80 protein-coding genes, 6 tRNA genes and 4 pseudogenes are annotated in these 84,138 nt (G+C 63.9%); 18 read left to right on the top strand and 72 right to left on the bottom strand.

The genetic code is table 11. From position 1 onward, the window contains the following. The 28 genes and pseudogenes from SJH88_RS02425 to SJH88_RS02290 form a co-directional block, all read right to left on the bottom strand. Nucleotides 1-716: pseudogene (locus SJH88_RS02425) on the bottom strand (exodeoxyribonuclease V subunit alpha); the annotation flags it as partial. Continuing rightward, a pseudogene (gene recB, locus SJH88_RS02420) lies at nucleotides 713-4,511 on the bottom strand (exodeoxyribonuclease V subunit beta). The pseudogenes SJH88_RS02425 and recB, both read right to left, overlap by 4 nt. Beyond that, nucleotides 4,508-8,074, bottom strand: a complete 3,567-nt coding sequence (gene recC / locus SJH88_RS02415) for an exodeoxyribonuclease V subunit gamma (RefSeq protein WP_274753509.1) — start codon at nucleotides 8,072-8,074, stop codon at nucleotides 4,508-4,510. The pseudogene recB and the gene recC overlap by 4 nt, the downstream one beginning before the upstream one ends. Nucleotides 8,075-8,243: 169 nt before the next feature. Next, the gene (locus SJH88_RS02410) at nucleotides 8,244-8,576 is read right to left on the bottom strand and encodes a DUF3325 domain-containing protein (RefSeq protein ID WP_274753508.1); all 333 of its coding nucleotides are present in this window, start codon (nucleotides 8,574-8,576) and stop codon (nucleotides 8,244-8,246) included. Beyond that, the gene (locus SJH88_RS02405) at nucleotides 8,573-9,562 is read right to left on the bottom strand and encodes a PepSY-associated TM helix domain-containing protein (protein ID WP_274753507.1); all 990 of its coding nucleotides are present in this window, start codon (nucleotides 9,560-9,562) and stop codon (nucleotides 8,573-8,575) included. The genes SJH88_RS02410 and SJH88_RS02405 overlap by 4 nt, the downstream gene beginning before the upstream one ends. Further along, nucleotides 9,562-10,215: a PepSY-associated TM helix domain-containing protein gene (locus SJH88_RS02400; RefSeq protein WP_274753506.1), complete on the bottom strand. Its 654-nt coding sequence runs from the start codon at nucleotides 10,213-10,215 to the stop codon at nucleotides 9,562-9,564. Before SJH88_RS02400 ends, SJH88_RS02405 begins: the two co-directional genes overlap by 1 nt. After that, complete coding sequence (locus tag SJH88_RS02395) at nucleotides 10,212-10,541, bottom strand: DUF3649 domain-containing protein (protein WP_420921710.1); 330 nt, start codon at nucleotides 10,539-10,541, stop codon at nucleotides 10,212-10,214. The genes SJH88_RS02400 and SJH88_RS02395 overlap by 4 nt, the downstream gene beginning before the upstream one ends. A 244-nt stretch (nucleotides 10,542-10,785) precedes the next feature. Beyond that, nucleotides 10,786-10,861: transfer RNA gene (locus tag SJH88_RS02390), tRNA-Phe, on the bottom strand. A 94-nt stretch (nucleotides 10,862-10,955) separates the two neighbouring features. Then, nucleotides 10,956-11,657: a response regulator gene (locus SJH88_RS02385; protein WP_042413773.1), complete on the bottom strand. Its 702-nt coding sequence runs from the start codon at nucleotides 11,655-11,657 to the stop codon at nucleotides 10,956-10,958. A 45-nt stretch (nucleotides 11,658-11,702) separates the two neighbouring features. Next, a complete protein-coding gene (locus SJH88_RS02380; protein WP_274753504.1) occupies nucleotides 11,703-13,994 on the bottom strand; it encodes a sensor histidine kinase in 2,292 nt (763 codons plus the stop codon). 8 nt (nucleotides 13,995-14,002) lie between these two features. Continuing rightward, nucleotides 14,003-14,689 carry a DUF4390 domain-containing protein gene (locus tag SJH88_RS02375; protein WP_274753503.1) on the bottom strand — a complete coding sequence of 229 codons (687 nt, stop codon included), beginning with the start codon at nucleotides 14,687-14,689 and terminating at the stop codon, nucleotides 14,003-14,005. Further along, the gene (gene rsmB, locus SJH88_RS02370; RefSeq protein WP_420921711.1) at nucleotides 14,643-15,971 is read right to left on the bottom strand and encodes a 16S rRNA (cytosine(967)-C(5))-methyltransferase RsmB; all 1,329 of its coding nucleotides are present in this window, start codon (nucleotides 15,969-15,971) and stop codon (nucleotides 14,643-14,645) included. The genes SJH88_RS02375 and rsmB overlap by 47 nt, the downstream gene beginning before the upstream one ends. A gap of 49 nt (nucleotides 15,972-16,020) precedes the next feature. Then, on the bottom strand, nucleotides 16,021-16,605 hold the full coding sequence (locus tag SJH88_RS02365) for a LemA protein (RefSeq protein WP_274753502.1): 585 nt from the start codon (nucleotides 16,603-16,605) through the stop codon (nucleotides 16,021-16,023). A gap of 97 nt (nucleotides 16,606-16,702) precedes the next feature. Further along, entirely contained in the window at nucleotides 16,703-20,911 is a 4,209-nt protein-coding gene (gene rpoC, locus SJH88_RS02360; protein ID WP_210930018.1) for a DNA-directed RNA polymerase subunit beta', read from the bottom strand. Between the two features lie 121 nt (nucleotides 20,912-21,032). Then, entirely contained in the window at nucleotides 21,033-25,145 is a 4,113-nt protein-coding gene (gene rpoB / locus SJH88_RS02355; RefSeq protein WP_274753501.1) for a DNA-directed RNA polymerase subunit beta, read from the bottom strand. Nucleotides 25,146-25,425: 280 nt separating this feature from the next. Continuing rightward, nucleotides 25,426-25,806, bottom strand: coding sequence for a 50S ribosomal protein L7/L12 (gene rplL, locus SJH88_RS02350; protein ID WP_234687448.1), 381 nt, complete (start codon nucleotides 25,804-25,806; stop codon nucleotides 25,426-25,428). A gap of 40 nt (nucleotides 25,807-25,846) precedes the next feature. Continuing rightward, on the bottom strand, nucleotides 25,847-26,374 hold the full coding sequence (gene rplJ / locus SJH88_RS02345) for a 50S ribosomal protein L10 (RefSeq protein ID WP_042413794.1): 528 nt from the start codon (nucleotides 26,372-26,374) through the stop codon (nucleotides 25,847-25,849). Nucleotides 26,375-26,601: 227 nt separating this feature from the next. Beyond that, nucleotides 26,602-27,296 (bottom strand): annotated as a pseudogene (rplA, locus tag SJH88_RS02340) (50S ribosomal protein L1). Nucleotide 27,297: 1 nt separating this feature from the next. Beyond that, on the bottom strand, nucleotides 27,298-27,729 hold the full coding sequence (rplK, locus tag SJH88_RS02335) for a 50S ribosomal protein L11 (RefSeq protein ID WP_042413800.1): 432 nt from the start codon (nucleotides 27,727-27,729) through the stop codon (nucleotides 27,298-27,300). A 99-nt stretch (nucleotides 27,730-27,828) separates the two neighbouring features. Beyond that, the gene (gene nusG / locus SJH88_RS02330) at nucleotides 27,829-28,419 is read right to left on the bottom strand and encodes a transcription termination/antitermination protein NusG (RefSeq protein ID WP_042413802.1); all 591 of its coding nucleotides are present in this window, start codon (nucleotides 28,417-28,419) and stop codon (nucleotides 27,829-27,831) included. After that, complete coding sequence (gene secE, locus SJH88_RS02325; protein WP_274753500.1) at nucleotides 28,419-28,802, bottom strand: preprotein translocase subunit SecE; 384 nt, start codon at nucleotides 28,800-28,802, stop codon at nucleotides 28,419-28,421. The genes nusG and secE overlap by 1 nt, the downstream gene beginning before the upstream one ends. Before the next feature lie 88 nt (nucleotides 28,803-28,890). Continuing rightward, nucleotides 28,891-28,966: transfer RNA gene (locus SJH88_RS02320), tRNA-Trp, on the bottom strand. Nucleotides 28,967-28,983: 17 nt separating this feature from the next. Next, nucleotides 28,984-30,174, bottom strand: coding sequence for an elongation factor Tu (tuf, locus tag SJH88_RS02315; RefSeq protein ID WP_045265651.1), 1,191 nt, complete (start codon nucleotides 30,172-30,174; stop codon nucleotides 28,984-28,986). 73 nt (nucleotides 30,175-30,247) lie between these two features. Continuing rightward, nucleotides 30,248-30,322, bottom strand: a tRNA-Thr gene (locus tag SJH88_RS02310). A gap of 30 nt (nucleotides 30,323-30,352) precedes the next feature. Beyond that, nucleotides 30,353-30,426 (bottom strand) — tRNA-Gly (locus SJH88_RS02305). Between the two features lie 56 nt (nucleotides 30,427-30,482). Further along, nucleotides 30,483-30,568, bottom strand: a tRNA-Tyr gene (locus SJH88_RS02300). A 68-nt stretch (nucleotides 30,569-30,636) separates the two neighbouring features. Beyond that, nucleotides 30,637-30,712: transfer RNA gene (locus SJH88_RS02295), tRNA-Arg, on the bottom strand. 80 nt (nucleotides 30,713-30,792) lie between these two features. After that, on the bottom strand, nucleotides 30,793-31,437 hold the full coding sequence (locus tag SJH88_RS02290) for a TetR family transcriptional regulator (RefSeq protein WP_274753499.1): 645 nt from the start codon (nucleotides 31,435-31,437) through the stop codon (nucleotides 30,793-30,795). A 201-nt stretch (nucleotides 31,438-31,638) separates the two neighbouring features. On the opposite strand from SJH88_RS02290, the gene SJH88_RS02285 reads away from it, so the two are divergent. The 4 genes from SJH88_RS02285 to SJH88_RS02270 all read left to right on the top strand — a co-directional run bounded on the left by SJH88_RS02285 (nucleotide 31,639) and on the right by SJH88_RS02270 (nucleotide 38,141). Further along, entirely contained in the window at nucleotides 31,639-32,886 is a 1,248-nt protein-coding gene (locus SJH88_RS02285) for an efflux RND transporter periplasmic adaptor subunit (RefSeq protein WP_390887685.1), read from the top strand. A 12-nt stretch (nucleotides 32,887-32,898) separates the two neighbouring features. Continuing rightward, nucleotides 32,899-36,060, top strand: a complete 3,162-nt coding sequence (locus SJH88_RS02280; protein ID WP_274753498.1) for an efflux RND transporter permease subunit — start codon at nucleotides 32,899-32,901, stop codon at nucleotides 36,058-36,060. Further along, on the top strand, nucleotides 36,053-37,498 hold the full coding sequence (locus SJH88_RS02275) for an efflux transporter outer membrane subunit (RefSeq protein WP_274753497.1): 1,446 nt from the start codon (nucleotides 36,053-36,055) through the stop codon (nucleotides 37,496-37,498). Before SJH88_RS02280 ends, SJH88_RS02275 begins: the two co-directional genes overlap by 8 nt. Before the next feature lie 118 nt (nucleotides 37,499-37,616). Beyond that, on the top strand, nucleotides 37,617-38,141 hold the full coding sequence (locus tag SJH88_RS02270; protein WP_274753496.1) for a c-type cytochrome: 525 nt from the start codon (nucleotides 37,617-37,619) through the stop codon (nucleotides 38,139-38,141). A gap of 42 nt (nucleotides 38,142-38,183) precedes the next feature. Here SJH88_RS02270 and SJH88_RS02265 read toward each other — a convergent pair whose 3' ends face one another. Then, nucleotides 38,184-38,717: a DUF2946 family protein gene (locus SJH88_RS02265; protein WP_270150819.1), complete on the bottom strand. Its 534-nt coding sequence runs from the start codon at nucleotides 38,715-38,717 to the stop codon at nucleotides 38,184-38,186. 123 nt (nucleotides 38,718-38,840) lie between these two features. Between SJH88_RS02265 and SJH88_RS02260 the strand changes: the two genes are divergently transcribed. From SJH88_RS02260 to SJH88_RS02250, 3 genes and pseudogenes are all read left to right on the top strand, one after another. Beyond that, complete coding sequence (locus tag SJH88_RS02260) at nucleotides 38,841-39,428, top strand: LemA family protein (RefSeq protein WP_274753495.1); 588 nt, start codon at nucleotides 38,841-38,843, stop codon at nucleotides 39,426-39,428. 40 nt (nucleotides 39,429-39,468) lie between these two features. Beyond that, nucleotides 39,469-40,365: pseudogene (locus SJH88_RS02255) on the top strand (TPM domain-containing protein). A gap of 6 nt (nucleotides 40,366-40,371) precedes the next feature. Next, on the top strand, nucleotides 40,372-40,914 hold the full coding sequence (locus SJH88_RS02250; protein ID WP_274753494.1) for a TPM domain-containing protein: 543 nt from the start codon (nucleotides 40,372-40,374) through the stop codon (nucleotides 40,912-40,914). Between the two features lie 36 nt (nucleotides 40,915-40,950). Here SJH88_RS02250 and SJH88_RS02245 read toward each other — a convergent pair whose 3' ends face one another. The 10 genes from SJH88_RS02245 to SJH88_RS02200 form a co-directional block, all read right to left on the bottom strand. Beyond that, the gene (locus SJH88_RS02245; protein WP_274753493.1) at nucleotides 40,951-41,550 is read right to left on the bottom strand and encodes a cold shock and DUF1294 domain-containing protein; all 600 of its coding nucleotides are present in this window, start codon (nucleotides 41,548-41,550) and stop codon (nucleotides 40,951-40,953) included. 160 nt (nucleotides 41,551-41,710) lie between these two features. Continuing rightward, nucleotides 41,711-42,127 carry a F0F1 ATP synthase subunit epsilon gene (locus tag SJH88_RS02240; RefSeq protein ID WP_042418847.1) on the bottom strand — a complete coding sequence of 139 codons (417 nt, stop codon included), beginning with the start codon at nucleotides 42,125-42,127 and terminating at the stop codon, nucleotides 41,711-41,713. A gap of 76 nt (nucleotides 42,128-42,203) precedes the next feature. Continuing rightward, nucleotides 42,204-43,613 (bottom strand): F0F1 ATP synthase subunit beta, encoded by a 1,410-nt coding sequence (atpD, locus tag SJH88_RS02235; RefSeq protein WP_042418852.1) that lies wholly within the window; start codon nucleotides 43,611-43,613, stop codon nucleotides 42,204-42,206. A 34-nt stretch (nucleotides 43,614-43,647) separates the two neighbouring features. Continuing rightward, nucleotides 43,648-44,517, bottom strand: coding sequence for a F0F1 ATP synthase subunit gamma (gene atpG / locus SJH88_RS02230; RefSeq protein ID WP_274753492.1), 870 nt, complete (start codon nucleotides 44,515-44,517; stop codon nucleotides 43,648-43,650). Between the two features lie 18 nt (nucleotides 44,518-44,535). Then, a complete protein-coding gene (gene atpA, locus SJH88_RS02225; RefSeq protein ID WP_042418860.1) occupies nucleotides 44,536-46,095 on the bottom strand; it encodes a F0F1 ATP synthase subunit alpha in 1,560 nt (519 codons plus the stop codon). A gap of 43 nt (nucleotides 46,096-46,138) precedes the next feature. Beyond that, a complete protein-coding gene (locus SJH88_RS02220; protein WP_042418863.1) occupies nucleotides 46,139-46,678 on the bottom strand; it encodes a F0F1 ATP synthase subunit delta in 540 nt (179 codons plus the stop codon). A 10-nt stretch (nucleotides 46,679-46,688) separates the two neighbouring features. Next, the gene (locus tag SJH88_RS02215) at nucleotides 46,689-47,159 is read right to left on the bottom strand and encodes a F0F1 ATP synthase subunit B (protein ID WP_042418867.1); all 471 of its coding nucleotides are present in this window, start codon (nucleotides 47,157-47,159) and stop codon (nucleotides 46,689-46,691) included. A 35-nt stretch (nucleotides 47,160-47,194) separates the two neighbouring features. Further along, nucleotides 47,195-47,443 (bottom strand): F0F1 ATP synthase subunit C, encoded by a 249-nt coding sequence (gene atpE / locus SJH88_RS02210; RefSeq protein WP_011803767.1) that lies wholly within the window; start codon nucleotides 47,441-47,443, stop codon nucleotides 47,195-47,197. 46 nt (nucleotides 47,444-47,489) lie between these two features. Then, nucleotides 47,490-48,353, bottom strand: coding sequence for a F0F1 ATP synthase subunit A (gene atpB / locus SJH88_RS02205; protein ID WP_043387312.1), 864 nt, complete (start codon nucleotides 48,351-48,353; stop codon nucleotides 47,490-47,492). Nucleotides 48,354-48,374: 21 nt separating this feature from the next. Then, complete coding sequence (locus SJH88_RS02200) at nucleotides 48,375-48,851, bottom strand: ATP synthase subunit I (protein WP_043387311.1); 477 nt, start codon at nucleotides 48,849-48,851, stop codon at nucleotides 48,375-48,377. A 281-nt stretch (nucleotides 48,852-49,132) separates the two neighbouring features. On the opposite strand from SJH88_RS02200, the gene SJH88_RS02195 reads away from it, so the two are divergent. The 3 genes from SJH88_RS02195 to lipA all read left to right on the top strand — a co-directional run bounded on the left by SJH88_RS02195 (nucleotide 49,133) and on the right by lipA (nucleotide 51,133). Next, the gene (locus tag SJH88_RS02195) at nucleotides 49,133-49,429 is read left to right on the top strand and encodes a YbeD family protein (RefSeq protein ID WP_244982940.1); all 297 of its coding nucleotides are present in this window, start codon (nucleotides 49,133-49,135) and stop codon (nucleotides 49,427-49,429) included. A 71-nt stretch (nucleotides 49,430-49,500) separates the two neighbouring features. After that, entirely contained in the window at nucleotides 49,501-50,142 is a 642-nt protein-coding gene (gene lipB, locus SJH88_RS02190) for a lipoyl(octanoyl) transferase LipB (protein WP_231499263.1), read from the top strand. 10 nt (nucleotides 50,143-50,152) lie between these two features. Beyond that, a complete protein-coding gene (gene lipA / locus SJH88_RS02185; RefSeq protein ID WP_274753491.1) occupies nucleotides 50,153-51,133 on the top strand; it encodes a lipoyl synthase in 981 nt (326 codons plus the stop codon). Nucleotides 51,134-51,531: 398 nt separating this feature from the next. Here the strand turns inward: lipA and ptsP are convergent, their stop codons facing one another. The 4 genes from ptsP to SJH88_RS02165 form a co-directional block, all read right to left on the bottom strand. Continuing rightward, nucleotides 51,532-53,298 (bottom strand): phosphoenolpyruvate--protein phosphotransferase, encoded by a 1,767-nt coding sequence (gene ptsP / locus SJH88_RS02180; protein WP_274753490.1) that lies wholly within the window; start codon nucleotides 53,296-53,298, stop codon nucleotides 51,532-51,534. An 87-nt stretch (nucleotides 53,299-53,385) separates the two neighbouring features. Then, nucleotides 53,386-53,655: an HPr family phosphocarrier protein gene (locus SJH88_RS02175; protein ID WP_042418895.1), complete on the bottom strand. Its 270-nt coding sequence runs from the start codon at nucleotides 53,653-53,655 to the stop codon at nucleotides 53,386-53,388. After that, nucleotides 53,624-54,085: a PTS sugar transporter subunit IIA gene (locus SJH88_RS02170; protein WP_042418898.1), complete on the bottom strand. Its 462-nt coding sequence runs from the start codon at nucleotides 54,083-54,085 to the stop codon at nucleotides 53,624-53,626. Before SJH88_RS02170 ends, SJH88_RS02175 begins: the two co-directional genes overlap by 32 nt. An 80-nt stretch (nucleotides 54,086-54,165) precedes the next feature. Beyond that, nucleotides 54,166-54,747 (bottom strand): hypothetical protein, encoded by a 582-nt coding sequence (locus tag SJH88_RS02165; protein WP_274753489.1) that lies wholly within the window; start codon nucleotides 54,745-54,747, stop codon nucleotides 54,166-54,168. 128 nt (nucleotides 54,748-54,875) lie between these two features. On the opposite strand from SJH88_RS02165, the gene SJH88_RS02160 reads away from it, so the two are divergent. After that, nucleotides 54,876-55,379 carry a TlpA disulfide reductase family protein gene (locus tag SJH88_RS02160; RefSeq protein WP_042418902.1) on the top strand — a complete coding sequence of 168 codons (504 nt, stop codon included), beginning with the start codon at nucleotides 54,876-54,878 and terminating at the stop codon, nucleotides 55,377-55,379. A 132-nt stretch (nucleotides 55,380-55,511) separates the two neighbouring features. On the opposite strand, the gene SJH88_RS02155 is transcribed toward SJH88_RS02160, so the two are convergent. After that, nucleotides 55,512-55,973: a c-type cytochrome gene (locus SJH88_RS02155; RefSeq protein ID WP_043387301.1), complete on the bottom strand. Its 462-nt coding sequence runs from the start codon at nucleotides 55,971-55,973 to the stop codon at nucleotides 55,512-55,514. A gap of 141 nt (nucleotides 55,974-56,114) precedes the next feature. On the opposite strand from SJH88_RS02155, the gene SJH88_RS02150 reads away from it, so the two are divergent. From SJH88_RS02150 to SJH88_RS02140, 3 genes are all read left to right on the top strand, one after another. Further along, nucleotides 56,115-56,798: a cytochrome b/b6 domain-containing protein gene (locus tag SJH88_RS02150; RefSeq protein WP_274753488.1), complete on the top strand. Its 684-nt coding sequence runs from the start codon at nucleotides 56,115-56,117 to the stop codon at nucleotides 56,796-56,798. 72 nt (nucleotides 56,799-56,870) lie between these two features. After that, nucleotides 56,871-57,362 carry a GNAT family N-acetyltransferase gene (locus SJH88_RS02145; protein ID WP_270150775.1) on the top strand — a complete coding sequence of 164 codons (492 nt, stop codon included), beginning with the start codon at nucleotides 56,871-56,873 and terminating at the stop codon, nucleotides 57,360-57,362. Nucleotides 57,363-57,770: 408 nt separating this feature from the next. Beyond that, on the top strand, nucleotides 57,771-58,343 hold the full coding sequence (locus tag SJH88_RS02140; RefSeq protein ID WP_274753487.1) for a hypothetical protein: 573 nt from the start codon (nucleotides 57,771-57,773) through the stop codon (nucleotides 58,341-58,343). An 85-nt stretch (nucleotides 58,344-58,428) separates the two neighbouring features. On the opposite strand, the gene SJH88_RS02135 is transcribed toward SJH88_RS02140, so the two are convergent. From SJH88_RS02135 to SJH88_RS02035, 21 genes are all read right to left on the bottom strand, one after another. After that, on the bottom strand, nucleotides 58,429-58,935 hold the full coding sequence (locus SJH88_RS02135) for a peroxiredoxin (RefSeq protein WP_045265663.1): 507 nt from the start codon (nucleotides 58,933-58,935) through the stop codon (nucleotides 58,429-58,431). A 132-nt stretch (nucleotides 58,936-59,067) separates the two neighbouring features. Beyond that, the gene (gene rpsQ / locus SJH88_RS02130; protein ID WP_042418916.1) at nucleotides 59,068-59,337 is read right to left on the bottom strand and encodes a 30S ribosomal protein S17; all 270 of its coding nucleotides are present in this window, start codon (nucleotides 59,335-59,337) and stop codon (nucleotides 59,068-59,070) included. Between the two features lie 9 nt (nucleotides 59,338-59,346). Next, on the bottom strand, nucleotides 59,347-59,544 hold the full coding sequence (rpmC, locus tag SJH88_RS02125; RefSeq protein WP_042418918.1) for a 50S ribosomal protein L29: 198 nt from the start codon (nucleotides 59,542-59,544) through the stop codon (nucleotides 59,347-59,349). 11 nt (nucleotides 59,545-59,555) lie between these two features. Next, on the bottom strand, nucleotides 59,556-59,972 hold the full coding sequence (rplP, locus tag SJH88_RS02120; protein WP_042418921.1) for a 50S ribosomal protein L16: 417 nt from the start codon (nucleotides 59,970-59,972) through the stop codon (nucleotides 59,556-59,558). 2 nt (nucleotides 59,973-59,974) lie between these two features. Beyond that, a complete protein-coding gene (rpsC, locus tag SJH88_RS02115) occupies nucleotides 59,975-60,835 on the bottom strand; it encodes a 30S ribosomal protein S3 (protein WP_042418923.1) in 861 nt (286 codons plus the stop codon). A gap of 16 nt (nucleotides 60,836-60,851) precedes the next feature. After that, complete coding sequence (gene rplV, locus SJH88_RS02110; RefSeq protein WP_042418925.1) at nucleotides 60,852-61,184, bottom strand: 50S ribosomal protein L22; 333 nt, start codon at nucleotides 61,182-61,184, stop codon at nucleotides 60,852-60,854. Between the two features lie 9 nt (nucleotides 61,185-61,193). Beyond that, nucleotides 61,194-61,469, bottom strand: a complete 276-nt coding sequence (gene rpsS / locus SJH88_RS02105) for a 30S ribosomal protein S19 (RefSeq protein ID WP_042418928.1) — start codon at nucleotides 61,467-61,469, stop codon at nucleotides 61,194-61,196. A 10-nt stretch (nucleotides 61,470-61,479) separates the two neighbouring features. Then, entirely contained in the window at nucleotides 61,480-62,304 is an 825-nt protein-coding gene (gene rplB, locus SJH88_RS02100; RefSeq protein ID WP_042418931.1) for a 50S ribosomal protein L2, read from the bottom strand. A gap of 2 nt (nucleotides 62,305-62,306) precedes the next feature. Beyond that, the gene (rplW, locus tag SJH88_RS02095) at nucleotides 62,307-62,621 is read right to left on the bottom strand and encodes a 50S ribosomal protein L23 (protein ID WP_042418934.1); all 315 of its coding nucleotides are present in this window, start codon (nucleotides 62,619-62,621) and stop codon (nucleotides 62,307-62,309) included. Then, nucleotides 62,618-63,241 (bottom strand): 50S ribosomal protein L4, encoded by a 624-nt coding sequence (gene rplD / locus SJH88_RS02090; RefSeq protein ID WP_042418936.1) that lies wholly within the window; start codon nucleotides 63,239-63,241, stop codon nucleotides 62,618-62,620. The genes rplW and rplD overlap by 4 nt, the downstream gene beginning before the upstream one ends. After that, complete coding sequence (rplC, locus tag SJH88_RS02085; RefSeq protein WP_043387293.1) at nucleotides 63,241-63,915, bottom strand: 50S ribosomal protein L3; 675 nt, start codon at nucleotides 63,913-63,915, stop codon at nucleotides 63,241-63,243. The genes rplD and rplC overlap by 1 nt, the downstream gene beginning before the upstream one ends. Before the next feature lie 207 nt (nucleotides 63,916-64,122). Next, entirely contained in the window at nucleotides 64,123-64,434 is a 312-nt protein-coding gene (gene rpsJ, locus SJH88_RS02080) for a 30S ribosomal protein S10 (protein ID WP_005796953.1), read from the bottom strand. Nucleotides 64,435-64,459: 25 nt separating this feature from the next. Then, a complete protein-coding gene (gene tuf, locus SJH88_RS02075) occupies nucleotides 64,460-65,650 on the bottom strand; it encodes an elongation factor Tu (protein WP_045265651.1) in 1,191 nt (396 codons plus the stop codon). A 174-nt stretch (nucleotides 65,651-65,824) separates the two neighbouring features. Then, a complete protein-coding gene (fusA, locus tag SJH88_RS02070) occupies nucleotides 65,825-67,933 on the bottom strand; it encodes an elongation factor G (RefSeq protein WP_042419053.1) in 2,109 nt (702 codons plus the stop codon). A gap of 154 nt (nucleotides 67,934-68,087) precedes the next feature. Beyond that, nucleotides 68,088-68,561: a 30S ribosomal protein S7 gene (gene rpsG, locus SJH88_RS02065; protein WP_042419055.1), complete on the bottom strand. Its 474-nt coding sequence runs from the start codon at nucleotides 68,559-68,561 to the stop codon at nucleotides 68,088-68,090. Between the two features lie 168 nt (nucleotides 68,562-68,729). After that, complete coding sequence (gene rpsL, locus SJH88_RS02060) at nucleotides 68,730-69,107, bottom strand: 30S ribosomal protein S12 (protein ID WP_042419058.1); 378 nt, start codon at nucleotides 69,105-69,107, stop codon at nucleotides 68,730-68,732. A gap of 156 nt (nucleotides 69,108-69,263) precedes the next feature. Next, nucleotides 69,264-70,433, bottom strand: a complete 1,170-nt coding sequence (locus tag SJH88_RS02055) for a D-alanyl-D-alanine carboxypeptidase family protein (protein WP_043385779.1) — start codon at nucleotides 70,431-70,433, stop codon at nucleotides 69,264-69,266. Between the two features lie 41 nt (nucleotides 70,434-70,474). Continuing rightward, nucleotides 70,475-71,113, bottom strand: coding sequence for an alpha/beta hydrolase (locus SJH88_RS02050; protein ID WP_183303337.1), 639 nt, complete (start codon nucleotides 71,111-71,113; stop codon nucleotides 70,475-70,477). 87 nt (nucleotides 71,114-71,200) lie between these two features. Beyond that, a complete protein-coding gene (locus SJH88_RS02045; protein ID WP_042419133.1) occupies nucleotides 71,201-71,545 on the bottom strand; it encodes a (2Fe-2S) ferredoxin domain-containing protein in 345 nt (114 codons plus the stop codon). A gap of 13 nt (nucleotides 71,546-71,558) precedes the next feature. Beyond that, nucleotides 71,559-72,656: a VanZ family protein gene (locus SJH88_RS02040; RefSeq protein WP_042419063.1), complete on the bottom strand. Its 1,098-nt coding sequence runs from the start codon at nucleotides 72,654-72,656 to the stop codon at nucleotides 71,559-71,561. A 41-nt stretch (nucleotides 72,657-72,697) separates the two neighbouring features. Further along, nucleotides 72,698-73,120 carry a CopD family protein gene (locus SJH88_RS02035; protein ID WP_274753486.1) on the bottom strand — a complete coding sequence of 141 codons (423 nt, stop codon included), beginning with the start codon at nucleotides 73,118-73,120 and terminating at the stop codon, nucleotides 72,698-72,700. A 250-nt stretch (nucleotides 73,121-73,370) separates the two neighbouring features. Here SJH88_RS02035 and hemB point away from each other — a divergent pair, with 250 nt between their 5' ends. Further along, nucleotides 73,371-74,381 carry a porphobilinogen synthase gene (hemB, locus tag SJH88_RS02030; protein WP_154164658.1) on the top strand — a complete coding sequence of 337 codons (1,011 nt, stop codon included), beginning with the start codon at nucleotides 73,371-73,373 and terminating at the stop codon, nucleotides 74,379-74,381. Nucleotides 74,382-74,478: 97 nt separating this feature from the next. Further along, nucleotides 74,479-75,612, top strand: coding sequence for a magnesium transporter CorA family protein (locus SJH88_RS02025; RefSeq protein WP_052662590.1), 1,134 nt, complete (start codon nucleotides 74,479-74,481; stop codon nucleotides 75,610-75,612). A gap of 107 nt (nucleotides 75,613-75,719) precedes the next feature. On the opposite strand, the gene SJH88_RS02020 is transcribed toward SJH88_RS02025, so the two are convergent. Then, nucleotides 75,720-76,418, bottom strand: coding sequence for a dienelactone hydrolase family protein (locus SJH88_RS02020; RefSeq protein WP_274753485.1), 699 nt, complete (start codon nucleotides 76,416-76,418; stop codon nucleotides 75,720-75,722). 122 nt (nucleotides 76,419-76,540) lie between these two features. On the opposite strand from SJH88_RS02020, the gene SJH88_RS02015 reads away from it, so the two are divergent. Further along, the gene (locus SJH88_RS02015) at nucleotides 76,541-77,173 is read left to right on the top strand and encodes a MarC family protein (RefSeq protein ID WP_042419072.1); all 633 of its coding nucleotides are present in this window, start codon (nucleotides 76,541-76,543) and stop codon (nucleotides 77,171-77,173) included. Nucleotides 77,174-77,204: 31 nt separating this feature from the next. On the opposite strand, the gene SJH88_RS02010 is transcribed toward SJH88_RS02015, so the two are convergent. The 6 genes from SJH88_RS02010 to SJH88_RS01985 form a co-directional block, all read right to left on the bottom strand. Further along, nucleotides 77,205-77,732, bottom strand: coding sequence for a hemerythrin domain-containing protein (locus SJH88_RS02010; RefSeq protein ID WP_274753484.1), 528 nt, complete (start codon nucleotides 77,730-77,732; stop codon nucleotides 77,205-77,207). Nucleotides 77,733-77,958: 226 nt separating this feature from the next. Continuing rightward, on the bottom strand, nucleotides 77,959-78,177 hold the full coding sequence (locus SJH88_RS02005) for a CsbD family protein (protein ID WP_042419078.1): 219 nt from the start codon (nucleotides 78,175-78,177) through the stop codon (nucleotides 77,959-77,961). 173 nt (nucleotides 78,178-78,350) lie between these two features. Further along, a complete protein-coding gene (locus SJH88_RS02000) occupies nucleotides 78,351-79,004 on the bottom strand; it encodes an ABC-type transport auxiliary lipoprotein family protein (protein ID WP_274753483.1) in 654 nt (217 codons plus the stop codon). A gap of 11 nt (nucleotides 79,005-79,015) precedes the next feature. After that, on the bottom strand, nucleotides 79,016-79,972 hold the full coding sequence (locus SJH88_RS01995; protein ID WP_210929995.1) for an MlaD family protein: 957 nt from the start codon (nucleotides 79,970-79,972) through the stop codon (nucleotides 79,016-79,018). Nucleotides 79,973-79,975: 3 nt separating this feature from the next. Then, a complete protein-coding gene (locus tag SJH88_RS01990) occupies nucleotides 79,976-80,788 on the bottom strand; it encodes an ABC transporter ATP-binding protein (RefSeq protein WP_274753482.1) in 813 nt (270 codons plus the stop codon). 3 nt (nucleotides 80,789-80,791) lie between these two features. Next, complete coding sequence (locus SJH88_RS01985; protein WP_274753481.1) at nucleotides 80,792-81,919, bottom strand: MlaE family ABC transporter permease; 1,128 nt, start codon at nucleotides 81,917-81,919, stop codon at nucleotides 80,792-80,794. A gap of 220 nt (nucleotides 81,920-82,139) precedes the next feature. Here SJH88_RS01985 and SJH88_RS01980 point away from each other — a divergent pair, with 220 nt between their 5' ends. Then, on the top strand, nucleotides 82,140-83,861 hold the full coding sequence (locus SJH88_RS01980; RefSeq protein WP_274753480.1) for a GMC family oxidoreductase: 1,722 nt from the start codon (nucleotides 82,140-82,142) through the stop codon (nucleotides 83,859-83,861). Nucleotides 83,862-84,138 lie beyond the last annotated feature (277 nt).

Below are 84,138 nucleotides of genomic sequence, written 5' to 3'. Positions count from 1 at the left end.
CGCGCCGCCGTATAGGTCTTGCCCGTGCCCGGGCCGCCGGTGATGACGGACATACGCCCGCGCAGCGCCAGCGCGCAGGCCAGCTGTTGCCAGTCCACCGCAGCCGCAGCCGCGGCGGACGCGCTGAACAACCGCCCCAGCCAGTCGCGCACCCGGGGCTCGTCCAGCGCCAGCTCATCGGCCGCCGTGCGCTGGGCGATGTGGGCGGCCACGCTGCGCTCGTAGTCCCAGTAGCGGCGCAGGTACAGCAGGGGCGCGGGGCCATCCCACAGCACCAGTGGCTGCCCGCGGTCGGCCACGACCGCCCCGGGCGGCACGACGCGCACCACGGGGCTGCGGCGCAGGGCCTGCAACCAGTCGCTGGTCTGGCGCGGCAACTGCTCCCACAGCGATAGCTGCAAGCGCAGAGCCTCCTTGGGCCAGGCCAGGATTTCATTCGGATGACTGGCCAGCGCCGACAGGGGCAGGCAGCTGTGGCCACGCCCCTCCATCTGCGCCAGCACGGCGGTGGCCACCAGCAGCGCGGGCGCGGCCTCGGCGTCCTGTTCGGCCACAAAGGCGGCCAGGGCGCTGTCCAGGCGGCGCAGCAGGCCGGCATCGGCCAGACGCTCCAGGGCGGCCAGCCAGTCGGTGGTGCTCAACACCACGGTGTCGCCCTCATCGGCGGCTGCAAACAGGTCCAGCGTTTGCAGATCGGCTTTGCGGCGGCCCTTCATGGCTGCACCTCCTGGGGTTCTTCGGCGCGGTCGTCGAGCAATGCTTCCAGCCCTTCGAGCAAATCCAGCGATGGCTGCAGCACCTGCATGCCGGCGGCCTCGCCATCGAGACCGCGCAGGAAGAAATAGAGCGCGCCGCCCAGTTGTTCCCGGGGGTCGTAGGCCGCGCCCAGCCGGCTGTCCAGCAGGCGGTGCAGCGCCAGCAGATACAGCGCAGCCTGCACGTCGTAGCGGTGCTCCAGCATGGCCTGCGCCAACGCCCCGGCACCATACGCCGCCGCATCCTGGCCCAGGTGGTTGGTCTTGTAGTCCAGCACCCAGTAACGGCCGCCATGCTGGAACACCAGATCGGCAAAGCCCATCAGCATGCCGTGCAGCTCGCGCTCGGGCAGCGCCGGGCGCGGCCGACCGGGCAGGATGTGCTGGCGGCACAGCGCGTCGATGCGCGGGGCCGACAGGCGCTGCGCCGGCAGCCAGAACTCCATCTCGGGCAGGAGCGCATCGCCCTCGCCCAGCTGGGCCAGCGAGACACCGAGCGGCACCAGCGGCTGGTGCACCACGGCGCGCAGCCACTGCAGCGCATCGGCCGCCTGCGCCTGGCGCCCGCGCGCTCGCAGCGACGCAGCAGGCGGGCCGCCAGGGGTTCGCTGGCCTCGGGGTCGTCTTCGGGCTGCAGCGCAAAGTGCTCGGCGGCCAGCCATTCCAGCTGGTCGTGCAGAAAGTTGCCCACCACCGGGCCACGCATGAAACGGTGCCAGACCGCCGCATCGCTGCGTGCGCCGGCGCGGGCTGGGGCCACGCTGGGCAAGGCGGTCATGGCGTCGTGGATAGCACCCAGGTCCAGCGCGGCATCACCGGCCTCCTGGGCCTGCAGCGCGCGCTCGTCCTCGGCAGGGCTTTGCGCGGCCACCGGCAGGACCGGCAGGCTGGGGGCCGCCATGGCGCGGGTCAGCGACGAGAAGCTGCCAATGCCCCAGCGACGGTCGAACTGCGCCTCGTACCGGGGCGCTGCGGCCAGCGCAGGCAGCTCCTGCGCCGGCACATAGCGCGTGGGCACAGGCAGTTCGGCAGGCAGGTCCACCACGGCGATCTGCGTGCAACGCTCGGCCAGCGCCTCAATGCTGGTGCGCCAGCCTGCTACCGATTGCGAAGCATCACCCGCCAGCAAATAGCCCGCAGCCCCCTGTTCGTTTGCACAGTTTTTGCTGTTGCCGCGCTTCATCGGCGCCAGCCCCATCCACAGCGCATGGCGCGGGCGGGTCAGCGCCACATACAGCAGGCGCAGGTCCTCGCGCAGGCGCTCCTTGTCGGCCTGCGCCAGCTGCGCCTCGTTGTAGTCCAGCACCAGCTCGCGCGCCGCGCGCCATCGATCTGCACGGGCAGCGACAGATAGGCCGCCTTGCCGTCCACTGGCCGAAAGCTCCCCGCAAACGGCAGGCAGACCACGGGATATTCCAGCCCCTTGCTCTTGTGCACGGTGACGACCTTGACCAGATCGGCATCCGATTCCAGCCGCACGATCTGCGCATCGCCCGCCGCGCCCGGGTTCTCGATCTGGGTGGCCAGCCAGCGGATCAGCGCCTGCTCGCCCTCCAGCTGGGCGCTTGCGCCTTGCAACAGCTCAGCCAGGTGCAGGTAGTTGGTCAGGCGGCGCTCGCCCCCCAGGTCCTGCAGCCAGCGCGCCGGCAATGCAAAGCGGTACAGGGTCTGGCGCAGCATGGCCAGCACGCCCAGGCGCAGCCAGAGGCTGTGCAGCTCCTTGAGCTGCTCGCTGCGCGCATCGAAGGCCTCGTCATCGCTGGCCAGCCAGGCCAGCTCGTCAAACGACAGGCCCATCATGGGCGTGGCCAGACCGGCACGCACCGCCAAGCCATCGAGCGGCGCGGCCACGGCGCGCAGCCACAGCAGCAGGTCTTGCGCCTCGGCGCTGGCGAAGACCGAGTCCTGATCGGACAGATAGACCGAGGCCACATGGCGCCGCGCCAGCGCGCGGCGCACGGCCGTGGCCTCCTTGCCCGTGCGCACCAGCACCGCGATGTCGGCGGGGCGCAGGCGCTGCAGTGGCTGATCGCCCTCGGCAAAGCCCGTGGCACCGTCCATCAGCCATTGCACGATCTGGCTGGCGCAGAACTCCGCGCCGCGGCGACGGATGTCGTCGTTGCTCAACGGCGCATCGCTGCTGCCATCCCAGGCCATGGTCAGCGCAGCCATGCGCTGGCTGCCTTGCATCAGCAGTTCTTTGCGGCCATTGGCCTTGACGGGTTCGAACGGCAGCGGATTGCGCTGCCCGGCGCGGAACATGAACGCCCCCTCGCCTTTGCGCACTTCAGCCTGCACAAACCATTGGTTGACCGCATCGACCAGCGCCTGTGTGGAGCGGAAGTTGGTGTCCAGCACATAGTGACGGCCCTCGGTCGCCTGCCGGGCCTGCAGATAGCTGTAGATGTCTGCGCCCCGAAAGCCGTAGATGGACTGCTTGGGGTCGCCGATCAGCAGCAGCGCGCTGTCCGCGCGGTTGTCGGCCGTGCGGTAGATCTGGTCGAACAGCCGGTATTGCAGCGGCGAGGTGTCCTGGAACTCGTCAATCAGCGCCACCGGGTACTGGGCCAGCATGCTGGCGCGCAGTGCGGGGCCGTTGTCGCCGGCCAGGGCGGCATCCAGGCGCTGCAACATGTCGGCAAAGCCAAAGGTGCCGGCCTGGCGCTTGAGCCACAGCAGCCGTTGCTGGACATTAACTGCAGCATGCAGGCGCAGCGCGACATGGAGCGACGGAAGCTCGGCCAACGCTTTCAGCAATTGCTCCAGCTCGGAAAATTCAGTGGGCAGCAGCAAGTCCATGGTAGAGCCCTTGAAGGCCTCGGCCATGCCCTCGGGGCTGAGGCGCTTGCGGGCGGAGTCGCTGAGCTCCAGCGGACGGTGCAACGGGTTTTGCGCCCAGGTGGTGAGGTTCTCGAACCAGCCCTGGTAGTAGCGGGCCTGCAGCTTGCGCTTGTCCCACAGCGCGGCGCGACCGTCGAGCTCGCCCTCAATCCAGCGCAGCATGCGTTCGGCCTTGGTGTCCCAGCCCGCGGCCAGTGCCTGCAGCCGCTGGGCACGCTCCGCCTGCGTCTGCGCAATGCACGCCCCCAAGGTCCCGGCACCCGCTGCAGCGGGCACGTTCTCACGCAGCAGCGATTGCATGTCTTTGACCAGGGCATGCACATCGGGCCAGACCTGCAGCGCCGTCTCCAGCAGCTCGCCCGACAGCGGGTAGCACTGCTGGCGCCAGTAATCCTGCGCCGCCTCGGTCTGACGCTGGCTTTCATCGGCCTCCAGCGTTTCGTCGAACAGGTTGCCGCTGTCGAAGGCATGCTCGCGCAGCATGCGCTGGCACCAGGCGTCGATGGTGTGGATGGCGGCATCGTCCATGCACTGCGCCGCCATGTCCAGACGCCAGGCCGCGGTATCGCGCTCAGCGCCTTCGGCATAGGCATCGCGCATATCGCGCAGGAAGCTGTCGTGCGCCGCCGGCTCGGCCTCGCCGCGAAAGCACTGTACGGCCTCGATCAGGCGGGCACGGATGCGGTCCGACAGCTCGCGCGTGGCGGCCCGCGTGAAGGTCATGACCAGGATGTCGGGTGGCATCAAGGGCCTGGCAAAACCGTTCTCGGCGCCATGGCCCAGCACCAGCCGCAGATAGAGCGCTGCAATGGTCCAGGTCTTGCCTGTGCCCGCGCTGGCTTCGATCAGTCGCGAGCCCCAGAGCGGGAAATGCAGGGGCTGCAGCGCCTGGCTGGTGGTTGGATGCGCGCTCATGCCGGCTCTCCCGCTGGTGCTTCTTGATTGGCCATCCCTGGCAGCGCTTCGGTCTGCACCTGCGCAGCCAGCCAGTCATGCAGCGGGCCATAGACCTGCTTGGTCAGCTGGTGAAAGCGCAGATCGGCCGTCAGCGCCTCCCAGTCGGGGTAGCAGCGCGCCCAGCTGGGGTCCTCGCATTCGCCGCCCAGCATATAGCTGCCCTCGTAGGCCTGTGCCGCGGCGTTCAGGTCGTCCTGGCCGGCAGCGATGGCGGTTTTGAGCGGCAACGGCAAGGGCTCGTTCTGGCCCGCCAGCCACAGCTGCATCAGAGCCTGCAAACGCTCAGTGGCAGCTTGCGGCTCCAGCGGCTGCACCCAGACCAGGGTGTCGCGTGCGATCACGCCCATCAGCGTGTCGGTGCACCTGCTTGAAAGCGCCAGGCTGCGCACATAAATGGGCAGCAGCTTGTGGGCCTGCAGCTCGCCTTTCTTGTTCAGCAGCGTGCGCGGCTCCAACGCAAACCAGCAGCGGCGGTAGCCCGCCTCCGAGGACGGCGCTGCGCGCTCCTGCAAGCCATCCATCCAGTCGTCCAGCGTGACAGCGCCGGCGTGCAGCAACAGCCGCTCGCGCGGCGCCGCATGGGGCCACCGCTGCATCTGCTGCTGCCAAGCCAGCAGCGACGGCGTGGCCTGTGCCTGCAAGGCCTCGGCCTCGCGCTGGCCCAGACCTGCCAGCGGCAGCACGCCGGCACGCCCCAGGCGCTGGACCTGGCGCTGCACCTGCAGGCCCACGTCCAGCGCCGCATCGTGCGCCAGCTGCGTGCGCACGCCTTGCTGCAGCTGCTGAATCAGGCCGTAGGCGGTCAGGCCATCGACGCTGAACCGCTCGTCATCCTCCAGCAGTTCCTCGTCCTGCTCAAAGCGCACCTGCAGGCGGTTGCGCAAAAAGCTGCGTGCGGGATGGCGCAGAAAGTCCGTCAGTCGCGCCAGCGTCAGCGGCACCTCGGGATCGGGCTCGAAGGCAGCCACGACCGGCAGCGCCTGCGCTGCCTGCTCTTCATGCGCGCCATACCATTCGCGCGCGAAGGTCGACAGCCCTGAAGCCTGCTCGAAATAGCGGCGGCTGAAGGGCTGCAAAGGATGCTGGCGGGTACGCTGGGCCAGCAGCAGCTCTCCGCGCTCGCGGGCGGAAATTCCTGCGCTGCCTTCACCCTGCCAGCCCTGGCTCAGATAGTCGCGCAGCTGCGAGACCAGCACCGAGGGTGGCTGCTCGCTGTTGTCGCGCACATGGCGGCCGGCCCAGCTGATATAGAGCTTACTGCGGGCCGACAGCAAGGCATCCAGCATCAGCTGGCGGTCATCGTCGCGGCGCGCGCGGTCGCCGGGGCGCTGCTGGCCGGGCAGGGCCATCAGGTCGAAGTCCACGCGCGTGGCGCGGCGCGGGTAGTCGCCATCGTTCATGCCCAGCAGACACACCACTTCAAAGGGGATGGCGCGCATCGGCATCAGCGTGCAGAAAGTCACGCCGCCGGCGCGAAAACGCTGGTTGAGCGCGGGCTCGGACAGGGCCTGCAACCAGGCCTCCTGTGCCACTTCCAGCGGAATGAGGGCCTCAAAACCCGCTTGCTCGCAGGCAGCCTGCCAGCCGACCAGGGCCGTGTCGAGTGCGGCGCACAAGGCCTGGTCCTCATCGCCCTGCGCGACAAAGAAGTCGTCCATCAGACTGCGAAAACGCTGGGCCCAGACCTCGGGAGCCGCAGCCGTAGCAGCCGTTTGCCACCACTGCAGCATGCGCCCCAGCAAGCTGGCCAGCGACCCGGCCAGCTCGGCCGTCAGGCCGCCCACTTCGTCATAGGGCTCCAGGCCGGCAAACACCTGTGCCTCGTCGAAGGCGGCCTCCAGCGCCGGCCCGCTGGCATAGCCCAGCAGCATGCGGCGCAGGCCGAACCAGGCGCTGTTGGGATCACCGCAGGCCGCCAGGCCCAACTGTGCTCGCTGCGCATGGTTGAGCCCCCAGCGAATGCCCGCACCGGCCATCCAGTGCGTGAGCTGGGGTAGATCGTCTGCCGCCAGACCCACGCGCGCCGCCACGGCGGGGACATCGAGCAGGTCGCACAACTCGCTCAGACGGCAACGCTGCTGCGGCAGCTTGAGCAGCCATTGCAGCGCCGTCACCAGCGGACTGCTGGCACGCGCGCCCACGTCGGCGATATCAAACGGAATATGGCGCGCATCGTGGCGGCCGTACTGGCCGAACACGGCGCGGATGGCGGGTGCAGCCTCTTCGATCGACGGCAGCATGACCACCACCTCGCGCGGCGCCAGCACAGCGCGGCCCGCAGCGGCCGGCTCGGCCAGCCATTGCAGCAGCTGGTCGTGCAGCACTTCGAGCTCGCGGACCAGGCCGTGGGCCTTGTGAAAGACGATGGACTGGTCGGCCGCCGCGATCTCGACCACCGGGTGCTCCGACATGGGCACCAGATCGCGAATGCGCTGCTGCACCTGGGTCAGCAGCGGTGCGTCGAGCAGCTCGCTGGCATCCGCCTCGTCATACACATCCACACGCGGCCAGCCCCATTGCACGGCGGTGTCACCCGTGGTGTCGAAGGCATCGAGTTGGCGCACATAGTCGCGGCTCTGCCGTCCCCAGGCTGCCAGCAACGGGTGGGCATGGGCGTGCATGGCGGCCAGGGGAATCTGCGCCAGGTCCTTGCCGCCCTTGTCGGCATGGCGGCGGCGCTGCTGGCGCAGCAGCTCGCGCCCGTCAATGGCATCGGCCCAGTGAAAGCGGCAGGGGTTGGGCACGGCAATCAGCACCTGGCTGTGCTGGGCAATGCCGCTGAGGAACTGCATCAGCGACAGCGGCATCTGGCTCATGCCGAACACCACCACGCGGCGCGCCAGCGGCGTGACCGGCGGCTGGCCGCTGTGCAGCGCGTCCAGAACCCGTGCCAGCAGGGCCGGGCGGGTGGCGGCGCGCTCCTGCTCATCCAGCTCGGCCAGCAGTTTGCGCCACAGCTGGGGCTGCCAGCGCTGCCCTTCGGGCACGGGCACATCAGGGCGGCCCGCGGTGCGCAACACCTCCTCACCCTGCTCCCAGGCGGCCAGCCAGTCGGCGCGGTAGATCTGGTACTGGTCGAACAGGTCGGCCAGCTTTTCGGCCAGCTGCAGCAGGCGCTGCGGCTCGCCGGGGCGCAGAAAGTTGGCAATCGGCGCAAACGCCGGCTCGCCCAGGCATTGCGGCAGCAGGCGCATCAGGCGCCAAATCATGGGCGTCTTGTCCAGCGGCGATTCGCGCGGCACGGCGTGCTGGCCCAGAATCTGCCGGTAGCTGCGCCAGACAAAGCGCGCCGGCAGCTCGACCTGCGCCGCGGCGCACACGCCCTGCAGCTCGGCCATGCGCATCTTGAACCACTCGGCCATGCCGTTGCTTTGCACCAGCACGATCTCGGGCTCCAGCGGGCCCAGCGGGTGGGCCTGCATCCAGGCCAGCAGCGTGTCGGCCAAGGTCTCAGTGCGGTTGCCATGCAGGGCCATCAGGCCCGGTGCCACAGAAGAAGCCACAGGCCCTTCTCCCCTCATCGTTGTTGTGTGCTGGAAAGCCGCAAGCCTGCCATGGCCGCCGCCTGGGGGCAAGGCTTGCGCCAGCAGCTTCAACAAAAAGAGCGGCCAGCGCTTGCCCATCCTAGGTTTTCGATCATTTCCATGATCAAACCCAGATTAGACCAGCGCGGACCGCTCCTTTTTCCGATCAGGCAAAGATCCGGACGCCCAACCCCACGGCGGCAGCCGCACTGCAGGCCGCCAGCACCCGCACCTGCCGCGGCGCATAGGTCAGCACCAAGGCGACGGCCAGGGCCGCGGGTGTCAGCACCCCCAGCCAGGCGGCCACGGCCACCGAAGTGCCCCAGCGCTGCAAACACACCCACAACGCGGCCAGCAGCAACGCCGTGCCCAGGGCCCGCCAGCCCCAGGTGGCCGAGGCCGGCAGGGCCGCGCCCGGCTGGCTATGGTGGCGCTCCATCGCCTGGCTCAGGGCCGCAAATGCCGGCACCGCCAGCAGTCCTGCCATCCATGCGTTCATGCTTGCTGCTCCGGTGTCGCCAGGCCAGGGGCCACGCTCCGGGCCGCACGCTGCGGCACGGCCGTGCCCTGCAGGCGCAGCCACAGCCGGCGCGCCACCACGGCGTGCAGGGCGGCCAGCGCCAGCATCATCAGGTCAAAGCCTGCGATGCTCCACTGCCCCTGGGGCAGGGTGTGCCACAGCCCGGCCCCACCCGTCCAGGCGTTGAGCAAGGGCAGCAGGGCAAAACCGATGGCCGCCAGCAGCATCTGCTCCAGCCATGCCCGCGCATGCGGGCGCACGGCGGCGTGCAGCAGGCTGGCCGCCCAGGCGATGAAGAAGCAGCTGATCTCTACACTGCTGCGCTCCAGCACGTCCACCGGCACGCAGCGGTTGGCCCAGAAATAGGTCGCCACCGCCACCGACAGGCCCGCCACGGCGGCCACGTTCAACACCTCCACCAGCCGGTGGCCGCGCGGTGTGAAACCCAGCTTGCGGCGCTCGGGCTGGCGCTTGACCACCCACAGCACCAGCCCGGTGGCCGCCATTGCCGTGCCGACCACACCGGACAGGAACAACAGCCAGCGCACCGCGGGATCGGCAAAACGCCCCAGGTGCACGCTGACCATGCTGTTCATCACGGCGCTGACCGCCGACGGTGGGCGCACGGGTTGACCCGCAGTCATGGCCCCGGTCACCCCGTCAAACACTAGGCGTTGCCCCATGCCGCGGTTCAGCAGCAGGCTGTCGCTGCCTTGCGCCCGTAGCTCCACTGTGGCGCGGTCCGTCTGCGGGTGCTGCACGCTGATGCTGCCCACGACCAAGCCCGGGTATTCGGCCTGCGCGGCAGCCAGGATCGGTGCGATGGGCGCCAACGGCGCTGGCGTGCTGCGGGCCTGGCGACCCTCGCCACGCTCGCCATTCGGTGCCCCCATGGGCATGCCGCGGCGCTCGGCATTGAAACGCTGCGGCTGACCGTCGTAGACCGCCTGGGCGCCCCAGGGCATCAGATCGTCATCAGCAGCAGCAAGCCGCTGAAGGTGATGACGATGTGGAACGGCAAGGCCAGCACCGCCGTGGCGTTGTGCGCATCCAGCCAGGAACGCTGGCCCTTGCGTGGCCGGAAGGTGAAGAAGTCCGTGAAGATCTTCTTGTGGGTGATGACGCCGCTGATGATTGCCACCAGCATCACCATGGTGGCGATGCCCACGATCCAGCGCCCCCAAATGCGCGGCATGGCGTACAGCTCGAAGTGGAAGCGGTACAGAAAGCTGCCGCCACGGGTCTCGCGCACCGGCAGCACCTCGCCCGTGCCGGCATCCAGGTGGGCGCGGCGAATGCCTTCGCGGCCGGGCGGAGCCCCTTCGGGGCGCCAGCTCACCTCCACCGCCGTCTGCCGCGCGCTGGGCAGTTGCACGCTCCAGTTGCTGGCACCGGGCGCCAGCGTCTGCAAGGTACTGAACGCCTTCTCGGCCGCCCCCGCCTGGGGCACGGAGGCATGCAGCTCGGGCCGCATCCAGTCATCGATCTCGTCGACAAAGTAGCTCAGGGTGCCGGTGAAGAACACGGCATACAGCAGCCAGCCCAGCAGCAGACCACTCCACGTATGCAGCCAGGACATGGACTGGCGCAGGCCCTCGGCCTTGCCATCCGCCCTCATGGCTGGCCTCCGTACAGCCACCACACCGTGGCCAGCAGCGCCGCAGCGGGCACCGCCAGTCCCAGCCAGGCCCGCGTGGCCGTGGCACAGGCAAACACCCACAGCACCGCCACGGCATAGACCACGAAGGACAGCATGGTGGACAGGGTCACGGCATCGGCCCTGGTCATGCCGGCGCGGTGGGCCACCAAACCCAGGGCCGCGGCACAGGCGGCACTCACCGCATAGCCCCCGCCGACGGCCGCCACCGCGCGCGAAGCGACGGCCCAGCGGTAACGGGCCAACGTAGCCCCGCGAGAGGAGGAAGACACCACATCAGCACGCATGGTGACCTCCGGCCAGCCCCGGCATCCAGAACAAGGCGCGCACGCTTGGCGCACCTGCTATCGGGTGTGATCGCATGATCGACAGCTCCCAGTGTTATTAATGATAATTATTCTTATTTTATTTATTTAATCTGGGACTGCCTGTGGCGCTGGACATGAACCCTGGTTGATTTACCAAAGATTTACGCAAACGCTAGGCACAACGAAAAATCCCCTGACCATTGCTGATCAGGGGATTTGAATTTGGTGGCCTGGGACGGGATCGAACCGCCGACACGCGGATTTTCAATCCGCTGCTCTACCAACTGAGCTACCGGGCCTTTACAACTTCAGAGCAGTCTGTCGTTGTGCCGAAGCCATGATTGTATGCGAACTTTTTGGCCCCAAAATGAAAAACCGGATTTTTTGAAAAACTTATCCGCGGCGGCTGCGCCCCAGGTCCACGCCCAGCTGGCGCAGCTTGCGGTACAGGTGGGTGCGTTCCAAACCGGTCTTCTCTGCCACGCGGGTCATGGAGCCGCCCTCACGCGCCAGGTGGAACTCGAAATACGCTTTTTCAAACCCATCGCGCGCTTCGCGCAAGGGACGGTCCAGGTCGAAGTCCTGGTGGGCACTGGGCATGGCATCCACCGCGCGCAGACCCAGGTGGGGGCGCACCATGGCCTCGCCAGCGCCCACATCGGCCACAGGGGTCACCCCTGCCAACACGCCACCGGCCACCGGCGCTGCGGGCTTGGCGGCGGGTGCACTGGCGTTCTTTGCCAAGCCCTGTTCCACCGCCTTGAGCAGCTTCTGCATGGTGATGGGTTTTTCCAGGAACGACAGCGCACCGATGCGCGTGGCCTCCACGGCCGTGTCGATGGTGGCGTGGCCACTCATCATGATCACAGGCATGGTCAACTGCCCGGATGCGGCCCACTCCTTGAGCAGGGACACGCCATCGGTGTCAGGCATCCAGATATCCAGCAGCACCAGATCGAAGGCGCCTGCATTCCGGGCTGCACGCGCCTGTGTGGCGTTGGCCGCCAACTCAACACTGTGACCTTCATCATTGAGGATCTCCGACAGGAGATCTCGGATGCCCAGTTCGTCGTCCACCACCAGTATGTTTGCCATGGGTTCGAAAAGCTATGTGCTTACAGGTTTCAGGTTCACCGCCTCTCACGGTGCCTCGGTGTTTATGGGGACAAATGATAGCGACACTTGCGCGCCTTTCACCATGCCCCCCTCCAAACGGTTTGTCAAATCAATCCGTGCGCCGTGTTCGTCGGCAATTTTCTTCACCACGGCCAGCCCCAGTCCTGTGCCCCGGACCTTGGTCGTGACATAGGGTTCGAAGGCGCGCTGCAGGATGTGGGGCGCAAAGCCTGTGCCACTGTCGCAGATCGACAGGCGCACGCGTTTGCTGCTTTCTACCCATTGCGTGGAAATTTCCACGGGCACGGGTGCCACCCCCAGGGCCTGCGCCTGCTGCAGCGTCGCATCTTGCGCGTTTTGCAGCAGGTTGTGGATGACTTGGCGCAACTGCTGTGTGTCCCCGGCAATCCAGGGACAGTGTGGATCCAGCTTGGCCTGGACCGACACCTCGGCATTCTCCTCGCCATACAGCTGCAGCAACTCCAGCACCAGCGCGTTCAGGTCCAGGGGCTGCAACTCGGCCGCCGGCAGCCGAGCATAGTCGCGAAACTCGTTGACCAGCCGCAGCATCGCACCCACCTGGTCGACGATGGTCTTCACCGAGCGGTTGAGCAGGGCCTGGTCCGCTGGCTCGAGCTTGTCGTTGAGTTTCAGTGCCAGGCGCTCGGCCGACAGCTGGATGGGCGTGAGCGGGTTCTTGATTTCATGCGCCACGCGACGCGCCACCTCGGCCCAGGCCTTGGAACGTTGGGCCGACACGATTTCCGAAATATCGTCAAACACGATCAGGCGGCGCGACTGCGGCAATTCGGCGCCCCGCACCACCAGTGTCGTCTTGTCGTGCGGCACTTCGCCCCCTTGCGGGTCGGCGTCCTGGTGGAACGGCAGCTCCAGCACCTGCTGCCACCGGTCGCGCCCGGCATCGGCCCCACGGTCCCCCAGGAACAGCGCAAACTGCTCGCGCACCATGTCGGCCATCACCTGCAGGCTGGGCACTTCGTCCAGCCTGCGCCCCATGTACACCGCCATCGGCATGCGCAGGATGCGCGTGGCGCTGGGGTTGATGGACAGCACGTGCCATGCATCGTCCAGCACCAGCACGCCGGACGTCAGGTTGTCCAGAATGGTCTGCAGGTTGGTGCGCGCCGCCTTGACCTCGCCCATGCTCTTGTCGACCGCCATGCGGGCATCCAGCAGCTGCTGCGTCATCAGGGCAAAGGAGCGCGTCAGCCCGCCCAGTTCGTCCTGGGTCTGCAAGGCCATCTTGGGCGTCAGGTCCCCGCGCGCCACATCGCGCACGCCCTGCGCCAGCACCAGCAGCGGCCGCGCCAGCTGATTGCCCAGCAGCACGGCCAGCAGCACCGCGCCAAACACCGCTAGGAACAGGCTCAGCGTCAGCGTGCCGATGTACATGCGCTGCAGCCCCTGCCGGGCCAGGGCGCGCTCCTGGTACTCTCGGTTGGCGTCCTGTACCGCCAGAGCATTGGTCACCAGCGCGCTGGGCAAGGGAATGGAGGCCTGCAGAAAGCGTTGCTCCCCACGGAACTCCCAGCGCAGATTGGTCACCAGCGCGAGGGTTTTGACGTACACCGCCTGCACGTTGTCGCGCGCTTTGGTGGCGGCCACCTCGTCTAGGCCTTCGATGCTGGCCATGGGTTTCAGGCCGGCGCGCAGGCTGCGCAGTTGCTGCGCGCTGGGGCGCTCCGGCGCCAGTTCCAGCAGCGAGGTCCCGGCGCTGGCCACCGCCACGCCCGCGCTGTTCCAGAGGATGACGTCGGTCGCACCCAACTGCTCGCGAATGCGCTCCAGCACCAGGCCCGCCGCGGCATCCGGCACCTGGGTCAGTTGCTGGCTGGCCGAGCGGGTGTTGTTGGCCATGTCGTTGGCGATCGTCTCCAGCGTCACGCTGGCGAGGTTCACCCCGGCGCTCAGCGCCCCTTCCACCTTGACGTCAAACCAGCTCTCGATCGAGCGCGACACAAACTGGTAGGACACCACATAGATCAGCAAACCGGGCACCACGCCCACCAGGGCAAAGATGGCGGCCAGCTTGAACAGCAGGCGGCTGCCGAACTTGCGCTGGCGCCAGCGCACGGCCAGGCGCACGCCCATCCACAGCAGCACCACCAGCAGCGCCGCCGCCACCAGCACATTCAGGCCGAACAACCAGGCGTAATGCCGCTCGTACAGCTCCCGGTTGTTGGTCGCCTGCATCAGCAAGAACAGCAGGATCAGGCCGAGGGCACACATCACGGCACCGGCCACCCCCAGGGCCCAGCGGGTGGATTTGCGGCTCGCGGAAACGGAAGCGTCCATGGAGGACCTCATTGCAAAACGCCCAGGTCCACGCGCTCGGCGTGCGTGACCAGCAGGTTCCAGCCCGAACGGCCCAGGGCCCCGATCTGCAGGGGGCGCGGAAACTGCGAAATATCGATCCGGAAGCGCAGCTGCAGCACGGCCTCGCCCTGGCTGGGCAGCTCGGCCGCCGGGCCGATGTGCCAGCGCACGATGCGCTGCATGGCCTGCAGGGCTTCCTGCAAGCTCTCGAAGGAGCTGGACAGCGCCGCGCCAAAGCCCTGCCCTTCGAACGGCTGGCTGCCGGTGTACAGGCGCCAGCGCCGCGTCAGGGGCTGGTAGCTCAGGCGCATGTAGCGCTGGGCGCTGAGCAGCTCCTGGTCGCTCCAGTACCAGCGCTCGCGCACCATGTTCACCTCGGCCACGAAATGCACGGGAATGCCTTTGAGCAGGGCATCCAGCACCAGCTCGGGCAGCGACCAGGGCAGGCTGGCCGTCAGCAGCAGGCTGCCCCCTTCGCGCTGCAACTGCACGGCCGATGGTGCCGAGGCGCTGGCAGCCGATTCACCCGACTGCGCCCAGGCCGCAGATGCGCAGGCCATGCCCGCCCCGGTGGCCAGCACGGCCAGCGCCAACGCACGGCGCTGCTGCCCGTGCGCAGGCAGGGCGTCAGGCGTGTTTTTGCAGCAGGGCGTAGAAGAAGCCGTCGTGGTCACCCGCGCCATTGTCCGGGAGCTGACCGGCCTGCGCCGGAATTCCCGGAATTAAATGCCCGGGAGACGCCAATAACTGCGCCTGGCTGTTGCGCGCAAGAAACGCTTGAATCTGCGCATCGCCCTCGGCCTTGAAGACCGAACAGGTGCAGTACAGCAGGCGCCCGCCGGCTTGGAGCAGGGGCCACAGCGCATCCAGGATCTGCGCCTGGATGGCTGCCAGTTGCGCCACATCGCTGTCACGACGCAGCCAGCGCACATCGGGGTGGCGGCGCACGATGCCGGAGGCAGTGCACGGCGCATCCAGCAAGATGGCGTCGAACAGCTGGCCACCGTTGGCCTGCTGCCACCACTGCGCGGGCTGGCCTGCATCGGCCACCAGCACCTTGGCATGGTCCTGCAGGCCGGTGCGTTGCAGGGTGTCGTGGATGCGGGCACTGCGCTCGGCATCCACCTCCAGGGCCGTCACCTGCAGGGGCGAGGCCGCCCCGGCGAACTCCAGCAGGTGGGCGGTCTTGCCGCCGGGGGCCGCGCAGGCGTCCAGCACCTGCAAGGGCTGGTCCAGATCCAGGCCCTGCAGCAGCAGCGGGGCCGCCAGCTGCGCCGCACCGTCCTGCACCGACACCACCCCTTCGGCAAACCCCGGCAGGGCCTGCACCGCCTGGGGCTGGGCCAGCTCCACGCCATCGGCGCCGAACACACGGCTATCGATATGTATAGCTGTCAGCGCTTGCTGGTATTGGGCTGGAGTGCTTTTTTGTCGATTCACCCGCAAGCTCATGGGCGCGTGCGCATTGTTGGCCTGCAGGATGCGCTGCCAGTCCTGCGGGTGATCGGCCTTCAAGCGATCAATCCACCATTGCGGATGGTTCCAGCGTGCCACCGGGTCGCCGTCGGTGGCGGCCACCAGGGCATCACGCTCGCGCAGGAAACGGCGCAAGCAGGCATTCAGGAAGCCGGCCTGGCGCTGCAGGCTGCCGCGCTTGGCCGCCTCCACCGTCTGGTTGACCAGGGTGAAGGGCTCGTACGGGGCCTGTGCCGTGTCCCAGGCCAGGGCCAGGGCCGTGCACAGCAGGGCATCCACCTTGGCCGGTGGGGCCTTGGGTGCCAGCTGCTTGCGCAGCGCCTGGGCCCGTCCCAGCTGGCGCAGCACCTGGAACAACAGGGCCTGCACCCCGGGGCGCAAGCGGGCCGGGGCGGCCGCCACCGCGGCAGTGCCCGACTGGCCGGACAGGATCATCTGCAAGCCCTGGGCCACCAGCGCCAGCTGCTGCCACAAGGGAATGGGCGCCGCCGCCTGTGCGGCCGGGGCCGTGTCTGGAAAATTTTTCGCGTCATGCCGTCTGCTGCATCAAAAGCGCAGCGTCTTGTTGAAAGCTGCGGCCAGGCTTCATGCCCAGGATGCGTGCCAGCACCCAGGCCGGGAATTGCCCGATCGCACGGTTGTAATCCTCCACGGCCGCATTGAACTGCGCCGTGCAGTGGCGCTGCACCACCATCAGTTGGCCCCAGTCCTGCGGGCCAGCAGGCGGCGCCTCGGCCCCCTCACCGCCCTGGGGCTCGGGGCACAGCTGCGCATAGGCCTGCCAGGCCACCTGCAGGCTTTGCCAGGCGCTGTCCAGCGCGGCAATCGCCTCGGGCCGCAGCGGGTGCTGGCGCGCCTGCTGCAAGGCCAGCTCCAGCAAATCGGCGCTGGGCAGCAGGGCGTGGCGGGCATGCTGGGCCGAGGCCTCGGCGCCCTCCCCCGCTTCGGCGCGCGCGCATGTGCGCAGCCATTCCAGGGCGAGCACGAACTGTGCATCCAGTGCCGCAAAGGCACTCTTGCAGGTGATGCGCAAGCGCTGCAAGCGCTTCCAGGCGCCCGCCACCCAAAACACGGTGATGGCCAGCGACAGCCATTCCAGCGACAAAATCCACATAGGCGCAGTGTAGCGAGGAGCAATAAAAACGCTCCCTACCCACCCGCAGGCAAGTAGGGAGCGTGGAGCACGGGCCTGGTCTCAGGCCACGCGTCGCTTAGGCAGCGCTGTCTTCGGCGGAAGCCTCGACATCACCGGCCATTTCAGCCGCTTCGGCTTCGGCGATGGCACGGCGCTCGGCGTCGTCCATGGCGTCCTTGGCCTTGCGTGCCTGGTGGTAGGCCAGGCCGGTACCGGCAGGGATCAGGCGACCCACGATCACGTTTTCCTTCAGGCCGCGCAGCTCGTCGCGCTTGCCCATGATCGCCGCTTCGGTCAGCACGCGGGTGGTTTCCTGGAAGGACGCCGCAGAGATGAACGAGTCGGTCGACAGCGAGGCCTTGGTGATACCCAGCAGCACGTTGGAGTACGTGGCAGGGATCTTGCCTTGGGCCTGCAGCGCTTCGTTGGTGTTGAGGATCTCGGAACGCTCCACCTGCTCGCCAGCGATGTAGGTGGACTCGCCGATGTTCTCGACCACCACGCGACGCAGCATCTGGCGAACGATCACCTCGATGTGCTTGTCGTTGATCTTCACGCCCTGCAGACGGTACACGTCCTGCACTTCGTCCACGATGTAGCGCGACAGTTCCTCGATACCCAGCAGGCGCAGGATGTCCTGTGGATCGGCGGGGCCGTCCACGATCAGCTCACCCTTGTTCACCACCTGGCCTTCGTGGACCAGGATGTTGCGCTCCTTGGGCACCAGCTCTTCCCAGACCTTGCCTTCCAGATCGGTGATCTGCAGGCGCACCTTGCCCTTGGTTTCCTTACCGAAGGACACGGTACCGGTCATCTCGGCCAGCGTGCCCTTGTCCTTGGGCGTACGGGCTTCGAACAGCTCGGCCACACGGGGCAGACCACCGGTAATGTCGCGGGTCTTCTGACCTTCGACGGGGATACGGGCCAGCACTTCGCCGGGGCCCACGTCCTGGCCGTCGCGCACCTGGATCAGCGCGCCCACCTGGAAGCCGATCGTCACCGAGTGGTCGGTGCCGGGGATCTTGACTTCCTGGTTGTTGGCGTCGATCAGCTTGACCTGGGGACGCACCACCTTGGCAGAACCACGGCGCTTGGGGTCGATCACGACCAGGGTCGACAGACCGGTCACATCGTCCACCTGCTTGGCCACGGTCAGGCCTTCTTCCACGTTCTCGAATTTCACCTGGCCGGCGTATTCGGTAATGATGGGGCGGGTCAGCGGATCCCAGTTCGCCAGGATCGTGCCGGCCTTGATGGCCTGGTCGGCCTTGATCGTCAGGATGGCGCCATAAGGCACCTTGTGGCGCTCACGCTCGCGACCGTTGTCGCTGATGACGATTTCGCCGGAGCGGGAAATCACCACCAGTTCACCCTTGGTGTTGGTCACATAGCGCATCGTGGCGTTGAAGCCGATCGTGCCGTTGGACTTGGCTTCCACACTCGAGGCGATGGCAGCGCGCGACGCGGCACCACCGATGTGGAAGGTACGCATGGTCAGCTGGGTACCGGGTTCACCGATGGACTGCGCAGCGATCACACCCACGGCTTCGCCCAGGTTCACCATGCCGCCGCGACCCAGGTCACGGCCGTAGCAGGTGGCGCACAGGCCGTAGCGGGTTTCGCAGGTCAGCGCGGTGCGCACCTTGATCTCGTCCACGCCCTGGGCTTCCAGCTCTTCGATCAGGTCTTCGTTGAGCAGGGTGCCGGCAGGCAGCAGCACGGAACGGTTCTCGGGGTGCAGCACGTCTTCGGCGGTCGAGCGGCCCAGCACGCGGTCGCGCAGGGATTCGATCACTTCACCGCCTTCGACGATGGCGCGCATCAGATAGCCGTTGGAGGTGCCGCAGTCCTGTTCGGTCACGACCAGGTCTTGCGTGACGTCCACCAGACGACGCGTCAGGTAACCCGAGTTCGCGGTCTTCAACGCCGTGTCGGCCAGACCCTTACGGGCACCGTGGGTCGAGATGAAGTACTGCAGAACGTTCAGGCCTTCGCGGAAGTTCGCGGTGATGGGTGTCTCGATGATCGAGCCATCGGGCTTGGCCATCAGGCCACGCATACCGGCCAGCTGACGGATCTGCGCTGCAGAACCCCGGGCGCCGGAGTCGGCCATCATGTAGATGGCGTTGAACGACTCCTGGTCCACTTCGTGGCCGTGGCGGTCGATGGTCTTCTGGACCTTGAGCTGGTCCATCATCACCTTGGACACGTCGTCACCGGCCTTGCCCCAGATGTCCACCACCTTGTTGTAGCGCTCGCCGGAGGTCACCAGACCCGAGACGTACTGCTGCTCGATTTCCTTCACTTCGGACTCGGCGCGGGCCAGGATCTCGGCCTTTTGCGGAGGCACCAGCATGTCGTCGATGGACACCGAGAAGCCGGCGTGCGTCGACAGGCGGAAGCCGTTTTGCAGCAGCTTGTCGGCGAACACCACGGTGGCCTTCAGACCGCACTTGCGGAAGGAGGAGTTGATCAGCTTGGAGATCTCCTTCTTCTTCAGCGCCTTGTTCATGTGGCTGAACGGCAGGCCCTTGGGCAGGATCTCGGACAGCAGGGCGCGACCCACGGTGGTTTCCACCAGGCTCAGGCTCTTGACGAATTCGCCGCTTTCCTTGTCCTTGGTCCACTCGGGCAGGCGCACGCTGATCTTGGCGTGCAGCTCGACTTCACCAGCGTCCAGGGCGCGTTGCACTTCGTTGGTGTCCACGAACACCATGCCTTCGCCCTTGCCGTTGATCTTGTCGCGGGTCGCATGGTACAGACCCAGCACCACGTCCTGCGAAGGCACGATGGAGGGTTCGCCCGACGCGGGGAACAGCACGTTGTTGGAGGCCAGCATCAGCGTGCGGGCTTCCATCTGCGCTTCCACGGACAGGGGCACGTGCACAGCCATCTGGTCACCGTCGAAGTCGGCGTTGAAGGCCGCGCAAACGAGGGGGTGCAGCTGGATGGCCTTGCCTTCGATCAGGATGGGCTCGAACGCCTGGATGCCCAAACGGTGCAGCGTAGGCGCACGGTTCAGCATCACGGGGTGTTCCTTGATGACCTCTTCCAGGATGTCCCAGACCACGGGCGTGCCGGATTCGACTTCCTTCTTCGCGGCCTTGATGGTCGTGGCGATGCCCATGGCCTCGAGGCGCGAGAAGATGAAGGGCTTGAACAGCTCCAGGGCCATCAGCTTGGGCAGACCGCACTGGTGCAGCTTGAGGTAAGGACCCACGGTGATCACGGAACGACCGGAGTAGTCCACGCGCTTGCCCAGCAAGTTCTGGCGGAAACGACCGCTCTTGCCCTTGATCATGTCGGCCAGCGACTTCAGGGCACGCTTGTTGGCGCCCGTCATGGCCTTGCCACGGCGGCCGTTGTCCAGCAGCGAGTCCACGGCTTCCTGCAGCATGCGCTTTTCGTTGCGCGCGATGATTTCAGGGGCCTTCAGCTCCAGCAGGCGACGCAGACGCGAGTTGCGGTTGATGACGCGGCGGTACAGGTCGTTCAGGTCGGAGGTCGCGAAGCGGCCGCCGTCCAGGGGCACCAGGGGACGCAGGTCCGGTGGCAGCACGGGCAGCACTTCCAGCACCATCCACTCGGGCTTGATGCCGGACTTCTTGAACGCTTCCAGCAGCTTCAGGCGCTTGGCGTTCTTCTTGACCTTGACTTCGGAGCCGGTCAGGTCACCACGCAGGCGCTCGATCTCGCTGTCGATGTCGATGGATTCCAGCAGGTCCTTGATACCTTCGGCGCCCATCTTGGCCGTGAATTCGTCGTAGCCGAACTCTTGCTGCTTGGCGTCGTAGTCGTCCTCGGACATGATGCTGAACTTCTTCAGCGGGGTCATGCCGGGGTCGGTCACCACGTATGCTTCAAAGTACAGCACGCGTTCGATGTCGCGCAGCGTCATGTCCAGCACCAGGCCCAGACGCGAAGGCAGCGACTTCAGGAACCAGATGTGGGCGCAAGGCGCGGCCAGGTCGATGTGACCCATGCGTTCGCGACGCACCTTGGTCTGGGTGACTTCCACGCCGCACTTTTCGCAGATCACACCACGGTGCTTCAGGCGCTTGTACTTGCCGCACAGGCATTCGTAGTCCTTGATGGGACCAAAAATCTTGGCGCAGAACAGGCCGTCGCGCTCGGGCTTGAACGTACGGTAGTTGATGGTCTCGGGCTTCTTCACCTCACCGAAAGACCAGGAACGAATTTTCTCGGGCGAAGCCATGCCGATCTTGATGGCATCGAAATGCTCATCCGGCGTGAATTGCTTGAACAGGTCGAGTAGCGATTTCATGTAACTCTTTCCCTTTTCACAAAATTTATAGCTGCCAGCGCTTGGAGTGCAAGGATTTCAATATCAAAACCCTTGCAAACTCTTGATCAACAAGCGCTAGACGCTCACTTTCTTTAAGGCCTTAAGTACGTTCGAGTTCGATGTCCAGGCCCAGGGAACGAATTTCCTTGACCAGCACGTTGAACGATTCGGGCATACCGGCTTCGATCGCATGTTCGCCCTTCACGATGGATTCGTACACCTTGGTACGGCCCACCACGTCGTCGGACTTCACCGTCAGCATTTCCTGCAGCACGTAGGCGGCGCCGTAAGCTTCCAGCGCCCACACTTCCATTTCACCGAAACGCTGACCACCGAACTGGGCCTTACCGCCCAGAGGCTGTTGCGTCACCAGCGAGTAAGGACCGGTGGAGCGGGCGTGCATCTTGTCGTCGACCAAGTGGTGCAGCTTCAGGTAGTGCATGTAGCCGATGGTCGTGGGACGCTCGAACTGCTCGCCGGTGCGGCCATCGAACAGGTAGGCCTGGGTACGGGTCTCGGTCAGGCCCTTGCGTGCCTTCAGATCGTCCGGATACGCCAGCTTCAGCATGTCCTTGATTTCCTGCTCGGAAGCTCCGTCGAACACGGGGGTCGCGAACGGCACACCGGTCTTCAGGTTTTCGGCCATGTTCAGCACTTCGGCATCGCTCAGCTGCGACAGGTCTTCCTTGCGGCCACGCGAGTTGTAGACTTCTTCCAGGAAGGCGCGCACTTCGACCACAGCAGCCTCGTCACGCAGCATGTCGCCGATGCGCTGGCCCAGGCCCTTGCCGGCCCAGCCCAAGTGCACTTCCAGCACCTGACCGATGTTCATACGCGAAGGCACGCCCAGCGGGTTCAGCACGATGTCGGCGGTGGTGCCGTCGGCCAGGTAAGGCATGTCTTCGACCGGAACGATCTTGGAAACCACACCCTTGTTACCGTGGCGGCCGGCCATCTTGTCACCAGGCTGCAGGCGGCGCTTGACGGCCAGGTAGACCTTGACCATCTTCAGCACGCCAGCAGGCAGCTCGTCGCCCTGGGTCAACTTCTTGCGCTTCTCTTCGAAGGCCAGGTCGAACTCGTGGCGGGTCTGCTCCAGGGAGTTCTTGATGGACTCCAGTTGGGCGGCCAGTTCGTCTTCCGCAGGACGGATGTCGAACCAGTGGAACTTCTCCACGCTGTCCAGGTAGGCCTTGTCCAGCTTGGCACCCTTGGCCAGCTTGTTGGGGCCACCATTGGCGGTGCGGCCGATCAGCAGCTTCTCGATACGGTCGAAGGCGTCGGCCTCGACGATGCGCAGCTGGTCGTTCAGGTCCAGGCGGAAGCGCTTGAGCTCATCATCAATGATCTGCTGGGCGCGCTTGTCACGCTGGATGCCTTCACGGGTGAAAACCTGCACGTCGATCACGGTGCCGGACGAACCCTGGTCCACACGCAGCGAGGTGTCCTTCACGTCGGACGCCTTCTCGCCGAAGATGGCGCGCAGCAGCTTCTCTTCGGGCGTCAGCGTGGTTTCGCCCTTGGGCGTGACTTTGCCGACCAGCGTGTCGCCAGGCTGCACTTCGGCGCCGACGTAGATGATGCCGGACTCGTCCAGACGGTTCAGCTGCTGTTCCGACAGGTTCGGAATGTCGCGCGTGATTTCTTCGGCGCCCAGCTTGGTGTCACGGGCCATGACCACCAGTTCCTCGATGTGGATCGAGGTGTAGCGGTCTTCGGCCACCACACGTTCGGAGATCAGGATCGAGTCTTCGAAGTTGTAGCCGTTCCAGGGCATGAAGGCGATCAGCATGTTCTGACCAATGGCGATTTCGCCCAGGTCGGTCGATGCACCGTCGGCAATCACGTCACCCTTGGCCAGCACATCGCCGCGCTTGACCACGGGACGCTGGTGGATGTTGGTGTTCTGGTTGGAACGCTGGTACTTGATCAGGTTGTAGATGTCCACACCAACTTCACCGGCCACGGCTTCCGCGTCGTTCACGCGGATCACGATGCGGGTCGCATCCACGTAGTCAACGGTGCCGCCACGGCGGGCTGTCACCACGGTGCCGGAGTCGACCGCGGCCACGCGCTCGATACCGGTACCCACCATGGGCTTTTCGGGACGCAGCACAGGCACGGCCTGGCGCGACATGTTGGCACCCATCAACGCGCGGTTCGCGTCGTCGTGTTCCAGGAACGGAATCAGCGAGGCAGCCACCGACACGATCTGTGCGGGCGACACGTCCATGTACTGCACGCGCTCGGGCGACAGCAGGGTCGATTCACCCTTTTCACGCGCCGACACCAGCTCGCCCACCAGACGGCCTTCGGCGTCCAGCTCGGCGTTGGCCTGGGCGATGATGTACTTGCCTTCTTCGATGGCCGACAGGTAGTCGATTTCCATCGTGACCTTGCCATCCACCACACGGCGGTACGGAGTTTCGATGAAACCGTACTCGTTCAAGCGGGCGTACAGGGCCAGGGAGTTGATCAGACCAATGTTCGGACCTTCAGGCGTTTCGATCGGGCAGACGCGACCGTAGTGGGTCACGTGCACGTCACGCACTTCGAAGCCGGCACGTTCGCGGGTCAGACCACCTGGGCCCAGGGCGGAAACACGGCGCTTGTGCGTGATTTCGGCCAGGGGGTTGGTCTGGTCCATGAACTGCGACAGCTGCGAGGCACCGAAGAACTCCTTCAGGGCCGCAGAGATGGGCTTGGAGTTGATCAGGTCGTGGGGCATCAGCGGCTCTTGCTCGGCCTGACCCAGACGCTCCTTCACAGCCTTTTCGATACGTGCCAGGCCGGTGCGGTACTGGTTTTCGGCCAGTTCGCCCACGCAACGCACGCGGCGGTTGCCCAGGTGGTCGATGTCGTCGACTTCGCCCTTGCCGTTGCGCAGGTCCACCAGCAGCTTGACCACGGCCAAGATGTCTTCGTTGGACAGCACCATGGCGCCGGTCGCACCGTCGCGGCCCACGCGGGCGTTGAACTTCATGCGGCCCACGCGCGACAGGTCGTAGGTGTCAGCGTTGTAGAACAGGCGGTGGAACAGGGCCTGCACGGCGTCCTCGGTCGGAGGCTCGCCAGGGCGCATCATGCGGTAGATGGCGACGCGGGCGGCGAACTCGTCCACGGTTTCGTCGGTGCGCAGGGTCTGCGAGATGTAGGCGCCCTGGTCCAGTTCGTTCGTGTAGATGCACTGCACGTCCTGGATGCCGGCGCTGCGCAGCTTCTTCAGCAGCGCTTCGGTCAGCTCTTCATTGGCCTTGGCGATGATTTCACCGGTGTCAGGGTCAATGATGTTCTTGGCCAGCACACGACCGATCAGGAAGTCTTCCGGCACGCTGACGTACTTGGTGCCGGACTGTTCCAGTTCACGGGTGTGGCGCGCGGTGATGCGCTTGTCCTTGGCGACCACGACCTTGCCCGACTTGTCGGTGATGTCGAAACGCGCCACTTCGCCGCGCAGACGGTCGGCCACAAATTCCATTTGTGCGCCGCTGTCCATCAGACGGAAGTTGTCGTTGACGAAGAAGTGCGCCAGGATCTGCTCGGGGTTCATGCCGATGGCCTTCAGCAGGATCGACACAGGCATCTTGCGGCGACGGTCAACGCGGAAGTACAGCAGGTCCTTGGGGTCGAACTCGAAGTCCAGCCAGGAGCCGCGGTAAGGAATGATGCGCGCCGAGAACAGCAGCTTGCCGGAGCTGTGGGTCTTGCCCTTGTCGTGTTCGAAGAACACGCCAGGCGAGCGGTGCAGCTGGGACACGATCACGCGTTCCGTGCCGTTGATGATGAACGAGCCCTTGTCGGTCATCAGGGGCACTTCGCCCATGTAGACCTCTTGCTCCTTCACTTCCTTGACCACCTTGGACTGGGCCGTGGAGGACTCGCGGTCGTAAATGATCAGTTGCACCTTGGCACGCACGGCCGAGGCGAAGGTCAGACCACGGGTCTGGCACTCACGCACGTCGAACGCAGGCTTGGCCAGGTTGTATTCAACAAACTTCATCTCCACAAAACCGTTGTGGGAGACGATGGGGAATGCCGATTCAAAGGCCGCTTGCAGGCCTTCCATCGTACGTTTCTTGGGGGCTACGTCTGCTTGCAGGAATGCGGTATAGGCATCTTTTTGCATCTGCAGCAGGTAAGGCACTTCGAGCACGCTGTCGCGGCTGCCGAAACTCTTGCGAATTCGCTTGCGTTCGGTGTAAGAATAGGCCATGAGATCTCCGGGCAAAGACATGAGTCCTGGGTCTGCGACGACACTGTCCAGCAAAAAGTCACACACTTTCACTGGCTTGGCGGTTGGCCACTACCAACCATGGCTGACGGCGATGCATTGCACATCGCCCGAACCAAGGCATCTTCTGCTGTCGGGTTGTCAGAAGACACTAGAAAAACTGTCAGCAACAGGCTTTCTGGTGTGCTCTTAAATACCTTATCCACAAGCACCAAAGGCTGGAGTGCCTTTTCAGACACTCCAGCCCCAGGAATGGACTGAATTACTTCAGTTCAGCCTTAGCACCAGCTTCGGTCAGCTTCTTCACAGCAGCTTCAGCGTCAGCCTTAGGAGCGGCTTCCTTCACGACCTTGGGAGCGCCGTCCACCAGGTCCTTGGCTTCCTTCAGACCCAGACCGGTGATTTCGCGCACGGCCTTGATCACGGCAACCTTGTTGGAACCGGCTTCAGCCAGCACCACGTTGAACTCGGTCTTTTCTTCAGCAGCGGCAGCACCACCGGCAGCAGCGCCACCAGCAGCAGGAGCGGCCATAGCGGCAGCGCTCACGCCAAACTTCTCTTCAATGGCCTTGACCAGGTCGTTCAGTTCCAGAACAGTCATGCTGTCCAGGGCGGTCAAGAATGCGTCTTTATCGAATGCCATGTTAATTTCCTAACAATTTGTTGGTTGTTTGTTGCCGCAATTAAGCTGCAGCGGCTTCTTCGGCAGCAGGTTGCTCTGCGCCTTCGCTCTTCTTTGCGGCCAGCGCGCCCAGCACCACGGCTGTACGCGACATAGGCGACATGAGCAAGCCACACACTTGGGCCAGCAAAACTTCCTTCGAGGGGATGTTTGCCAGCTGCTTCACGCCGTTCACGTCCAGGGCCTTGCCCGAAAACGCGCCACCGCGAATCACCAACTTGTCGTTGGTCTTCGCGAAGTCGGCCACCACCTTGGCGGCAGCCACTGCGTCTTCAGAGAAGCCATAGATCAGGGGACCAGTCATCTGGTCAGCCACCACTTCAAACGCGCTACCAGCCACAGCACGGCGTGCCAGGGTGTTCTTCAACACGCTCAGGCTCACACCCTTGCTGCGTGCATCGGAACGCAGTTTGGTCATGTCGGCGACCGTGATGCCACGGTATTCCGCGATCACAAGCGTTTGAGCTTTAGCGGCGAGGCTGGTCACTTCATTGATGACCGCTTCTTTCTCACTGCGATTCAGACTCAAGGTCTACTCCTTCAAATGCGCATACCCGGTTGCCCCGGTACGCGCGCTCTTGTTGCAGCGACCAACTGTTAGAGGGACATTCATCCATCTGCAGCGGGATCGCCATCTGCGCTGGAAGTATTAAGTGGCAAGCCACGCCAGCGGTCTTGGATGACCTACGCCGCTGTAAACAGCGCGTAGCCCACCACATCGGCTCGCTATTTCTAGCAAGCCGAATATTCTAGCAATTAAGCTGCGATGGATTGCGTGTCGACGCGAACACCCACACCCATGGTGGAGGAAACCGCCACCTTGCGCAGGTACAGACCCTTGCTGGAAGCAGGCTTGGCCTTGTTCAAGGCATCGATCAGAGCAGCCAGGTTGCCTTGCAGCTTGTCATTGTCGAACGAGCGACGACCAATGGTCGAGTGGATGATACCGGCCTTGTCGACGCGGAACTGCACTTGACCTGCCTTAGCGTTCTTCACGGCCGTGGCAACATCAGGAGTCACAGTACCCACCTTGGGGTTGGGCATCAGGCCACGGGGACCCAGGATCTGGCCCAGCTGACCCACGATACGCATGGCATCGGGCGCAGCGATCACGATGTCAAAGGGCATGTCACCAGCCTTGACCATGGCAGCCAGGTCGTCCATGCCAACCACATCCGCACCAGCGGCCTTGGCTTCTTCAGCCTTGGCGCCCTGGGCAAACACGGCCACGCGGGTGGTCTTGCCAGTACCGTGAGGCAACACCACAGCGCCGCGCACCACTTGGTCCGACTTCTTGGCATCCACGCCCAGCTGCACGGCCACGTCGATGGATTCGTCGAACTTGGCAGTTGCAGCATCCTTCACCAGCGCCACGGCGTCAGCAAAGGCGTACAGCTTGGTGGAGTCCACCTTGCCTGCAGGGCTTTTTGCTTCTTGGTCAACTTGGCCATTTTACAAACCCTCCACGATCACGCCCATCGAACGAGCAGAACCCGCCAGCGTGCGCACGGCGGCGTCAACGTCAGCAGCGTTCATGTCCTTCAGCTTGGTCTTGGCAATTTCTTCCAGCTGTTCGCGGGTGATTTTGCCGACCTTAGCCTTCAGAGGGTTCGAGGAACCCTTGTCCAGCTTGATGGCCTTCTTGATCAGCACGGTGGCAGGAGGCGTCTTGATGACAAAAGTGAAGCTCTTGTCAGCAAACGCTGTGATCACCACAGGCAGAGGCAGACCGGGCTCAACACCTTGGGTCTGCGCATTGAATGCCTTGCAGAATTCCATGATGTTCAGACCGCGCTGACCCAGCGCAGGACCGATTGGAGGGGATGGGTTGGCCTTACCAGCTGGCACTTGCAGCTTGATGAAGCCGACGATTTTCTTCGCCATGTTTTAGCTCCTTACGGGTGATAGCGCCAAACGCACATGCATTTGGCTCCCCGGGGTTAAAGCCCCAATATTTCAATACGCGGGGCCATCAAACGTACCTCAGGTTTTTTCAACCTGAGAGAACTCCAGCTCCACGGGCGTCGAACGACCAAAAATGGCCACCGACACACGCAGACGATTCTTCTCGTAGTTCACTTCTTCGACACTGCCGTTGAAGTCCGTGAACGGACCTTCCTTGACACGCACCAGCTCACCCACCATGAACTCCACCTTGTGGCGAGGCTTGTCGGAGCCCTCTTGCATTTGGTTCACAATTTTCTGAACCTCAGCTTCAGAAATCGGAGCAGGACGATTCTTTGCACCACCCACGAAACCGGTCACTTTGCTGGTGTGCTTCACCAAGTGCCACGTATCGTCTTCCATGACCATCTCTACGAAGACATAGCCAGGGAACAAGCGCCGCTCGGTTGTTTTGCGTTGACCGTTCTTCATCTCCACCACTTCTTCGGTAGGGACCAAGATACGACCAAACTTATCTTGCATGCCGGCACGCTGAATGCGCTCGGTGATGTTGCGCTCTACAGCCTTCTCCATGCCCGAGTAGGCATGGACAATGTACCAACGCAGATCCGGATTGACGGGAGCAGTCGCACCAGCCTCACCCGACACAGGTTCGATTGCATCAGTCATTAGCTTCTCCAGCCCAAAATGAGATCGTACAGAACCCATTCAAGCGTTTTATCTGTCAGCCACAGGAACAATGCCATGACCACCACAAACGCAAAAACGTAGGCGGTCATCTGCAAACTTTCCTTGCGAGTTGGCCACACTACTTTTTTGACTTCTTTCCAGGAATCTTTGCTAAAAGCAAGCAGTTGCTTACCCTGCTCAGACACAGAAAAAGTCGCAGCAGCAGCAATCAAGCCTGCCACGAGAACACCCCATTGAACCAATGGACCTTGCTGTGCCAGAAAATAGAACCCCGCCACAGCAGCGATCACCAAAAACAAAGCGCCAAACAGCTTGGCCTTGTCAGCACCCGTACTGACTGTTTCTACTTGCGATGTGGCCATATCTCACTTTATCTGTTGCGAACAATGTCGCCGCACAAGACACTTAAGCCCGCCAGTTCCTGGCGGGCTTAGCGTTACCACTACATCGTGGCAGGGGCAGTAGGAATCGAACCTACAACCTTCGGTTTTGGAGACCGACGCTCTGCCAATTGAGCTATACCCCTAAACCCTAATTACCTAATTAAGCGAGAACCTTAGCAACCACGCCGGCGCCCACAGTACGGCCACCTTCACGGATAGCGAAGCGCAGACCTTCTTCCATAGCGATAGGAGCAATCAGCTTCACAGTGATGGACACGTTGTCGCCAGGCATCACCATTTCCTTGCCTTCGGGCAGCTCGATGGAGCCAGTCACGTCCGTGGTACGGAAGTAGAACTGAGGACGGTAGTTGTTGAAGAAAGGCGTGTGACGACCACCTTCGTCCTTGGACAGCACGTACACCTCAGCGGTGAAGTGGGTGTGGGGCTTGATGGAGCCGGGCTTGCACAGCACTTGACCGCGTTCCACGTCTTCACGCTTGGTGCCGCGCAGCAGCAGACCCACGTTGTCGCCAGCTTGACCTTGGTCCAGCAGCTTGCGGAACATTTCCACGCCCGTGCAGGTGGTCTTCTGGGTGTCCTTGATACCGACGATTTCGATTTCTTCGCCGACCTTGATGATGCCGCGCTCGATACGACCGGTCACCACGGTACCACGACCGGAGATGGAGAACACGTCTTCCACGGGCATCACGAAGGCGCCGTCCACAGCGCGCTCAGGCGTGGGGATGTAGGAGTCCAGAGCTTCAGCCAGCTTCAGGATCGCAGGCTCGCCCTTGTCGGACTGGTCGCCTTCCAGGGCCAGCTTGGCGGAACCACGCACGATGGGGGTGTCGTCGCCAGGGAAATCGTACTTGTCCAGCAGTTCGCGGACTTCCATTTCCACCAGTTCCAGCAGTTCTTCGTCGTCCACCATGTCGCACTTGTTCAGGAACACGATGATGTAAGGCACGCCCACCTGGCGAGCCAGCAGGATGTGTTCGCGTGTCTGGGGCATGGGACCGTCAGCAGCGGAGCAGACCAAGATAGCGCCGTCCATCTGGGCAGCGCCGGTGATCATGTTCTTCACATAGTCAGCGTGGCCAGGGCAGTCCACGTGAGCGTAGTGGCGCGTGGCGGTTTCGTACTCGACGTGCGAAGTGTTGATCGTGATACCACGAGCCTTTTCTTCAGGCGCGTTGTCGATCTGCGAGTAGTCCTTGGCTTCACCGCCGAAGTGCTTGGACAGCACGGTGGCGATAGCAGCAGTCAGAGTGGTCTTACCGTGGTCAACGTGGCCAATGGTGCCCACGTTCACGTGGGGCTTGGTGCGCTCGAACTTTTCTTTTGCCATTTTTTCGACTCCGAAAAAAATCAAATGCTAACGATGTTTCGGCGCAACCATCTGACACAGAAGCACCACTAATTGGTGCCCATGGGCAGGATCGAACTGCCGACCTCTCCCTTACCAAGGGAGTGCTCTACCACTGAGCCACATGGGCATAAGCCTGCACAAGCAAACTTATGAATCTTGGAGCGGGAGACGGGAATCGAACCCGCGTCATTAGCTTGGAAGGCTAGGGTTCTACCATTGAACTACTCCCGCAAACCTGGGTTTGCGCGCACCGCCAAACGATGCTTAAATCTTTTCACCTTGAAAGGTGGTGGAGGGAGCTGGATTCGAACCAGCGTAGGCGTAAGCCAACAGATTTACAGTCTGCCCCCTTTAGCCACTCGGGCATCCCTCCGAAGAGATTTATATTGTAGCAGATTTTTTTATCGCAAAAATATTTTTAGGTATTTTCTTGAGTTTGTTTGGCGCGGCTGGCGGGGATCGAACCCACGACCCTTGGCTTCGGAGGCCAATACTCTATCCACTGAGCTACAGCCGCTAACGACACCCGCTACACGCGAACCACCAAAAAATCTGCAGCCCGCATTCTAACCCGCACTTTTGCGCCGCTTCAGGGAATCACGCAATTTCTTTTTGCAAATCGAACCCCAACCCCTTCAAGTACAGCGCAACAGCCAGCATCCCCTCCGCCTCCAGATCAAAAGATTGCCCATCCTGCAGCAACCAGAAATGCAGCACACCATCAAAGATAGCCTGCAACCCCCGCGCCGCATTTTGACCAGACACAGGCAAGCACACACCTTCTTGCTGAGCGGCCAACAACAACGCCTGCTCTATCTGCAGCGCAAACCGAAGTGCACCCTCTATGCGCCGCTGGCGCACATCCAAGAGCTCACCCACACACTCAACCTTGTACAAAGCAATATCAAATACACGCCGAGTTGCCGTGTAAGTACTCACAGACCTGAACACCATGCGCAGAACACCCAGGATCTCGGGCAGCACCGCACCGTGCTGCATGAACTTGGCTTGGCCAGCCTCCCACGCCTGCTCGAACGGCAAAGTTGTCCTTTGCATCAAGGCATCAAAAAGGTCTACCTTGTCCTTGAAGTGCCAATAAATAGCACCTCGCGTCAAGCCTGCAGCTTGCGCCACTTCCGACAACGAGGCACCTGCCACCCCCTTGGCAAAAAACACCTCCGCGGCAGCATCCAGCAACTTGTTGCGCGTTACCTCCGCATCCTCTTTGGTACGACGAGCCACAAATCGCCCCTTTCAAGCAAAAATCACCACCGCATCACCCCCAACACCAGCAAGGTCGCGATGGCTTGTCACTAATTATACATTCGCGTATGTATGTATAATTTCCTGACTAACCCGGCCTTTACACTTTGTGCAGAGGCCTATTTTTGTTCTGATCTGTCCCATCCAACCGTACGGCTGCCCACTCTCCCTTCCATGAGGATGTCCATGAACCGCTTCCCCCCTCCTTTTGCACTCCGCCGTCCGATGATTGGCGCATTGGCTTTGGCATCTCTCCTGGCATTGACAGCCTGTGGCAAGGGCGACCAGCCAGCCGGCCATGCAGGCGGTGAAGCGCCCGCGCCCCAAGTGGGCGTGGTTGTCGCCCAGCCCGCGGATGTGGCCTTGGTCACTGAACTGCCGGGCCGCGTCGAGGCCTCGCGCACCGCCGAAGTCCGTGCTCGCGTCTCGGGCATCCTGCTCAAGCGACTGTTCCGTGAGGGCAGCGACGTCAAGGCCGGCCAGCCTCTGTTCGAAATCGATGCTGCGCCCTACCGCGCCACACTGCAGAGCGCACAAGCCTCGGTAGCACGCGCCGAAGCCACGCTGGCCCAAGCCACAGCCCTGACCGATCGCTACAAGCCCCTGGTGGAAGCCAATGCCATCAGCAAACAGGACTACACCACGGCCGTGGCCGCCCAGAAGCAGGCCGAAGCCGATCTGGCATCGGCCAAGGCCGCCGTGGAAACCGCACGCATCAACCTGGGCTATGCCTCGGTGACGGCCCCCATCTCGGGCCGTATTGGCCGCGCCCTGGTAACCGAAGGTGCGCTGGTGGGCCAAGGGGAAGTCACCCAACTGGCCACCATCCAGCAGATCCATCCCGTCTATGTGAACTTCACGCAGTCGGCCTCGGACGTCATGCGTTTGCGCAGTGCCATGGACGCCGGCCAGCTCAAGAAGGTCAGCGGCCAGGATGCGGCCAGCGTGCGCATCGTGCTGGACGACGGCACGGAATACGGCCAAACCGGCAAGCTGCTGTTCTCGGATCTAACAGTGGACGCCACCTCGGGCCAGATCACGCTGCGCGCCGAAGTGCCCAACCCCGGCGGCCAGTTGCTGCCCGGCCTGTACGTGCGTGTGCGCCTGGAGCAGGCCCAGGCAGCCGATGCCATCCTCGTGCCCCAGCAGGCCGTGACCCGCAGCGACCAGGGCGACAGCGTCATGGTGGTCGATGCCGAAGGCAAGGTTGCTCCCCGCAAGGTGCGCATCGGTTCGGCCAAGGGCACGAACTGGGTGGTGCTTGAAGGCCTGAAGCAAGGCGAGCAGGTGATGGTCGACGGCTTCCAGAAGCTGCGCGGCGCGCCCAAGGTCCAACCCGTGCCATGGCAGCCTGAAGCCGCCAAGGCCAACGGTGCCAAGCCCGCCGCCGCGCCTGCGGCCGAAGCGGCCAAGGCAGACAACAAGTAAGGAGCGCCGCAGATGGCCAAGTTCTTTATCGACAGACCCATCTTTGCATGGGTCATCACCATCTTCCTGATGGTGATCGGGGCGGTGTCCATCACCAAGCTGCCCGTCGCCCAGTACCCCGCCGTGGCGCCGCCGACCATCCAGGTCTCGGTGGCCTACCCCGGCGCCACCGCCCAGACGCTGGAAGACAGTGTGCTCGCCGTCATCGAACGTGAGATGAACGGCGCCACAGGGCTGGCCTATGTGGAAACCACCAGCCAGGCCAACGGCACAGGCACGGTGGTGCTGAGCTTCGAGCCCGGCACCAATTCCGACCTGGCCCAGGTGGACGTGCAAAACCGCCTGTCGCGCGCCACCCCGCGCCTGCCGGCCGCGGTGACGCAGCAGGGCGTGCGTGTGGAGCAGTCCCGCTCCAACTTCCTGCTGTTCTCGATGATCACCACCGAGAACCCGAACTTCAGCCTGGACGCCCTGAACGACTACGCCGCACGCAACATCGTGCCCGAGCTGCAGCGCGTCACAGGCGTGGGTTCGGTCACGCAGTTCGGCGCCGAGCGCGCCATGCGCGTCTGGGTCGATCCAGCCAAGCTCAAGGGCTTCAAGCTGTCCATCGACCAGGTCAGCGCCGCCATCAATGCCCAGAACGCCCAGGTGTCCGCTGGCAACCTCGGTGACCTGCCTGCCGTCAGCGACCAGCCCATCGCTGCCACCATCGTCGTGCGCGGCCAGCTGAGCACGCCCGAGCAGTTCGGCAACATCGTGCTGCGCGCCAACACCGACGGTTCGTCGGTGCGCCTCAAGGACGTGGCCCGCATCGAGCTGGGCTCGCAAAGCTACAGCACCTCGGCCCGCCTGAACGGCAAGTCGGCCGTGGGCCTGGGCGTGCAGCTCACGCCCTCGGCCAACGCCCTGGCCACGGCCACGGCCGTGAAGGGCAAGCTCGCCGAGCTGCAGAAGTTCTTCCCTGAAGGCGTGTCCTTCTCCGTGCCCTATGACACCTCGACCTTCATCTCGGTCTCGATCGAGAAGGTGGTCCACACCCTGCTGGAAGCCGTTGTGCTGGTGTTCCTGGTGATGTACCTGTTCCTGCAGAACATCCGCTACACCCTGATCCCGACCATCGTCGTGCCCGTGGCCCTGCTGGGCACGTTCGCCGCGCTGTTCGCCATGGGCTTCTCGATCAACGTGCTCACCATGTTCGGCATGGTGCTGGTGATCGGTATCGTGGTGGACGATGCCATCGTGGTGGTGGAGAACGTCGAGCGCATCATGGCCGAAGAGGGGCTGCCGCCCCTGGAGGCCACACGCAAGGCGATGAGCCAGATTTCGGGCGCCGTGATCGGCGTGACCGTGGTGCTGATCTCGGTGTTCGTGCCGCTGGCCTTCTTTGCCGGTTCTACCGGCAACATCTACCGCCAGTTTGCGGCCACCATGGCCACATCCATCGCCTTCTCAGCCTTCCTGGCGCTATCGCTCACTCCCGCCCTGTGTGCCACCCTGCTCAAGCCGGTCGATCCTGACCACCACAGCGAAAAGAAGGGTTTCTTTGGCTGGTTCAACCGCCGCTTCAAGAGCGCCACGCACAGCTATGAAGGCGCGATGGGTTCCCTGGTGCGCCGCGGCGGCCGCATGATGGTCATCTACCTGGTGCTGGTGGCCGCCGTGGGCTATGTGTTCACCCGCCTGCCCACCTCCTTCCTGCCCAACGAAGACCAGGGCTACATCATCACCAACGTGCAGTTGCCACCTGGCGCCGCCGAGGCCCGTACCAGCGAAGCCCTCAAGCGCGTCGAGGAGTACATGCTGGCTCAGCCCGAGGTGAAGAACATCGTGACGGTGTCGGGCTTCTCGTTCTCCGGCCAGGGCCAGAACGCCGGTCTGGCCTTCGTGATCCTGAAGGACTGGAGCGAGCGTACGGGGGCCGAGCATTCGGCCAGCGCCGTGGCGGGCCGCGCCTACATGGCGCTGAGCCAGGTGCGCGACGCCTTCATCTTCGCGCTCAGCCCCCCGCCCATCCCAGAGCTGGGCACGGGCACCGGCTTCAACTTCCGCCTGCAGGACCGCGGCGCCAAGGGCCACGATGCCCTGATGGCTGCACGCAACCAGTTGCTGGGCATGGCCTCTCAAAGCAAGATCCTTGCAGGCGTGCGCCCCGACGGCATGGAAGACGCGCCCCAGATCCAGCTGGAGATCGACCGCGACAAGGCCAGCGCCCTGGGCGTGGGCTTTGACAGCATCAACTCGGCCCTGTCCACTTCGCTGGGTTCGGCCTACGTGAACGACTTCCCCAACCAGGGTCGTCTGCAGCGTGTGGTGGTCCAAGCCGATGCCAAGGCGCGCATGCAGCCCGAGTCCATCCTCGATCTGCCCGTGCTCAACAACCAGGGCCAGGTGGTGCCACTGTCGGCCTTCGCCTCCACACGCTGGATCACCGGCCCAATGCAGACCGTGCGCTACAACGGCTACTCCTCGATGAAGCTGGCCGGCGATGCCGCACCGGGCTATTCGACAGGGGATGCCATGGCCGAGATGGAACGCCTGGCCGCCCAGTTGCCCGAAGGCTTCGGCTTCGAGTGGACCGGTCTGTCGCGCGAGGAAAAGCTCGCCGGCGACCAGGCCATGGTGCTCTACGCCTTCTCGCTGCTGGCCGTGTTCCTGTGCCTGGCCGCGTTGTATGAAAGCTGGTCCATCCCCTTCTCGGTGATGCTGGTGGTGCCGCTGGGCGTGCTCGGCGTGTTGCTGGCCACACTGACCCGGGGCATGGCCAACGACGTGTACTTCCAGATCGGTCTGGTGACCATCATCGGCCTCTCGGCCAAGAACGCCATCCTGATCGTGGAATTCGCCAAGGACCTGCAGGCCCAGGGCAAGAGCGTGATCGAAGCGGCGCTGGAAGCGGCCCACCTGCGGTTCCGCCCCATCATCATGACCTCGCTGGCGTTCACCTTGGGTGTGGTGCCCCTGTTCATCGCCTCGGGCGCCAGCTCGGCCAGCCAGCGTGCCATCGGCACCGGCGTGATCGGCGGCATGATCACCGGCACCGTGCTGGCCGTGGTCTTCGTGCCCGTGTTCTTTGTGCTGGTGCGCAGCTTCTTCAAGGGCAGCGAACGACAACGGAAGATATATGCCGCGCACGCGCAAGCCGCCGGCATTGAGGAGAGCAAGCATGAGTAAGACCCCGAGCCTTCGCCTGTCGGTGCTGGCCACCGCCGCGCTGCTGGCCGGCTGCTCGCTGGTGCCCAAGTACGAGCGCCCGGCAGCCCCTGTGCCCACGGCCTTCCCCACGGTCTCCGGTGCCACGGCACCGGCCGCCGCCGAAGGCCAGGCCAGTGCGCCCGTGCCCTGGGAGCAGTTCTTCACCGACGCCCGCCTGCAGCGTCTGGTGCGTCTGGCGCTGGAGAACAACCGCGACCTGCGGGTGGCCGTGCTGAATCTGGAACAGGCCCGCGCCCAGTTCCAGATCCGGCGCGCTGACCAGTTCCCCACGGTGAACGCGGCGGCCAATGCCAGCCGTGGCAACAGCCAGATCACGGGCGACATCGTCAACAACTTCCAGGTGGGCCTGGCGGTCTCGGCCTGGGAGCTGGACTTCTTTGGCCGCATCGCCAGCCTCAAGGAACAGGCCCTGGCCCAGTACCTGGCCAGCGACGAGGGCCGCAAGGCCACCGAGCTGAGCCTGGTGGCCAGCGTGGCCAACGGCTGGCTGACCCTGCTGGCCGACGAGGAGCTGCTGGACATCTCGCGCCGCACCCTGGCCACGCGCGAGGAGTCCATCAAACTGGCCAAACTGCGTTTCGACAACGGCGTGGCCTCGGAACTGGACTACCGCCAGGCCCAGTCGCTGACCGAAGCCGCACGCGCCACCTATGCGCAGCAGATTCGCCAGCGCAGCCAGGACGAGAATGCCCTGGCCCTGCTGCTGGGCCAGCCCCTGCCGGACGACCTGCGCGCCAGCCTGAAGGGTGCCAAGCTGGCCGATGCGGCCGCCATGGCCAGCCTGCCAGCGGGCCTGCCGTCCGACCTGCTGGTGCGCCGCCCCGACCTGCGCCAGGCCGAGCAGCAACTGATCGGCGCCAACGCCAACATCGGCGCAGCGCGTGCGGCCTTCTTCCCGCGCATCGCCCTGACCACCCAGGCCGGCACGGTGAGCAACGAGCTCTCGGGCCTGTTCAAAAGCGGCAGCTGGGGCTTTTCCATCGCACCTTCGCTGACCCTGCCCATCTTCGACGCCGGCCGCAACCAGGCCAACCTCGAAGTGGCCCAGGCCAGCCGCGGCATCGCCCTTGCCCAGTACGAAAAGGCCATCCAGACCGCCTTCCGCGAAGTCTCGGATGCCCTGGCCGGCGAAGCCACGCTGGGCGAGCAGGCGCGGGCCCAACAAGCCCAGATCGAGGCAGAGCAGGCGCGCCTGCGCCTGTCCGAACTGCGCTACAGCAACGGTGTCGCCAGCTACCTGGACCTGCTGGACGCCCAGCGTTCGCTGTTCACGGTGGAGCAAAGCGCGGTGCAGGTGCGCCTGGCCCAGCTGCAGAACCAGGTCGCCCTGTACAAGGCCCTGGGTGGCGGCTGGTCCGAAGCCAGCCTTGGCAAGCAGGAAACCACCAATCGTTGAGGTGCGTCAACTCTGTACCACAGCGGCCGCCAAACGGCCGCTGGGGGACTGGGGCAAAAAAACCCCATCGATATAATCCGCCGTTGGTTTTTCCCCGCCCCGATAACCAGAGGACGCCATGAGCGACAAGCACCACGAAGAAGCCCATACCGGCCCCATCAAGAACCCCAAGCAGCTGCTGATTACGGTACTGCTTGCCTTCATCCTGCCCGTGATCCTGATCATTGGCCTGGTCACCTTCGTGGGCTCGGCGCCCAAGACCGGTGCCGGCGTGGGCATGCAGGAGCTGGCCCAGGCACAGCGCCTGCAAAAGGTGGGCTCCGTGGAGATTCGTGATGCCAACCGCCCCCTGCGCGGTGGCGAGGATGTGTACAAGGGCCAATGTGCCGCCTGCCACGCCACCGGCGTTTCGGGCGCGCCCAAGTTCGGTGCTGCGGGTGACTGGGGTCCCCGTCTGGCCCAAGGCTTTGACGCCCTGGTGCACTCGGCCCTCAAGGGCAAGGGTGCCATGGCCCCCCAAGGTGGTGGCGACTTCAACGACCTGGAAATCGCCCGTGGCGTGGCCTTCATGGCCAATGCCGGCGGCGCCAACTTCCCAGAGCCTCAGCCTGCCGCCCAGGAAGGCGACGCCCCAGCGAAGTAATCGCCAGCGCGCTCCCAAAAAAGGACCCTCGAGGTCCTTTTTTCATGCCTGCGCCGCGGCCCGCTGCGGGCTGCGCACGAACTGGAAGCGCTGCGGCAGCGCATCCCAGGCCAGGGACTGGGGGTGCCAGTGCCCCCGCTCCACCACGTCGGCCACGTGCACCATGTCCTGCGAGTGCACCACGCCCAGCACCCCGGCACAACGCAGGTAGACACGGCCTTCGTCATCCACCCAGCAGTCCTGCACCTGCGCCTGGGACATGCCCGTGTGTGAGCAGACCGCGCCCTGCGCATCCACGCGCCAGACCATGGGCGTGTTCTCCAGCTCCACGTACACCCGCTGCGGGCCGTTCTGGAAAAACCATTGCCCTTGTGTGTCGGCCTCGTAATTGCGCCCGATGAAGGCCAGCAACTTCTCGTGCTCCACCAGGGTCCCCTTGCTCTGTGGAAATGGGCCCTGCGCCTGCACCCCCGCATCGCGCAGCCACCACTGGCCGCGGGCATCCAGGCCCAGCCAGCCGTGCACATGCGGCACATTCGGCCATTTGATCAACGCCTGCTTCACGATCTCATCCATGCTGTCGGTCCTTTGCGCGCTGCCACTTGGCGGCGCCTAACGGTTGCCCGCATTTTGCCTACAAACCCGGGGCGCGGTCGGCCACCACAATGGCGCCAGGAACTGCTCTGAAGGGACATGTGCATGAAACGTCTGCTCGCCATCCTACTGATCGCCACCTCGCTGTCGGGCTGCGGCTACAACGATTTTCAGCGCCTGGACGAAGACACCAAGGCCAAGTGGAGCGAGGTGCTGAACCAGTACCAGCGGCGCGCGGACCTGGTGCCCAACATCGTCGCCTCGGTCAAGGGCGAGGCCAACTTCGAGCGCGACACCCTGACCCAGGTGATCGAAGCCCGCTCCAAGGCCACCGCCATCCAGGCCACACCCGAGCTGATCAACGACCCCGCCGCGTTCCAGCAGTTCCAGCAAGCCCAGGGGCAGCTGGGCAGTGCCCTGTCGCGCCTGTTGGTGGTCGCCGAGCAATACCCGCAGCTTCAGGCCAACCAGGCCTTCCGCGACCTGCGCGTGACACTGGAAGGTACGGAAAACCGCATCAACGTGGCCCGCAATGCCTACATCCAGTCTGTCCAGGCCTACAACGTGCTGGCGCGCAGCTTTCCCACCAACCTGACGGGGATGCTGTTTGGCTACCAGCCCAAACCCAGCTTCACGGTGACCAACGAGGCCGAGATTGCCCGCCCGCCGAGCGTCGACTTTGGCAGCAAGTAAGGCCGGCGCGCCCCTGCATCGGCCCGTTGAGGAAGTAAATATGGCTGTACTGCGCATGTGGCAAGCGCTGCTAGCTATCATTCTGAGTGCATGCTGGCTGCCCGGCTGGGCACATGACGTGCTGCCCGTGCCCGCACTCACCGCCGCGCTGATCGATCAGACCCACACCCTGTCGGTGGAGGAGTCCCGGGCGATCGAGCAACGGCTGCGCAGCATCGAAGCCAAGTCGGGCTCACAGGTGGTGGTGCTGATGGTGCCAACGACCGCCCCCGAAGACATCGCCCCCTTCGCCTACCGCGTGGCCAGCAGCTGGAAGATCGGCCGCAAGCACGTGGGCGACGGCCTATTGATCGTGGTCGCCAAGGACGACCGGCGCATGCGCATCGAGGTGGCCCGCGCCCTGGAGGGCGCCATCCCCGACCTGGCCGCAGCGCGCATCATCGACCAGCAGATGGCACCGCAATTCCGCCAGGGGCACTATGCCGCCGGCATCTTGGCCGCCCTGGACCAGATTGCCGCGCGCATTGCCGGCGAGGCCTTGCCGGCACCGCAGCCGCCCACCACCGCCCGCGACCGGGTGGATCTGGAGAGCCTGGCCATTTTTCTATTTTTCGGGGTGATGGTCGTCGCCCCGCTGCTGCGCCGCCTGCTGGGCAACAAGCGGGGCGCGCTGTTGGTGGGCGGGGGGGGCCGGGGTGCTGGCCTACGCGGTCACCACCAGCCTGTGGCTGGCCGGGGGCGCCGGGGTGCTGGCCGCCCTGGTGACCTTGCTGGCGAATGGTCCACGCGGTGGGGGCGGCCCGCCACTGGGGGGTGGCTGGAATGCGGCGGCCGGGGGGGATGGCGCAGCGGGGGCAACGGAGGTTGGGGCGGGGGTGGCTTTCGCTCCGGCGGGGGCGGCAGCTTTGGGGGCGGTGGCGCTTCCGGGAATTGGTGACGCACCATGGCCCGCCTGCTGCAACGCCTGTACCGACTGTGGCACCACCGCTGGGTGGAGGGCCAGGTGCGCGAGACCTTTCCCGACGACGTGCTGCAGCGCCTGGAGCGGGCCGTCGCCGCCAGCGAGCGTCTGCACACCGGCCAGCTGCGCCTGTGTGTGGAAGGCGGACTGCCCTACAGCTACATCTGGCGCCACGCCAGTGCCCGCGACCGGGCCGTCGGGCTGTTTGGCAAGCTCCGCGTGTGGGACACCGAGCACAACAATGGCGTGCTCATCTACCTGCTGCTGGCAGAGCACGCCATCGAGATCGTGGCCGATCGCGCCATGACCCGTGCGGTGCCGCAACTCACCTGGGATGCCATCGTGCGCGACATGCAACAGTCTTTTCAGCAGGCCGCCTACGCGCAGGGGTTGGAGCAGGCACTGGAACTGGTGTCCGAATTGCTGGTGGCGCACTTCCCGCGCAGCCCCGCAGACCGCACCGACGCCGTAGACAACCTGCCGGATGCCCCGGTGGTCCAGGGCCGTTTCACCAAGGATGTCTAGCCCACGGGCGGGCGCGGCTGGAAAGAATTTTTCACGCTAGAGGGGCCAGCGCGCCAGCCACTCACGCCCTGCGGGCGAGTGCAGCCCCACGAACACCACCACATTGCCCAGCACGGTCAGCCAGAAGCGTCCGAGGAAATCGACTTTGCGGCTTTTGTGGCGCAACCACTGCTGCGCCACAATCGCGCCCGGCCAGCCCCCCAGCAAGGCCAGAGCATGCAGGGTGGATTCCGGCGTGCGCCAGTGCCCCGCCTGGGCTGCCCGCTTGTCCTGCCAGTAGGCGCAGAACGTGGCCAAGCTGAGCACCGCGTACCCCGGCAACACCCAGCGCGGCACGCCCCAGACCACGGCAGTGCCAACCCACACCAGCGCAAAGGCCAGGATCGCCCAATAGCTGCCGCCCCCGCTCGCCCGCGCACCGCAGGACACACGGCCCGCCGTGCGCTGGGGACCGCCTGCGCGTGGGCGCACGGCAAATTCCAGGCGCAACCCCAGCTGCGGACGAGACGTGGCTTGGGGCCGCGGCTGCCAGGCGCTGATGTGCACGAACACGCGCGCACCACCCGGGTCCGGCTGGATGAAGCCAAAGCCGCGGTCATCGTTCCACTCCACCAGACTGCCGTGATAGCGCAGCATCAACATCTTTCAAAAACCGGAGCTGCCAGCGCTTGATCAGCAACGCTTTCAGCATATTTATCGATGCAAAGCCTTGTTCATCCAGCGCCAAGTGCTTTGTTTTTGATAACAGGCATAAAAAAGCCACCTTGCGGTGGCTTTCTTTGCAGAGACCGGTCGATCAGCGCTTGCCGCGGTACTTGCGCAGCGCGGCCATCTGTGCCGCCAGCACAGCCAGCTCGGACTGGGCCTTGGCCATGTCAACGTCATTCTTGGCGTTCTTCATGGCTTCCTCGGCGGCGGCCTTGGCCTGGGAGGCCTTTTGCTCGTCCAGATCCTTGCCACGGATGGCGGTGTCGGACAGCACGGTCACGCAGTGGGGTTGCACTTCCAAAATGCCACCGGCGACGAAGATGAATTCTTCGCTGCCATTGGGCAATTCGATGCGCACGGAACCGGGTTTGATGCGGGAGATCAGCGGCGTGTGCTTGGGCAAGATACCCAGCTCGCCCGCTTCACCAGGCAGTGCGACAAAGCGCGCTGGACCGGAGAAGAGGGATTCCTCGGCACTGACCACATCAACGTGGATGGTGTTCATCTTTGCTCCTGAGAAAAGGTGGGACTGGGCTTGTTGCGACGTGCCACCGGGGCGGGCGCCCCGGTTTCACGACAGCTTAAGCAGCCAGCTTCTTGGCCTTTTCGAAGGCTTCGTCGATGGTACCGACCATGTAGAAAGCCTGCTCGGGCAGATGGTCGCACTCACCGGCGCAGATCATCTTGAAACCACGGATGGTTTCGGCCAGAGGCACGTACTTGCCAGGGGCGCCGGTGAACACTTCAGCCACGTGGAAAGGCTGCGACAGGAAACGCTGGATCTTACGAGCACGGGCCACGACCAGCTTGTCTTCAGGCGCCAGTTCGTCCATGCCCAGAATCGCGATGATGTCGCGCAGTTCCTTGTAGCGCTGCAGGGTGCCCTGCACTTCGCGGGCCACCTTGTAGTGCTCTTCACCCACCACTTGGGGGTCCAGCTGGCGGCTGGTGGAGTCCAGAGGATCCACGGCAGGGTAGATACCCAGCGAAGCGATGTCACGCGACAGCACCACGGTGGAGTCCAAGTGGGCGAAGGTCGTCGCAGGCGAAGGGTCGGTCAAGTCGTCCGCAGGCACGTACACGGCCTGGATCGAAGTGATGGAGCCCACCTTGGTCGAGGTGATACGCTCTTGCAGACGGCCCATTTCTTCGGCCAGCGTAGGCTGGTAGCCCACAGCGGAAGGCATACGGCCCAGCAGCGCGGACACTTCGGTACCGGCCAGGGTGTAACGGTAGATGTTGTCCACGAAGAACAGCACGTCCTTGCCTTCGTCACGGAACGACTCGGCCATGGTCAGGCCGGTCAGCGCCACGCGCAGACGGTTTCCTGGAGGCTCGTTCATCTGGCCGTAAACCATGGCCACCTTGGACTCGCCCAGGTTCTCCTGGTTCACCACGCCGGCGTCCGACATTTCGTGATAGAAGTCGTTGCCTTCACGGGTACGTTCACCCACACCAGCGAACACCGACAGACCGCTGTGGGCCTTGGCGATGTTGTTGATGAGTTCCATCATGTTCACGGTCTTGCCCACACCGGCGCCACCGAACAGACCCACCTTGCCGCCCTTGGCGAAAGGGCAGACCAAGTCGATCACCTTGATGCCGGTTTCCAGCAGCTCCTGCGAAGGCGACAGTTCGTCGTACGCAGGGGCCTTGCGGTGGATGGCGGCCGTCAGGGTCTGGTCCACGGGACCACGTTCGTCGATGGGGTTGCCCAGCACGTCCATGATGCGACCCAGGGTCGCCTTGCCCACGGGCACGGTGATGGCGGAACCGGTGTTGGTCACCATCAGGCCACGCTTCAGACCGTCGGAAGAACCCAGCGCAATGGTACGGACGATGCCGTCGCCCAGCTGCTGCTGCACTTCCAGGGTCAGGGCCGAGCCTTCCAGCTTCAGCGCGTCGTACACCTTGGGCATCTGGTCACGTGGGAACTCCACGTCCACCACGGCGCCGATACATTGAACAATCTTGCCTTGTACTTGAGCCATTCTTTGCTCCAATCTGTTTGTCTGTTAAAGCCGTTTACACAGCGGCAGCGCCTGCGACGATTTCCGACAGTTCGGTCGTAATCGCGGCCTGACGCGTCTTGTTGTAGACCAGCTTCAACTCGCTGATGACGTTGCCAGCGTTGTCGGTTGCGGCCTTCATGGCCACCATGCGCGCCGATTGCTCGGACGCCATGTTTTCCGCCACTGCCTGGTACACGAGGGACTCCACGTAACGCACCAGCAGATCGTCAATGACGGTCTGGGCATCAGGTTCGTAGATGTACTCCCACGATGCACCCGTCTTCTCGGCTTGCATTTGCTCGTTCGACAGTGGGAGCAGTTGCTCCACCACCGACTCTTGCTTCATGGTGTTGATGAACTTGGTGTAGCTCAGGTACACCGCGCTCAGCTTGCCTTCAGCGTATTGGTCCAACAACACCTTGACAGGCCCGATGAGCTTGTCGAGGTGGGGCTGATCGCCCAGTGCTGTGGCTTGAGAGACCACCTTGGCACCAATACGGCTCAGGAAAGCCAGTCCCTTGCTGCCAATCGCCACGGCCTCCGCCGAAGTGCCCGCATCTTGCAGTTCACGCAACTTGGTCGTGACGACACGCAACACATTGGTGTTCATGCCGCCGCACAAGCCCTTGTCGGTCGTCACCACAATGATGCCGGCCTTCTTCGCATCAGCATGCACTTGCATGAAGGGATGCTGATACTCAGGATGTGCCTCGCCAAGATGAGCTGCAATATTGCGGACTTGTTCGCTGTATGGACGGGCAGCCAGCATCCGCTCCTGCGCCTTGCGCATTTTGGATGCAGCCACCATTTCCATGGCTTTGGTGATCTTCTTGGTGTTTTCCACCGATTTGATCTTGCCGCGTATTTCCTTGCCTGCTGCCATGATGGCTCCTCGTCCGGTTTAAGCGAACGACTTCTTGAACGCAGCGATGGCAGCGGTCAATTCAGCTTCGTCCTTGCCTTCCTTGTCGAAAGCGCGGTTGGCGTTCAGGCGGTCCAGCAGGGCCCCGTGGCTGGTCTTCAGGAACTGGTGCAGACCAGCTTCGAAAGGCAGCACTTGCTTGACTTCGATGTCGTCCATGTAGCCCTTGTTCACAGCGAACAGCGTCGCGCCCATCAGCGCTGTGTTCAGCGGCGAGTACTGGGCCTGCTTCAGCAGTTCGGTCACGCGGGCACCACGATCCAGCTGCTTGCGGGTGGCGTCATCCAGATCGGAAGCGAACTGCGCGAACGCGGCCAGTTCACGGTACTGCGCCAAGTCGGTACGGATACCGCCGGACAGGCCCTTGACCAGCTTGGTCTGGGCAGCGCCACCCACGCGGGACACCGAAATACCGGCGTTGATCGCAGGACGGATACCGGCGTTGAACAGGCTGGTTTCCAGGAAGATCTGGCCGTCGGTAATCGAAATCACGTTCGTAGGCACGAACGCAGAGACGTCGCCAGCCTGTGTTTCGATGATGGGCAGCGCAGTCAACGAACCGGTCTTGCCCTTGACAGCGCCCTTGGTGAAGGCTTCGACGTAGTCGGCGTTCACGCGAGCGGCACGCTCCAGCAGACGGCTGTGAAGATAGAACACGTCGCCGGGGAAAGCTTCACGTCCTGGAGGACGACGCAGCAGCAGCGAAACCTGGCGGTAGGCCACAGCTTGCTTGGACAGGTCGTCATACACAATCAGGGCGTCTTCACCGCGGTCGCGGAAGTATTCGCCCATCGTGCAGCCGGAGTAGGCCGACACGTACTGCATCGCAGCAGATTCGGAGGCCGTTGCAGCCACGACGATGGTGTATTCCATCGCGCCAGCTTGCTCCAGCGCGCGCACCACGTTCTTGACGGACGAGGCCTTTTGACCGATCGCCACGTAGATACAGGTAACGCCTTGACCCTTTTGGTTGATGATGGCGTCGATCGCAACAGCGGTCTTGCCAGTCTGGCGGTCACCAATGATCAGCTCGCGCTGACCACGGCCCACGGGCACCATGGAGTCGATGGACTTGATACCGGTTTGCAGAGGCTGGTCCACGGATTGACGTGCGATCACACCAGGCGCGACCTTTTCGATCACGTCGGTCATCTTGGCGTTGATGGGACCCTTGCCGTCGATAGGCTGGCCCAGCGCATTCACCACGCGGCCGATCAGTTCGGGACCCACGGGCACTTCCAAGATACGGCCGGTGCACTTCACAGTGTCACCTTCGGCGATGTGGGTGTACTCACCCAAGATCACCGCACCGACGGAATCACGCTCCAGATTCAGAGCCAAGCCATACGAAGGCTGGCCATCGGCGGAAGCGGGGAATTCCAACATTTCGCCTTGCATCACGTCCGACAAGCCGTGCACGCGCACGATACCGTCCGTCACCGACACCACGGTGCCTTGGTTACGGATATCGGCAGTTGCTTCCAGCCCTTCGATGCGGCTCTTGATCAATTCAGAAATTTCTGCGGGATTGAGTTGCATGACTCTTTCCTTCTTTCTTTGGTTAGCCGAGACCTCAATCCGCTTACGCAGTGAGGGCCGCTTTCATTTGTTCCAGACGAGCCTTGACGGAGGTGTCCAACACCTCGTCGCCCACCACCACGCGAACGCCGCCGATCAAAGATGCATCGATCTGGACGGACAGGTTCAGCTTGCGGCCGAAGCGCTTTTGCAGCGCATCGCTGATGTCGTTCAGAGCGGCATCCTCTACGGGGAAAGCGCTGTAAACGATAGCGTCGGACGAGCCATTGAGGCGGTTCACGATGGCACGGAACTGCACAGCCACTTCAGGCAGTGCGTCCAGGCGACCGTTTTCAATGATGACGCGCAGGAAATTGCGAGCGGCATCGGGCAAAGCCGAACGGGCCACGCCAGTGATGACGCCGAGCACTTGCTCGACCGTCACCTTGGGGCTGTCGGCCAGTTGACGCAATTGCGGATCAGCGGCAATCGCCGCCAATTCCTCCACCCAAGCGACAGTGCCGTTCAAGTCAGCTCCGCTGGCGGAGCTGGCCTTGAACAAGGCTTCAGCGTAAGGGCGGGCAATGGTGGCGAGTTCTGCCATTTTGCTTTCCTTACAGCTCTGTCTTCAGGCGGTTCAGCAGATCAGCGTGAACGCCGGCATTCACTTCCTTGCGGAGGATCTGCTCGGCGCCCTTCACGGCCAGTGCAGCGACTTGCTCACGCAGTGCTTCACGGGCTGCAACGGCTTGCTGCTCAGCTTCGGCGCGGGCAGCAGCAACAATCTTGTTGCCTTCTTCTGTCGCGCGGACCTTGGCCTCTTCAATGATGGCCTGGGCGCGGCGATCGGCGTCCGCAAGCCGCGATGCTGTCTCGTTGCGCGTCTGGCTCAGCTCCTGCTCAACGCGCTTGTTGGCAGCGCTGAGCTCGGTCTTGGCCTTGTCGGCAGCAGCGAGGCCATCGGCGATTTTCTGGGCTCGCTCATCCAACGCCTTCGCAATCGGGGGCCACACGAACTTCATCGTGAACAGCACCAAGATCAGGAAGACGATGCACTGAACGAACAGGGTCGCGTTAATACTCACGGCAACACCTTTCTTTCTAGGGCGTTGATCGGAGCTTAGGCCAGGACGAAGGGGTTGGCGAAAGCGAACAGCAGGGCGATAGCAACACCGATCAGGAAAGCGGCGTCGATCAGACCAGCCAAGATGAACATCTTGGTTTGCAGTTCGTTGATCAGCTCAGGCTGACGGGCCGAGGATTCCAGGAACTTACCGCCCATCAGTGCGATACCGATCGAAGCGCCGATAGCGCCCAGACCAACGATCAGACCACAAGCCAGAGCGACGAGACCGAGAATGTTTTCCATGATGACTCCTAGGGATTAAAGGAAAGTTGAAGTTGAAAGGGAAAGGTCAGTGGGCTTCATGCGCCTGGCCGAGGTAAATCAGCGTCAGCATCATGAAAATGAAGGCCTGCAGGGTGATGATCAGAATGTGGAAGATCGCCCAGATAGAGCCCGCAATGATGTGCCCCACGGGGAGCAACACACCAGAGAGCGACATGGCAGCCGCGCCGCCCATCAGGGCAATCAGGCAGAACACCAACTCACCAGCGTACATATTGCCGAACAGTCGCATACCGTGCGAAACCGTCTTGGCAACATATTCAATGATCTGCATCAGCAGATTAACCACGCCCAGGATCAGGGCGAAAACGGGATTCTTCGACGTACCGAAGGGCGCGGTCACCAGTTCGTGGGCCCAGCCGCCAGCACCCTTGATCTTGACGCTGTAGAAGAAGCACAGCAGCAGCACGCCCGTCGACAGACCCAGAGTGGTCGACAGGTCGGCCGTGGGCACCACGCGCAGGTAAGCGTGCGAATCACCCTGAGCGGTCTGCCACAGCACGGGCAACAGGTCCACGGGCAGCAAGTCCATGGCATTCATCAGGAAGATCCAAACGAACACGGTCAGCGCCAGAGGGGCGATGAACTTGCGCGATTCAGCATTGTGGATGTTGGCCTTGGCCTGGGTGTCGACCATTTCCACCAGCATTTCAACCGCAGCCTGGAAACGGCCGGGCACGCCAGCCGTGGCTTTGCGGGCCGCCAGCCAGAGCACGAAAAGGCCGATCACACCGCAAATCAGGCTGACCGCGACGGAGTCGAGATTCACCACCGAGAAATCGATGATGGAGTTTTGCTTGATATTTTGCAGATGCTGCAAGTGGTGAACAATGTATTCACTTGCGGTTGGAGCGTGCGCGTCGGCTGCCATCGGTGAACTCTTCTCTCAATATCAATCGGTTTTTCGGACACTGGCCCGTCCTGTCACCAGAACCAGCCAATACGTTTTCATCGTTACCACCATCCCTGCCAGCAACGCCAGCCAATGCAGGTTTGGCACCAAGACAGGGGCTGCGGCCAACATGGCGATGCACAGCACCAGCTTGACAAATTCCCAGGCAAAAAGCCTTGCAATCGCACCCGACGCATACCCTGCGCGCCCACTGTTGCGGGCCACGCCACGGGCAAACAGCACCGCAGGCACCACGATCGCCAGTGCGCCATAAGCGGCCGACCAGCCGGCCTCGCGACCTGCCACCAGCGCTGCCACCACGGCACACAGCGCGCCCACCACCACCTGGGCAGCCAGCACACGCCACATGGACATCCGGGGCTGTCGCTGTCGCCACGCCTGCGCTTCTTCGGGCGTCAGGGGCTTGATTTGCGGCTCTTCGTCCTCAAATTCCGTTTCGTGGGCTTGGTGTTTCATGTTGTCAGATGCGCCAGCGCTCAAACCGGAATTTTCACAAAGCCTCTGATTATACGTAGAAACCCGTTTTACAAGCGTCACCTGCAGCAGGTTGCGGGGGTTTTCACGGACAATTCCCGCAGCTTATGTCGTCGTGCGGCAACAAGACATCGGGTTTGCACCGTTGTAAAAGCACGTAAGTTGCCTTGCAAGACACCTAAACCCGCACCCACGACCAGCGGCGCAACCATAGCGCACAATGGCCCTCGCACCAAGCAAAACCCTTTGCTCCATTTTTCATCATGACCATGTCCGATACATCCGCTAGCACCGATTCCCGCAAGGACTCGCTGATCGAGTATCCAAGCCTGTTTCCCATCAAGGTGATGGGCCTGCACGCGGAGGACTTTGTGCACGCGATCACGCGCGTGGCCCTGCAGTTCGACCCTTACTTCGACGCCAGCACCATCGAGCAGCGTCCCAGCAGCGGCGGCAAGTACCTCGGTATCACCATCACCGTGACCGCCACCAGCCGCGAGCAACTCGACGACCTGTACCGCGCCCTGACCAGCCACCCCCTGGTCAAGGTGGTGCTTTGAGCCAGGTGGCACCGCACGCCATCGACGCGCGCCTGCTGGGCCGCGTGGACTATGCGGCCTGCAACCAGGCGATGCAGGACTTCACTGCCCACCGCGACGAGCACACGGTCGACGCACTGTGGTTGTGTGAGCACGCACCCACCTTTACCCAAGGCCTGGCCGGCAAGGCCGAGCATGTGCTGGTGCCCGGTGGCATTCCCGTCGTGGCCACCAACCGCGGTGGCCAAGTGACTTACCACGGCCCCGGCCAGGTGGTGGCGTATCCGTTGCTGGATTTGCAGCGCCGAGGTTACTTCGTCAAGGAATACGTCTACCGCCTGGAAGAGGCCGTGATCCGCACCCTGGCGCACTTTGGCGTCACCGGCCACCGCGTGGAAGGCGCTCCCGGCATCTATGTGCGCCTGGACGATCCCTTCAGCCACGCCATGCTGGCGCAGCGCCCGCAGCGGCGCGAGCCCGGCAGCCCTGCGCCCCAGCCGGACTTCACCGGACTGGGCAAGATTGCCGCGCTGGGCATCAAGGTCAGCCGCCATTGCACCTACCATGGCGTGGCCCTGAACGTGGCCATGGACCTGGAGCCCTACCACCGCATCAACCCTTGCGGCTACGCAGGCATGGCGACCGTCGACCTTTCTACAATCGGCATCCAGACAACCTGGAACGAGGTGGCGCAAGTGTTCGGCAGCCAGCTGATCACCCGCCTCGCGCCCTGAGACCACCATCATGAGCAGCAACGAAGTCGTGCGCGAAGCACAGTCCGCCGAGAACTACAACCCGCTGGCCAAGCAGAAGGCGGCCGCCAAGCTGTCGCGGATCCCTATCAAGGTCGAACAGGGCGAAGTCCTGAAAAAGCCCGAGTGGATACGCGTCAAGGCAGGCAGCCCCACCACGCGCTTCTACGAAATCAAGGACATCCTGCGCGAGCAGAAGCTGCACACGGTGTGCGAGGAAGCCAGCTGCCCCAACATCGGTGAATGCTTTGGCAAGGGCACGGCCACCTTCATGATCATGGGCGACAAGTGCACGCGCCGCTGCCCGTTCTGCGACGTGGGCCACGGCCGACCCGACCCGCTGGACGTGGACGAACCGCGCAAGCTGGCCGAGACCATCGCCCGCCTGCGCCTGAAGTACGTGGTGATCACCAGCGTGGACCGCGACGACCTGCGCGACGGCGGCTCGGGCCACTTCGTGGAGTGCATCCAGCAAACCCGTGCACTGTCGCCCACCACCCAGATCGAAATCCTGGTGCCCGACTTCCGCGGCCGCGATGACCGCGCGCTGGAAATCCTGAAGGCCGCGCCGCCCGATGTAATGAACCACAACCTGGAAACCATCCCGCGCCTGTACAAGGAAGCGCGTCCGGGTTCGGACTACCAGTTCTCGCTGAACCTGCTCAAGAAGTTCAAGGCCCTGCACCCGAATGTGCCGACCAAGAGCGGCCTGATGGTGGGCCTGGGCGAAACGGATGAGGAAATCCTGGAAGTGATGCGCGACATGCGCGCCCACAACATCGAGATGCTGACCATCGGCCAGTACCTGGCGCCCACCAACAGCCACCTGCCCGTGCGCCGCTACGTGCACCCCGACACCTTCAAGATGTTTGAGGCCGAGGCCTACAAGATGGGCTTCAGCCACGCCGCCGTCGGGGCCATGGTGCGCTCCAGCTACCACGCCGACCAGCAGGCGCACGCCGCGGGCGTCTGAGCCCGCACCGCGCACAAAAAAAGCAACCCGCGGGTTGCTTTTTTTATAGCACTTGGCACGCCAGGAATGCTGACTTCAGCAGCAAAATTTTTCGAAAACAAGCAGCAGCGCGCGCTGGCTGCTCCTGTTTCAAGATCTACATTCACCGTGCGAAAAGATGCGTGGCTAACCGGGCAGTCCGCTGGCTGGCAAAAAACGACGCACAGGCTTAACAGGCCTGTTTGTCGCCCCACGATGAAACCTGAAAGGGCCGGTTCTTGGCATCCCCACCAGAAGACGTGCTTCCAAGAACCCAGTGCTACGCATCATAGCACTGAATGAGAATTAATCTCAATTAAATTGCAACAATACGCAACACGCCGTGCGACGTAATGGCGCGCGTGGCCCGGTTGCCGGTGTTACTGCGCCACTTCCAGCAGCGCCGCCGGGCTTTCGGCCGTCAGCACCGTTTGCGCCCAGGGCTGCAGCTTGCGCGTGTCGGCGCGCAGCACTTCCTGCTTCACGCTCAGGATCTGCGCCGGGTGCATCGAGAAGCTGCGCAGACCCAGGCCCAGCAGCAGGCGCGTCATCGCGGTATCGCCCGCCATCTCACCGCACACGCAGACCTGCTTGCCCATGTCGTTGGCCGTCTGGATGACCTGGGCCACCAGGTGCAGCACGGCCGGGTGCAGGGGGTCGTACAAATGCGCCACGGCCTCGTCGGCGCGGTCGATGGCCAGCGTGTACTGGATCAGGTCGTTGGTGCCGATGGAGACGAAATCAAAATGCTGCAGCAGGCTGCGCACCATGATGGCGGCGGCGGGAATCTCGATCATCGCGCCCAGCTGCACCGGCCCCTGGGCCACGCCCCGCGCGTCCAGCTCGGACTGGGCTAGCTTGACCTGCTGCACGATGCTGTGCACCTCGTGCTGGTGCGACACCATGGGAAACAGCAGCTGCACCGGGCCCAGCGCCGCGGCGCGCAAGATGGCGCGCAGCTGGGTGCGGAACATCGCGGGCTCGGCCAGGCTCCAGCGGATGGCGCGCAGTCCCAGCGCAGGGTTCAGCGAGATGTCGCGGCTGACTTTGTCCAGCGGCTTGTCCGCCCCCACATCAATGGTGCGGATCGTCACCGGCAGGCCCTGCATGCCCTGCACGGCAGCCTTGTAGGCCTCAAACTGCTCCTCCTCGCCGGGCAGCTTGCCTTCGCGCCCCATGAACAGGAATTCGCTGCGGAACAGCCCCACGCCGGCGGCCCCGGCATGCACGGCCGCGCCGGCATCGCCGGGCTGCTCGATGTTTGCCAGCAGCTCCACCTTCTGGCCATCCAGCGTGATCGCCGGGGTGTGGCGCAGGCGCGCCAGGCGCTCGCGCTCCAGCACGTCCTGGCGCTGGCGGAAGCGGTACTCCTCCAGGATGATGGGCGAGGGATCCACCAGCACCACGCCGGCATTGCCGTCGATCACCACCCAGTCATCCTGGCGGATCAGCTGGCTGGCGGCGCGCGCGCCCACCACGGCGGGAATGTCCATGCTGCGCGCGACGATCGCGGTGTGGCTGGTCTTGCCACCGACGGCCGTCACAAAACCGGCAAACACGCTGCGCTTGAACTGCAGCATGTCGGCGGGCGACAGGTCCTGCGCCACCAGCACCAGGGGCGCGTCGGCCAGCCCCTCCAGCATGGGCTGCGAGCCATCCTGCGCCGGTGCGGGCGGCGGTGGTGGAGCCGCCACGGGGCTGGTGGCCTGGCCACGCATCTGCCGCAGGACGCGGTCGGCCACCTGCTCCAGGTCGGTCTTGCGCTCGCGCAGGTAGGGATCCTCCATCTCGTCGAACTGGCGCGAGATCTGCTCCAACTGCGTCATCAGCGCCCATTCGGCGTTGTACAGGCGCTCAGCCACCCAGTGGCGCACGCCCGCCGCCAGCACCTCGTCCTGCAGCAGCATCAGGTGCACTTCCAGCAGGGCGGCCAGCTCGCCCGGCGCATCCTCGGGCAGGTCGCTGACCAGGCGCTGCAGCTCGTCGACCACGGCCGCACGGGCCTTGCGGGCGCGGTCCAGTTCCGCCTCGACCTGGTTCGCGTCGATGAAGTAGTGCCGCACCTCAACCCGGCTGGCGGCCACCACCACCGCCCGCCCAATCGCAATGCCGCGCGAAACGGCCAGCCCATGGATGGCAAATGTCATGCCTTGATCCTTTTCAACGATGCCTCTTGCTGGGCACCGACGGTGCACCATGCAAAAAACGCAGCCTAACTGCTGCGTTGCCCGTGTTTATTGGCCTTCGCCAAACTTGTCGTTGATCAGTGCCACGAGTGCGTCCAGGGCTTCCTGCTCCTGGGGGCCATCGGTTTCCAGCTCCACCACGGAGCCCACCCCGGCCGCCAGCATCATGACGCCCATGATGCTCTTGGCGTTGATGCGCCGCTCGCCCTTGCTCATCCAAACATCGCAGGGGAAGCTGCCGGCCAGCTTGGTCAGCTTGGCCGAAGCGCGGGCATGCAAGCCCAGCTTATTGCTGATGGTGATCTCTGTCTTGACCATGTTCTTTCCGGGAATTCTGGTTGCGTGGGGCATTGCTGGCCGCCACTTGCAGCATGCCTTGCTGACCGCCTGCCAGCGCACGCGCGGCCTGCTCGTCCAACGGTTCGTAGCGGTAGCAGATGGCGCGCAGCAGCATGGGCAGGTTCACCCCCACCAGCAAGCGCGCAGCACTGCCCTCCACCAGCCGGTGGGCCACATTGCTGGGCGTCGCACCGAACACATCCGCCAGCACCAGGGTGCGCTCGGCCCCGCTGTGCGCCAGCAGGGTGCGTGCCGCCTGCAGCGTGTCTTCGGGAGATTCGTTGGGCGGCACATCCAGCACGCTGACATCCTGGGCGCTGTCAGCAAACACGTGCAGCGCACATTCGCGCAAGGCGTGCGCCAGCGGGGCGTGGGCAATCAGGAGGATGTGGTTGGCAGTCGTGGTCATAAGGCCTTAGTCTGGATTGCCATTATGGCGCGCCAGCCGTGCCGCGTAAGCCGCAGAGCGCAGCACGCGGGCCGATCCGCTCAGGGGCGGGCCTGCAGCACGATGCTGTTGAAGAACTGGCCCGCGATCTTGTGGTGGGCCTTGGGGGCGTAGACCACGGCATGGAAGATGCGCGCCTTGGCGCCCTCCTTGCGTGCAAACCAGACGCCGTGGGTGGTGATGGTCCAGCCTGCGGGGCCGACACCCTCCACCGTGGCGCGGATGGAACGCCCCAGGTCCATGGCGCCTGCGGGCACGAAGGGGGCACCGCTCTTGTCACCCTCGCCGTCCACGGCCTTGAGGCGGGTCAGCACCGCAGCCTCCCAGAATGCCAGAGCATCGTCGGCCTGGCTGGCATCGTCCAGCACCCAGTGCGACAGGGCGAAGGTGGAATCCACGGCATCGCAGCCCATCATGTTGACCGGCACACGGCCCAGGGACATGCCGAAGTCCACCGGCGTGCGGGCAAACTGCGGATCGCACGGGAACTGCATTTCCAGACCCGCGTCGTCCAGCGCGACGGGGCGCCAGGTCAACTCCGGCTCATGCTTGCCACAGGCGCCCAAGGCCAGCGCAGCAGCGGCAACCAGGGCACAACGCATCAGGGTGGAAATCTTGCTCATGCCTGGATTATCGGCAAACCCCAGGCGAACTGGATGGTGAACTTCTTCGGGGAAAACCACTCCATACATGGGCGTGCTGCGGGGGTCTGCCTGGGGCCGCATCCCGGCAACTTGGCACAATACGACGTATGGCAATCAAACATCTGGTGGCAGGCGTGGCGCTTGCTGCATTCGCAGGTCTGGGGGGCTATGTGCTGTGGGGCGAGTCCGCGCAGCCCGCGCCCAGTTCGCAATTCGTGCTGCTCGACGGCTCCAGCACCACCACGCAGCAGCTGCGCGGCAAGGTGACGCTGGTCAACTTCTGGGCCACCAGCTGCGTGACCTGCGTGGCGGAAATGCCAGAGGTCATCGCGACCTACAACAAGTACAAGGACCAGGGCTATGACACCCTGGCCGTGGCCATGCAGTACGACCCGCCCAGCTATGTGGTGAACTTCGCCCAGTCGCGCCAGCTGCCCTTCAAGGTGGCGCTGGACAACACCGGCCAGATTGCCAAGGACTGGGGCGACGTGAAGCTGACCCCCACCACCTACATCGTCAACAAGCGCGGCGACATCGTGAAGACCTACATCGGGCAGCCCAACTTTGAAGAGCTGCACCAGCTGATCGAAAAGCTGCTGGCCGAGGCCTGAGACGCGCCAGTGCCATCTCAAAAAAAGAGCTGCCAGCGCAGGATGGCGTTGGGTTTCGGGCTTTAAACGCCTTGAAACCCAATTCACACCTGCGCTGGCAGCTCTTTTTTTATTCAAATAACCAGGGGGCTATCAACGGTTGCGGAAGGCGTCGTGGCAGGCCTTGCAAGTCTGGGCCGCGGGACCGAAGGCGGCCTTGAGCTGTGCCAGATCCCCGGTCTTGGCGGCCGCGGCCAGCTTGCCGGCTTCGGTCACGAAATCCTTGGCATGGCCGTCGAACTTGGCCTTTTCCTTCCAGACTTCGGGCTTGGTCTTGCCCCCTTCGGTGCCTGCGCCGAACGCCTGCCAGGGTAAGGTGGCCAGCGTCTCCAGCACAGCGCCGTTCTGCTTGGCCAGATCGGCGTTGAACTCGGCCCGCCCGTTGGCCATGGCGCCCAGCGAGCCGAAATGCTGGCTCATCACGAACAAGGCATTCTGGCGGTACTTGACGGCATCTTCGGTCTTGCCAAACTTCAGCGTGTCGGCCGATGCCGTCGCACCCGCCAGCGCCGCAGACAAAGCCAGCGCAGCCACGGACAAGGTTTTGAACTTCATGGGGAACTTCCTTTCTCGGTATGAACCAGACAACCCTGGTTGTAACAGGGGAGTATCGCCGCGCCCCGGCAATTCCCCAACCCTCCGGCATTTTTTGATGCGCCGCAGCATCTTTCCCCTTCCGTCCCGTACATTCCACCCATGAGCTCCCCCCCCACCACCCGCCTGCGCATCTGGGACCTGCCCACGCGCCTGTTCCACTGGTCGCTGGCCACCAGCGTGATCGCCCTGATCGTCACCGCCAACATCGGCGGCAACGCCATGGAATGGCACCTGCGCCTGGGGCACGTGGTCCTGGCACTGCTGCTGTTCCGCGTGGTCTGGGGCCTGGTCGGTGGCCACTGGTCGCGCTTCGCCACCTTCATCCCTGGTCCCGTGCGGCTGCTGCGCCACCTGCGCGGCCAGGGCCGCCCCGCCGACAAGGCCGGCCACAACCCGCTGGGCGCCCTGTCGGTGCTGGCCATGCTGGGCATCCTGGGCCTGCAAGTCGGCACCGGACTGGTCAGCGATGACGAAATCGCCTTCGCCGGCCCCCTGGTGCGCTTTGTCTCGTCCGACACCATCGCCTGGGCCACCAACTGGCACACAGGCTGGGGCCAGTGGCTGCTGTGGACGGTGATCGGCCTGCACCTGGCCGCCATCGTGTTCTACAGTGTCGTGCGGCGCGACAAGCTGGTGCCCGCCATGCTGCACGGCGACAAGGTCGGCCTGCCCGCCGACCTGCCCGCCAGCCGCGACGGCCTGGCCAGTTGGGCCTCCGCCCTGCTGTTCGCTGCGGCCTGCGCCGTGATGGCCTACTGGGTCTGGACCCGGGCGGCGTTCTAACCACGGTATCCCTGGCTGCGGCATGCCGCTACACTGGGCTCTTGTTTTGCCCTTGAACACCCAGTTTTGAACGTGGACCACCCCAGCGTGGCCGTCGCCCTTGCCGCGACGCCCCAAGACATGGCCAGCGCCGCCTTGCTGTTCAGCGAATACGCCGACAGCCTGGCCCTGGACCTGGCCTTTCAAAATTTTGCCCACGAGTTGGCCTCCCTGCCCGGCGACTATGCCGCGCCACGCGGCAGCTTGCTGCTGGCCCATGTGGGCGATGCCCTGGCCGGGTGCTGCGCCCTGCGCCCCCTGGACACCGCCGACTACCCGAATGCGGCCGAGATGAAGCGCCTGTACGTGCGCAAGGCCTTCCGGGGCTTCGGCCTGGGGCGCCAGCTGGCCGAAAGCGCCCTTGATGCAGCGCGCCAGGCGGGCTATGCCTGCGTGCTGCTGGACACCCTGGACGACATGGAGGCGGCGCGCAACCTCTACACCGACCTGGGGTTCACAGCGATCGAGCCCTACTACCACAACCCGATTGCCGGGGCGCACTACCTGAAGGTCGACATCTTCTGAACGGCGGCCGCGCCGGTCCAGGCGCCCGCACGGTTCAAGGAATGGCACTGCAGGTACACAGGCAGCCAAGCAGGGCACCGTGTCACGTCACCGGAAAGCTTGATCGCGTGGCGTGGTGTGGTTTTACGCCGCATTCACCACAGATCCCACACATTCCCAGCAATCGCGTGGGCTCCACCCGCGCTTGTGCAGCCCTCGGGATTTGGCGCATCGCCGCCGTCGGCCCGACACCGCGATCGACACCTTCCACCGCCACATCATGTCGCTGGCATCAGCATGGTGTGTGTTTGACCGACACGCGGCATCCGCGCTGGATGCGGGGACGCAGTCTGTGAATAATGCGGCAGCAGCGTCCTTGTCCACTCCCGCACGGGCACGGCGTTGCGACACCGAACCGACCACTTGCCCATGATTCCCACCGACCGCCCCGTGCTGGGCCGAGACCTTGAGACCGTGCGCCAGGCCTTCGGGCTGGCGACCCAGGACATCATCTGGGTGCTCGGCATGTCCATCACCCGCTGGATGCAGATCGTGCGCCAGGCCCCGGATGCGCCGGTCAAAGACCCAGCCCTGGCCCTGCTGGTGCGCTTTCTGGCGCAGCACCCGGAACTGGCCGTCGTACCCAAAGTCCCGACGGCTTCGGAAGTTTTCAGCCTGATGAACGAGGCCACGGACGTCGAGCTCAAGCGTTTTGCCACCTACTTTGGCGCCGAGGCATCCGCCTCCTACCGCTGGATGCGCCCCAACGCACGGCCGGCCTCGGTGGTGGTCCGCCTGATGCACTTCATGAAGACCGCCCTGCTGATGCACAACACGGCAGGACGCGCGCACCTGCTGGAGGGCTGGCGCCAGACTGTGGCCAGCGAAGCCAGCCACCGCGGCGTGCCCGATGTCTTCCAGTCCGGGCGCTGGAGTGTGGTGCCGTTGGTGGACAAAGGAGCCCCCTCGTCACAGCTTCCACCAGCCACCACCCCGCCCTAGCCCCCCCACCGGCGAGCGCCGCAGCTGGCGCCAAGCACCATAAAAAAGCGCTGCTTCTGCAGCGCTTTTTGCAATCCTCGGCGGCTTAGGCCTTGGCTTGGGCCAACAGCGTGGCGGCGTCCGAGACTTCAAACTTGCCGGGGCCTTCGACGTTCAGGCTCACCACCTTGCCGTCCTTGACCAGCATGGAGTAGCGGTTGCTGCGCAGGCCCAGGCCCTTGCCGTTCAGATCCAGGGTCAGGCCCGTGGCCTTGGCAAACGCGGCGTCGCCGTCGGCGATCATGCGCACCTTGCCGGTGGCGTTCTGCTCGCGCCCCCAGGCGCCCATCACAAACGCATCGTTCACGGACACACACCAGATTTCGTCCACGCCTGCCGCCTTAAACGCCTCGGCCTGCTCGATGTAACCAGGCAGGTGCTTGGCAGAGCAAGTCGGGGTGAAGGCGCCGGGCACGGCGAACAGGGCAATCGTCTTGCCTGCGGCAGCCTGGGGCAGCTCCACAGGGTTAGGGCCGATGCTGCAGCCATTGCCTTCCACTTCCACGTACTCCATCAGCTTCACTGCGGGCAGCGCGTCTCCAACCTTGATCATTGTGTGTCCTCCAGGATTGTGATCGCCTTGGCTTGTTCCCGTGCGCGCAGCGCCGGGCAAGGCGGCAAATAAAAAAAGCGACCCACATTGTGGGTCGCTTTTCAAGACTATGCAGTCAAAGCGGTTGAACGCTTAAACCAGAGCAGCCTTTTGCACCAAGCGGGTCGCCACCCAGTTCTTGGTCTTCGACAGCGGACGGCTCTCGGTGATTTCGATGGTGTCACCCATCTTGAATTCACCTTGCTCGTCGTGAGCGTGGTACTTCGAGGACTTCACCACAATCTTGCCGTAGATGGGGTGCATCACGCGACGCTCCACCAACACGGTCACTGTCTTAGCGCGCTTGTCGCTCACCACCTTGCCAATCAAGGTGCGCTTGAGGGATGTTTTAGCTTCCGTCATGTCGGCTCCTTACTTGGCGGCTTGCTTTTCAGCAAGAATGGTCTTGGCACGGGCGATCTCACGGCGTGTGGCCTTCAGAGTCGATGTGTTGCCAAGTTGTTGCGTGGCCTTTTGCATACGCAGACCGAAGTGGGCCTTTTGCAGGGACTTCACTTCAGCTTCCAGGGCGGCCACGTCTTTTTGGCGGAGTTCAGCAGTTTTAGTCATGTTGATTCTCCTTATTCACCAATGTGACGGGACACGAAGGTCGTACGCAGAGGCAGCTTTGCAGCGGCCAGGCGGAACGCTTGACGTGCCAGCTCTTCAGGAACACCCACGATTTCGTAGATGATCTTGCCGGGCTGGATTTCGGCCACGTAGTACTCGGGGTTGCCCTTACCGTTACCCATACGCACTTCAGCAGGCTTGGTGGAGATGGGTTTGTCGGGGAACACACGAATCCAGATACGGCCGCCACGCTTGACGTGACGCGAAATCGCACGACGTGCGGCTTCGATCTGACGTGCAGTCAGACGGCCACGGTCGGTAGACTTCAGACCGAAATCGCCGAAAGCAACAGCGTTGCCACGGGTAGCGATACCGGTGTTGCGGCCTTTGTGTTCCTTACGGAACTTGCGGCGTGCAGGTTGCAGCATGTTTATTCTCCTTTACCGTCCGCTGCTGTAGCGGGCGCGTCAGTCTTGCGAACGCGCTTAACGGAGTCAGCGCCGGCACCAGCAGGCTTGTCGCTGCCGTCTACAGGAGCTGCGTTACCGCCTGTGGGGCGGCGGGCACCACGGCCTGCGCCGTCACGGCGACCATCGCGGCGGGGGCCGCGTGGACGACGCTCGTCATCAGGACGGGGAGTCTCGACGGCGGGCAGGTCGTTGCGGCCCAAGGTATCACCCTTGTAGACCCAGACCTTCACGCCGATGATGCCGTAAGTCGTCTTGGCTTCGGAGAAGCCGTAGTCGATGTCAGCACGCAGAGTGTGCAGAGGCACGCGGCCTTCGCGATACCACTCGGTACGGGCGATTTCGATACCGTTCAGACGACCGGAAGACATGATCTTGATGCCCTGGGCACCCAGACGCATGGCGTTCTGCATCGCACGCTTCATGGCACGACGGAACATGATGCGCTTTTCGAGTTGCTGGGTGATCGAGTCAGCGATCAGCTTGGCATCGATTTCAGGCTTGCGCACTTCTTCGATGTTCACAGCAACGGGCACGCCCAGGCGAGTGGCGAGTTCCTTCTTCAGGTTCTCGATGTCTTCGCCCTTCTTGCCGATCACAACACCAGGACGGGCCGAGAAGATGGTGATACGGGCGTTCTTAGCAGGACGCTCGATCAGCACGCGTGCCACAGCAGCGTTCTTCAACTTAGCCTTCAGATACTCGCGAACCTTGATGTCTTCGGCCAGCATGCCGGCGAAGTCACGGTTGCTAGCGTACCAACGGCTAGCCCAGTTACGGCTCACAGCAAGGCGGAAGCCGGTAGGATGGATTTTCTGTCCCATATTCTTCCTTTAGGCCTCAGTTACCGACTGTCACGTAGATGTGGCAGGTAGGCTTGCTGATGCGATTGCCACGGCCCTTAGCGCGAGCGGTGAAACGCTTGAGCGTCGTGCCTTGCTCGACGTAGATGGTCTTGACCTTCAATTCGTCGATGTCGGCGCCGTCGTTGTGCTCGGCGTTGGCGATAGCGGATTCCAGAACCTTCTTCACGATCACAGCAGCTTTTTTCTGCGTGAAGGTCAGAATGTTCAGAGCTTGATCCACCTTCTTGCCGCGGATCAGATCCGCGACCAGGCGACCCTTGTCAACCGACAAGCGGACGCCACGGAGGACTGCACGTGTTTCAGACATGGTCGTTCCTTACTTCTTGGCCTTCTTGTCGGCGGGGTGACCCTTGAAGGTACGAGTCAGTGCGAATTCGCCCAACTTGTGACCCACCATTTGGTCGGTGATGTAGACAGGCACGTGCTGCTTGCCGTTGTGCACGGCGATGGTCAGACCGATGAACTCGGGCAGAACCATGGAGCGACGCGACCAGGTCTTGACGGGCTTCTTGTCCTTGGTAGCGACGGCCTTTTCAACCTTGGCAACCAAGTGATGGTCAACAAACGGACCCTTTTTGAGAGAACGAGTCATTTGCTACCCCTTACTTCTTACGACGCGACACAATCATGCTTTGTGTGCGCTTGTTGTTACGGGTACGGTAGCCCTTCGTCAGGTTGCCCCATGGGTCAACAGCGTGACGGCCTTCACCGGTCTTACCTTCACCACCACCGTGCGGGTGGTCGATCGGGTTCATGGCAGTACCACGGACGGTAGGACGGATACCCATCCAACGCTTCACACCGGCCTTGCCGTACTGGCGCAGGCTATGCTCTTCGTTGGCAACTTCACCGATGGTGGCGCGGCACTCGATGTGAATCTTGCGCACTTCGCCGGAACGCATACGCACTTGAGCGTAGACGCCTTCGCGAGCCAGCAGCGTAGCGGAAGCACCTGCGGAACGGGCGATTTGCGCGCCGCCGCCGGGTTGCAGCTCGATACAGTGGATGGTCGAACCCACGGGGATGTTGCGGATAGGCAGGGTGTTGCCCACGCGAATCGGAGCTTCGGAGCCGCTCACGATGGTCGCGCCCACAGCCAGATTGCGGGGAGCGATGATGTAGCGACGCTCGCCGTCGGCATAGCACACCAGAGCGATGTGGGCCGTACGGTTGGGGTCGTACTCAATGCGTTCCACCTTGGCGGGGATGGCATCCTTGTTGCGACGGAAGTCCACCACACGGTAGTGGTGCTTGTGACCACCGCCCTTGTGACGGGTTGTGATGTGACCGTTGTTGTTACGGCCAGCCTTCTCCGACTGCGATTCCAGCAGTGGAGCATAGCCAGGGCCCTTGAACAGGTGGTCACGCGTCACCTTCACCGCGCCACGACGGCCAGGCGAAGTTGGTTTGAGTTTGATAACAGCCATGATTAAGCAGCCTCCCCAGACAGGTTCAGCTCTTGACCGGGCTTCAGACGCACATAAGCCTTGCGCACGTTGTCGCGGCGGCCAATGGTCTTGCCAAAGCGCTTGGTCTTGCCCTTGGTGTTCACCACAGAAACGCCAGCCACTTCAACCTTGAACAGCAGTTCCACTGCAGCCTTGATTTCGTGCTTGGTAGCGTTTTGCAGCACCTTAAAAGTCACAGCGTTGGACTTTTCGGCAGCCATGGTGGCCTTTTCGGACACGATGGGAGCGACCAACACTTGCATCAGACGACCTTCGTCAAACTTGAGCGTGCTCATGCGAACATCTCCTTGAGTTTGTCGATTGCGCCCTTGGTGATGAGCACTTTCTTGTAATGCACCAGAGAAACGGGGTCTGCGTAGCGGGGTTCCACCACGAACACGTTCTTCAGGTTGCGCGAAGCCAGGTACAGGTTCTCGTCGATCTCTTCGGCGATCACCATCACCGACGACTGCAGATTCATGGACTTGAACTTGTCAGCCAGAACCTTGGTCTTGGGAGTGTCAACGGTCAGGGACTCCACCACCGCCAGACGGCCTTCGCGGGCCAGCTGGGACAGGATGGAAGCCATACCGGCGCGGTACATCTTCTTGTTGATCTTCTGCGAGAAGTTTTCTTCAGGCAGATTCGGGAAGACGCGGCCGCCCCCACGCCACAGAGGCGAAGAGGACATACCAGCACGTGCACGGCCTGTACCCTTTTGCTTGAAAGGCTTGGCGGTGGTGTGACGGACCTGTTCGCGATCCTTCTGAGCGCGCGTGCCTTGGCGTGCGTTGGCACGGTAAGCAGTCACGATCTGGTGGATCAGGTCTTCGTTGTACGCACGGCCGAACACAGTCTCAGGCGCGTCGAACTTGGACGCGGCTTGACCTTGTTCATTCAGGAGTTCGAGCTGCATTAGTTCGCTCCTTTGGAAGCTTTAGCCTTGATGGCAGGACGCACCGACACGAAGCCACCCTTCGCGCCAGGGATTGCACCCTTGATCAACAGCAGTTGGCGTGCTTCGTCGATACGAACCACGTCCAGGTTTTGGGTTGTCACGGTCACATCACCCATGTGACCAGTCATGCGCTTACCGGGGAACACGCGACCGGGGTCTTGTGCCATACCGATAGAACCGGGCACGCGGTGCGAACGGCTGTTACCGTGCGAGTTGCGCTGTGCACCGAAGTTGTGGCGCTTGATCGTGCCCTGGAAGCCCTTACCGATGGAAGTGCCTTGCACGTCCACTTTCTGGCCAACGCTGAACAGATCGGCCACGGGCAGGGCTGTACCTGCTGCGTACTTGGCAGCGATCTCTTCGGTCACTTGGAATTCTTTGGTGACTTCACCGGCTTCAACACCTGCCTTGGCGAGGTGACCGGCTTGAGGCTTGGTCACGCGAGATGCCTTGCGTGTACCGAATGTGACTTGCAAAGCCACATAGCCATCGTTCTCTTGGGTTTTGACCTGGGTCACGCGGTTGTTGGACACATCCACCACTGTGACGGGCACTGCGTCCCCATCATCAGTGAACAGACGCATCATGCCCACCTTGCGGCCCAGCAACCCCAGGGAGTTGCTCAGACTCATTTGTTTGCTCCAAAACTTTCGCCGCTGTAACTGCAATTGGCCCAGCGTTGCACCCAACCAGAATGCCCGGTAAAGCGCACGAAAGAAGGTTAATAAAACTTCGCCAGAAAAGCGAAGCTCCAAATTTTAACGCGAACTGCTTTTTCAAGCAAGTTCGCGTTAAAAGAAGACCTTACAAGGCACCGCGAACGGTGCCCGTGCGAGTTCTTATTGCAGTTTGATTTCGACGTCCACGCCAGCAGGCAGGTCCAGCTTCATCAAAGCGTCCACGGTCTTGTCGGTAGGATCGACAATGTCCATCAGACGTTGGTGCGTGCGGATTTCCAGCTGGTCACGCGAAGTCTTGTTCACGTGGGGCGAACGCAGGATGTCGAAGCGCTTCATGCGGGTAGGCAGAGGCACGGGACCCTTGACGATCGCGCCAGTGCGCTTCGCGGTATCAACGATTTCAGCTGCAGACTGGTCGATCAACTTGTAATCGAAAGCCTTCAGGCGGATGCGGATTTTTTGCTTGGACATGTTAATTCCTAGTTTTTTCTAAGAATTAAGCGAGAACCTTAGCAACCACGCCGGCGCCCACGGTACGGCCACCTTCACGGATAGCGAAGCGCAGACCTTCTTCCATAGCAATAGGAGCGATCAGCTTCACAGTGATGGACACGTTGTCGCCAGGCATCACCATTTCCTTGCCTTCGGGCAGCTCGATGGAGCCAGTCACGTCCGTGGTACGGAAGTAGAACTGAGGACGGTAGTTGTTGAAGAAAGGCGTGTGACGACCACCTTCGTCCTTGGACAGCACGTACACCTCAGCGGTGAAGTGGGTGTGGGGCTTGATGGAGCCGGGCTTGCACAGCACTTGACCGCGTTCCACGTCTTCACGCTTGGTGCCGCGCAGCAGCAGACCCACGTTGTCGCCAGCTTGACCTTGGTCCAGCAGCTTGCGGAACATTTCCACGCCCGTGCAGGTGGTCTTCTGGGTGTCCTTGATACCGACGATTTCGATTTCTTCGCCGACCTTGATGATGCCGCGCTCGATACGACCGGTCACCACGGTACCACGACCGGAGATGGAGAACACGTCTTCCACGGGCATCACGAAGGCGCCGTCCACCGCGCGCTCAGGCGTGGGGATGTAGGAGTCCAGAGCTTCAGCCAGCTTCAGGATCGCAGGCTCGCCCTTGTCAGACTGGTCGCCTTCCAAGGCCAGCTTGGCGGAACCACGCACGATGGGGGTGTCGTCGCCGGGGAAATCGTACTTGTCCAGCAGTTCGCGGACTTCCATTTCCACCAGTTCCAGCAGTTCCTCGTCGTCCACCATGTCGCACTTGTTCAGGAACACGATGATGTAAGGCACGCCCACCTGGCGAGCCAGCAGGATGTGTTCGCGGGTCTGGGGCATGGGGCCGTCAGCAGCGGAGCAGACCAAGATAGCGCCGTCCATCTGGGCAGCGCCGGTGATCATGTTCTTCACATAGTCAGCGTGGCCAGGGCAGTCCACGTGAGCGTAGTGGCGAGTGGCGGTTTCGTACTCGACGTGCGAAGTGTTGATCGTGATACCACGGGCCTTTTCTTCAGGCGCGTTGTCGATCTGCGAGTAGTCCTTGGCTTCACCGCCGAAGTGCTTGGACAGCACAGTGGCGATAGCAGCAGTCAGGGTGGTCTTACCGTGGTCAACGTGGCCAATGGTGCCCACGTTCACGTGGGGCTTGGTACGTTCGAATTTTTCCTTTGCCATTGCAAATTCTCCGAATAAAAGAGCAAACCTGTGTGGGGTTTTAAGGTCTGCATCGCATTGCTGATTCACTTCGCACAGGGAACAAAGCGGCACGCGATCGCAGACCGGCAATCTGTGTTGAAAGCGCTACGAGGGTGCTTTCAACCAAGCTGTCGATTATGACCGATTTGCTAATTACTTAGCGCGGGCAGCCACGATGGCTTCGGCCACGTTACGAGGAGCTTCAGCGTAGTGCTTGAATTCCATCGTGTAAGTCGCACGACCTTGTGTCTGGGAACGCAGCGAGGTGGCGTAGCCGAACATTTCGGACAGAGGCACTTCGGCCTTGATGGCCTTGCCGCCACCAACCATGTCGTCCATGCCCTGCACCATGCCACGACGGGAAGACAAGTCACCCATCACGGTACCGGCGTAGTCTTCAGGCGTTTCCACTTCCACGGCCATCATGGGCTCCAGTATGACGGGGCTGGCCTTCTTGGCGGCTTCCTTGAAACCGAAGATGGCGGCCATCTTGAAGGCCTGTTCGGACGAGTCCACATCGTGGTACGAACCGAAGGTCAGTGTGACCTTCACGTCCACCACGGGGTAACCAGCCAGCACGCCGGAAGTCAGGGCTTCGATCACACCCTTTTCGACCGCAGGGATGTATTCGCGAGGCACCACACCGCCCTTGATGGCATCGACGAACTCGAAGCCCTTGCCGGCTTCTTGGGGCTCGACCGTGAACACCACGTGACCGTACTGACCCTTACCACCGGACTGACGCACGAACTTACCGTCCACGTCCACCACCTTCTGGCGAATGGTTTCGCGGTAGGCCACTTGGGGCTTGCCCACGTTGGCTTCCACGTTGAATTCGCGCTTCATGCGGTCCACGATGATTTCCAGGTGCAACTCGCCCATACCGGCGATGATGGTCTGACCGGATTCTTCGTCGGTACGCACACGGAAGGATGGATCTTCTGCAGCCAGGCGCGACAGGGCGATACCCATCTTTTCTTGGTCGGCCTTGGACTTGGGTTCCACAGCCTGTGCAATCACGGGCTCGGGGAACACCATGCGTTCCAGCACGATGGGAGCGTCTTGCGAGCACAGGGTTTCGCCAGTGGTCACGTCCTTCAGACCCACGCAGGCAGCGATGTCGCCAGCACGGATTTCTTCCACTTCCACGCGGTCGTTCGCCATCATCTGCACGATACGGCCGATACGTTCCTTCTTACCCTTCACAGAGTTCAGAACGGATTCACCCTTGGTCAGAACGCCCGAGTACACGCGCACGAAAGTGAGCTGACCCACGAACGGGTCGGTCATCAGCTTGAACGCCAGCGCAGAGAACTTCTCTTCGTCATCGGCCTTGCGCGACAGCTTGGTTTCTTCGTTGTCGGGATCGGTGCCTTCCACATCAGGAATGTCGATGGGCGAAGGCAGGTAGTCGATCACGGCGTCGAGCATGCGCTGCACGCCCTTGTTCTTGAACGCAGTACCGCACAGCATGGGCTGAATTTCCACAGCCAGGGTACGGGCGCGCAGGCCGGCCTTGATCTCTTCTTCCGACAGCGTACCTTCTTCCAGGTACTTGTTCATCAGGTCTTCGCTGGCTTCGGCCGCCGCTTCGATCATGTTTTCGCGCCACTTTTCGGCAGTTTCCTGCACGTCAGCGGGGATCTCGGCGTAGTCGAACTTCATGCCCTGGGACGCTTCGTCCCAGATGATGGCCTTCATCTTCAGCAGGTCCACGACACCCTTGAAGTTGTCTTCGGCACCGATTGGCACCACGACAGGCACGGGGTTGCCCTTCAGGCGGGTCTTGATCTGGTCCACGACCTTGAAGAAGTTGGCGCCGGTACGGTCCATCTTGTTCACGAAGGCCAGACGAGGCACCTTGTACTTGTTAGCCTGACGCCACACGGTTTCCGACTGGGGCTGCACGCCGCCCACAGCGCAGTACACCATGCAAGCGCCGTCCAGCACGCGCATGGAACGCTCCACTTCGATCGTGAAGTCCACGTGGCCGGGGGTGTCGATGATGTTGAAACGGTGCTCAGGGTAGGACAGGTCCATACCCTTCCAGAAACAGGTCACGGCAGCGGAGGTGATGGTGATGCCGCGCTCTTGCTCTTGCTCCATCCAGTCCGTGGTCGCAGCGCCGTCGTGCACTTCACCCAGCTTGTGGGTCACGCCTGTGTAAAACAGGATACGTTCAGTGGTAGTGGTCTTACCTGCGTCAATGTGGGCCGAGATACCGATGTTGCGATAACGGCCAATGGGGGTCTTGCGAGCCATGATTGATCCTTGATTGATCGTATGGGAGAGAGTCTGCGATCACCCTGCCTTGTGCGCCGGGGCCAGCAGTTCTATATGGGGGTGCCTTGAATCGAGACAAGGCCGCCGGCAAAAATTGCGAGCGGCCCGTCTGATTCAATCTGCGCTCAGCAGATTAGAAGCGGAAGTGGCTGAATGCCTTGTTGGCTTCGGCCATGCGGTGCACTTCGTCACGCTTCTTCATGGCGCCGCCACGACCTTCGGTCGCTTCCAGCAGTTCGTTGGCCAGGCGCTGGGCCATGGACTTCTCACCACGCTTGCGGGCGGCTTCCTTGATCCAGCGCATGGACAGAGCCAGACGACGGACGGGGCGCACTTCAACGGGCACCTGGTAGTTGGCACCACCCACACGGCGGGACTTCACTTCCACCATGGGCTTCACGTTGTTGATGGCAGTGACGAACACTTCCAGAGCTTCCTTTTCAGGCTGCTTCTTGGCGATCAGATCCAGGGCACCGTAGATGATGCGCTCTGCAACCGCCTTCTTGCCGCCTTCCATGATCACGTTCATGAATTTGGACAGCTCGACATTGCCGAACTTAGGATCCGGCAGGATTTCACGTTTGGGGACTTCGCGACGACGTGGCATTTTTTACCTCTATCTTTGCTTCAGTTGGTGTCTTTTCAGGCACCGCGAGAGCCATTTAACAAAACTCTCACTTACTCGACCCACGCAAGACATTTGCGCTTTGGGCCACTACGTTTGACCGCGCCAGTCAGGCGAATCAAACACCGATTGTTTTCAAGCCAGGGCTGATTACTTGGCCTTAGGCTTCTTGGCACCGTACTTGGAACGGGCTTGCTTACGGTCCTTGACGCCTTGCAGGTCAAGGGAACCGCGCACGATGTGGTAACGCACACCAGGCAAGTCCTTCACACGGCCGCCGCGCACCAGCACCACGCTGTGCTCTTGCAGGTTGTGGCCTTCACCGCCGATGTACGAGATCACCTCGAAACCGTTGGTCAGACGCACCTTGGCCACCTTACGCAAAGCCGAGTTAGGCTTCTTGGGCGTGGTGGTGTACACACGGGTGCACACGCCACGGCGTTGGGGGCAGTTTTCCATAGCAGGGCTCTTGGATTTGATAACTTCGACCGTGCGGCCCTGACGCACGAGTTGGTTAATGGTTGGCATATATACGTCCCTAAACGTAAAAAACGAAAACGTGAAACCCTTCGGAAATTCCGAAAAGCCCTCGAATGTACCAGTTTGGCAAACCCGGGGCAAGTCGCACGTGATTAACGGCAGCACCCCCAGGAGTCCAGAGGTGCTGCCGTCGGCCTGGAGCCGTTACCGGATCCAGAGACGGATGGAGTCCCACAGGCGGCGGAAGAAGCCGCCTTCATTCACGGCCTCCAGGGCCAGCACCGGCAGCTCGGCCGCCACCTGGTCGCCGACCAGCACCTTCAAGGTGCCCACCTGCTGGCCCTTGGTGATCGGCGCCATCAGCGGATCGGTGCGCACCAGCTGGGTGGTCACCTTGCCGGCGCTGCCCGAAGGCACGGTCACCACGGTCGCGGCTTCGCGGCCCACCTTGATGGTGCCTTGCGAGCCCTTCCAGATCTGCGCCTCTTCCATGGGCTGGCCGGCATCGAACAGCTTGACGGCGTCGTAGGCGGTGTAGCCCCAGTTCAGCAGCTTCTGGCTTTCGTTGGCCCGCGCGTTGTCGCTGGCCGCGCCCAGCAAAATGGAGAGCAGTCGACGCCCGCCCACATTGGGGATTTCGCGGTTGGCGGTCGACACCAGGCAGTAGCCCGCGGCATTGGTGTGGCCGGTCTTGAGGCCGTCCACCGAGGGGTCGCGGAACAGCAGGGTGTTGCGGTTGCGGCTGTTGGCGGCCGGCGTGCCCTGGTAACGGTATTCCTTGATGGAGTAGTAGTGGGTGTACTCGGGGAAGTCGCGCATCAGGCGCATGGCCAGGATGGACAGGTCGCGCGCCGTGGTGTAGTGCCCGGCCTCGGTCAGGCCTTCGGGGTTCTTGTAGCTGGTGCCGGTCATGCCCAGCGCCTTGGCCTGCTCGTTCATCAGGCGCACGAAGTTATCCTTGGTTCCGCCCACGCCTTCGGCCAGCGCCATGGTGGCGTCGTTGCCGGACTGCACGATCATGCCCTTGAGCAGGTCTTCCACCGCCACCTGCATCTTGGGGTCGATGAACATCCGCGAGCCGGGCATCTTCCAGGCCAGCTCGCTGACGGGCAGGCGCTGCTCCAGCGTGATCTTCTTGGCACGCAGGGCATCGAACACCAGGTAGGCCGTCATCAGCTTGGTCAGCGAAGCGGGCTCCACCTGGGCGTCCACATCCTTGGAGGCCAGCACCTGGTTGGCGGTCACATCCACCAGCATGTAGGTGTGCGCGGCAATTTCAGGGGGCTGCAGCGGGGCGATTTGGGCGCTGGCCCACAGGGGCGCCAGCGCCGCGGTCAGGGCCAGCGTGCGCAAGGAGGAGAAAACAGGCTTCATGAACAACTCGGTTTATCAAAAAATCAACAAGGGGCTAGCGGTCACGTTGGCACGTGACCGGCGCTCAGGTGGCGGACCACCAGCCCTTTGAGCAACGGCAATTGTCCGTGGAAGAAATGACCTCCATCGGGCACAACTGTTACAGGCAGTATCTGCGGGCGCGCCCAGTCCATCACGGACTGCAGCGGCACGGTGTCGTCCTTTTCGCCATGCAGCACCAGGGTGCGCGCGTGCGCCGCCGGTGGCAGGGTGGCGGGTTCGAAGCGGCTGGCCGCCGTGCCCACCAGCACCACCTGCTCGACGCGACCCTCGTCCCACAGGGCGGCCACGGCGTGCGTGGTAACAAAGGCCCCGAACGAGAAGCCGGCCAGCGCCAGCGGCCCCTGGGGGGCCACCTGGCGCACCACCTCCACCAGGTCCTGGGCTTCACCGCGCCCGGCGTCGTGCACGCCGGCGCTGGCGCCCACGCCGCGGAAGTTGAAGCGGATGGTCTCCCAACCGGTTTGCACGAAGGCACGCGCCAAGGTCTGCACCACCTTGTTGTCCATGGTGCCGCCATACAGCGGGTGCGGGTGGGCGATCACCGCCACGCCCCGGGGGGTACCCACCGGGCGGTCGCGCAGGGCTTCGATGGCGCCTGCGGCGCCGGTCAGGGTGAATCGTTCGGTTTGGGCGTTCACAGCAAACTACCTAATTCATAGCTGTCTGCGCTTGTCAGATCAGCGCAAACTGCCAAAAACACTTGCAATACGGCGTCTGAGTCGGTTTCAGCGACCAAGTTCCGGCGGCACCAGCAAACGCTCCACCACCTGGCCATGCTTGAGGTGCGACTCGACGATTTCGTCGATGTCGGCCGTGTCCACGAAGGTGTACCAGGTGCCTTCGGGGTAGACCACGGCCACGGGGCCGGCGGCGCAGCGGTCCAGGCAGCCGGCCTTGTTCACCCGCACCTGGCCCTTGCCGGCCAGGCCGGCGTCCTTCACCGCCCGCTTGCAGTGGTCAAAGCCTTCCTTGGCGCCGTGCAGGTGGCAGCAGTCCTCACCGTTGGGGCGCTCATTGAGGCAGAAAAAAATGTGGCGGCTGTAGTAGCCGGGGGCAGTGTTGTCGCTCATGGTGCTGTGCATTCTAGGAGTCGCCCTGGCGCTGAGACAGGCGCAAGGCCACATACGCGAGCACGGCATAGGGCCAGAGCCAGCCCAGCCACTGACCCAGTCCGTAAAAGCGCATGAACCGGCCCTGCTCCCAGGACTGCAGGGTGTCGGCGAAATACGGGTTCAGCGGCGCCTGGTTGAGCCAGTTCAGCTGCCACATCAGTACCAGCAGCAACAGCACCGCGCACCAGCGGCGCCCGATGGGCAGCAGGCAGACGGCAAACAGCGCCGCCGCCACCATGCCGGCCTGGGTCGGCAGGGTCAGCCAGGCCCAGGCGTGCACCGGCCCATAGGCCATGGCCGAGGACAGCGCCGTCGCCGCCACGCCGGCCACCCCGGTCAGCAGCGCGAACACCGCGCGCCGGCCGCGGTGGACGATCAGCAGGTAGCCCAGCAGGCAGGGCGCCAGCAGGCCCAGCATGACGCACAGCATTTCGGCGCTGGGCATCAGGGGCACCAGCGGGGCCTCGCGCAGCGGCAGCCAGTCCATGAAGGGCGTGCCTTCCAGCCATTCGTCCAGCGTGGTGTCCAGGCGCTCCAGCACCTGCCCCAGGCCGAAGGGCAGCGCCGGCGGGAACAGCAGGGCCAGCGGCCACAGGCCGATCAGCACCAGGCCACCATGCGGCTGGTGGCCGAACCAGCGCTCGCGGAACACGCTCCAGCGCTCCAGCAGGCCCAGCCACTCCAGGCCCGCCGCCAGCACCGCGCCCACCAGGGCGCCTGCGGCGTTGAGCACGAAGTCCATGTTGGACGGCACGCGCCGCGGCAGGTAGATCTGCAGGAACTCCATGCTCAGCGACAGCACGGCCCCGCACAGCGCCGCCCACAGGATGGCCCAGGCGCGCATGCCGCTGCGCACGCCGCCCAGCGCCAGCAGAAAGCCCAGGGGCACGTAGCCGATGATGTTGGTGTTAACGTCGAACCAGGTCCAGTACGGCGGCGGCAGCGGCGCCGTGGCGAACACCCAGGGAGAGATGCCCTGCACCCGCCAGCCTTCGAACGGGAACAGGCTGGCGAACACGATCAGCAGGGTGTACAGCAGGGCCAGCGGCCATGCCGAGGTTTTGAACACAAACAGCCCCTTTCCAGCCCGGGCTCAGACGGTTGCGAGAGTTAGAACGGCTTGACCACCGCGAGGACCACGATGCCCATCAACAGGAACACGGGCAGCTCGTTGTACCAGCGGAACCAGCGGTGGCTGCGCAGGCAGGTCTCGGCCATCAGCTGGCGCAGCAGGCGGCCACAGCTGTAGTGGTAGGCCAGCACCAGCGCCACCAGCACCAGCTTGGCATGCACCCAGCCGCCCGACTGCCAGAAGCCATAGCCGAACAGCAGCCACAGGCCCAGGCCCACGGCGGGCACCGCCAGCAGGGTGGTGAAACGCAGCAGCCGCTGGGACATGCCGATCAGGCGCTCGCGCTCGGCCACCGAGCCGGGCGGCACCATGGCCAGGTTCACAAAGATGCGCGGCAGATAGAACAAACCCGCAAACCAGCTGGTCACGAAGACGATATGAAAAGCTTTGACCCACAACATGGGCACAGTGTAAGCCCGCCCCTGGCCTGGGCTGGCGCACAAAAAAAGGCCCGGCATGCAGCCGGGCCGAGAAATTCCTCTGGAAGAGGCCTGCTCAGGGAGGTGAAGCAGGGAAAGCAGCAAGCCGCTTTCGAGGCGAAATCTAGCACCCCGCCGCCCCCGGCACACGGGGACTATCCCCAAGGCATGCCCCAGCGGCACCCTGCGCAATCCCTCGCCAGCGCCGACCGACAGGCGCACAATGCGCGGCATGCATCTGTCGAACCCTACCCCTTTCCCGCAAAGCCGTCCGCGCCGCCTGCGCCGCGACGCCTTCACCCGTAACCTGGTGCGCGAAAACCGCCTGACAGCCCATGACTTCATCTACCCGGTGTTCGTGCACGAGGGCACGCAGCTGCGCCAGGCCGTGCCGTCCATGCCCGGCGTGGACCGCCTGAGCCTGGACCTGCTGCTGCCCGTGGCCGAGGAGTGCGTGAAGCTGGAGATCCCCTACCTGGCGCTGTTCCCCGCCATCGATGCCAGCCTCAAGACCCCCGACGGCAAGGAGGCCCTGAACCCCGACGGCCTGATCCCCCGCGTGGTGCGCGCGCTGAAACAGGAATTCCCCCAGTTGGGCGTGATGACCGACGTGGCCCTGGACCCCTACACCAGCCACGGCCAGGACGGCATTCTCGACGAGAGCGGCTACATCCTCAACGATGAGACCGTGGAAGTGCTGGTCGGCCAGGCCCTGGCCCATGCCGAAGCCGGCGTGGACATGGTCGCCCCCAGCGACATGATGGACGGACGCATTGGCGCCATCCGCGAGGCGCTGGAGCTGCAAGGCCACATCCACACCCGCATCATGGCCTACAGCGCCAAGTACGCCAGCGCGTTCTACGGCCCCTTCCGCGACGCCGTGGGCACGCGCGGCGCCCTGGGCAAGGCCGACAAAAACGTCTACCAGATGGACCCCGCCAACTCCGACGAAGCCCTGCGCGAAGTGGCGCTGGACATCGCCGAAGGCGCGGACATGGTCATGGTCAAGCCCGGCCTGCCGTACCTGGACATCGTGCGCCGCGTCAAGGACGAGTTCGGCGTGCCCACCTTCGCCTACCAGGTCAGCGGCGAGTACGCCATGCTCAAGGCCGCGGCCGCCAACGGCTGGCTGGACCACGACGCCGTGATGATGGAAAGCCTGCTGGCCTTCAAGCGCGCCGGGGCCGATGGCATCCTGACCTACTTCGCCATCGACGCCGCCAAGCGGCTGCGCGGCCTGTAAGCGGCCCCTCGCCCGTGTCTGCGTGCGCGCAGACACGGTTTGGATCGCTGCCAGCGCCTGTACAGTCTGCGTTTTGCGGCCATTTGACCTTGTAGCTATGCGACTGCTGCTGATCCAGCCTGCCACCAAGCAGGTGCTCGACCTGGGCACCTGGCCTGCGTCCGACGCCCCCCTGCCCGCGCCCGAGGCCGGCAGCTTCTACTGGCTGTCGTGCGAGCGCACCGAGTTCGAGACCCAGATCGCGGCCGTGCAGCGCCTGCTGCTGCAGCTGTGCGGCACACCCCTGGTGGACCTGCACATCTCCGACCTGCTGAACGCCCAGATCCCGTCCACCTTCGACTACACCTCGGACTACGACGTGATGCTGTTCCGGCGCCTGGACCTGCCGCCGCCACCCGCAACCGGCAGCGCAGACGCCGGCGCCCGCCCTGCCAGCGCCCCACTGCTGAAGAACCTGGACACCGCCCCCGTCGGCTTTGCCGTGTTCGACCAGCTGCTGTTCAGCGTCCACCCCGGCGAATGCCCGGTGCGCGCCCACCATGTGCAGCGCCTGCTGGCCCCGGGCACCACGCCGGAAAAGCGCGCCGGCAGCCGCCTGCCCGCCAGCAGCGCCGACCTGATGCTGCGCCAGCTGGACCTGATGGTGGACGGTTTCCTCAGCCTGCGCCGCGACATGGCCAAACAGATGGACCAGTGGCAGATGGCCCTGCTCAACCCCAACTCGCGCTTCCACGACTGGGGCAAGGTGCTGCAGGCGCAGCTGGGCCTGCACCAGCTCAACGAAATCTGCGAAGACCAGCGCGCCGCCGTGCAGGACTGGATCGATATGCTGGAGAGCTGGCCCGAGGAAAGCGAGACGGCCGAGCGCCGCGCGCGCGAACTGCTGCGCGTGCGCTCGCGCGACGTGCTGGAGCACATCGAGCGCGTCAGCCACCACGTGCACCGCATGGAGCTGAGCGCCGAGGCCGCGGTGCAGATGCACTTCTCGGCCCAGAGCAACCGCGCCAACGACATCATGCGCACACTGACCACGCTGACCGCCATCTTCCTGCCGCTGAACCTGATCGCCGCCGTATTCGGCATGAACTTCGACGTGCTGCCCCTGGTGCACAAGGAAGACGGTTTCTGGTGGGCCATGGGCGCCATGGCCGGCATCGGCCTGGCCCTGCTGGTGTTCTTCCTGCGCCGCCGCTACATCGAGCGCGACACCCTGATGGGCGAGAACACCTGACAAACCGGGAGCGGCCCACGTGCGCCCACGCTGGGTTTGCGAGTCAAAACACGCCAGAACCCAAGCATGGCAAGCGCCAACAGCTCTTCTTTTGCATCAGACCCGCATCAGGCGCGCGCCAGGTGCTGGTCGAAGAAGGCCAGCGTGCGGTCCTTGGCCTGGATGGCGCTGGCCTCGTCATAGCTGCCGCGTTGGTCGCAGTTGAAGCCATGGTCGGCGTCGTACACATGCACCTGCACCCCGGGGTGCGCCCGGCTGAAGGCCTGCACGCCGTCCAGCGCAATATGCGCATCGCGCGCGCCAAAGTGGGCCAGCACCGGTACGCGCGGCGTGCGCGCCAGCTCCGGCGACACGGTCATGCCCCCGCCGTAGTAGCACACGGCGGCCGACAGCTCGCTCACCCGTTCGGCCGCGCGCCAGGCCAGCAGCCCGCCCCAGCAAAAGCCCACCATGCCCACGCCGGCCACACCGTCCTGCTGCAAGGCCCATTGCGCCGCGGCGCGGATGTCCTGCAGCACGCCCTCGCCCGGCAGGGCCTCGGCCGCGGCCTTCAAGGCCTTGCCGCGTGCCATGCCCTCGACGTCATAGCCCAGTTGCACATCGAACTCCAGGCGCGTGAACAGCGCCGGGGCGATCGCCACGAAACCGCGTGCGGCCAGGCGGTCGGTCACGGCGCGGATGTGGCTGTTGACGCCGAAAATCTCCTGCGCCACCACCACGGCCCCGCGCACCGGGCCCTCGGGCCGGGCCACCCAGGCCGGCACCGCCGTGCCGTCGGCGGCGGTCAGTGAAATAAAGCTGCCCATGGATCGCATCTCCTTGTTATCGTTGGGCGGCCTGCCGTGTCCCTGCCGGCCGCAACACTGGCAACTTTAAGCAATCTGCGTTCCACTTAGGACCTGTCCACCCTTCCCCGCACTGCCCGCCCATGGATCTGAAACCGCTGATCACCCTGGTTGCCATCGTCAATCCGCTGGCCATCGTGCCGTTTTTCATCCACTACACGCAAGGCTTCGATGCTGCGCAGCGTGCCCAGACCATCCGCACGGCGTCGTTCAGCGCCTTCGTGGTGATCGCCGCCTGCGCGCTGATCGGCCTGCAGGTGCTGGATTTCTTCAACATCTCGCTGCAGAGCTTCCAGGTCGGCGGCGGCCTGCTGCTGCTGATCAGCGCGATGAACATGCTCAACGCGCGCCCGGCCGAAGACCGGCGCCACGAGGACACGCTGGAAGCGGGGGTCGAGAAGGCCGCCATGGGCAACAGCATCGCCGTGGTGCCGCTGACGATCCCGCTGCTCACCGGGCCAGCCGCCATGTCAACCGTGGTGATCTACGCCGACCAGGCGGCCACTTTCTGGCAGCACCTGGCCCTGGTGGGCTATGGGGTGGTGGTGGCGGCCGCGGTGTGGGCCAGCTTTTCCATGGCCGAACCGATTGCCCGCGTGCTGGGCAAGACCGGCATCAACGTGATGACGCGGCTGATGGGCCTGATCCTGGCCGCCCTGGCCGTGGAAGTGATGGCCGGGGGCCTGATGAAGATTTTCCCTGCGCTGGCGGGCTGACAGCGCGTGCCGGCCGGCACAGGGGCGGCACTCAGACCGCCGACTGTGCCACCTTGTCGGCCTGGGCGCCGTGCTGGGCGTGGTCGTCCGGGGTGGAGCAGGCCCCGCCGCAGCCGCTGATGGGCTGCGCCGGCAGGGCATCGCTGTGCAGCAGGGCGCCGCTGGCGGGGTCAAAGCCCACGCTCTGCATGTGCTGGGCCAGGGCCGCATCCATGGTCTGGGCGTGGTAGCTGAACCAGGAGGCCAGCTCCGGCGTCATGCCGCGGATCATGCTGTAGTCCCCCTCGTCCCCGCGCTTGCCACCTTCTCGCATGATGTCCAGCACCACCTTGTGCTGCGTGGCGTGGCAGTTGCCCGTGGCAAAGCCGGTGGCCAGCATCCAGCGGTCTTCCTGTCCGAAGTGCTCCTCGGTGTGTGCCACCAGCGCCTGCCACACCGGCATCAGGGCCTCGTCCGGCGTGGCTTCCACCTGCACCATCAGGTCCACGAACTCCTTGTGCGTTTCGTCCATGACTGGAACGTTCAACTCCAGGGCCGTGCTCCATTCCAATATCGCCATAGCGCCCTCCTTCGTCCAAACTGTGCAAAGCCGAAAGCTTACGAAGCCTATCTCGTAGGGGTTTGAGACAGGTCAAAGCCCGGCCGGCACAGGACCACGGCCTACAGGCGCCGCCGGGCCAGACGGCAAAAAGCCCCGCATGCGGGGCTGGGGCTGACACAGGGTGGGTGCGCGCCTGCGGGCGGAATTGCGACCGGAAGCGGCGCCCCCTGCGGGCGACTATGGATCAGCGGTCAAAACGGAAGTCGGGGTGGCGCTTGTGCCATTCGGCCAGCTGCTTTTCCGCCTCTTCCTTGGCCAGGCCATGGCGCTCCTGCAGCTTGCCCAGGAACTGGTCGCGCTTGCCGGCGATCACGTCCACATCGTCGTCGGTCAGCTTGCCCCACTGCTCGCGAATCTTGCCCTTGAATTGCTTCCAGTTTCCTTGGATACGGTCTTCATTCATGGAATTTTCCTCAGCGTGAAATCAACATTGACTGCACAGAGAATGCGCAAAAACCAACACATTCACATTCCTGCAGCGCGAAAACTCACTTTAAGAAAAATTCATGGCGCAGCGTGTCGTCGATGCGGGACAGGGCCGGTCGGACCAGACCGACCCGGTGTGCCAGAGAGTGTTTAACGGTTGGACACGGTTTGCAGCCACTGGGTGAGGGTGCCCCCCAGCACATCCACCCCCTGGGCCAGGGCCTGCACCCCGGCCGCGGCGTTCGGTGCCGACGCGGGCTGGCGCACCTCCAGCACCCGCTGGGCCAACAGCACATCGCCCTGCGGCGCGGGGTCCACCAGGGTGGCGCGTACGCGCACCCAGCCCACGCTGTCCTGGGCACTGGTGAAGACATGGCTGAACTCCTCCAGCGCCAGGCGCAACACGGGCACGCGCCGCCCCTGCACGCTGGGCAGGGCTTCGCCCGGGGCTGCCGACAGCACCACGCGCCCGCCCTGGGTCAGGTGTTCGCGCAAGCGCTGCTGCACCATCTGTGCGGGCGGCACGCTCCAGCGCGCCTGGGTGTAGGCGCGCAAGACCTGCGCATCCGCATACGCCAGTCGGTAATGCACCAGGGTGCTGCCATCGGCCAGCAAGGGCGCCTGCACAGGCCCCAGGGCCACGGCCGGCAAGGCTACGGCCGGCGGCGCCGCCAACGCGGCCGGTGCCCCCAGGTCATAGCGGGTCACGGCCTGGGGCGGCCGCGGCAGGGTGCTGCAGCCCGCCAGCCAGACGACCGCCGCCGCCCAGAACCAGGCGCGGCGTGGAGTGATCAGTGCGCGCATATGCATCTTCCTTACTGGGCCACAGGGGCCACAAAACCGGGCTCGCCGGGCCCGGGCTGTCCGGCATCCACCCCATACAGCAGCGACTGGGGGTTGTCGCCAATCCCCGCCGCGGCACTGCCCATGCGGCGTGCGGCCGAGGAGACATCGCTGGCGGCCTGGCTGATGCCGGGCAGGGTGGCGCGGTCCAGGCGCTCGGCCGCCCGGGCCATGGCCTGCGAGCCTTCGGTGATCCGCGCCAGGGCGCCATCCGGGCCTTGCACGGTCGTGGTCATGCGCCGCACCTCCTGCGCCAGCGCGCCGGCTTCCTGCCCGGCCTTTTCCATGGCCTGCAGGGCACGGCGGGCATCCTGGGTCATGCCAGGCAGCTCCTGCTGCAAGGTGGTGTGCATGGAGCGGGTCACGCCGCTGACATTGCTGGCCGCATCCGACAGGTTGAGCAGCAGGCTGCTGAAGCGCTCCTGGTTGTCATCCCCCAGCAGCTGGTTGATGCGCCGGGTGGCCTCGTCGACCTTGCTCAGGATGGTCATGCCCTGGTCGGCCAGCACGCTCAGCGGCGAGGACTTCATCAACAGCCGCGGAATGCCGCCGGGGCCCTCGGGCAGGGCGGCCATGGGCTCGGTCACGTCGTCCAGCTGGATGTGCGCAATCCCGGTCACGCCCTGGTAGCCCAGCATGCCGAAGGTGGTGGTGGGCGAGACCGGGGCCTTGCTGTCGACCGCGATGCGGATCAGCACATTGCCCTGCTGCGCCTGGTCGAAGGTGATCTCGGTCACCTTGCCCACGGCCACGCCCTTGTAGCGCACCGTGGCCTGGTTCTGCAGGCCGCTGATGGTGTCGCCGGTGGACATTTCGTACAGGGTGTAGTCGTGGCGGTCGCGCGTCAGCCACAGGGCCAGCGCCCCCAGCAGGACCAGCAGCGCCAGCACGAAGCTGCCGGCCGCCATGGCGTGTGATTTGTTTTCCATTGCTCAATGCCCTCCTTGCGGAGCGGGTGCCATGGCCCGGCGACCCCGCTCGCCCTGGAAGAAAGTGGTGATGAAGGGGTGCGGGAATTGCGCCACCTCCTGCGGTGTTCCGGTCACCAGCACGCGTTTCTCGGCCAGCACCGCCACGCGGCTGGACAAGGCGAACAGCGTGTCCAGGTCGTGCGTGACCATGACCACGGTCAGCCCCAGCTCGGCGCGCAGCTCGCGCAGCAGGGCACAGAACTCGTCGGAGCTGGTCGGATCCAGCCCGGCCGTCGGCTCGTCCAGCAGCAGCAGCGGCGGGTCCATGATCAGGGCGCGCGCCAAGGCCACCCGCTTGACCATACCACCGGACAGGTCGGCCGGCATGCGCGTGGCGTGCTCGGGCTGGAGGCCAACCATGCGCAGCTTGACCATGGCGGCCTCGTCAACCATGGCCGCGGGCAGCGTGCCCAGCTCGCGCAGGGCAAAGCCGATGTTCTCCAGCACGTTGAAGGCCGAGTACAGCGCCCCGTGCTGGAACAGCATGCCGACGCGGGCGGCCGCGCCTTCGGTGCACAGCTCGGCCGCCGGCCGGCCCAGCGTGGTCACCGTGCCGCGCCCCGGCTGCAGCAGCCCCAGGATCTGGCGCAGCAGCACCGTCTTGCCCGTACCCGAGCCACCGACGATGGACAGCATGTCGCCCTGGTACACCGTCAGGTCCAGGTCCTGGTGCACGGCAAAGGCGTTGTCACCCTCGCCGAACACGCTCCACAGCTTATCGACCTGCACCATGGCGCGGGGCGTCTGCGGGCGGGGGAATGCGGCTGCGGTCATGGCTCAGAACCCCACATCCTTGAAAGCGATGGCGAACAGGGCGTCGACCACGATCACCATGGTGATGGACGACACCACCGAGGCCGTCGTGCCCGCGCCCAGGCTTTGGGTGTTGGGCTGCACGCGCAGCCCCCAGTGGCAGCCGATCAGCGCGATGAACACCCCGAACACCACCGACTTGGCCATGGCCAGCACCAGGTTGCCGATCTCCACCGCGTCCGGCAGCGCCTGCAGGAAGTAGCCGGCCGAGATGCCCATGGTCATGTCGGCCGCCAGCATGCCGCCCGCCAGCGCCGCCAGCGTGGTCCACAGGCTGATCAGCGGCATGGCCAGCGCCAGCGCCAGCGCGCGTGGCATGACCAGGCGAAAGCCATGGCGGATGCCCATGACCTGCATGGCGTCCAGCTCCTCGGTCACACGCATCACGCCGATCTGCGCCGTGATGGCCGAACCCGAGCGGCCGGCCACCAAGATGGCGCCCAGCAGCGGCCCCAGCTCACGGATCAGCGAGATGCCCAGGATGTTCACGATGAAGGCCTCGGCGCCGAACTGGCGCAGCTGCAGCGCCATCAGGTAGGCCAGCACCACGCCGATCAGAAAGCCCACCAAGGCCGTGATCGGCAGCGCCGTGGCCCCCATGCTGTACAGGTGGCCGGAAAAATCGCGCCAGGGCCCTTTGCGCGGATCGCGCAGCAGGCGGACTATGTCCAGCACCAGCTGCCCCACCAGCTCCACCAAGTGCTGGAAATGGTCCAGCGCGTGCAGCACCAGCAGGCCCAGCTGGTTCACCCGGTCCATCATGCACAGCGGGGCCGGCGCCGGCGCGGGTTCCTGGCGCAGGGCGGCCACGCGCGCCAGCATGGTGCGCTGGGCATCGGTCAGGCGCACCCGCTGCGGCCAGGCGTAGTGCCAGTGGCGCCACAGCAGCTGGGCGCCGATGTGGTCCAGCCATTGCAGTGCCTGCAGGTCCCAGCCCGTGGCGGCGTTCGCCGGATGGCTGCGCAGGGCGCGCTGCAGCTGTTGCCACACCGGGCGCTGGCCCAGCTCCGCCGCGCCCCAGCGCCCCTGCAACTGCACCCAGGCGCCTTCGGCGTCCTGGAGGGTCTGCAAACGGGGAAGGGTATCGGTCATGGCATGAAAAAAGTCGAAGCGCTGCCAGCTTACAAGCTTTGGCCCCGGCCGCGAACCACGGAACGCAAGCCAGCACCCGGTGCATTTTGCAGTGCAACACCGAAATCGTCAAACCAAGACTACACGCTTTCCCTATCGACAGCCCCGGGGCATTCCACACAATGGAACCACGGTTTCCAATCCGGAGGCCGATTGATGCCCGGTCACACGGGCTTGCTTCATGAGTGACACCTCTTTCGACTACATCGTCATCGGAGGCGGCACTGCAGGCGCCCTGCTGTGCAACCGCCTCAGCGCCGACCGCAACGTGCGCGTCCTGCTGATCGAAGCCGGCCGCAAGGACGATTACCACTGGATCCACATCCCCGTCGGCTACCTGCACTGCATCGGCAACCCCCGCACCGACTGGCTCTACCAGACGGAGGCCGACGCCGGGCTCAACGGCCGCAGCCTGCGCTACCCGCGCGGCAAGACGCTGGGCGGCTGCTCCAGCATCAACGGCATGATCTACATGCGCGGCCAGGCGCGCGACTATGACCAATGGGCCGGGCTGACCGGCGACGACAGCTGGCGCTGGGAGCAGGTGCTGCCGGCCTTCATGAAACACGAAAGCCACTGGCGCCTGGACGAGGGCCAGCCGCCCAACCCGGCCTTTGCCAACCTGCACGGCCACAAGGGCGAATGGCGCGTCGAGAAGCAGCGCCTGCGCTGGGACATCCTGGATGCGTTCTCCCAGGCAGCGCAGCAGGCCGGCATTCCGGCCACGCAGGATTTCAATGGTGGCGACAACGAGGGCGTGGGCTATTTCGAAGTGAACCAGAAGGACGGCTGGCGCTGGAACACGGCCAAGGCCTTTCTGCGCCCCAAGTGCTATGGCCGCCCCAACTTCGAGATGTGGACCATGGCCCAGGCCACACGCCTGGTGGTGGAGCGCCAGGCCGATGGCGCGCTGCGCTGCACCGGCGTCAAGGTCTGGACCGGCGACGAACTGGCCCAGCTGACGGCCACCGAGGAAGTGATCGTCTGCGCCGGGGCCGTCAACTCGCCGCAACTGCTGCAGCTGTCGGGCATCGGCCCGGCCGAGGTGCTGCACCAGGCCGGCATCCCGGTCACGCGGGACCTGCCCGGCGTGGGCGCCAACCTGCAGGACCACCTGCAGATCCGCTCGGTCTACAAGGTGCGCGATGCACTCACCCTCAACACCCTGGCGGCCAGCCCCTGGGGCAAGCTGCGCATCGGCATGGAATACCTGCTGCGCCGCAGCGGCCCGATGAGCATGGCGCCCTCGCAGCTGGGCGCCTTCACGCGCAGCCGCCCCGAGCTGGAACACCCCAACCTGCAGTACCACGTGCAGCCCCTGTCGCTGGATGCGTTTGGCGAGCCGCTGCACAGCTTCCCGGCCTTCACCGCCAGCGTCTGCAACCTCAACCCCACCAGCCGCGGCACGGTGCACATCAAGAGCCCGAACTTCGAGGACGCACCGGCAATTGCGCCCAACTACCTGAGCACCGCCCAGGACCAGCAGGTGGCGGCCGACAGCCTGCGCGTGACGCGCCGCATCGTCAGCCAGCCGGCACTGGCGCAGTATGCCCCCGAGGAATGGAAGCCCGGCACCCAGTACCAGAGTGACGAGGAGCTGATCCGCCTGGCCGGCGACATTGCCACCACCATCTTCCACCCCGTGGGCACCACCAAGATGGGCCGCGACGACGACCCCATGGCCGTGCTGGACAGCCGCCTGCGCGTGCGCGGCGTGCAGGCGCTGCGTGTGGTGGACGCCGGGGCCATGCCCACCATCACCAGCGGCAACACCAACAGCCCGACGCTGATGCTGGCGGAAAAGGCCGCCGGCTGGATCCGTGCCGAACGCAAGGCGCGCGCGGGCCAGGCCCCCCTGGCGGCGACCGCCCCCGAGGCACCGGCCCAGGCGCTGACCGTGTGAACGGTCCAGCGTCCGTCGGTTGGATTTAAAAAAGTGAGCTGTCTGCGCTGATCAAAAGCCAACTTCGGCACTGAACCGCGCTGAAGTCCAGACTTTCCGCGCGCACCCAGCTCTTTTTTCAGGACTCCCCCGCTAACGCAAGCCGCCGATGTAGCGCCTGGCCTCGTCGTCCGGCGGGGCCGCATCGCGCAAGCGGTGCGCCACACGCTCCACCAGCGGCACCGCCGGTGCAGGGGTCACCGCCCCGGCGTCCAGCAGGGCCGCCAGCCGGTCGGCC

It is taken from the genome of Comamonas sp. GCA5, assembly GCF_036541385.1.
Lineage (GTDB): Bacteria > Pseudomonadota > Gammaproteobacteria > Burkholderiales > Burkholderiaceae_C > Comamonas > Comamonas aquatica.
This window is presented reverse-complemented; position numbering and strand designations above follow the sequence as displayed.

Excerpts from the sequence above, each read along its gene's own strand:
- SJH88_RS02200 (WP_043387311.1), bottom strand. The coding sequence starts at position 48,851 with ATGAAACACCAAGCCCACGAAACGGAATTTGAGGACGAAGAGCCGCAA.
- secE (WP_274753500.1), bottom strand. The coding sequence starts at position 28,802 with ATGGCCACATCGCAAGTAGAAACAGTCAGTACGGGTGCTGACAAGGCC.
- tuf (WP_045265651.1), bottom strand. The coding sequence starts at position 65,650 with ATGGCAAAGGAAAAATTCGAACGTACCAAGCCCCACGTGAACGTGGGC.
- SJH88_RS02010 (WP_274753484.1), bottom strand. The coding sequence starts at position 77,732 with ATGGCGATATTGGAATGGAGCACGGCCCTGGAGTTGAACGTTCCAGTC.
- atpD (WP_042418852.1), bottom strand. The coding sequence starts at position 43,613 with ATGGCTCAAGTACAAGGCAAGATTGTTCAATGTATCGGCGCCGTGGTG.
- SJH88_RS02140 (WP_274753487.1), top strand. The coding sequence starts at position 57,771 with ATGATTCCCACCGACCGCCCCGTGCTGGGCCGAGACCTTGAGACCGTG.
- SJH88_RS02385 (WP_042413773.1), bottom strand. The coding sequence starts at position 11,657 with ATGGCAAACATACTGGTGGTGGACGACGAACTGGGCATCCGAGATCTC.
- SJH88_RS02160 (WP_042418902.1), top strand. The coding sequence starts at position 54,876 with ATGGCAATCAAACATCTGGTGGCAGGCGTGGCGCTTGCTGCATTCGCA.
- rpsS (WP_042418928.1), bottom strand. The coding sequence starts at position 61,469 with ATGACTCGTTCTCTCAAAAAGGGTCCGTTTGTTGACCATCACTTGGTT.
- SJH88_RS02165 (WP_274753489.1), bottom strand. The coding sequence starts at position 54,747 with ATGAGCAAGATTTCCACCCTGATGCGTTGTGCCCTGGTTGCCGCTGCT.
- SJH88_RS02035 (WP_274753486.1), bottom strand. The coding sequence starts at position 73,120 with ATGTTGTGGGTCAAAGCTTTTCATATCGTCTTCGTGACCAGCTGGTTT.
- SJH88_RS02410 (WP_274753508.1), bottom strand. The coding sequence starts at position 8,576 with ATGAACGCATGGATGGCAGGACTGCTGGCGGTGCCGGCATTTGCGGCC.
- SJH88_RS02150 (WP_274753488.1), top strand. The coding sequence starts at position 56,115 with ATGAGCTCCCCCCCCACCACCCGCCTGCGCATCTGGGACCTGCCCACG.
- rpsC (WP_042418923.1), bottom strand. The coding sequence starts at position 60,835 with ATGGGACAGAAAATCCATCCTACCGGCTTCCGCCTTGCTGTGAGCCGT.
- SJH88_RS02195 (WP_244982940.1), top strand. The coding sequence starts at position 49,133 with ATGACCATGTCCGATACATCCGCTAGCACCGATTCCCGCAAGGACTCG.
- SJH88_RS02365 (WP_274753502.1), bottom strand. The coding sequence starts at position 16,605 with ATGTGGATTTTGTCGCTGGAATGGCTGTCGCTGGCCATCACCGTGTTT.
- atpG (WP_274753492.1), bottom strand. The coding sequence starts at position 44,517 with ATGGCAGCAGGCAAGGAAATACGCGGCAAGATCAAATCGGTGGAAAAC.
- atpB (WP_043387312.1), bottom strand. The coding sequence starts at position 48,353 with ATGGCAGCCGACGCGCACGCTCCAACCGCAAGTGAATACATTGTTCAC.
- SJH88_RS02045 (WP_042419133.1), bottom strand. The coding sequence starts at position 71,545 with ATGAGCGACAACACTGCCCCCGGCTACTACAGCCGCCACATTTTTTTC.
- rpmC (WP_042418918.1), bottom strand. The coding sequence starts at position 59,544 with ATGACTAAAACTGCTGAACTCCGCCAAAAAGACGTGGCCGCCCTGGAA.
- atpE (WP_011803767.1), bottom strand. The coding sequence starts at position 47,443 with ATGGAAAACATTCTCGGTCTCGTCGCTCTGGCTTGTGGTCTGATCGTT.
- SJH88_RS02055 (WP_043385779.1), bottom strand. The coding sequence starts at position 70,433 with ATGAAGCCTGTTTTCTCCTCCTTGCGCACGCTGGCCCTGACCGCGGCG.
- SJH88_RS02265 (WP_270150819.1), bottom strand. The coding sequence starts at position 38,717 with ATGGATGAGATCGTGAAGCAGGCGTTGATCAAATGGCCGAATGTGCCG.
- SJH88_RS02380 (WP_274753504.1), bottom strand. The coding sequence starts at position 13,994 with ATGGACGCTTCCGTTTCCGCGAGCCGCAAATCCACCCGCTGGGCCCTG.
- rplW (WP_042418934.1), bottom strand. The coding sequence starts at position 62,621 with ATGAGCACGCTCAAGTTTGACGAAGGTCGTCTGATGCAAGTGTTGGTC.
- SJH88_RS02275 (WP_274753497.1), top strand. The coding sequence starts at position 36,053 with ATGAGTAAGACCCCGAGCCTTCGCCTGTCGGTGCTGGCCACCGCCGCG.
- SJH88_RS02170 (WP_042418898.1), bottom strand. The coding sequence starts at position 54,085 with ATGACCACGACTGCCAACCACATCCTCCTGATTGCCCACGCCCCGCTG.
- SJH88_RS02220 (WP_042418863.1), bottom strand. The coding sequence starts at position 46,678 with ATGGCAGAACTCGCCACCATTGCCCGCCCTTACGCTGAAGCCTTGTTC.
- rplV (WP_042418925.1), bottom strand. The coding sequence starts at position 61,184 with ATGTCTGAAACACGTGCAGTCCTCCGTGGCGTCCGCTTGTCGGTTGAC.
- rplC (WP_043387293.1), bottom strand. The coding sequence starts at position 63,915 with ATGAGTCTGAGCAACTCCCTGGGGTTGCTGGGCCGCAAGGTGGGCATG.
- recC (WP_274753509.1), bottom strand. The coding sequence starts at position 8,074 with ATGAGGGGAGAAGGGCCTGTGGCTTCTTCTGTGGCACCGGGCCTGATG.
- rplB (WP_042418931.1), bottom strand. The coding sequence starts at position 62,304 with ATGGCTGTTATCAAACTCAAACCAACTTCGCCTGGCCGTCGTGGCGCG.
- SJH88_RS02025 (WP_052662590.1), top strand. The coding sequence starts at position 74,479 with ATGCGACTGCTGCTGATCCAGCCTGCCACCAAGCAGGTGCTCGACCTG.
- atpA (WP_042418860.1), bottom strand. The coding sequence starts at position 46,095 with ATGCAACTCAATCCCGCAGAAATTTCTGAATTGATCAAGAGCCGCATC.
- SJH88_RS02020 (WP_274753485.1), bottom strand. The coding sequence starts at position 76,418 with ATGGGCAGCTTTATTTCACTGACCGCCGCCGACGGCACGGCGGTGCCG.
- fusA (WP_042419053.1), bottom strand. The coding sequence starts at position 67,933 with ATGGCTCGCAAGACCCCCATTGGCCGTTATCGCAACATCGGTATCTCG.
- SJH88_RS02000 (WP_274753483.1), bottom strand. The coding sequence starts at position 79,004 with ATGCGCGCACTGATCACTCCACGCCGCGCCTGGTTCTGGGCGGCGGCG.
- SJH88_RS02285 (WP_390887685.1), top strand. The coding sequence starts at position 31,639 with ATGTCCATGAACCGCTTCCCCCCTCCTTTTGCACTCCGCCGTCCGATG.
- rpsQ (WP_042418916.1), bottom strand. The coding sequence starts at position 59,337 with ATGACGGAAGCTAAAACATCCCTCAAGCGCACCTTGATTGGCAAGGTG.
- SJH88_RS02245 (WP_274753493.1), bottom strand. The coding sequence starts at position 41,550 with ATGCTGCGCTATCACGGCAGTCTGGTGGAGTGGAACGATGACCGCGGC.
- SJH88_RS01995 (WP_210929995.1), bottom strand. The coding sequence starts at position 79,972 with ATGGAAAACAAATCACACGCCATGGCGGCCGGCAGCTTCGTGCTGGCG.
- rplD (WP_042418936.1), bottom strand. The coding sequence starts at position 63,241 with ATGCAGCTCGAACTCCTGAATGAACAAGGTCAAGCCGCGTCCAAGTTC.
- SJH88_RS02270 (WP_274753496.1), top strand. The coding sequence starts at position 37,617 with ATGAGCGACAAGCACCACGAAGAAGCCCATACCGGCCCCATCAAGAAC.
- SJH88_RS02260 (WP_274753495.1), top strand. The coding sequence starts at position 38,841 with ATGAAACGTCTGCTCGCCATCCTACTGATCGCCACCTCGCTGTCGGGC.
- SJH88_RS02405 (WP_274753507.1), bottom strand. The coding sequence starts at position 9,562 with ATGCCCTGGGGCGCCCAGGCGGTCTACGACGGTCAGCCGCAGCGTTTC.
- lipA (WP_274753491.1), top strand. The coding sequence starts at position 50,153 with ATGAGCAGCAACGAAGTCGTGCGCGAAGCACAGTCCGCCGAGAACTAC.
- rplP (WP_042418921.1), bottom strand. The coding sequence starts at position 59,972 with ATGCTGCAACCTGCACGCCGCAAGTTCCGTAAGGAACACAAAGGCCGC.
- SJH88_RS02005 (WP_042419078.1), bottom strand. The coding sequence starts at position 78,177 with ATGAATGAAGACCGTATCCAAGGAAACTGGAAGCAATTCAAGGGCAAG.
- rpsL (WP_042419058.1), bottom strand. The coding sequence starts at position 69,107 with ATGCCAACCATTAACCAACTCGTGCGTCAGGGCCGCACGGTCGAAGTT.
- SJH88_RS02400 (WP_274753506.1), bottom strand. The coding sequence starts at position 10,215 with ATGAGGGCGGATGGCAAGGCCGAGGGCCTGCGCCAGTCCATGTCCTGG.
- rpoC (WP_210930018.1), bottom strand. The coding sequence starts at position 20,911 with ATGAAATCGCTACTCGACCTGTTCAAGCAATTCACGCCGGATGAGCAT.
- SJH88_RS01980 (WP_274753480.1), top strand. The coding sequence starts at position 82,140 with ATGAGTGACACCTCTTTCGACTACATCGTCATCGGAGGCGGCACTGCA.
- tuf (WP_045265651.1), bottom strand. The coding sequence starts at position 30,174 with ATGGCAAAAGAAAAGTTCGAGCGCACCAAGCCCCACGTGAACGTGGGC.
- SJH88_RS01990 (WP_274753482.1), bottom strand. The coding sequence starts at position 80,788 with ATGACCGCAGCCGCATTCCCCCGCCCGCAGACGCCCCGCGCCATGGTG.
- lipB (WP_231499263.1), top strand. The coding sequence starts at position 49,501 with ATGCAGGACTTCACTGCCCACCGCGACGAGCACACGGTCGACGCACTG.
- rpoB (WP_274753501.1), bottom strand. The coding sequence starts at position 25,145 with ATGGCCTATTCTTACACCGAACGCAAGCGAATTCGCAAGAGTTTCGGC.
- ptsP (WP_274753490.1), bottom strand. The coding sequence starts at position 53,298 with ATGACATTTGCCATCCATGGGCTGGCCGTTTCGCGCGGCATTGCGATT.
- rpsG (WP_042419055.1), bottom strand. The coding sequence starts at position 68,561 with ATGCCACGTCGTCGCGAAGTCCCCAAACGTGAAATCCTGCCGGATCCT.
- SJH88_RS02015 (WP_042419072.1), top strand. The coding sequence starts at position 76,541 with ATGGATCTGAAACCGCTGATCACCCTGGTTGCCATCGTCAATCCGCTG.
- nusG (WP_042413802.1), bottom strand. The coding sequence starts at position 28,419 with ATGACTGATGCAATCGAACCTGTGTCGGGTGAGGCTGGTGCGACTGCT.
- SJH88_RS01985 (WP_274753481.1), bottom strand. The coding sequence starts at position 81,919 with ATGACCGATACCCTTCCCCGTTTGCAGACCCTCCAGGACGCCGAAGGC.
- SJH88_RS02280 (WP_274753498.1), top strand. The coding sequence starts at position 32,899 with ATGGCCAAGTTCTTTATCGACAGACCCATCTTTGCATGGGTCATCACC.
- rplL (WP_234687448.1), bottom strand. The coding sequence starts at position 25,806 with ATGGCATTCGATAAAGACGCATTCTTGACCGCCCTGGACAGCATGACT.
- SJH88_RS02240 (WP_042418847.1), bottom strand. The coding sequence starts at position 42,127 with ATGAACACCATCCACGTTGATGTGGTCAGTGCCGAGGAATCCCTCTTC.
- SJH88_RS02135 (WP_045265663.1), bottom strand. The coding sequence starts at position 58,935 with ATGATCAAGGTTGGAGACGCGCTGCCCGCAGTGAAGCTGATGGAGTAC.
- rplK (WP_042413800.1), bottom strand. The coding sequence starts at position 27,729 with ATGGCGAAGAAAATCGTCGGCTTCATCAAGCTGCAAGTGCCAGCTGGT.
- SJH88_RS02175 (WP_042418895.1), bottom strand. The coding sequence starts at position 53,655 with ATGGTCAAGACAGAGATCACCATCAGCAATAAGCTGGGCTTGCATGCC.
- rpsJ (WP_005796953.1), bottom strand. The coding sequence starts at position 64,434 with ATGTCCAAGCAAAAAATCCGCATCCGCCTGAAGGCTTTCGATTACAAG.
- SJH88_RS02155 (WP_043387301.1), bottom strand. The coding sequence starts at position 55,973 with ATGAAGTTCAAAACCTTGTCCGTGGCTGCGCTGGCTTTGTCTGCGGCG.
- SJH88_RS02250 (WP_274753494.1), top strand. The coding sequence starts at position 40,372 with ATGGCCCGCCTGCTGCAACGCCTGTACCGACTGTGGCACCACCGCTGG.
- SJH88_RS02395 (WP_420921710.1), bottom strand. The coding sequence starts at position 10,541 with ATGCGTGCTGATGTGGTGTCTTCCTCCTCTCGCGGGGCTACGTTGGCC.
- hemB (WP_154164658.1), top strand. The coding sequence starts at position 73,371 with ATGCATCTGTCGAACCCTACCCCTTTCCCGCAAAGCCGTCCGCGCCGC.